This window comes from Flavihumibacter sp. UBA7668 (genome assembly GCF_002483205.1).
Classification (GTDB): domain Bacteria; phylum Bacteroidota; class Bacteroidia; order Chitinophagales; family Chitinophagaceae; genus Flavihumibacter.
Window position 1 is genome coordinate 115,344 of record NZ_DLHM01000002.1, and the last position, 115,343, is coordinate 230,686.

Annotated in this window: 106 protein-coding genes and 1 tRNA gene (2 of these 107 cut by a window edge); 52 read left to right on the top strand and 55 right to left on the bottom strand. The window is 43.1% G+C overall.

Annotation, left to right across the window (positions count from 1 at the left end; all coding sequences use genetic code 11):
* Positions 1 to 204 carry the start of a GNAT family N-acetyltransferase gene (locus B2746_RS04080; protein WP_290791229.1) on the bottom strand. It extends 246 nt beyond the left edge of the window, so only the first 204 of its 450 coding nucleotides appear in the window; its start codon is at positions 202 to 204; its stop codon lies off the left edge, out of view.
* A gap of 23 nt (positions 205 to 227) precedes the next feature.
* A complete protein-coding gene (locus B2746_RS04085) occupies positions 228 to 1,451 on the bottom strand; it encodes a trans-sulfuration enzyme family protein (protein ID WP_290791231.1) in 1,224 nt (407 codons plus the stop codon).
* A 74-nt stretch (positions 1,452 to 1,525) separates the two neighbouring features.
* Here B2746_RS04085 and B2746_RS04090 point away from each other — a divergent pair, with 74 nt between their 5' ends.
* The 3 genes from B2746_RS04090 (at position 1,526) to B2746_RS04100 (ending at position 3,695) form a co-directional block, all read left to right on the top strand.
* Positions 1,526 to 2,023, top strand: coding sequence for a DinB family protein (locus tag B2746_RS04090; RefSeq protein ID WP_290791233.1), 498 nt, complete (start codon positions 1,526 to 1,528; stop codon positions 2,021 to 2,023).
* A gap of 113 nt (positions 2,024 to 2,136) precedes the next feature.
* Positions 2,137 to 2,652 carry a hypothetical protein gene (locus B2746_RS04095; RefSeq protein WP_290791235.1) on the top strand — a complete coding sequence of 172 codons (516 nt, stop codon included), beginning with the start codon at positions 2,137 to 2,139 and terminating at the stop codon, positions 2,650 to 2,652.
* Positions 2,649 to 3,695, top strand: a complete 1,047-nt coding sequence (locus B2746_RS04100; protein ID WP_290791236.1) for a nucleoid-associated protein — start codon at positions 2,649 to 2,651, stop codon at positions 3,693 to 3,695. Before B2746_RS04095 ends, B2746_RS04100 begins: the two co-directional genes overlap by 4 nt.
* A gap of 523 nt (positions 3,696 to 4,218) precedes the next feature.
* On the opposite strand, the gene B2746_RS04105 is transcribed toward B2746_RS04100, so the two are convergent.
* On the bottom strand, positions 4,219 to 5,223 hold the full coding sequence (locus B2746_RS04105; RefSeq protein WP_290791238.1) for a beta-ketoacyl-ACP synthase III: 1,005 nt from the start codon (positions 5,221 to 5,223) through the stop codon (positions 4,219 to 4,221).
* A 55-nt stretch (positions 5,224 to 5,278) separates the two neighbouring features.
* On the opposite strand from B2746_RS04105, the gene ruvA reads away from it, so the two are divergent.
* Positions 5,279 to 5,863, top strand: coding sequence for a Holliday junction branch migration protein RuvA (gene ruvA / locus B2746_RS04110; RefSeq protein WP_290791240.1), 585 nt, complete (start codon positions 5,279 to 5,281; stop codon positions 5,861 to 5,863).
* 60 nt (positions 5,864 to 5,923) lie between these two features.
* Entirely contained in the window at positions 5,924 to 13,141 is a 7,218-nt protein-coding gene (sprA, locus tag B2746_RS04115) for a cell surface protein SprA (protein ID WP_290791242.1), read from the top strand.
* A gap of 155 nt (positions 13,142 to 13,296) precedes the next feature.
* On the opposite strand, the gene B2746_RS04120 is transcribed toward sprA, so the two are convergent.
* The 10 genes from B2746_RS04120 to folD form a co-directional block, all read right to left on the bottom strand.
* Positions 13,297 to 13,794 carry a hypothetical protein gene (locus tag B2746_RS04120; RefSeq protein ID WP_290791244.1) on the bottom strand — a complete coding sequence of 166 codons (498 nt, stop codon included), beginning with the start codon at positions 13,792 to 13,794 and terminating at the stop codon, positions 13,297 to 13,299.
* 141 nt (positions 13,795 to 13,935) lie between these two features.
* Positions 13,936 to 14,700: an SDR family NAD(P)-dependent oxidoreductase gene (locus B2746_RS04125; RefSeq protein ID WP_290791246.1), complete on the bottom strand. Its 765-nt coding sequence runs from the start codon at positions 14,698 to 14,700 to the stop codon at positions 13,936 to 13,938.
* 21 nt (positions 14,701 to 14,721) lie between these two features.
* Complete coding sequence (locus tag B2746_RS04130; protein WP_290791248.1) at positions 14,722 to 17,373, bottom strand: PKD domain-containing protein; 2,652 nt, start codon at positions 17,371 to 17,373, stop codon at positions 14,722 to 14,724.
* A gap of 17 nt (positions 17,374 to 17,390) precedes the next feature.
* Positions 17,391 to 18,158: an alpha/beta fold hydrolase gene (locus B2746_RS04135; RefSeq protein WP_290791250.1), complete on the bottom strand. Its 768-nt coding sequence runs from the start codon at positions 18,156 to 18,158 to the stop codon at positions 17,391 to 17,393.
* Positions 18,155 to 19,765 carry an apolipoprotein N-acyltransferase gene (gene lnt / locus B2746_RS04140; protein ID WP_290791252.1) on the bottom strand — a complete coding sequence of 537 codons (1,611 nt, stop codon included), beginning with the start codon at positions 19,763 to 19,765 and terminating at the stop codon, positions 18,155 to 18,157. Before lnt ends, B2746_RS04135 begins: the two co-directional genes overlap by 4 nt.
* Positions 19,766 to 19,794: 29 nt before the next feature.
* Positions 19,795 to 21,297, bottom strand: a complete 1,503-nt coding sequence (gene guaB / locus B2746_RS04145; RefSeq protein WP_290791254.1) for an IMP dehydrogenase — start codon at positions 21,295 to 21,297, stop codon at positions 19,795 to 19,797.
* A gap of 65 nt (positions 21,298 to 21,362) precedes the next feature.
* On the bottom strand, positions 21,363 to 22,469 hold the full coding sequence (gene dprA / locus B2746_RS04150) for a DNA-processing protein DprA (RefSeq protein WP_290791256.1): 1,107 nt from the start codon (positions 22,467 to 22,469) through the stop codon (positions 21,363 to 21,365).
* A 58-nt stretch (positions 22,470 to 22,527) separates the two neighbouring features.
* Complete coding sequence (locus B2746_RS04155; protein WP_290791258.1) at positions 22,528 to 24,465, bottom strand: OmpA family protein; 1,938 nt, start codon at positions 24,463 to 24,465, stop codon at positions 22,528 to 22,530.
* 30 nt (positions 24,466 to 24,495) lie between these two features.
* Entirely contained in the window at positions 24,496 to 25,092 is a 597-nt protein-coding gene (locus B2746_RS04160) for a 7-carboxy-7-deazaguanine synthase QueE (RefSeq protein ID WP_290791260.1), read from the bottom strand.
* A gap of 80 nt (positions 25,093 to 25,172) precedes the next feature.
* Complete coding sequence (gene folD, locus B2746_RS04165) at positions 25,173 to 26,048, bottom strand: bifunctional methylenetetrahydrofolate dehydrogenase/methenyltetrahydrofolate cyclohydrolase FolD (protein WP_290791262.1); 876 nt, start codon at positions 26,046 to 26,048, stop codon at positions 25,173 to 25,175.
* Between the two features lie 230 nt (positions 26,049 to 26,278).
* Between folD and B2746_RS04170 the strand changes: the two genes are divergently transcribed.
* From B2746_RS04170 to B2746_RS04195, 6 genes are all read left to right on the top strand, one after another.
* Entirely contained in the window at positions 26,279 to 29,497 is a 3,219-nt protein-coding gene (locus tag B2746_RS04170) for a SusC/RagA family TonB-linked outer membrane protein (protein ID WP_290791264.1), read from the top strand.
* 33 nt (positions 29,498 to 29,530) lie between these two features.
* Positions 29,531 to 30,988: a SusD/RagB family nutrient-binding outer membrane lipoprotein gene (locus B2746_RS04175; protein ID WP_290791266.1), complete on the top strand. Its 1,458-nt coding sequence runs from the start codon at positions 29,531 to 29,533 to the stop codon at positions 30,986 to 30,988.
* Between the two features lie 39 nt (positions 30,989 to 31,027).
* Complete coding sequence (locus tag B2746_RS04180) at positions 31,028 to 31,996, top strand: DUF1735 domain-containing protein (protein WP_290791268.1); 969 nt, start codon at positions 31,028 to 31,030, stop codon at positions 31,994 to 31,996.
* Between the two features lie 131 nt (positions 31,997 to 32,127).
* A complete protein-coding gene (locus B2746_RS04185; RefSeq protein ID WP_290791270.1) occupies positions 32,128 to 32,988 on the top strand; it encodes a hypothetical protein in 861 nt (286 codons plus the stop codon).
* Positions 32,985 to 35,024 carry a hypothetical protein gene (locus B2746_RS04190; protein WP_290791272.1) on the top strand — a complete coding sequence of 680 codons (2,040 nt, stop codon included), beginning with the start codon at positions 32,985 to 32,987 and terminating at the stop codon, positions 35,022 to 35,024. Before B2746_RS04185 ends, B2746_RS04190 begins: the two co-directional genes overlap by 4 nt.
* Before the next feature lie 47 nt (positions 35,025 to 35,071).
* Positions 35,072 to 35,386 carry a DUF3467 domain-containing protein gene (locus B2746_RS04195; RefSeq protein WP_290791274.1) on the top strand — a complete coding sequence of 105 codons (315 nt, stop codon included), beginning with the start codon at positions 35,072 to 35,074 and terminating at the stop codon, positions 35,384 to 35,386.
* Position 35,387: 1 nt separating this feature from the next.
* Here B2746_RS04195 and radC read toward each other — a convergent pair whose 3' ends face one another.
* Positions 35,388 to 36,080, bottom strand: coding sequence for a RadC family protein (gene radC / locus B2746_RS04200; RefSeq protein WP_290791276.1), 693 nt, complete (start codon positions 36,078 to 36,080; stop codon positions 35,388 to 35,390).
* Positions 36,081 to 36,175: 95 nt separating this feature from the next.
* On the opposite strand from radC, the gene B2746_RS04205 reads away from it, so the two are divergent.
* The 7 genes from B2746_RS04205 (at position 36,176) to B2746_RS04235 (ending at position 42,411) form a co-directional block, all read left to right on the top strand.
* On the top strand, positions 36,176 to 36,379 hold the full coding sequence (locus tag B2746_RS04205; RefSeq protein ID WP_290791278.1) for a hypothetical protein: 204 nt from the start codon (positions 36,176 to 36,178) through the stop codon (positions 36,377 to 36,379).
* A 131-nt stretch (positions 36,380 to 36,510) separates the two neighbouring features.
* On the top strand, positions 36,511 to 37,488 hold the full coding sequence (locus B2746_RS04210; RefSeq protein WP_290791280.1) for a ribose-phosphate pyrophosphokinase: 978 nt from the start codon (positions 36,511 to 36,513) through the stop codon (positions 37,486 to 37,488).
* A 20-nt stretch (positions 37,489 to 37,508) separates the two neighbouring features.
* Positions 37,509 to 38,093, top strand: a complete 585-nt coding sequence (locus B2746_RS04215) for a 50S ribosomal protein L25 (protein WP_290791282.1) — start codon at positions 37,509 to 37,511, stop codon at positions 38,091 to 38,093.
* A gap of 73 nt (positions 38,094 to 38,166) precedes the next feature.
* Positions 38,167 to 38,745: an aminoacyl-tRNA hydrolase gene (pth, locus tag B2746_RS04220; protein ID WP_290791284.1), complete on the top strand. Its 579-nt coding sequence runs from the start codon at positions 38,167 to 38,169 to the stop codon at positions 38,743 to 38,745.
* A gap of 136 nt (positions 38,746 to 38,881) precedes the next feature.
* Entirely contained in the window at positions 38,882 to 39,493 is a 612-nt protein-coding gene (locus tag B2746_RS04225; RefSeq protein WP_290791286.1) for a fumarylacetoacetate hydrolase family protein, read from the top strand.
* Positions 39,494 to 39,549: 56 nt separating this feature from the next.
* Positions 39,550 to 41,616, top strand: a complete 2,067-nt coding sequence (locus B2746_RS04230) for an alpha-ketoacid dehydrogenase subunit alpha/beta (RefSeq protein WP_290791288.1) — start codon at positions 39,550 to 39,552, stop codon at positions 41,614 to 41,616.
* A 150-nt stretch (positions 41,617 to 41,766) separates the two neighbouring features.
* A complete protein-coding gene (locus tag B2746_RS04235) occupies positions 41,767 to 42,411 on the top strand; it encodes a hypothetical protein (RefSeq protein WP_290791290.1) in 645 nt (214 codons plus the stop codon).
* 72 nt (positions 42,412 to 42,483) lie between these two features.
* Here the strand turns inward: B2746_RS04235 and B2746_RS04240 are convergent, their stop codons facing one another.
* The 7 genes from B2746_RS04240 to B2746_RS04270 are packed head-to-tail and all read right to left on the bottom strand — an operon-like array spanning position 42,484 to position 49,141.
* Complete coding sequence (locus B2746_RS04240; protein WP_290791292.1) at positions 42,484 to 42,864, bottom strand: group III truncated hemoglobin; 381 nt, start codon at positions 42,862 to 42,864, stop codon at positions 42,484 to 42,486.
* A gap of 9 nt (positions 42,865 to 42,873) precedes the next feature.
* Positions 42,874 to 43,641 (bottom strand): ABC transporter permease subunit, encoded by a 768-nt coding sequence (locus B2746_RS04245; protein WP_290791294.1) that lies wholly within the window; start codon positions 43,639 to 43,641, stop codon positions 42,874 to 42,876.
* Entirely contained in the window at positions 43,638 to 44,357 is a 720-nt protein-coding gene (locus tag B2746_RS04250; RefSeq protein WP_290791296.1) for an ABC transporter ATP-binding protein, read from the bottom strand. The genes B2746_RS04245 and B2746_RS04250 overlap by 4 nt, the downstream gene beginning before the upstream one ends.
* Positions 44,354 to 45,583, bottom strand: coding sequence for a nitrous oxide reductase family maturation protein NosD (locus B2746_RS04255; protein WP_290791297.1), 1,230 nt, complete (start codon positions 45,581 to 45,583; stop codon positions 44,354 to 44,356). Before B2746_RS04255 ends, B2746_RS04250 begins: the two co-directional genes overlap by 4 nt.
* Positions 45,580 to 46,596 (bottom strand): nitrous oxide reductase accessory protein NosL, encoded by a 1,017-nt coding sequence (locus B2746_RS04260; RefSeq protein WP_290791299.1) that lies wholly within the window; start codon positions 46,594 to 46,596, stop codon positions 45,580 to 45,582. The genes B2746_RS04255 and B2746_RS04260 overlap by 4 nt, the downstream gene beginning before the upstream one ends.
* A 46-nt stretch (positions 46,597 to 46,642) precedes the next feature.
* Positions 46,643 to 48,646, bottom strand: a complete 2,004-nt coding sequence (gene nosZ, locus B2746_RS04265) for a Sec-dependent nitrous-oxide reductase (protein WP_290791301.1) — start codon at positions 48,644 to 48,646, stop codon at positions 46,643 to 46,645.
* Positions 48,647 to 48,670: 24 nt separating this feature from the next.
* The gene (locus B2746_RS04270) at positions 48,671 to 49,141 is read right to left on the bottom strand and encodes a c-type cytochrome (RefSeq protein WP_290791303.1); all 471 of its coding nucleotides are present in this window, start codon (positions 49,139 to 49,141) and stop codon (positions 48,671 to 48,673) included.
* A 229-nt stretch (positions 49,142 to 49,370) separates the two neighbouring features.
* Between B2746_RS04270 and B2746_RS04275 the strand changes: the two genes are divergently transcribed.
* Both B2746_RS04275 and B2746_RS04280 read left to right on the top strand, forming a co-directional pair.
* Positions 49,371 to 49,976 (top strand): Crp/Fnr family transcriptional regulator, encoded by a 606-nt coding sequence (locus B2746_RS04275; RefSeq protein ID WP_290791305.1) that lies wholly within the window; start codon positions 49,371 to 49,373, stop codon positions 49,974 to 49,976.
* Between the two features lie 18 nt (positions 49,977 to 49,994).
* Positions 49,995 to 51,230 (top strand): hypothetical protein, encoded by a 1,236-nt coding sequence (locus B2746_RS04280; RefSeq protein ID WP_290791307.1) that lies wholly within the window; start codon positions 49,995 to 49,997, stop codon positions 51,228 to 51,230.
* Here the strand turns inward: B2746_RS04280 and dinB are convergent.
* Positions 51,187 to 52,350 (bottom strand): DNA polymerase IV, encoded by a 1,164-nt coding sequence (gene dinB, locus B2746_RS04285; RefSeq protein WP_290791309.1) that lies wholly within the window; start codon positions 52,348 to 52,350, stop codon positions 51,187 to 51,189. The two genes, B2746_RS04280 and dinB, sit on opposite strands and share 44 nt — an antisense overlap.
* A 42-nt stretch (positions 52,351 to 52,392) precedes the next feature.
* Positions 52,393 to 55,404 carry a DNA polymerase III subunit alpha gene (locus B2746_RS04290; protein ID WP_290791311.1) on the bottom strand — a complete coding sequence of 1,004 codons (3,012 nt, stop codon included), beginning with the start codon at positions 55,402 to 55,404 and terminating at the stop codon, positions 52,393 to 52,395.
* Positions 55,405 to 55,532: 128 nt separating this feature from the next.
* Here B2746_RS04290 and B2746_RS04295 point away from each other — a divergent pair, with 128 nt between their 5' ends.
* Complete coding sequence (locus B2746_RS04295) at positions 55,533 to 56,195, top strand: carbonic anhydrase (RefSeq protein WP_290791313.1); 663 nt, start codon at positions 55,533 to 55,535, stop codon at positions 56,193 to 56,195.
* Here B2746_RS04295 and arsB read toward each other — a convergent pair.
* Both arsB and B2746_RS04305 read right to left on the bottom strand, forming a co-directional pair.
* Positions 56,187 to 57,257, bottom strand: a complete 1,071-nt coding sequence (gene arsB / locus B2746_RS04300; protein ID WP_290791315.1) for an ACR3 family arsenite efflux transporter — start codon at positions 57,255 to 57,257, stop codon at positions 56,187 to 56,189. The genes B2746_RS04295 and arsB overlap by 9 nt on opposite strands.
* Positions 57,258 to 57,259: 2 nt before the next feature.
* A complete protein-coding gene (locus tag B2746_RS04305) occupies positions 57,260 to 57,589 on the bottom strand; it encodes an ArsR/SmtB family transcription factor (RefSeq protein ID WP_290791316.1) in 330 nt (109 codons plus the stop codon).
* A gap of 180 nt (positions 57,590 to 57,769) precedes the next feature.
* On the opposite strand from B2746_RS04305, the gene B2746_RS04310 reads away from it, so the two are divergent.
* The 4 genes from B2746_RS04310 (at position 57,770) to B2746_RS04325 (ending at position 59,946) form a co-directional block, all read left to right on the top strand.
* Complete coding sequence (locus B2746_RS04310) at positions 57,770 to 58,351, top strand: hypothetical protein (RefSeq protein WP_290791318.1); 582 nt, start codon at positions 57,770 to 57,772, stop codon at positions 58,349 to 58,351.
* Positions 58,352 to 58,506: 155 nt separating this feature from the next.
* On the top strand, positions 58,507 to 59,028 hold the full coding sequence (locus B2746_RS04315; RefSeq protein WP_290791320.1) for a cupin domain-containing protein: 522 nt from the start codon (positions 58,507 to 58,509) through the stop codon (positions 59,026 to 59,028).
* Positions 59,029 to 59,078: 50 nt separating this feature from the next.
* The gene (locus B2746_RS04320) at positions 59,079 to 59,462 is read left to right on the top strand and encodes a rhodanese-like domain-containing protein (RefSeq protein ID WP_290791322.1); all 384 of its coding nucleotides are present in this window, start codon (positions 59,079 to 59,081) and stop codon (positions 59,460 to 59,462) included.
* Positions 59,463 to 59,481: 19 nt separating this feature from the next.
* Positions 59,482 to 59,946 carry a DinB family protein gene (locus B2746_RS04325; protein ID WP_290791324.1) on the top strand — a complete coding sequence of 155 codons (465 nt, stop codon included), beginning with the start codon at positions 59,482 to 59,484 and terminating at the stop codon, positions 59,944 to 59,946.
* Here B2746_RS04325 and B2746_RS04330 read toward each other — a convergent pair.
* The 5 genes from B2746_RS04330 to B2746_RS04350 all read right to left on the bottom strand — a co-directional run bounded on the left by B2746_RS04330 (position 59,943) and on the right by B2746_RS04350 (position 64,983).
* Positions 59,943 to 60,236, bottom strand: a complete 294-nt coding sequence (locus B2746_RS04330; RefSeq protein WP_290791326.1) for a hypothetical protein — start codon at positions 60,234 to 60,236, stop codon at positions 59,943 to 59,945. The two genes, B2746_RS04325 and B2746_RS04330, sit on opposite strands and share 4 nt — an antisense overlap.
* Positions 60,237 to 60,253: 17 nt before the next feature.
* Complete coding sequence (locus tag B2746_RS04335; protein WP_290791328.1) at positions 60,254 to 60,826, bottom strand: class I SAM-dependent methyltransferase; 573 nt, start codon at positions 60,824 to 60,826, stop codon at positions 60,254 to 60,256.
* An 18-nt stretch (positions 60,827 to 60,844) separates the two neighbouring features.
* Positions 60,845 to 62,125 (bottom strand): sialidase family protein, encoded by a 1,281-nt coding sequence (locus B2746_RS04340; RefSeq protein WP_290791330.1) that lies wholly within the window; start codon positions 62,123 to 62,125, stop codon positions 60,845 to 60,847.
* Entirely contained in the window at positions 62,122 to 64,467 is a 2,346-nt protein-coding gene (locus tag B2746_RS04345; RefSeq protein WP_290791332.1) for a TonB-dependent receptor, read from the bottom strand. The genes B2746_RS04340 and B2746_RS04345 overlap by 4 nt, the downstream gene beginning before the upstream one ends.
* A 138-nt stretch (positions 64,468 to 64,605) precedes the next feature.
* A complete protein-coding gene (locus B2746_RS04350; protein WP_290791334.1) occupies positions 64,606 to 64,983 on the bottom strand; it encodes a hypothetical protein in 378 nt (125 codons plus the stop codon).
* 110 nt (positions 64,984 to 65,093) lie between these two features.
* Here B2746_RS04350 and B2746_RS04355 point away from each other — a divergent pair, with 110 nt between their 5' ends.
* From B2746_RS04355 to B2746_RS04370, 4 genes are all read left to right on the top strand, one after another.
* On the top strand, positions 65,094 to 66,158 hold the full coding sequence (locus B2746_RS04355; RefSeq protein WP_290791336.1) for a hypothetical protein: 1,065 nt from the start codon (positions 65,094 to 65,096) through the stop codon (positions 66,156 to 66,158).
* A gap of 8 nt (positions 66,159 to 66,166) precedes the next feature.
* Positions 66,167 to 66,646 carry a hypothetical protein gene (locus tag B2746_RS04360; RefSeq protein ID WP_290791338.1) on the top strand — a complete coding sequence of 160 codons (480 nt, stop codon included), beginning with the start codon at positions 66,167 to 66,169 and terminating at the stop codon, positions 66,644 to 66,646.
* A gap of 80 nt (positions 66,647 to 66,726) precedes the next feature.
* Positions 66,727 to 66,800, top strand: a tRNA-Met gene (locus B2746_RS04365).
* 366 nt (positions 66,801 to 67,166) lie between these two features.
* On the top strand, positions 67,167 to 67,697 hold the full coding sequence (locus B2746_RS04370; RefSeq protein ID WP_290791340.1) for a DinB family protein: 531 nt from the start codon (positions 67,167 to 67,169) through the stop codon (positions 67,695 to 67,697).
* On the opposite strand, the gene B2746_RS04375 is transcribed toward B2746_RS04370, so the two are convergent.
* The 4 genes from B2746_RS04375 to B2746_RS04390 all read right to left on the bottom strand — a co-directional run bounded on the left by B2746_RS04375 (position 67,698) and on the right by B2746_RS04390 (position 70,959).
* Positions 67,698 to 68,894, bottom strand: coding sequence for a pyridoxal phosphate-dependent aminotransferase (locus tag B2746_RS04375; RefSeq protein ID WP_290791342.1), 1,197 nt, complete (start codon positions 68,892 to 68,894; stop codon positions 67,698 to 67,700). It abuts the gene before it with no gap.
* A 32-nt stretch (positions 68,895 to 68,926) separates the two neighbouring features.
* Positions 68,927 to 69,838, bottom strand: coding sequence for a polyphosphate kinase 2 family protein (locus B2746_RS04380; RefSeq protein ID WP_290791344.1), 912 nt, complete (start codon positions 69,836 to 69,838; stop codon positions 68,927 to 68,929).
* Positions 69,839 to 69,918: 80 nt separating this feature from the next.
* Positions 69,919 to 70,350 (bottom strand): DUF1573 domain-containing protein, encoded by a 432-nt coding sequence (locus tag B2746_RS04385; protein ID WP_290791345.1) that lies wholly within the window; start codon positions 70,348 to 70,350, stop codon positions 69,919 to 69,921.
* A gap of 21 nt (positions 70,351 to 70,371) precedes the next feature.
* Complete coding sequence (locus tag B2746_RS04390) at positions 70,372 to 70,959, bottom strand: DUF1573 domain-containing protein (protein WP_290791348.1); 588 nt, start codon at positions 70,957 to 70,959, stop codon at positions 70,372 to 70,374.
* Positions 70,960 to 70,984: 25 nt separating this feature from the next.
* Between B2746_RS04390 and B2746_RS04395 the strand changes: the two genes are divergently transcribed.
* Together B2746_RS04395 and B2746_RS04400 are read left to right on the top strand one after the other, a co-directional pair.
* Entirely contained in the window at positions 70,985 to 73,378 is a 2,394-nt protein-coding gene (locus B2746_RS04395) for an alpha-ketoacid dehydrogenase subunit alpha/beta (protein WP_290791350.1), read from the top strand.
* Position 73,379: 1 nt separating this feature from the next.
* Positions 73,380 to 74,003 (top strand): trimeric intracellular cation channel family protein, encoded by a 624-nt coding sequence (locus B2746_RS04400; RefSeq protein WP_290791352.1) that lies wholly within the window; start codon positions 73,380 to 73,382, stop codon positions 74,001 to 74,003.
* Between the two features lie 79 nt (positions 74,004 to 74,082).
* On the opposite strand, the gene B2746_RS04405 is transcribed toward B2746_RS04400, so the two are convergent.
* From B2746_RS04405 to B2746_RS04415, 3 genes are all read right to left on the bottom strand, one after another.
* A complete protein-coding gene (locus tag B2746_RS04405) occupies positions 74,083 to 74,958 on the bottom strand; it encodes a hypothetical protein (RefSeq protein ID WP_290791354.1) in 876 nt (291 codons plus the stop codon).
* A 203-nt stretch (positions 74,959 to 75,161) separates the two neighbouring features.
* Positions 75,162 to 75,884, bottom strand: a complete 723-nt coding sequence (locus B2746_RS04410) for a YebC/PmpR family DNA-binding transcriptional regulator (RefSeq protein ID WP_290791356.1) — start codon at positions 75,882 to 75,884, stop codon at positions 75,162 to 75,164.
* A gap of 126 nt (positions 75,885 to 76,010) precedes the next feature.
* Positions 76,011 to 77,555 (bottom strand): amino acid permease, encoded by a 1,545-nt coding sequence (locus tag B2746_RS04415; protein ID WP_290791358.1) that lies wholly within the window; start codon positions 77,553 to 77,555, stop codon positions 76,011 to 76,013.
* A gap of 169 nt (positions 77,556 to 77,724) precedes the next feature.
* Between B2746_RS04415 and B2746_RS04420 the strand changes: the two genes are divergently transcribed.
* The 3 genes from B2746_RS04420 to B2746_RS04430 all read left to right on the top strand — a co-directional run bounded on the left by B2746_RS04420 (position 77,725) and on the right by B2746_RS04430 (position 81,062).
* Entirely contained in the window at positions 77,725 to 78,960 is a 1,236-nt protein-coding gene (locus B2746_RS04420) for a dicarboxylate/amino acid:cation symporter (protein ID WP_290791360.1), read from the top strand.
* An 11-nt stretch (positions 78,961 to 78,971) separates the two neighbouring features.
* Entirely contained in the window at positions 78,972 to 79,949 is a 978-nt protein-coding gene (locus tag B2746_RS04425; protein ID WP_290791362.1) for a DedA family protein, read from the top strand.
* A 63-nt stretch (positions 79,950 to 80,012) separates the two neighbouring features.
* Complete coding sequence (locus tag B2746_RS04430; protein WP_290791363.1) at positions 80,013 to 81,062, top strand: glycosyltransferase family 9 protein; 1,050 nt, start codon at positions 80,013 to 80,015, stop codon at positions 81,060 to 81,062.
* A gap of 33 nt (positions 81,063 to 81,095) precedes the next feature.
* Here B2746_RS04430 and B2746_RS04435 read toward each other — a convergent pair whose 3' ends face one another.
* From B2746_RS04435 to B2746_RS04445, 3 genes are all read right to left on the bottom strand, one after another.
* The gene (locus tag B2746_RS04435; protein WP_290791365.1) at positions 81,096 to 81,671 is read right to left on the bottom strand and encodes a hypothetical protein; all 576 of its coding nucleotides are present in this window, start codon (positions 81,669 to 81,671) and stop codon (positions 81,096 to 81,098) included.
* 232 nt (positions 81,672 to 81,903) lie between these two features.
* A complete protein-coding gene (gene mdh, locus B2746_RS04440; RefSeq protein WP_290791367.1) occupies positions 81,904 to 82,833 on the bottom strand; it encodes a malate dehydrogenase in 930 nt (309 codons plus the stop codon).
* A 66-nt stretch (positions 82,834 to 82,899) separates the two neighbouring features.
* Positions 82,900 to 83,454 carry a TlpA family protein disulfide reductase gene (locus tag B2746_RS04445; RefSeq protein ID WP_290791369.1) on the bottom strand — a complete coding sequence of 185 codons (555 nt, stop codon included), beginning with the start codon at positions 83,452 to 83,454 and terminating at the stop codon, positions 82,900 to 82,902.
* Between the two features lie 135 nt (positions 83,455 to 83,589).
* Between B2746_RS04445 and B2746_RS04450 the strand changes: the two genes are divergently transcribed.
* The 5 genes from B2746_RS04450 (at position 83,590) to accC (ending at position 88,443) form a co-directional block, all read left to right on the top strand.
* Complete coding sequence (locus B2746_RS04450) at positions 83,590 to 83,955, top strand: BlaI/MecI/CopY family transcriptional regulator (protein ID WP_290791371.1); 366 nt, start codon at positions 83,590 to 83,592, stop codon at positions 83,953 to 83,955.
* A gap of 5 nt (positions 83,956 to 83,960) precedes the next feature.
* Entirely contained in the window at positions 83,961 to 85,838 is a 1,878-nt protein-coding gene (locus B2746_RS04455; RefSeq protein ID WP_290791373.1) for a M56 family metallopeptidase, read from the top strand.
* A gap of 85 nt (positions 85,839 to 85,923) precedes the next feature.
* Positions 85,924 to 86,490, top strand: coding sequence for an elongation factor P (gene efp / locus B2746_RS04460; protein ID WP_290791375.1), 567 nt, complete (start codon positions 85,924 to 85,926; stop codon positions 86,488 to 86,490).
* A gap of 94 nt (positions 86,491 to 86,584) precedes the next feature.
* Positions 86,585 to 87,085, top strand: coding sequence for an acetyl-CoA carboxylase biotin carboxyl carrier protein (gene accB / locus B2746_RS04465; RefSeq protein ID WP_290791377.1), 501 nt, complete (start codon positions 86,585 to 86,587; stop codon positions 87,083 to 87,085).
* Between the two features lie 20 nt (positions 87,086 to 87,105).
* Positions 87,106 to 88,443: an acetyl-CoA carboxylase biotin carboxylase subunit gene (accC, locus tag B2746_RS04470; RefSeq protein ID WP_290791379.1), complete on the top strand. Its 1,338-nt coding sequence runs from the start codon at positions 87,106 to 87,108 to the stop codon at positions 88,441 to 88,443.
* Positions 88,444 to 88,699: 256 nt separating this feature from the next.
* Here accC and hxpB read toward each other — a convergent pair whose 3' ends face one another.
* The gene (hxpB, locus tag B2746_RS04475) at positions 88,700 to 89,371 is read right to left on the bottom strand and encodes a hexitol phosphatase HxpB (RefSeq protein WP_290791381.1); all 672 of its coding nucleotides are present in this window, start codon (positions 89,369 to 89,371) and stop codon (positions 88,700 to 88,702) included.
* 93 nt (positions 89,372 to 89,464) lie between these two features.
* Here hxpB and B2746_RS04480 point away from each other — a divergent pair, with 93 nt between their 5' ends.
* Entirely contained in the window at positions 89,465 to 90,253 is a 789-nt protein-coding gene (locus tag B2746_RS04480) for a lysophospholipid acyltransferase family protein (protein WP_290791383.1), read from the top strand.
* Positions 90,254 to 90,289: 36 nt separating this feature from the next.
* On the opposite strand, the gene B2746_RS04485 is transcribed toward B2746_RS04480, so the two are convergent.
* The 5 genes from B2746_RS04485 to B2746_RS04505 form a co-directional block, all read right to left on the bottom strand.
* Positions 90,290 to 90,805, bottom strand: coding sequence for an acyl-CoA thioesterase (locus tag B2746_RS04485; RefSeq protein ID WP_290791385.1), 516 nt, complete (start codon positions 90,803 to 90,805; stop codon positions 90,290 to 90,292).
* A gap of 70 nt (positions 90,806 to 90,875) precedes the next feature.
* Complete coding sequence (locus B2746_RS04490) at positions 90,876 to 91,976, bottom strand: mandelate racemase/muconate lactonizing enzyme family protein (RefSeq protein WP_290791387.1); 1,101 nt, start codon at positions 91,974 to 91,976, stop codon at positions 90,876 to 90,878.
* Positions 91,977 to 91,978: 2 nt separating this feature from the next.
* Entirely contained in the window at positions 91,979 to 93,073 is a 1,095-nt protein-coding gene (locus B2746_RS04495; protein WP_290791389.1) for an FAD-binding domain-containing protein, read from the bottom strand.
* Position 93,074: 1 nt separating this feature from the next.
* Positions 93,075 to 93,359 (bottom strand): TIGR03643 family protein, encoded by a 285-nt coding sequence (locus B2746_RS04500; RefSeq protein ID WP_290791391.1) that lies wholly within the window; start codon positions 93,357 to 93,359, stop codon positions 93,075 to 93,077.
* Positions 93,341 to 94,837 (bottom strand): cryptochrome/photolyase family protein, encoded by a 1,497-nt coding sequence (locus B2746_RS04505; RefSeq protein ID WP_290791393.1) that lies wholly within the window; start codon positions 94,835 to 94,837, stop codon positions 93,341 to 93,343. The genes B2746_RS04500 and B2746_RS04505 overlap by 19 nt, the downstream gene beginning before the upstream one ends.
* 50 nt (positions 94,838 to 94,887) lie before the next feature.
* On the opposite strand from B2746_RS04505, the gene B2746_RS04510 reads away from it, so the two are divergent.
* From B2746_RS04510 to B2746_RS04520, 3 genes are all read left to right on the top strand, one after another.
* A complete protein-coding gene (locus tag B2746_RS04510; RefSeq protein WP_290791395.1) occupies positions 94,888 to 95,604 on the top strand; it encodes an SDR family oxidoreductase in 717 nt (238 codons plus the stop codon).
* A gap of 34 nt (positions 95,605 to 95,638) precedes the next feature.
* Positions 95,639 to 96,862, top strand: a complete 1,224-nt coding sequence (locus B2746_RS04515; RefSeq protein WP_290791397.1) for a proline dehydrogenase family protein — start codon at positions 95,639 to 95,641, stop codon at positions 96,860 to 96,862.
* A 103-nt stretch (positions 96,863 to 96,965) separates the two neighbouring features.
* On the top strand, positions 96,966 to 97,511 hold the full coding sequence (locus tag B2746_RS04520) for a DUF412 family protein (RefSeq protein WP_290791399.1): 546 nt from the start codon (positions 96,966 to 96,968) through the stop codon (positions 97,509 to 97,511).
* Here the strand turns inward: B2746_RS04520 and B2746_RS04525 are convergent.
* Positions 97,508 to 98,011 carry a GAF domain-containing protein gene (locus B2746_RS04525; RefSeq protein WP_290791401.1) on the bottom strand — a complete coding sequence of 168 codons (504 nt, stop codon included), beginning with the start codon at positions 98,009 to 98,011 and terminating at the stop codon, positions 97,508 to 97,510. The two genes, B2746_RS04520 and B2746_RS04525, sit on opposite strands and share 4 nt — an antisense overlap.
* A gap of 100 nt (positions 98,012 to 98,111) precedes the next feature.
* Between B2746_RS04525 and B2746_RS04530 the strand changes: the two genes are divergently transcribed.
* From B2746_RS04530 to B2746_RS04565, 8 genes are all read left to right on the top strand, one after another.
* Positions 98,112 to 98,906 carry a thymidylate synthase gene (locus B2746_RS04530; protein ID WP_290791403.1) on the top strand — a complete coding sequence of 265 codons (795 nt, stop codon included), beginning with the start codon at positions 98,112 to 98,114 and terminating at the stop codon, positions 98,904 to 98,906.
* Positions 98,907 to 98,952: 46 nt separating this feature from the next.
* A complete protein-coding gene (locus tag B2746_RS04535) occupies positions 98,953 to 99,465 on the top strand; it encodes a dihydrofolate reductase (protein WP_290791405.1) in 513 nt (170 codons plus the stop codon).
* Positions 99,455 to 100,258, top strand: a complete 804-nt coding sequence (locus B2746_RS04540) for an O-methyltransferase (RefSeq protein ID WP_290791407.1) — start codon at positions 99,455 to 99,457, stop codon at positions 100,256 to 100,258. The genes B2746_RS04535 and B2746_RS04540 overlap by 11 nt, the downstream gene beginning before the upstream one ends.
* 71 nt (positions 100,259 to 100,329) lie before the next feature.
* On the top strand, positions 100,330 to 101,442 hold the full coding sequence (locus B2746_RS04545; protein WP_290791409.1) for a Re/Si-specific NAD(P)(+) transhydrogenase subunit alpha: 1,113 nt from the start codon (positions 100,330 to 100,332) through the stop codon (positions 101,440 to 101,442).
* An 18-nt stretch (positions 101,443 to 101,460) separates the two neighbouring features.
* A complete protein-coding gene (locus tag B2746_RS04550) occupies positions 101,461 to 101,772 on the top strand; it encodes an NAD(P) transhydrogenase subunit alpha (protein ID WP_290791411.1) in 312 nt (103 codons plus the stop codon).
* A gap of 17 nt (positions 101,773 to 101,789) precedes the next feature.
* On the top strand, positions 101,790 to 103,238 hold the full coding sequence (locus B2746_RS04555; protein ID WP_290791412.1) for an NAD(P)(+) transhydrogenase (Re/Si-specific) subunit beta: 1,449 nt from the start codon (positions 101,790 to 101,792) through the stop codon (positions 103,236 to 103,238).
* Between the two features lie 25 nt (positions 103,239 to 103,263).
* Positions 103,264 to 104,637, top strand: a complete 1,374-nt coding sequence (locus B2746_RS04560) for a methyltransferase RsmF C-terminal domain-like protein (protein ID WP_290791415.1) — start codon at positions 103,264 to 103,266, stop codon at positions 104,635 to 104,637.
* A gap of 80 nt (positions 104,638 to 104,717) precedes the next feature.
* Entirely contained in the window at positions 104,718 to 105,692 is a 975-nt protein-coding gene (locus B2746_RS04565) for a LysM peptidoglycan-binding domain-containing protein (RefSeq protein WP_290791417.1), read from the top strand.
* Positions 105,693 to 105,763: 71 nt separating this feature from the next.
* Here the strand turns inward: B2746_RS04565 and B2746_RS04570 are convergent, their stop codons facing one another.
* Complete coding sequence (locus B2746_RS04570; protein ID WP_290791419.1) at positions 105,764 to 106,564, bottom strand: DUF4382 domain-containing protein; 801 nt, start codon at positions 106,562 to 106,564, stop codon at positions 105,764 to 105,766.
* Positions 106,565 to 106,684: 120 nt separating this feature from the next.
* Between B2746_RS04570 and B2746_RS04575 the strand changes: the two genes are divergently transcribed.
* Positions 106,685 to 108,514 (top strand): gamma-glutamyltransferase family protein, encoded by a 1,830-nt coding sequence (locus tag B2746_RS04575; protein WP_290791421.1) that lies wholly within the window; start codon positions 106,685 to 106,687, stop codon positions 108,512 to 108,514.
* Here the strand turns inward: B2746_RS04575 and B2746_RS04580 are convergent.
* The 7 genes from B2746_RS04580 to B2746_RS04610 form a co-directional block, all read right to left on the bottom strand.
* A complete protein-coding gene (locus B2746_RS04580) occupies positions 108,496 to 109,356 on the bottom strand; it encodes an HAEPLYID family protein (RefSeq protein WP_290791424.1) in 861 nt (286 codons plus the stop codon). The genes B2746_RS04575 and B2746_RS04580 overlap by 19 nt on opposite strands.
* Positions 109,357 to 109,466: 110 nt before the next feature.
* Positions 109,467 to 110,135: a response regulator transcription factor gene (locus tag B2746_RS04585; protein ID WP_290791427.1), complete on the bottom strand. Its 669-nt coding sequence runs from the start codon at positions 110,133 to 110,135 to the stop codon at positions 109,467 to 109,469.
* Positions 110,122 to 110,940 carry a sensor histidine kinase gene (locus tag B2746_RS04590; RefSeq protein ID WP_290791429.1) on the bottom strand — a complete coding sequence of 273 codons (819 nt, stop codon included), beginning with the start codon at positions 110,938 to 110,940 and terminating at the stop codon, positions 110,122 to 110,124. Before B2746_RS04590 ends, B2746_RS04585 begins: the two co-directional genes overlap by 14 nt.
* 9 nt (positions 110,941 to 110,949) lie before the next feature.
* Positions 110,950 to 111,585, bottom strand: a complete 636-nt coding sequence (locus B2746_RS04595) for a hypothetical protein (RefSeq protein WP_290791431.1) — start codon at positions 111,583 to 111,585, stop codon at positions 110,950 to 110,952.
* A gap of 26 nt (positions 111,586 to 111,611) precedes the next feature.
* Entirely contained in the window at positions 111,612 to 112,010 is a 399-nt protein-coding gene (locus tag B2746_RS04600) for a hypothetical protein (RefSeq protein ID WP_290791433.1), read from the bottom strand.
* A gap of 94 nt (positions 112,011 to 112,104) precedes the next feature.
* Positions 112,105 to 112,242 carry a hypothetical protein gene (locus B2746_RS04605; RefSeq protein WP_290791435.1) on the bottom strand — a complete coding sequence of 46 codons (138 nt, stop codon included), beginning with the start codon at positions 112,240 to 112,242 and terminating at the stop codon, positions 112,105 to 112,107.
* 356 nt (positions 112,243 to 112,598) lie between these two features.
* On the bottom strand, positions 112,599 to 115,343 hold the 3' portion of the coding sequence (locus tag B2746_RS04610; protein ID WP_290791437.1) for a heparin lyase I family protein. The gene runs 66 nt beyond the window's last position; the window shows 2,745 of its 2,811 coding nt (coding positions 67–2,811); its start codon lies off the right edge, out of view — the gene reads right to left on this strand; its stop codon occupies positions 112,599 to 112,601.

Below are 115,343 nucleotides of genomic sequence, written 5' to 3' on the forward strand. Positions count from 1 at the left end.
ATAATACAATGCAAATCCCTGCACAGTGCCGTTTTCTTCCGCAACAAATGCCCACCATACGGGTTGGTTTCCAAATCCACTTTCAATAAAATGGTCCAGCGTAACCGTTACCTGTTCGGGGGCTTTTTCAAAAAGGGCCAACTCCTTAATCAATTCCAGTAATCTCGGACAATCTTCTTTAATGGCTTTTCGAATCGTAATCATTTTACTTCTCTCTTTTCAATTAATTAATTCAACGCTTGTTCCAAATCAGTGAGGATATCTTCTATATTCTCAATTCCCACACTCATCCGAATGAGTCCGTCTGTTATTCCATAGGATTCTCTTTCTGCTTTAGGTACGCCAACATGCGACATGGATGCAGGATGTGAAACCAGGGTATCCAATGTGCCAAGTGACACAGCCCTTGTACACAACTGAAGTTTGTTAATGAAACGAACACCGGCTTCAATTCCTCCCTTCACTTCAAAACTCAGCATGCCGCCAAAATTTTTCATTTGTTTTTTTGCGATAGCATGATCCGGGTGCGATAGTAAACCTGTATACATAACCCGCTCCACATTCGCATGCTTTTCCAAATATTCAGCCACTGCCATTGCATTGCTGCAATGCCGATCCATCCGCAACTCCAATGTTTTCATCCCCTGAATCAATAAATAACAATCAAATGGATTGGCATTGCCGCCCAGTAATACATGCCATTTCCAACCCTTTGTTTTCATAAATTCAATATCTCTTCCCAGTAACACACCTCCGATAGCAGAACCATGTCCATTCAGGTATTTTGTGGTGGAATGAAATACAAAATCTACGCCCTGATACCGGAAGGGCTGTTGCAAATAAGGACTGGCAAAGGTATTATCCACTGATACCAGGTATCCTTTAGCTTTTGCCATCGAACTGACCAATTCCAAATCAACACAACTTAATGTTGGGTTGGCCGGTGTTTCTATATGGACCAGTTTAATGCCACTGGTTTCCATTGCAACTGCGGCTGCTTTTGCATCCCCCAGATCGGCCAGGATGATTTCAATCTGGTTTTCTTCCAACACTTTCATCAGCAATTCCTGCGTACCTCCATATAAGGAAAAATGCGTCAGAATTTTATCTCCCGGTTTGCAGGTAGAAAGAAAAAGGGTTGTCATGGCTGCCTGCCCGCTTGCATGTAACAAGGCTTTTAATTGAAGCGGCTGTCCTTCCTTGTCTTTTATTCCATGCGCTTCCAGTGCTGCAATTTTTTGCTCGGCTACTTTAAATCCGGGATTTCCCAGGCGCGTGTAGATCTGCGTTTTATCTTCCCCCGCAAATCGTTCCATACCCTGTTCAGCCGTATCGAAATAAAACGTAGAACTGGCATAAATCGGGGTAATATGTGAATACATCGGGTCCGGTTCATTTCCTCCATGTACAGCAACCGTACTGCTGCCCTTCATTAAAAAATCTTTATTCATCTCTGTGATTTGCTGTTTAAATTAGTAGAATGCTCCTTCTGGTCAGGGAAGGAGGTCAAATTTAAATGAAAACCATGAAGGCACTCTTATTGGATTATGCATCCTATCATATTTGGGCGAATGAGCAGTTTTATAAGCTGCTACGGGAATTGGATCAGGATACCCTGTACGCTTCGGTTTCCAGCAGTTTTCCATCGCTGTTTGGCACCATCCTGCATATGTGGGATGCGGAAGCCATCTGGTGGCAACGTATCCAGGGAAAATCACCCATTCTTGTTCCCAGTAAAGGGTTTCAGGACCAGCCTGTAAAAGGAATGGAGGCCCTCCTGATGCAGGGGCATCTCTGGAAAGAATGGATCGAATCGAAATCGGATGAACAGCTGTCAGCAAGTTTTTCCTATACCAACCTGAAAGGTCAGCCATTTGAAAGTCCGATTAGCCATTTGCTGCTTCATTTGTACAATCATGGCACCTATCACCGCGGACAATTGGTGACAATGCTGCATCAACTGGGACATAAAAAAATCCCTGCCTCTGATTTTATTGTATGGTCAAGAAGCGTCGGGAAATAGGGCAGGAATTTCGTACCTTACAGATAGCCAAATCTGGAAGTATGATTAAGGAGCCTGATAACATTTTCAGCACCTGTTTTTCATGCAGGTGGCTTGTTAAATTGAGTGTGTTCATGGCATCTTTGTTCTCTATTACCAATCATGCCATTGCCCAGGGGTATGATTGGCGCAGCCGGATTGATTTGCTGGTTAACAAGGCCGATAGCCTGTCGATGGCATCACAGCAAAATTTTCACCTGCATAAATTTCTTGCGAATGACCGACCCATTCGCGAAACCTGGCATTATACGGTTTCTGATGGACGTGTTATTATTTTTGAAGTTCATTATTTTGTCGATTCTATTGAGTTTTTGGAAGTTTATTACCTCGATCGGGATCAGGTAATTTGTACCGAACAATATGAAATTGAGTACCCTGATCTGCAGGATGATCGAATCCGATGGGGAGCCGTTGGCTTTTTTCAGGGTCCGGCTGTTCGCCAATTCGTAACCATGGGTAAGGTTCCTAAGGAATTCAGCAGTCTTTCTTCCTATGATCTTTGGGCTCGCTTTAAAAATCGATACAAAGAACTGACTGCCCAACGAACCCTGCAGGAAAAAAATACCAAAGGCGCTATCTTCGCGCCATGACCGGAATTGATGCAGTTACATTAGAAAAAGCCATTGTACATAAAGTAGGTAACCCAACCAGAGGAGAAGCATTACAGCTTTCCCCCAATACACTTACCTTAAATGATGAGGTTGTCAGAGGGATGTTAACCCGCTATTTTCTGGCTCCCTTCAATGAACACGATGCCTATCATTTTACGCATATCAGTGATATCGAAATGAATGAAGTGTATCAATATGCCAAAACGATTTTTCATGATCCCGGATCGTTTCAGAAAGTCTCGGTTTTTCTTGCGCAGTTACTCTATCAAAAATCTACCCATGCCCGGGTAAAAGAAGGCGAATTGTATGTGGTGCTTTTTCACAAATTGCTGATTGAAGGAGAAGAAAAACAGGCGCTCGGATTATTCAAATCAGAAACCAAGGAAACTTTTTTGAAAGTCTTTTCTCATGCGGGTGGATGGGAACTGGCAGCAGAAGATGGAATCAATATTAATAAATTGGATAAGGGTTGCTTAATCATTCGTGATAATGAAGCTGAAGGATATAAAGTTTTGGTGGTGGATAATACGAATAAGCAAAACGACACACAATATTGGGTAACTGATTTTTTACAGGTTCAACCTTATACAGATAGTTATCATCATACCAATCAGGCACTTGGTTTATGTAAGCTTTTTATCGAAAAAGAATATGCTGAGAAATTTGAAATAAATAAATCAGACCAGATTGATCTGCTTAATAAATCGATGGATTATTTCAAATCCAAAGAGCAGTTTAATCTTCAGGAATTTGCTGAGGAAGTTATCCATCACCCCGATGTGGTGGATAGTTTTATGGATTATAAACGGAATTTTGAAGCAAGCCGCAACTATAGCATTGATGAGGATTTTGAAATCCATATCGCCGCCGTAAAGCAACAGCAGAAAGTGTTTAAATCAATTCTCAAACTCGATAAAAATTTTCACGTCTACATCCACGGTCGCCGCGATCTGCTTGAACGCGGTTATGATGAAATGGTCGGAAAAAAATATTACAAGTTATACTTTGATGAGGAGGCGTAGAAGAAGGGAGAGGGGAGAGGGGGATACTGTTTATTCAATATTAGATCGAACTTGGGTTTTGAAAGAGTTTTGCAAGGGGGGTACATAAGGTGTGCAGGGAGTATACAGGTAGAGCTGGTGGGGAATGGGTAGAATACCGAAGGTAAAGGGAAGGTAAAGGGAGGTCAAAGCGAAGAACGTAGGAAAACGGAAGATAACGAAGGATTACGGAGGATTAGGAAGAATTATACCGCCTAAAATTTGAAGAATCTGCTATAAAAGGTTGTAATACAGTTAAATATAAATATATCTATTGGCTCAAAAACCAATCTAATTGGCTCAAATTGCTAAGAATTGGCTCATAAATACAACCAATTGGCTCATCCGATTAAACAATTGGTTCACTGAACTATAAATTGGCATTCAGCTTAAACAAAAAAAGAAGCAGTCCAACCGGGCTGCTTCTTTTTATTTTCCTGATAATTTTCACCTCTCACCTCTTCACCTCTCACCTCTTCCCCTCTCGCTTTTCACCTTTCACCTTTCACCTTTCACCTTCTATGCCCCACTTCACCAATGTAGCACCCCAGGTAAAGCCGCCGCCAAAAGCTGCAAAAACGAGGTTGTCGCCTTTTTTGAGCTGGTCTTGCCATTCCCATAGGCAAAGAGGAATGGTAGCGGCGGTCGTGTTTCCATAACGCTGAATATTGATCATTACTTTTTCTTTGGGAAGACCGAGACGTTCAGCAGTGGCATCAATAATCCGGAGATTGGCCTGGTGAGGAACCAGCCAGGCTATATCAGCGCCAGTCAAATTGTTTTTTTCTAGCAGCTCGGCACTTACATCCGCCATCCCTTTAACTGCAAATTTGAAAACTGTTTTCCCCTCCTGGTAGGCGAAATGTTCCCGATTGGTAACTGTTTCAATAGTTGCCGGATAAGCAGATCCGCCCGCCTTCATATTTAAATAATAACGACCTGTGCCGTCTGATTTCAATCTACTGTCAAGGATGCCATAGCCCTCTTCATTTGGTTCAAGTAACACAGCGGCACCGCCATCTCCAAACAGAATACAGGTATTCCGATCGGTATAATCAACAATGGCACTCATTTTATCGGCACCTACCACTACTACTTTTTTGTAGCGGCCACTTTCAATAAAGGAAGCTCCGGTTGTAAGCGCGAATAGAAAGCCTGAACAGGCTGCACCCAAATCAAAACTCCATGCATTTACGGCCCCTATTTTGTCACAAACTATATTGGCAGTTGCCGGGAAAACCATATCGGGTGTAACCGTGGCAACTATCAGGCAATCAATTTCACTTGCGTCCATGCCCCTTTTTTTCAGCAGATCCAGCACGGCCGGAGCAGCTAAATCGGAAGTGGCCTTTCCTTCCCCACGTAAAATTCTTCTTTCAGAAATTCCTGTTCTGGTACGGATCCATTCATCGTTGGTGTCTACCATTTTCTCGAGGTCGAGATTGGTTAACCTGTCCTCGGGAACAAAACCGCCTACGGCTGTAATGGCGGCTGTAATTTTTTTGGTCATGCGTTAAATTGTAAAAGCGGCACAAATTTAGGGGTAATAGTTTATTTTGCAGCCTATGATCGCTTTTCTGAAGGGGAATTTCGCCCTCATCACTCCAACTTTTGTTCATATTGATGTTCAGGGAGTTGGATATGAGGTCTTTATATCATTAAACACCTATGCCGAGATCCAGGGTAAATCCCAGGGACAATTGTACACCTACCTGCACATACGGGAAGATGCGCACCTGTTATTCGGATTTGCCACAACGGCTGAAAAAGAAATGTTTTTGCAATTGTTGGGCGTGAACGGGGTAGGAGCTTCAACAGCCCGCATGATGTTATCGTCTTTGAAACCAGAAGAAATTTCACGTGCCATTATTCAGGGAAATACAAAACAACTGGAGGCGGTTAAAGGAATTGGCAAGAAATCTGCAGAGAGAATAATATTGGAACTCCGTGATAAACTAACCAAGCAGTCTCTCGACCTAAATAATTCAGTGTCAATAGGCAATACCACCGAAGCCGATGCGTTAAATGCTCTGTTGGCACTTGGGATTGCCCGTCCGGCTGCTGAAGTAGCCCTTCGGAAGTCAATGCAGCATCATCCAGGTTCTGACAAAGTAGAAGAAATTATCAAATCAGCACTTAAAAACCTCTAAGCCTATAGCAGGAGTTCTACCTAACTAATTACCTGGGAAAAGACTGTGGGCAATTTTCGCATGATTTATTGGCGTCTCCTATTCTTCGTAATAGTGGCACTGGCAATGGTTTGTCCGGTTCAGGCAGGCTATTACCAACAGGATACCACCCGACGGGTAGCGGCAGATACAAGCCGGCCGGTTGCACCGGATACCATGCGCTTTCCCCTGCAGGACAGAAGAGCAGAACAAGGGATCAGTCGCAATCCCTTTGATTTAAACGATCCTTCCAATATCAATAAAACGGTGGAATACGATCCGATTACCCGACAGTATTTTATTGTTGAAAAAATCGGGGATCAATATTTTAGAACTCCCACCTACATGAGCTTCGAAGAGTATCTGCGGTATCGGGCGGCCATGCAGGAAAGAGACTATTTCCGGCAACGGGCGGATGTACTAACCGGACTCAACCGAAAAAATATCAAACCCAAACTCTCCGTTTCTGAAAGTTTTTTCAACCGCATTTTTGGCGGAGGAAAAGTGGATGTGCGTCCAATGGGGAATGTGGATATCATTGCGGGCTACCAGGGACAAAATATAAAAAATCCCACCCTGCCCGAAAGAGCCAGAAAAAATGGCGGATTTGATTTCGATATGAATGCCAACCTGAGCGTATTGGGTAATATCGGAAACAAAATGAAATTGCCGATTACCTATAATACCCAGGCAAATTTCGATTTCGAAAATCAGTTGAAACTGGATTATACCGGCGGTCCCGATGAAATAATAAAACGAATCGAAGCAGGGAATGTGTCCTTTTCCACGAAAGGATCCCTCATACCAGGGGCGCAATCTCTTTTTGGTATCAAAACACAATTACAATTCGGGAAACTTTTTATAACCGGAATCCTGGCCAACCAGCGGGCTCAACGGCAATCATTGGGCCTGGTAGGCGGTGCAGCAACTACCAACTTTGAGTTTAAGGTGAATGATTATGAAGAGAACCGGCACTTCCTTATGTCACATTTTTTCCGGCAGAATTATAACCGGGCGATGGGTAGCCTGCCAGCCGTTAATTCCCTGGTTAATATTCTGCGGTTGGAAGTATGGGTTACCAACCGGAATGGAGCCACCACCGAAACCAGAGATATCGTTGCCCTGGCTGATTTGGGCGAGCGTTTTCCCTATAATTATCCTACACCAATCGGGCCCGATTCTCTTCCCGCCAATACAGTGAACGGATTGTACCAGGCCCTTGCATCCGATCCTTCCAGCCGGCGTTCAGCACAGGTTACAGCTAAGTTGGGAAGTCTGGGTTTGCGTCCGGTACAGGATTTTGAAAAAACCTTTGCACGGAAACTGGGACCAAACGATTATTATTTCAATCCCCAGGTTGGTTTCCTTTCTTTGAGCCAGCCACTCCAACCAGATGAGGTATTGGGTATTGCCTTTCAGTACAGTTATAATGGACGGATTTTTCAGGTGGGTGAGTTTTCGCAGGATATTCCACCAGATACCACCGCCATCATTGCCGGTAACCCGAAAGTGCTTTTCCTGAAAATGCTGAAAGCAACTTCGCAAAGAACCACCCTTCCCATTTTTGACCTGATGATGAAAAACGTATATGCCCTGCGTACAAGGGATGGTGGTTATATATCCAGTGTTCAGCCGGCCGATTTTAAATTGAACGTTTTATATGAAGAACCAAGTCTTGGTACCAAGCGCTACCTGCCAGAAGGTCCAAAAACGGGTATCCCGCTGATTACTGTCCTGAACCTGGACCGGCTCAACAATAACCGCGATCCGCAACCCGATGGGGTCTTTGATTATATTGAAGGATTTACGGTAATCTCCAACCAGGCCAGAATTATCTTTCCTTTCCTGGAACCTTTCGGACGTGATCTTGATTCTGTCGCATTTCAGGGAGTATCACAGGATATTAAAGACAAATACCTTTTCCAGCCCTTGTACGATACCATCAAGGAAATAGCAAAAACCTATGCCAATCTCGATCGCTTTATTATCAGCGGTACTGCTAAAGGGCAGGCAACTTCCGATATACCACTGGGCGCATTTAACGTGCCACAGGGCTCGGTAACGGTTACTTCAGGCGGACGGACACTTGTTGAAGGCATTGATTATATGGTTGACTACAACCTGGGTTCGGTAAAAATCATTAATCAGGCCATCCTGAATTCTGGTATTCCGGTACAGGTGGGTTTTGAAAACAACGCCACCTTCGGAATCCAGCAACGAAATTATATGGGGCTTCGATGGGATTATATGGCCATCAATACGGTTAAGGAGTCCTTTACGTTTGGGGGGCAAATGGTGCGTTTAGGTGAACGTCCGTTCTTTACGAAAATGAATTATAATGAAGACCCGATCCGTAACACGATGTACGGATTGGATTTCAGCTATCGGGCAGATGCACCCCGACTTACCAGGTGGCTGGATAAAATTCCTGTGTATAAAACCACCGAAATGAGTACCATCACAGCTTATGGTGAAGGTGCTATACTTAAGCCCGGTCACCCGCCTCAAATTGGTAAAGGGGAGAGCGGGTTGATTTATGTAGATGATTTTGAAGGAACGAGAAACAGCATTGATCTTCGATTCCCTTTGATTAACTGGAGTCTCGCCTCTACACCCCAGGGAAATGGATTGTTTCCGGAAGGCGAGCTGAGTGATTCCCTGGCATATGGATTTAATCGCGCCAAACTGGCCTGGTATAATATTGAACCCAATCTGCAGGACCGACGGGCGCCCAATAACCCGTTGACCTCCCATTTTCCGAATGATTACTTCCTTGATCCGAGAGTAAGGGCCGTTACACAAAATCAATTATTCCCGGCACGTACACCGGATTATGGAACCGCTCAGTTGATTACGTTTGACCTTGCCTATTACCCAACTGATCGTGGACCTTATAACTATGATACACGTCCGGGTAGCGTATCTGCCAATGGGAAACTCCTGAATCCGCAACAGCGCTGGGGTGGTATTATGCGCGGACTCGATCAGGTTGATTTTGAAACAGGAAATGTTGAGTTTATTGAATTCTGGATGCAGGATCCGTTTATAATGCAACCCAACAGTAATGGCGGACAATTGTATTTCAACCTGGGTAATATTTCAGAAGATGTATTAAGAGACGGACGACGGTTTTTTGAAAATGGATTGCCCACTCCAAATATTCAGGCGGCGGTTGATTCCAGTTCTGCCTGGGGTAATTCTCCCAATAATCCAATTCAGGTTACTACTGCATTCAGTAATGATCCAACGGATCGTCCCTTTCAGGATGTGGGATTTGATGGCCTGGATGATGAAGCGGAAAGAAGAAAATTCAGTTCTTATCTGAATCAGCTGGCAGCCACCTTTGGCACCAATTCACCTGCCTATCAACAAGCCCTTGCAGATCCTTCGAATGATAATTTCCGGAACTACCGCGATGAGTTTTATAATAATCCCGATGGAGATATACTTGCCCGTTATAAACAGATCAACAACCCGCATGGCAACTCACCAATTGCAGCAGCTAACTCTACAGTAACAACTGCATTTACATTATATCCGGATCAGGAAGATTTAAACCGCGATAACACCTTAAACGAACTCGAAGAATATTTTCAGTACCGCGTGAATCTTCGTCCGCAGGATCTGGTAGTTGGACAAAACTATATTACCGATGAACGAATCATTGCAGGAGAAGGACCTCAGCAGAAATGGTATCTGTTCCGGATTCCAATTGCGGAGTACGAGCAAAAAGTAGGAAATATTCCTGATTTTAAATCCATTCGATTTATCCGGATGTTCCTGACCGGATTTGAAGATTCTGTCATCACCCGCTTTGCAAAACTGGAATTGGTTCGAAACCAATGGCGTCGTTTTTCTTTTGAATTGGATACCACAGGAACCTATCAGCCGCTTCCGGAAAATAGTCCCACTGAGTTTAATGTGCTGGCTGTAAATGTGGAAGAAAACGGATCGCGTTCACCGGTGAATTACCTCATTCCTCCCGGCATTCTCCGGGTGCAGCAATTGAGTAATAACAATGTGAATATTCTTCAGAACGAACAGGCGATGAGTATGAAAATTTGTAACCTGCCAAGTACAGATGGGCGGGGTGTTTTCAAAACCATGAACCTGGATCTGCGTCAGTATGGAGAAATGAAAATGTTTGTGCACGCAGAAAGTGTGGTTGGTTCACCGGCCATTCAGGATAATGATCTTTCAGCGGTGATTCGACTCGGGAATGATTTTGTAGGGAACTATTATGAAATTCGCATACCCCTGAAAGTTACCCCTTTTGGCAGGTATACTGATTCGCAGGGCGATATTGTTTGGCCAACCCAGAACGAATTGAATTTATCCATTCAGCGATTAATCAATCTTAAATTAAGCCGCAACAGTTCTACTCAAACCAATCTGTATTATTCCGAAACGGACGATGATGGAAAAACCTATGCCATATTTGGTAATCCGAATCTGGGGGAAGTGCGCGGTATGTTTATGGGAATTGTAAACAATTCAGGCAGCCCTGTTTGCTCAGAAGTCTGGTTCAATGAATTAAGGCTTTCCTCTCTTGATGAAAGTGGCGGATGGGCGGCAACTGGCCGGGTGGATATCAAACTGGCGGATCTTGGAACCGTGTCAATGTCCGCCGCCGCACGCAGTATTGGATTTGGTAATCTGGAGCAGCGTGTGAATGAGCGCAGCAGGGAAAATTTCACTCAGATTGATGCCGCTGCAAATCTGGAGCTGGGCAAACTATTACCTGCAAAAGCAGGCATTTCAATACCCGTTTATGCAGGATATTCTCAAACTGTTTTAACACCTGAGTATGATCCTTATGATCTGGATGTTAAACTGAAAGATAAACTGAATGCGGCCAGTGGAGCTGATCGGGATTCTATCCGAAATGAAGCGGTGGATGTAACAACTACCAAAACAATCAATTTTACCAATGTTCGTAAACTGAATACAACGGGTAAAAAACAAAAAATCTACAGTGTTGAAAATTTTGATGTCAGTTATTCCTATACCAAAGTTGAACGGTTTAGTCCGCTGATTGAATCAGAAGAAATGGCCAGGCATCGCGCAGGATTGGGATATAATTTCACCGGTACACCCAAATACTGGGAGCCATTCAAGAAGAAATTCAAAGGGCCATCTAAATGGTATGATCTGGTGAAGGAATTCAATTTTAATTATGCCCCATCCCTGCTTAGTTTCCGTGCTGATGTGAACCGGCAGTTTGGTGCTATCCGCCCAAGAAATGTAGGCGGACCAAAAGGCATTATTCCGGAAACCTATGATAAGTATTTTACGTTTGATCGGTATTATAATCTGCGTTGGGATCTGACCCGCTCGCTTAATATTGATTTTACTGCTGTCAATCGGGCAAGGGTAGATGAAGACTCCGGCAGACTCGATCGGAATGAGAGAAGACGGATGTGGCAATTGTTCTGGCGCGGTGGAAGAAATGTTACGTATGACCAATCGGCTAATATTACCTATACGCTTCCAACTAACCGTATACCCATACTAGATTGGACTACCATTCGGGTAGGTTATACTGCCCGATATAACTGGCTGACTGCTTCACAGGATGAATTCGCCAAAAGCCTGGGTAATTTTATTACCAATGGGCAGGAAAAAAATATGGCAGCGGAACTGGATTTCACCAGACTCTATGCAAAATCAAGGTGGTTACGGGCCATCGACTGGGATGCTCCGCAGGCAGCTCCTTCAGATGAATCAAAGTCTGCATCGGATACAACCAGAAACAAGAAAGGTAAAATCAAAGTAAAACGCAACCCCAATGATTTACCTCAGGTTGGAACAGTGGTGAAAATAATTGGCCGGATAATCACTTCTGTAAAACGTGTAAGTGTACAGTATTCAGAAACCGGTTCAACTTCACTTGCAGGTTATACGGATAGTAGTAAGTTCCTTGGAATGAATACCCGTACTACAGCACCGGGTTGGGGCTTCGTTTTTGGAAAACAACCGGATACTTCATTCATCAATGATTTTGCACGGCGTGGTTTGATCACGAATAATCCATTGCTGAATAATTTAAACCGGCAGGATTTCAACCAGCGTTTAAGTATCACCGCGCAATTGATTCCGGTACGTGATCTGATGATTGACCTGAACCTGGATAAATCATTTGGAAAAAATTATTCCGAACTGTTTAAGGATACTGTAGGGAATGGAAGTTTTGCCAGGCTCAGTCCCTATGTTGCAGGCTCCTTCAATGTTAGTTATATTTCTTTCCAGACTTTGTTCGCAAAGTTTGAACCAAATAAGGTAACAGAAACCTTCCAGCGTTTCCAGGAAAACCGGATTATTCTAAGTGAGCGTAATGCCTTGAAGAATCCATATTGGAATGCATTGGACCCGGCTGATCAGCGATTGTCGGATGGCTATTATACCGGCTACAGCCGATATGCGCAGGATGTTTTGATTCCATCCTTCATAGCCGCTTACACCAACAAGGATCCTAATTCAGTTGCATTGATTGAGCAGGAAAACAGCAGTGTACGATCCAATCCATTCCGAAATATTTTACCAAAACCAAACTGGCGGGTTACCTATACCGGACTTACCAGGATACCCGGACTGGAAAAGACCTTCAGCAATGTAACACTGACCCATGCCTATAACAGCAGTCTGAGCATGAACAGCTTCAATAATAACCTGATGTATGCTGATCCGCTGGCATTGAATGCACCTGGCTTTATTGATACAGCCACAGGTAATTTTTATCCCTATTTCCTGGTGCCGAATATTTCAATTTCTGAAGCATTCTCGCCATTTATTGATATCGACATGCAGTTCACCAATCAGCTGACCCTGCGTTTCGAATATAAGAAGAGCCGGCAACTGAGTCTGAGTCTGATCGATTTTCAGTTGAGTGAATCCCGTTCGGAAGAATTTACGGTGGGCGTGGGTTGGCGGAAAAGAGGATTGAATCTTCCTTTTAAAATAAAAATGCCGGGTAGTAAACAGGCTTCCAAAGAACTCTCGAATGATCTGAATATGCGACTGGATCTTGGCCTGCGCGATGATGCAACAGCTAATAGCAGGCTCGATCAGGAAGCGGCCTTGCCAACAGCCGGACAAAAAGTAGTGACCATTTCGCCTTCGATTGATTATGTATTGAATAACCGAATCAATCTTCGCCTTTTCTTTGATCAGCGAAGAACGATACCGAAAATTTCAACATCCGCCCCAATAACCACTACGCGTGCAGGATTGCAGATTCGAATTTCACTTGCACAGCAATAAAGAAATCAATGTTGAACAGTTAAGAATAACCACATTAGGGTATTGTGAAAAAAACAGCAGGTGGTATCTTTGCTGTACAGCATTGCTGAAAAATATTACAGGACGGTTGGTTATACTGAAGAGGCCCGGAATTACTCCAGGCTTCTTTAGTTTTTTTATTTTCCAGTTGTAGCGGTTCTTTTATCCGTTCGTTTAAACAACATTACATAGCCGCATAAATCCTTTTGTTTATTGTTGATCTGAACCGGTTTGATGATATGGTATTCGCTTGATGCAGGTTCATACGTGAAATTGATCACATTGGCCGATGCATCTTTTTTCAGGTTCTTACGGTAGATGACCATTTTCTCCATGTAATCATACATGCGCACTTCATGCAATCTGGATTCCGGATTTCCAACATATACAAAGCTGTACCATTCGCCCTGTGTAAGAGGAACGATAATCGGCATTTCATATTGACTTTCCATCTGCATGCTGGCTTCTCTCATCAGAGAAAATCCATTGGAAGAATAGTATCGCTTGAGGCTGTCGATCTGGTGCTGAACAGTATTGGTCTGGCAGGATTGCTGCCGGATAAGGTCCTGTGCCTGGACCGAATGGGTGCATATACAAGCCACCAGGAAAGTGGCAGTGGTAATAAGGTTTTTCATCCTATCAGTTTTCATTCATCAAAAACCATACAGTTTTTGAAAGGGTTCGGAATTCCAGAAATAAACGATAGGAGAGGCCTGCTATTGTTGACAGGCCCCGATTTTTACAAGGTATTCGCTAAGTTGACCGGTTTTTAAGTGTTATCCATTATCCTTATGGAATAAATAAGCATTTGCCTGAGCGGTGCAGGTGATTTCCAGGTCGTTGATACATACATGTGCTGGCCGACTGGCGCAAAACCAGATGGTTTCTGCAATATCCTCTGCCTCCAGGGGTTGAAAACCTTCGTAAACAGCAGTTGCTTTGTCGGTATCTCCTTTAAAACGAACCACAGAAAACTCCGTTTCCGCAGCTCCGGGGTGAATGGCCGTAACCTTGATGCCATGGCGTAATAAATCGACCCGCATAGACCTGGAAAGGGCATCTAAAGCGTGTTTGGAGGCGCAGTATACATTACCGCGCTCATAAATTTCTTTGGCCGCAATAGACCCCATATTGATAATATGCCCTTTTTTATTTGCAATCATGCCCGGCAGTATGGCACGTGTTACATAGATCACCCCTTTCAGGTTGGTGTCGATCATGGTTTCCCAGTCATCCATATCGGCTTCTTCAAAATAATCGCGGCCCAGTGCCAGTCCGGCATTGTTAAAGAGCAGATCGATTTTTTTCCAATCGGATTCCAGATTCCCAATTTGCTGAAATACAGCCTCTTTATCACGCACATCAAAAACCAGGGTCTGGCATTTTGTTCCAAATTTATTGTAGAGTTCTGTCTCCAGTTCTTTCAGGCGGTCGGCCCTTCTTCCTGTTAAAATGAGCTGGTACCCTTTTTCTGCCAGTTTACGTGCGGTGGCCAGTCCAAATCCGGCTGTTGCACCGGTTATTAATGCAATATGTGTCATGTTCAAGCTGCTTTCTGCTAATTACCGTATTAAAACAACGGTACCTTTCTTAAATATTGTTTTACCCGTATAATCGGTTCCATGTACCATCCAAACATAGGTGTCGGTGCCCTGATCCCGTCCTGCCACTTTACCATCCCAGCCCTGGCTGGCTATTCCACTGCTGTATACCAGCTGACCCCATCGGTTGAATACCCTGAAATATTCAATTCGGGCAATACCCACAGGAATCGGACGGAACAGGGCATTGTTATTTCGTCCGGGTGTGAAGGCATTCGGGACAAATATATCCGGAGCCGACGTATAAACAGCAATATTGATGGTATCATAAGCAAAACAATCTTCCGGTGTGGATACCCGAACAGAATAGGTTTGGCTCTGGGTGATGTTTGCAATAGGGTCGGCAATAGTGGGATCGCTTAATCCTGTTGAAGGCTCCCATCGATAAATTTCGGCACCCCTTGCCCTCAGTTGCAATGGTTGTCCAAGTACAATTGCCGTATCATTTCCTGCAAAAGCAGGAATTGGCGGACGCACACCAACCAACACGGTATCTGTACTTGGTTTCGGACAGCCAATGGTGTCTGTAACAGTCAAAACATAGGAGGTTGAAAAGCGGGGATATGCTATTGGGGTGAGGGTATTTTCGTCTAACAAAAAACTCCGTGGACTCCAGTTAAAGAAAGCCCCCTGAATGGTTCCGATCAGCATAGAGGAATCTCCAAAACAAATGACCCTGTCTTCACCGGCATTCACCGGTGGGTAGGGAACAGTACGGATAGTAAGCTGATCAGTGGCAGTACAACCACCGATTCGTGCCAAAACAGAATAGATAGTGGTTGCAGTGGGTGTAACAAAGGGCGTTTTAGAATTCGGATCATCAAAATCAGCAGCAGGTGTCCATTCAAAGCGAAGGCCATCGCCGAAGGCAGTAACCTGAACCGGGTCAGTTAAACAAATAGTGGTATCCGGTGAAACACTCAGGGTTACCTGATCAACTACACGAACCAGCACGGAATCATCTGCGGTACATCCATTGTCATTCAGGTTGACTTTATACGTTGTGGTTGTTTTAGGGAATACTACCGGATTGGGTGTATTGGCAAAGCGGATATTGGTGCCGGGTGTCCAGGTGAAAACCGGATTTAAGGTTCCCGGTGCAGTTGCAATCAGCGGCAGTTCATCGATGCTGCAAATCAGCGTGTCTTTGAATGGCAGCAGTAAAGTCGGACGATCCCGAACTTCTACCTGCGCCGTCGCAGTACCCCTGCAACCTTTATTGCTTTCCACCTGGAGGGTAACTGTTTTAAAGCCGAGCGAATTATATTTATAGGAAGGGTTTTGGGTTATGGCAACATCCGTATCGGTGGTTTCATCTCCAAAATTCCAGGACCATTTACTAACCGTTCCATATTGGCTTCTTGTGGTATCAATAAAATTGAAGGGAGTCAGTACACAGGATCCGTTGAAGACAAATCCCGGAAAAAATCCCGGATAAACCCTTGCCAGCGTAGTAGTGGAATCAACACATTGTCCGGCTGCAAGCAATACTTTCAACTTAACGGTATAGGTTCCTGAATCTGTGTATTGGTGCTGGATTTGTCCAAGTGCCGTGCGCACGGTATCATTTGGGCTGCCATCACCAAAGTTCCAGATATAGACGGCTCCGGCAGGATTGGCCTGACCATTTTGAAAGGTAACATTGAAATCGTCGCAGAAACTATAATCAGGTGATAGAAATGCTCGTAGTGGCTGACAGTTGGATACAGCGATATGAATATCTTTTCGATGTGTATTTATCAGGATGCCTTGCCGGTATTCCCGGGCACAAACCGTAACTACATACTGGCCAACTGCATTGGGCGCAACACCTGAAATCAATCCCGTCTGTCGGTTGATAGATACACCACCTCCCAACGGACTTGCACCACTGAATCCACCATTGTAATTGACCCGGGTGTGAGGAGGTGCGGAAGTGGGGTTGGGTGATGTACAGGTTACACAGGCGCCGGGCTCACGTCCACCTCCAATATAAGCATCACATAAATCATATACCAGTGAATCTCCATCGGCATCTTCTGCAGAAAAATCAAAGTTGAAATTGGTTCCAATGCAAATGGCGATGGCATCATTCGGATTGAAAGTTGGACTGGAATTATCGATTGCATCCGCCAGTGCACGGGTGCCTGGTATTTCGCAGGAATAGGTAGCACCGATATCTCCACTATTGCCCGCCACATTCCGGATATTATCAATTCGGCAACAACGCTGAAAAGCAATTGAATAACCGTCTTGTGAGTTTGCTAATGTAACAATAGTTGTATAATAGCGAAGACGATAACATACATCAGTAGGCGGGTTGAGAATACAGGGGTTTGAATTGGGATCATATTCAATTCGCTGATCCCTTAATAAAGAGGCATTCACAGATCTAAGAAACCTTGTACCACCAGTTTTACTGAAAATGGTAAAATCTACATCGGAATCCAATTGCCCATCTCCTCTGGCACTACAATCTACGTATAGTTTTAATGTTAATTCGTAACGGGAAGAATCTGCTGTTGCACCGGCACCAAGGTATCTGTATGTTAACTCACCTCCTCGTATATGCGCAGCCAACAGAGAGGAACAGAATCCCATAAGAGCCAACAGCAGTATACCAATTGTTTTCATTCAAAATGGTTGATCGACTACGCAGGCAGATCGGAAAGAAAATCAAACAATGCTTTATTAAATAACAGGGGTTCTTCCAGCATGCCCATGTGCCCGGACTTGTCAAGTATATAAATATAGGACAATTCAGGGAGATAAACCTGTTGCATGGAGTCGCTAAAAAGGATGGCCTGATCTTCGCGGCCGATTAAAAACAGCACCGGAAAGGGGGCTGTTTTCAGGATTTCTGTACGGTCTGGCCTCGCAATCATGGCATTATAAAATGCGATCAATGCTGCCGGTCCCATATATAGATGCCGCTCCGTTAATTCCCTGATCTGTTCATTCATCGAAATCCTGTTTTTTTCCGTAAACAGGTTGGGTGTTGATGCTTCCAGAAAGGGCCCTGCTCCATGTTTGCTGATAAAATCAATGCTCTTGCGCCGGGCTTCTTTTTTTGTTTCATTATCGGCAAAAGCACTCGAATGCAAAAGACCTAATCCTTCCAGCAGTGCTGGAAAAAGTTCTGCAAAAGCCAGACTGATATAACCACCCATTGAATGGCCTAATAAGGTACATTTTTTAATACCTTCTTTATCCAGAATCTGTTTAATTCCGGCAGCCATGGATTCCATAGTCAATTCAACAGAAACAGGCGTCCTGCCTGTACCAGGTAAATCAGGAACAATTACTTTAAACGATTTTTGCATCCATTCCACCTGCCGGTTCCAAATCCGGCTGTCTTCTCCAAAACCATGTATCAATACCACGGTTTTTCCCTCGCCGCTTATAGTATAGTGCATCATTTTCTTTGATTTTTGGAATTGCGGTTCTTAATAAAAATATAACTTGAATAACTAATCAATAACACCGCCAGTAAAATCATGATCCATGATATCCAGTCTCCAAAACGAACAAAAAATGTTATGTTCTCCCTGGGTTGAACCTGCTCTTTTATGGCTGCTGCAGTATCCCATGCCTGCGTCTGAATAATTTTTCCGGATGGATCTATAAATGCGCTGATGCCGGTATTCGCGCTTCTCACTACCCAGCGACGTGTTTCAATCGCTCTCAGGCGGGCATAAGCCAGGTGTTGTTTATGCCCGGCTGTATTTCCCCACCAGCCATCATTTGTAATAATGACGATGATATTGGCATGGTTCCGAATAAATCCCGTCATGAAATCACCATAGATTGATTCATAACAAATTGCCGGCGCAATGGCCAGTCCGCTTGCGGAATCCATTAATACAGTGCGCTCTTCCTGTTTTGCATAACCTCCGGATGTTCCACCGAATTGTTCAAACCAGCTGTCCATAAAACGGAGAAAAGAGGGTAATGTTTCCACACCCGGCACCAGTCTGGATTTATGATAACGGTTAAGCATACCGGAACTGTCAAAAATGGCGGCCGTATTGTACGCTTCATAAAACAAATTCGTTCCTCTGATGGCCCTGGCATAGGGCGATTTTGTATCAGGCGGCAAATAATTATAGGCTTCCACTCCCGATACCAGTTTGATGCCCGGGTGCCTTGCAAGAAATTGCCAGATGGGTTGAAGGGAAGCATTTTTATAAATACTATCTTCCTCAATTCCATTGGGAGAATTAATGGCCGTTTCTGGCCAAACTACCAGAACAGTCTGACTGTCGATTTCAGCTTCACTTAACCTGATCAGTTGATTTAATTGATCCTGCTGTGTGCCGGGAGAAAATTTCGCATAGGGATCAATATTGGGTTGAACAACTACAATGTTTTTTACATCTGATTGGGTAGTATTTTTTTGTTCATTGGCAGCCGGTTTAAGTGCAAATGATAGGATCAATGGTAGTACAGCTAATGCTGCAACCTGAAAAAAGGAGGCATTTTTCTTTGCTGGCGCAGGTAGTTGTCTTGTTTTAAGCAGACGAAACAGCAAAATATTAAGGGCCAGTACCCAAACCGAACCGCCGGTTGTTCCGGTGAATTCATACCATTGAATCCAACCCGGGGTGTTTGCAAAAACATTTCCAAGGGTGAGCCAGGGCCAGCTTAATTCCCAATTAAGGTGAATGTATTCGAAGGTAATCCAGCAGGCCATAAATGTCCAGTAGCTGAATCGGCTGCCCAGCCTTTTTTGCACATTAAAGAGTGCCAGCCAGGGCAGACACATTAATGTAGTATTGGTCAGGATGGCTCCAATAGTTCCCACATCAGTGGAATTCCAGATCCACCAGGTGGTTAAACAATTCCAAATCAGCATGGCCAGAAAACACCAGCCAAGAAAAGCTTTTCTTGAGGGGCCCTGTTCAAGTAATTGGAATAAGGGAATAAATGCCAGGAAAATCAGGAAGGTGGTAGGCATGGGTGGCCATGCTGCCGACAACAGTAAGCCACTGCTGATTGATAAAAGAAAGGGATGAAACTTCTTCATTGCTACGAAAATAGCTCATCCCTTCTGAATTATTTCCTACTATAGTTTGGTGCTTCTTTTGTAATGTCCACATCATGTGCGTGGCTTTCTTTCATGCCTGCATTGGTGATTTTGGTAAACCTGGCTGTTTGCTGAAGCGTTTCAATATCTGTTGATCCGCAATAGCCCATGCCTGCTCTTAATCCGCCTACAAATTGCGCCACTACTTCTTTCAGATGTCCTTTATAGGCAACTCGTCCTTCAATACCTTCAGGTACCAGTTTTTTGATATCATCTTCCACGTCCTGAAAATAACGGTCGCTGGATCCCTGAGCCATTGCTCCAATAGAGCCCATTCCACGGTATTCCTTGAATTTACGGCCTTCGTAAATAATGGTTTCACCCGGACTTTCTTCCACTCCGGCAAACACGCTGCCCATCATAACACAATTTGCTCCGGCTGCCAGTGCTTTAACCATGTCTCCGGTATAACGGATACCCCCATCTGCAATCAGCGGAATACCCATTGGCTGTAGCGCACTGTATGCTTCCATAATTGCAGTCAGTTGCGGAACACCCGATCCTGCTACTATTCTTGTTGTACAAATGGAACCCGGACCAATTCCCACTTTCACGCAATCGGCACCTGCTTCTGCAAGTGCTCTTGCGCCATCAGCAGTACCAACATTGCCGGCAATTATCTGAAGTTGTTTGAAGTTTTTCTTCACATTTTTTACGGCTTCCATAACACCACGGGTATGTCCGTGTGCAGAGTCCATCGTAATTACATCCACCCCTACATGCTGCAAGGCTGCAACGCGATCCAGCATATCTTTTGTGATTCCAACGGCGGCACCAACTACCAGACGACCATAGGCGTCCTTGTTGGCGTGCGGAAAACTTTGCAGTTGCAGTATGTCGCGATAGGTAATTAATCCGGCCAGTGTGCCGTCTTTTTTGACCACCGGTAGCTTTTCGATTTTATGTTGCTGCAGAATTTTTTCTGCTTTTTTCATATCCGTTCCTTCCGGTGCGGTAACCAGCCGGTCCTTCGTCATTACTTCGCTCACTTTTTTTGCCTTGGCTGTTTCGAATCGAAGGTCACGATTGGTGAGAATGCCAACCAGTTTATTCTTTGCATCTATAATAGGAATACCACCGATTTTATTTTCTTTCATGAGCCGAAGCGCATCTCCGATAGTGGCTTCAGCGGTAAGTGTAACCGGGTCCAGTATCATGCCGCTTTCGCTGCGTTTTACTTTACGAACCTGTTCCGCCTGTCGTTCAATGCTCATGTTTTTATGCAGCATTCCAATTCCGCCTTCTCTTGCCAGGGCAATGGCCAGTTGGGCTTCCGTTACCGTGTCCATAGCAGCCGATAACATAGGAATCTGCAGCGTTATGGTTTTAGTGAGTTTGGTACGAATGGAAACTTCGCGTGGTAACACTTCAGAATAGGCTGGAACCAGCAGAACATCATCGAAGGTCAGGCCTTCACCAAAAAATTTGTGGGATAAATCGAGCTTACGTTGAGTAGTCTTTCTTGTTGCCATGTGCAAAGATAGGGCGATGCCTGGGTACCTCCCAAATTTTTGTCTTTTTTAGCATTTTTGAAAGCTTAACTGAGTGTATAACGGCGACCGGGTAATAATTTAATAATACCGCTCAATTCCAGATCCAGCACCGCTTTTGCAGCTGTCCCTGCTTCCAGTCCGCTTAATATATAAAGTTGATCCAATGGCAATACAGCATGTTTTCCGAGTAAGTGAACCAATAGGGTAGAGGGAGGATCCAGTTCTGGCAATAAGTTTAATTGAGTGGCTTTATTTGGAGCAGGCACCTGATTTTGCCATTGCATTTCTTCCAGAAATTCATCCACATTGGTATAGGGTATAGCTTTATTGTTCCGGATCATCTGATTACATCCAATACTGAATTTGTCTGTTAATCTGCCCGGTATGGCAAAAACAGGAATATTATAACTGTTGGCCATTCCGGCTGTAATCATACTGCCCCCTTTTATTCCTGTTTCTATAATAATAACAGCTTTACTTATTCCGGCAACAATTCTGTTTCGTATCGGGAAATGATGTCGCTCTGCTTTTGTTCCAATCGGAAACTCAGTTACCAGCGCGCCACCCTGCCGAACCATATCTTTTGCCATTCCCGTATGTGCAGCCGGATAAATATGATCCAGGCCATGCGCCAGCACACCAATAGTTAACGTACCACTTTCAAGCGCTATCCGATGTGCCAGCCCATCTATTCCATAAGCCATACCACTTATTATGCATATGTTTTGAGTCGCTAATCCCTTTACCAGTTTTTCAGTAACCTGCCGGCCATAATCTGTATGATTCCGGGTGCCGATGATGGCTACTGATTTGGGAAGATTCAAAGATCCGGTACCGGTTGAATAAAGCAGACTGGGAGGATCATAGCAATCCTTCAATGTTTCCGGATAATCCGGACTTCCATATCCAATTAACCGGATGCCTTTGTCAATTGATTTCTCAACTATTTTTTTGCAATCAGAAAAAGCAGAAAACTGACGGATATTCCTTGCCCTGTTTTCGCCAATTCCTTCAATAGCCTGTAACTGCCGGGAGGATGCGGCAAAGATGGCGGCAGCAGTACCGAAATGATTCAATAATACTTTCGCATGTACATATCCGATGGTTGGAACCCTTGTTAAGGCTACCTGAAATATTTGTTCCTCTTCCATATACTATTTTAGGCCAAAATAGCAGGAAGAACTGGAATAAAACAGGGTGAAAAAACGGTTATTCGCTTGTTACTTTCACCTCCGTTCTGCGATTTTTGGCCCTGCCTTCTTCTGTATTATTATCTGCAATCGGAAGGGTGGATCCAAATCCTTTGAAACTTAATCTTGCTGGCTGCACACCTTTTTTCACCAGATAGTCAACCACGGCCTGGGCTCTTCCATTCGACAGGCTCAGGTTGTCAGCCGCCTTTCCAACTGCATCGGTATGCCCGTTGATCTGGATCCGTAGCGTCGGATTCTCCTTCATCAGTTCAACAAGTTTGTCGAGTTCAACTTCAGATGAGGGGTTTAGTTCCTTGCTGCCACTTTCATAAAAAATGTTTTTCAACACAATACTTGCATCTTTTGTAATAGGCTGTAAATCGATATCGATGGTATACGTTGAATCAGGTGCACGCTGACTCAATTGTAAATTTTCAGAATAAAACAGGTACCCTTTTCTGTTTACATTAAATACATAATCCCGACCGGTTGGAAGTGTAATAATATAGTTTCCTGTTTCATCAGTTTCAACCAGACTGATAACCTGCCGGGTACTGATATCGGTAAGTTCAACCGCAGACGGTAAACCCTTTTGGGTTTTACTATCGCGTACAGTTCCTTTTATCCAGAGTGTTTTGGTTGGACGCACACCTTCGCGCAGACTGAAAGTATAAAGATCCAGTCCGCCTTTGCTGTCGGAACGATCGCTTGCATAATAGGCGGTTGTGCCGTCTGCAGTAATCACCAGACTGCCTTCGTTTTCAATGGTATTGATGGGATAGCCCAGGTTTCTTGGTAAACTGAAACTTCCTTTCGGGCCTTTTCTTGCCACAAAAAGATCATCTCCTCCGTAGCCGGTTAAGCCATTGGAGGTAAAATAAAGGCTCTGGTTATCTGCATGAATAAATGGACAACTTTCATCTCCACTGGTATTAATTTCCGGACCCAGATTTTCAGGTTCACTCCATCTTCCATTGGGAAGCCGGTGACTGACCCAGATATCACTGCCCCCGAAGCCGTCAGGCCGGCGACTGGCAAAATATAAATCGCGTTTATCCGGCGACAGGCTGGGGGCGGATTCCCAGAATTCCGTGTTGATTTTATTGCCAAGATTTTGCGGTTCACTCCATCCCTCCGATGTTAAGTAGGAAATATATAAATCACAACTGCCCGCGCCTTCCGGAAAATTGCAGCCGGTAAAAATCAGCCATTTGCCATCTAATGAAATGGATTGGGCTCCTTCATTCAGATTTGAATTTATTTGTCCGGTTAACCCTTTGGAAAGAGACCAGCCTTCTGCAGTTTTACGGGTTTCATAAAAATCTTCATTTCGGTTACCCACGCGCCTGGTGAAAACAAGTTGCTGGTTATCGATGGTGAGCGCTGGATAATATTCTGAGACGATGCTATTAACTGAATCGCCCATGTTCACAGGTGAGAAACGATAGTTTGAAATGGCAGTGTCAGTTGCCTGTTCTGCTGCGAACTGATAGGTTTTCCTACGATAGGAGGAAGCCCTCTGACTCGATTCGTTCAGGTCATTAATTGTCATGAAACTATGGATGGCTTTCAATGCATCCTGGAATCTTCCCAATCCGGCAAGATTGATGGAATAGGGAAGATTGTAATCCCGGAAATAGGAAGAGTCGATAGCTTTTGCTTTCTCATAATTCAATACAGCCTGTTCGTAATTTTTCAATTCACCGAACATGCCGGCAATCGAGAGCCATGCATCGGCAAATGAGGGATCAATTTTTACAGCATCCTGAAGTGATTTGATGCCTTCCGGAAATAAGCCTTCCTCGGCCTGTTCCATTGCTTTCTGGTAAAGTTTTAACGCTTTGCTATTAACTTTCTCCGGGTTATATACCTGGGCATTCAGGTTAGTAGCTGTCAGCAGGATGGCTGACAGGAATAAAAGGAGCATTGGAATAAAACGAAACTGCATATACATAGCAAACGAAAATTAGGCCATTTTATGCAGCTAGGGAACATTAATGTATTTATGACTTTGGATACTTAGTTCCCATTGGGGATGGGCTTTGATATAGTCAATAATGAGGGGCAACATAGCTGCTTGTTTATCCCATTCCGGTTGCAGGTATAATTTGCAGCCGGGTTGTACCTGTGCGGCATATTTTTCTGCCCAGTCAAAATCAGATTTATTAAAAATCACCACTTTCAATTCATTCGCCGCAGCAATTACTTCCGGTAAAGGAAACTTGAATTTTTTGGGGGATAGGCAGATCCAATCCCAATAGCCACTAAGCGGACTGGAACCGGAGGTTTCGATATTAGTTTCAAAACCGGCTTTACGAAGTTGGAGGGTCAGTTCATCCAGGTTGTAGAGCAGGGGCTCTCCACCGGTAACAACTGCCAACCGGCCGGGATATTCCAATGCGCCATTAATGATATCCGTGACAGCTACCTGAGGATGTTTGGATGCATCCCAGCTATCTTTTACATCGCACCAGATACAGCCCACATCACAACCACCCAGCCGTATGAAATACGCTGCGCGGCCCTGGTGAAAGCCCTCACCCTGCAGGGTGTAGAAAGATTCCATCACTGGAAGTAACATGTTTGAAGTTTGAAGTTTGAAGTGGAGATTCGAAGCGGATTCCGGAACTAAACTTCCCACTTCCATCTTCCCACTTCCAATCAGTGTTTGTAGGTACAGGCTTTAAACGTGTTTTTCATAAGGGCGGCAATGGTCATGGGGCCAACGCCACCGGGTACCGGGGTGATAAAACTGCATTTGGGTGAAACGGCTTTAAAGTCCACATCGCCTTTCAGTGCGAAGCCGGATTTTTTGCTTGCATCAGCCACCCGGGTAATTCCCACATCTATAATGATAGCACCTACTTTCACCATATCCGCCTTTACAAACTCAGGAATACCGAGTGCAGCTACAATAATATCTGCTGACCGGCAAATTTCTGCCAGGTTAGGAGTATGTGAATGCGTAATAGTGACGGTACAATTTCCATACGGACCGGATTGGCTAAGCAGGATGCTCATAGGACGGCCTACTATATTGCTTCGACCAATTACCACGGCATGTTTTCCTTTGGTCTCAATTTTATAATGTTCCAGCATCAGCATAATACCATAAGGGGTAGCAGGGATAAATGTTTCCAGTCCCTGTACCATTTTACCCACATTGGCGGGATGAAATCCATCCACATCCTTGGCCGGCAGGATGGTATTGATCACTTTTTCATCCGAAATATGTTTGGGAAGGGGTAATTGAACCAGAATTCCATCGATATCCTGATCCAGGTTCAGGTCCTCAATGACGTTCAGCAGTTTGTTTTCACTGGTGTCTTCTTCCATTCGGATCAGGGTGGACTTGAAGCCAATTTCCTCACAGGCTTTCACTTTGGCTCCTACATAGGTTTCGCTTGCGCCGTTTGAACCTACCAGAACAGCCGCCAGATGGGGTACTTTTTTTCCTTCTGAAACCAGTTGGGCTACTTTAAGTTTCAATTCTTCCTTGGTGGATTTTGACACCAATTGACCGTCTAAAATTTGCATGGCGCAAAGTTACAGGGCGAACAGGGGAGTAAAAAATGAGATTTGAAGGGATGAACGGACAGAAAAATGTGCTAAACGGTTAGGATTTCTAATTTCTTTCTAATATAATTTTAATAAATATGTAGAATATACTATAAAAAATGTTATAAATAATGTAAATTATCTAGTAAATAAAATTTAACAATTAGTTTGCGTCTTAAATTAGCAGCATAATCATAAACTAACACAACATGAGAAAAGTCCTATCACTACTGGTGATTGGGTCGCTGTGCTGCTCCTTAGCATTTGGCCAGACCCGTCCGGTAACAGGTAAGATTGTTGACGACAAGGGGAAACCGGTGCCCTACGCAACAGTAAAGATTAAAGGAAGTACAGCTGGAGTTTCAGCTGATGTTAATGGGGTTTTCACAATCAGGGCAAAATCAGGAGATGTTTTGGAAGTTTCTGCTGTTGGGCAGAAAACCAGTTCAATGACACTTGGTGATCAGAATCTGGTCACGGTTGCTTTGGAGAATTCGGGAGATGAAGCTTTACAGGAAGTAGTTGTTACAGGAGCTTTTAACATTAAAAGAACGCAAAGAAGCACCAGTTCAACCGTTCAGACAATTTCAGATGAAAAGCTTAATACCATTCGTCAGGCAGATGTAAACAATGCCCTTGCTGGTAAAGTGGCGGGTGTACAGGTAAGAAGCCAGTCTGCTGCCAAGCTTGGTTCAAATGGGTATGCTTCCGTTCGTTTAAGAGGGGAGTCAGAATTGGTGGGAGGATCATCCGTACTTTATGTAGTGGATGGAACAATTATGCCAACCGGTTCTGCGGGTGATATCAATCCGGATGATATTGAAGATCTGACCGTATTACAAGGACCAGCATCTTCTGCTCTTTTTGGCGCTCAGGGTGCAGGCGGAGCAATTGTAATTACCACCAAAAAAGCAAAAAGAAATCAGAAAGGAGTAGGCGTCGAGTTTAATACTGGTGCAACATTTGACAAAGTATATATACTTCCTGATTATCAAAACTCCTATGCAGGTGGTGGGGTAAGTGATCTCATGCAGTATAACTGGCAGCCCGGGCAGCCTGAAGAATGGCAGGCGCTTGACGGAAAATATTATCATGACTATTCAGATGATGCCAGCTGGGGACCAAGAATGGTTGGACAGGAATATATCCCTTGGTATGCATGGTATCCTGGAAGCAACTATTCCTATAAAACAGAGAAATTATTACCACAGTCGACCAACTCAAGGGATTTTTATAATACCGGTGTGACACTCAACAATAATATTAATTTCTCAAAAGCTGGGGATAATTATACACTGCGGGTATCTTATACCAACCTTGATATTAAAGGATTGATTCCAACCTCCAAAATGCAGCGTAATAACCTTTCTGTTTTTACAACAATGGATATCACCAGTAAATTACAACTGGCAGCAAACGTTACTTATCTGAACCAGAAAACGGAAGGAGAATTCAATGATGGATACTCTAACCAGTCTAGTGGTTCGTTTAACCAGTGGTTTCATAGGAACCTGGATATGGATAAGCTGAAGGAATTGAAAGGGCTTCGTTCTCCGCAGGGTGCCCTTGCAAGTTGGAATCATAAAAATCCGGAAGCCTACTCAGCAAGTAATCCATTGAATTTTTATGGAGGAAACTACTGGTATAATTTTTATTCCTATTTCGATAATATTAATAATATAAATAATCGGGATCGTCTATTCGGTGATGTGAGTCTTCAATACAAAGTCTCCAATGATTTAAAAGTAAAACTGACTTACCGTAAAAATCAGCTCACTACATTTACTGAAAACAAAACTTTCTCCATATTGGAAACCAGTGCCACTCAAACCGGTACTAAAGCTTATTATGGAACATCTGAAACTTATAGTAACAGAGAAAATTTTGAAGGTTTGGTTAGCTATGGAAAAAGATGGAAAGATTTCAGTGTAAATGGGAACCTCGGTTTTGATATCATGAGAACCAGTTATAAGGATATCAGCACAAATACCAATAACGGATTGAATGTTCCTGACTTCTTTGCATTGTCGAATTCAAAGAACCCTATTTCTTATACGAATTACAGAGAAAATTCCAAATATCGTGCAGGATTTGTAAGGGGTGATATTGGCTGGAAAAATATGTTGTTTGCTGATTTCTCCCTTCGCCAGGATTATTACTCTACTTTACCAGCTGGTGATAATGGAATTCTCAGCAAGTCTTTTGGTGCAAGTTTTGTGTTCAGTGATTTGTTGAAAAATTCAATTCCCTTCATTTCTTATGGTAAAATCAGGGCATCCTGGGGGGAAATTCCAAAATCAATTGACGCATACCAGTTAGGATTTAACTACGGAATTGCTCAAAATCAGTGGAATGGTAACTTCCTGATGGGGACTCCCAATCAATTGATTGATCCTAATATCAGCGGGGCAGTTACAACACAGCGTGAAATTGGCCTGGATATGAAATTTGCAAGGAATAGAGCTGGGTTTAGTGTTACCTACTGGGATGGTTCTATTTCAGATATTCCTCTCCCGATTACTATTAATGGCGCAAGTGGATATACTCAATTGTTGGTTAATGCAGGAGGTATCACTAAAAAGGGCGTGGAAGTGCTTGTAAATGTAACTCCAATCAAAACCAGAGATCTTACCTGGGAAATTACGGGAACATTTGCAAAGCTGATTGAAAATAAGGTAACCAAACTGGCAGAAGGAGTTCCCCGTATTACCAATGCATCTGGAACATTTGCAGGATCTTATGCGGCATATGTGGTTAATGAAGTAAATCAGCCATGGGGACAATTGTTTGGTCCTGGTTTTAAAAGAATAAATGGAGTACCTCAGCTTACAAGTGCAGGTCTATTTGTTAGAGAAGCCGAAGTGAATTTTGGATCTGTTCTGCCTGATTATACAGGAGGAGTTCAGAATTCAATTAACTATAAAAACTTCTATGTTAACGTAAACATCGATTTTCAAAAAGGTGGTAAATTTTTCTCTTTATCTGATTTCTGGGGTTCCTTTTCAGGCTTAACTGCCAAAACAGCCACTGTAAATGATAAAGGAAATTCTGTTCGTGATGCAGTTGCAGATGGTGGTGGTGTACGCGTAGACGGGGTTGACGAAGATGGCAAATCTGTTACCTATTACGTGGATGCGCAAACCTACTATCATCAGTTTCAAAGTAGTCGTATTTCAGAAAATAGTGTTTACGATTTAACTTTTGTAAAACTGAGGGAATTGAGTGTTGGATATCGATTTGATGTAACCAAAATGGGACTTGGAAAAGTGCTTACAGGTGCAAACTTTTCAATTGTGGCGCGTAATCCCTGGCTGATTTATGCCGAAACCAGAGACTTTGATCCGTCTGAAATCAGCAACACGTATGGTGAAAATGGTCAGTTGCCAGGTACAAGATCAATTGGAGTGAACCTGAAACTCAATTTTTAATCCATTTTGTATTGTTAAAAAAGAAGCATTGTTATGAAAAGTACATTTAATAAAATATTCGTTGCTTCGGCAACAATCATAACTCTCGGCATGGCCGGTTGTGATAAGATCAAGGATTTTGAGGATACCAATACGAATCCAAATGGTACACCCATACCGGTAACTGCAGCTTTGTTTACAAGAGCTGTTGCTGAGCTGGGAGGCAGGGAAGGTGGACTTGCAATTTCAGCCTATACAAGACCTGGTTATTATGCTCAATATTTTTCAGAAACCCAATATCCGGAGGCGTCTCTTTATGGCGTACCTCAGTTGGAGTTTACCGGAAATTATTCAGGGTTCCTGAATGATCTGCAGAACATCATCAAACAGAATACCGATGAAGCAACCAAAGATGTAGTAACTGTTTCTGGCTCAAACGCCAATCAAATTGCAACAGCAAGAATTCTAAAAGCGTATGCTTTCTGGACAATTACGGATCGTTGGGGTGATGTTCCGTATTCAGAGGCTTTACAAGGAAATCCGCTTCCTAAGTATGATACGCAGGAATCCATTTATGCAGATCTTCTTAAGGAATTTGGAGAAGCTGTAGACCAATTTGATAATGGTCTCGGTATGAAAGGTGATATTATTTTTAATGGAAATAATACGCGCTGGCAACGTTTTGCGAATTCTCTTCGTATGCAAATTGCATTAAGAATGAGCAAAGTTTATCCCAACGCCGGTGGATTGGCCGCTACAGAATTTAACGCAGCACTGAACCACTCTGCAGGATCGATTGAGACTAATTCTGATAACGCAAAAATCGATTTTCCAGGTGGAGCGTATCAAAATCCATGGTATGTATCTTATGTAGTTAGTTCACGTATTGATGATGCTATAAGCAGCACCATGACTTCGACTCTTGACGGTTATGACGATCCGCGGATTAATGATTTCGGAACATCCACAACCGGATTTCCTTATGGACTTGATCGTCCTAATGCCGTTGCCGTTGCGCCTGGTTGGGGTTTGGTGTTGGATGGCCTGTCAATGAGCGATGCTGAAGATGTTATCATTATGAACGCTGCTACTGTATTGTTTGCACGTGCTGAAGCTGCAGAAAGAGGCTGGACTTCTGAAAGTGCAAGTGAATTGTATGATGAAGCAATTACTGCAAGCATGGCTCAATGGGGTTATACCGGTGCTGCAGTTACCAATTATCTCTCACAAACAGGTGTGGCCTTTGGAGATGATGATCACTTAAGAAAAATCGGTACCCAGAAATGGATCGCTATGTACCCGGATGGTATGCAGGCATGGGCAGAATGGAGAAGAACAGGCTTCCCTGTTTTAACTCCTGCTGAATATGCTACTAATACAACCAAAGAAATTCCAAGACGTTTTGTATATGGAACGGGCGAATATGGTACTAATAATGCAGCTGTTAAAGAAGCAGTTGGCCGTTTGGATGGTGGCGATACCCAGGATGCCCGTATGTGGTGGGATAAATAAAATTGCTGAAGGAATTAGAATACATCTAAAAAAAATGATATGAAAATCAAAATAAATAAATTTCTCTCCCTTGGCATTATTGCCACTGCGGCTTTTCTGAGTTCCTGCGAACGCGGAGAAGAATGGACAAGTTCAGACGGAAAGGGAGATGTGATTATCAAAATGTTAAACGCTGGCGAAAAAGTTCTGGCTTTTGATGCGTTAAGTAATCCGCAGACGGCTTTATTGGTCGATATACGAAAAGATGCTCCATCTGAAGCGGCATTAAACGCGCCAACAACGGTACAGGTTAGTTTTGATCAGGCTTATTTGGATGCATATAATGATGAAAATGGTACAGCGTATGAACTGTTGCCTTCTGATTTATATACAACAGATATTCCTGCCGGTCCAACTGGGTTTACAATTAATATGGCAGCAGGACAGTTTGCTGCTCCTATTAACTTTACACTGACTGATGCAACTAAACTGGATTTTTCAAAGCAGTATGCTTTTCCTTTGACTATTTCTAGTGTTGACGGGAACGGTAAGATTTCTGAATCAAAAACAGCTTTTGTTAAGGTGCTGGTGAAAAATGAATGGGATGGAGCGTATGAAGTAACAGGAACAATGAAAGATGAAGGTGCTGCTCTGGGCGGGCTATTCCCAATGAACTATCATCTCATTACTTCCGGTGCAAATACGGTGGATGGATATGATCCGGATTATTGGGTTGATTATTTTATTCCAATTATGAGTGGAGCAGATGTTTCTGGTTATGGGGGTTATTCACCTGTATTTGAATTTGATCCTGCTACAAATAAAATTGTAAAAGTGACAAACATTTATGGACAACCAGCTTCCAATACAAGGTCCGCCGGATTGGATCCTTCAGGAGAAAACTCGTATGATCCGGATACCCAAACAATTAAGGTAAAGTTCTTCATGTATCAACCCAGTGTTATAACAACAGCACCCCATATTCGGGTGTATTTTGACTGGACTTTGAAAAGAACCGGTGACAGATAATAAGTTTCATGTGTGTGTTCTTAGATTAGGGGGCAAGGGAAACCTTGCCTCTTTTTTATTGGAGAAAATCACCCTTTAAATCTCCGTCTTTTCACGCTTGACTGCTGTTCCGCGAATCCGGAATTTGCAGTATGAGAGTTTGGATATTGTGTGTGTGTTGGTGGTTCCCCTTTCCGGATCTTTCCGGCCAGTTACGCCCCTTACTGGCAGGTACGGAATTTCCCCTGGCCGGATTGGGGAACCCTCTTTTTTTTCGTCCGGTTGCCAGTTTTAATAACCCGGCTTTACTGGCTGATGATAACCTGGTTTCATCTGCTGAAATTTCCATGGATCAGTTTACCGGCATCCCTGCTACCCGACGGGTAGACGCGCATGGCTCATTTAAACTTTCAACCGAATCCGGAATTGGATTGCGAATTGCGTCTATCGGTCAGACTACCTATCGCACTAATCAGTTAGGTATTGCCTATGGCAGGTTGCTGGGAAGAAATTCCGGTAGTCAAACTGCCTGGCGAATGGGACTATTATTTCAATTCAATCAGCAAAAAATAATTCAGACAAAAGCCGTCCAATCTTTCAATGCAGGATTGGGATCTTCTTATTCAGGCAGAAAGCAGGTACTTGCAATATTGCTTTTAGTTCAGCTTGAAAGCAATAAATGGATGGCTGCTTCCTCTGTACAGAAAACTAAAGAGGGACTGATTGATCTACGCTACCGCTATAACTGGTCTGAGCTTGTTTCCACTGAATTAGCCGCTCAATATACTTCTTCAACTCCCTTGCTACTGCAGGCCTCTGTGCAATATTCTTTTTTGCAAAATGCATTTCTCCGTGCCCAATGGCAATTGAATCCTCCTATGATTGGCTGGGAACAGGGCTATCGAATAAAAAAATACTGGCTTTCGGTGCACTGCATGCGCTATCCGATGATTGGTTGGAAAGCTGGTATGGGTATGGTGTGGGTTGGCCTGTCTAAAAATACATCCAGATGATAAAAAATATAGCTCTTCTGATTTGCTGTCTGCAATTGGTTCAAGCTGTCTCCGCACAAGAGGAAGAAAACTCGCGTATTCAACTGGAACAGTGGACCGAACAACAGGAAAAGGAAATTGAACAGGACGATATCATGTTGGAATGGGAACAGTTGGAACGAAGACCTGTTCCCATTTCAAAACTGACCACTGAACAGTTGATTTTATTCGGACTGACCACCCTTCAACTTCAATCCTTTCAGGAATATGTCAGGTTATTTGGGTTTCCAACAGAAAAATATGAATTACAGGCCATTCCTTATTGGGATATCGGACTCATTAAAAAGATCCTGCCTTATTTGGATTTTTCGCCAACATCCGGTTTAAATCCAGGAAAAATTAATGCATGGAAAGAGGGAGATCATCAGTTAATGATCAGAACAAGTCGGGTACTTGAAAAATCAAAAGGATTTCAACGCGATAGCACCGGCAAAAGCAATTATACAGGTTCACCCCAACGTCTATTCTTTCGTTATACCTATCAATTGGATCGCTCCGTCTGGCTTGGCATCAGTATGGAAAAAGATGCAGGAGAAAGATTTGGTAGGAAAGGTACTATTCCGGCCGACTTTACCGGATTTCATATTTTTCTGAAAGGAAAAAAAATAATTAAAGCACTTGCCCTGGGCGATTATACCATCAATGCCGGACAGGGTTTGGTTGTATGGCAGGGAATGGCATTTGGGAAGGGCGCTGACGGAGCAGGTATATTCAGACAAGGGCCCATTTTGAAACCCTATCGCTCTGCGGGAGAAATCAATTTTTTCAGAGGAACTGCCATGCATATGGCAAAAGGAAAATGGGAATCAGTGACCTGGCTCTCCAAAAAAAATCGCTCAGCTACCCTGCAATACGAGCAGGAAACGCCAGTCTCCTTCAGCAGCATTGCTGAATCGGGTTATCATCGTAGTGCTACCGAATTAGCCGCCCGAAACAAACTAAAAGAATTGGTTGCCGGAACGGTTCTACGATTCCAGCGAAAATCATTCAGAATCAGTCTGAATAATTTAGTTCAACAATTCTCCGTACCCTGGTTACCCAAAGAAGAACCCTATAATCTTCATTATTTCAGAGGCCGGAAATCTTCTCATCATTCCCTTGACTATAGTTTCGGAAAAAAGCAGTTTTTTCTATTCGGTGAAATTGCAAAGGGTGGTAAAGGGTGGGGAACCATCCATGGCATCATTGCATCTGTAGATCCTAAAATCGACTGGTCCATGGTTTACCGGAATTTCCGGCCGGGATACCATGCTTATTATGCCAATGCACTGGCAGAGCAGGCAGCCATCAGAAATGAAGAAGGCATTTACAGCAGTTGGCAAATTAGGCCTGGGCCTGAATGGAAACTTCATTTCTATGTAGATTTTTTTCGTTTTCCCTGGCTGCGTTTCAGAACGGATGCTCCTTCATTAGGCAGGGAAGGACGCCTGCAAATACAATGGGAAAAAAGAAGGAGCTGGCTTATATATGGAGTTTTCAGATCTCAGTCAAAGATGGAAAACCTGTCTGAATTGAACAGCAATTCTGTTGTTCCGGTTGTTCAACAAAACCTCCGCTTACATATTCAGAAAACCTATGGCAAACAATGGCTCTTCAGTACAAGACTGGACCAGGTTTGGTTTAAAAAAACTTCGGTACGTCAAAAAGGCTGGGGACTCTATGCAGATACGAAATTTCAGTTTCCCGGCATTGGCTGGCAATTGGCAGGCAGACTGCACTGGTTTAAAACGGATGGCTATACCAGCCGGATTTATGCCTATGAACGTGATCTGCTTTATAGTTATTCAATCCCCGCTTTCTTTGACCACGGTTGGCGCTACTATTTGCAATGGCAGGGAAAGTTTAAACAGAAAATCCTGGGATCAACCACCATTAAGTGGTGGCTGAGATGGTCTAAAACAACCTATACCAACAAAGATTCCAGTGGGTCCGGTTGGGATGAAATTCAGGACAGTGGCCGGTCTGAATGGAAATTTCAATTGCTGTTCGATTGGTAAGTTCAGTTGGGTAAGAAATAGTATTTTTGACCTTTAATAGTAGTATAATGGAGAATAATAGCAATCAGCCGAACCAGTTAAATATTGAAATATCAGAAGAGATGGCGGAAGGGGAATATGCCAACCTGGCTATTATCACCCATTCTCATGCGGAGTTTGTGATCGACTTTGTAAATGTGATGCCCGGTACTCCTAAAAGCAGAGTTAAATCGCGGATAATTCTTACACCACAGCATGCCAAACGTTTCATGAAAGCACTGATCGAAAATATTGATCGCTTTGAGGAAGTGAACGGTGATATTAAGGATTTGGAAGAAATTCAGGTACCAATGAATTTCGGCGGTCCGGCTGCCCAGGCCTGATCTACAACAATCCCTGATCAGCGAAGCTGAAATAGCCATCCTGGCTAACGATAAGGTGGTCCAATACGCGAATATCAAGCAGGAGGGCAGCTTCTTTTATTTTTCTGGTTAATTCTTCATCTGCTTTGGAAGGGTAAAGGTTGCCGGATGGATGATTATGGCATAAAATCAGTGCTACGGCATCCTGCTCCAATGCTTTTCGCATAATTATGCGCGGATCTGCAACCGTGCCGGTTAATCCGCCACTGCTGATAATTTCTTTGTGTTTGACTTTATTTGCCCGGTTCAGGAAGAGAACCAGGAAAATCTCATGGCGGTAATCGCCAAATTCCTGCTGCAGCAAATGCGCCACTTCTTTACTGCTGGTTACCGTGCGGAGTTCCAATGCCTGGCTGGATTGCCGCCTTTTTGCCAACTCCATGGCCGCAGCAATGGTAACCGCTTTTGCCTTGCCAATCCCTTTAACCTTCATTAATTCATATACCGATAGTTTGCCCAGTTCATACAGGTTGTTTTGTCCCAGTTGAAGCAATTCCCTCGCCATATCCAGAGCAGTTTTTTCCCTATTCCCATTATTCAACAGCAGGGCAATAAGCTCGGCATCGCTTAGTTGCATGGGACTTTTACTAAGTAATTTTTCGCGGGGGCGATCGTCTTTTGCCCATAATTTAATTGAGTGGTTCTGCGCTTGCATAAAGTAAGATTAATGAATAATTTTATGTCTTGAAACGGGGTTTTAACCCAATTATCCAAATGATCCTTTTCTCGAAAAACTAAAACCAGTAAACTATGAATTCCCGTACTTTCAACGTATTAGGCGGATTCCAATCTATGTTGTTTTGCATAGGAATCTATGTTGTTGCCTTATTCTTCTCAATTTTTATTTGTTCAGCTATTTTCCATGCGGTTAATAACTACCGAACGGAACCTATAGGTACACTTAAAACGGTATCCGCACCACAGGCGGGTCCGCAGGTAGTGGCCTCCAGATAAATCAGTTAATGTAGACAGGTAGAAAAGGGGTGTGCAGCTTGCGCATCCCTTTTCGATTTTAACCATTTTCTTGCAGGTATCAGTGTACTATTTACTTCAATGGTTATCTTCGCCGCAAGAATATTTCTTCTATGACTGCAAAAATCTTCTCAGGTACCGGTTCACAGTACCTGGCAGAGAAAATCGCCAACAGCTACGGAATTCCATTAGGCCGGATCAATATCCAGAAATTCAGCGACGGGGAGATTCAGCCGGTTTACCAGGAAAGCATTCGGGGAGATGTTGTTTTTCTCGTCCAGAGTACCTTTTCTCCTTCAGACAATCTGATGGAATTATTGCTGATGATCGATGCCGCCAGACGTGCATCCGCCTATAAGGTGATCGCCGTTATTCCCTATTATGGCTATGCCCGCCAGGATCGGAAAGATAAACCCCGGGTTGCCATCGGATCCAAGCTGATTGCCAATATGCTCACTGCTGCGGGCGCTGACCGGGTGATTACCATGGACTTACACGCTCCGCAGATTCAGGGCTATTTTGATATACCGGTGGATCACCTCGATAGTTCCGTAATTTTTATCCCCTATATAGAGCAATTAAAACTGGAAAACCTTACCTTTGCGGCCCCTGACGTGGGTAGTGCGAACAGGATCCGTGAAATTGCCAGCTATTTCAACGCCGAAATGGTGATTTGTGACAAACACCGGAAACGCGCAAATGAAATAGCCAGCATGGTGGTGATTGGAGATGTAACAGATAAAAATGTGATCCTGATCGATGATATCTGTGATACCGGAGGTACCCTGGCAAAAAGTGCCGGTTTGCTGAAGGAAAAAGGCGCCACTACCGTTCGGGCCATGTGTACACATCCGGTGCTGAGTGGAAAAGCCTATGAAAATATAGGCAACAGTGTGTTGGAAGAACTGGTGGTTTGTGATACCATCCCCCTGAAACAACAGGTGGATAAAATAAAAGTGCTGTCCGTTGCAAATTTATTTGCAGTAGCCCTGAGGAACGCATTTGAACAAAGAAGCATTACCAGTCTGTTTATCCACTCGCAACGGAAAGAACAGCAGAATGCCGAAAACAGGGGAGAACAAGGAGCTTAATTTTTATTAAATACTAAACAATGAAGACAATTACAATCGAAGGACAACTCAGGACCGAAACCGGGAAAAAAGCCACCCGCCAACTTCGCTCTGAGGACAAAGTGCCAGGTGTAATTTACGGAGGTGAGCAGGAAATTAATTTCTTCGCTCCAGCCAAGGCTTTCAAGGCTCTGGTTTACACTCCTGAATTTAATCTTGCAGAAGTGAAACTGGATGGCAAAACCTACAAATGCATCATGAAGGACCTGCAGTTCGACAAGGTAAGCGATGCGCTTACACATGTTGATTTGCAGGAACTGGTGGAAGATAAGCCTGTTATTGCGCAACTTCCATTACACCTGACCGGTTCACCCGCTGGCGTAAAAGCAGGTGGTCGTTTGGATGTTAAAGTAAAGTCTCTGAAGGTTAAAACCCTTCCAAAGTACCTGAAAGAAAGCATCGAGCTGGATATCACCAACCTGGAGTTGAATGAAAACATGCGGATTCAGGATATCAAAGCAGACAACATTGAAATTATGATGTCTCCCCGTATTCCGGTTGCATCTATCGTGATGACACGTCAGTTGAAACAGGAAGAAGCAGCGGCTGAAAAAGGTAAAAAATAATCCCCACCTTATTTAATATACCCTAAAGGCACCGGATTTCCGGTGCCTTTTCACCTTTCACCTTTCACCTTCTATGTCCAAATTCCTCATCGTTGGCTTGGGTAATATCGGTGCCGAATATGCGCATACGCGGCATAATATCGGTTTTGATGTGGTGGATGCACTGGTTGCCAAACATGAAGCTGTTTTTCGTACAGATCGCCTGGCAGATGTGGCTGAAGCTAAATTAAAAGGGAAGTCCATGGTTATTATCAAGCCATCCACCTATATGAACCTGAGCGGTAAGGCGGTTAAATACTGGATGGAAAAAGAAAAAATTCCCGTTGAACAGGTTTTTATTATTCTGGATGAACTTGCCCTGCCGATCGAAAAAAGCCGGATTCGCGGCGCAGGGAGCGATGGCGGACACAATGGCTTAAAAAGCATCCAGGAACAACTCGGCACCTCTGCATACCCCCGCTTGCGCTTCGGAATCGGCAATAATTATCCCAAAGGCAGGCAGGTGGACTATGTCCTGGGTAAATGGAACCCGGAGGAGATTCCCCTTATTGTCAGGAAAATCCAGCAAACCATTCCCATCATCGAGTCCTTTGTGCTGGCCGGTCTGACAAATACCATGAATCATTTCAACAATGTGGAATACAAGTTATGATTTATGCATATGAATAGTTATTTTCGCACACCATCGGGTAAGTAATTACCTGTACTTCCAGTATCCCTATAAATTCCGGGGACTAAAAATCCCAAATTAATCAGTGATTATTTAATCATTAAACCCCGTAGTGAATATGAAAATATTCTGCATAGGCCGTAACTATGTGGCACATGCCAAAGAATTAGGCAATGATGTCCCTGATGAACCGGTGATTTTCATGAAGCCCAAAAGTGCCCTGCTCCAAGCGCATACTCCCTTTTATTATCCCGAGTTTACCAATGAATTGCATTATGAATGTGAACTGGTACTCCGTATCTGTAAAAATGGAAAATATATCCAGGATCGCTATGCCAGCAAATACTATGACGCGGTAACAGTTGGCATCGATTTCACAGCAAGGGATATCCAGAACGAATTAAAAGAAAAAGGCCTTCCCTGGGAAAAAGCAAAGTCCTGGGACAATTCAGCCGTTATCGGTAAATGGATCAATATGACCGATATCAAGAATAAAAAAGAAATCAAATTCAACCTGAAGAAGAATAAAGAAATGGTTCAGGAAGGTAATTCCAACCAGATGATCTTCAACTTCGACAGCATCGTTGCCCATATTTCCAATTATTTCTCCGTCAATATCGGTGATCTCATCTTTACCGGCACACCCGCCGGTGTGGGAGAATGCGTGGTAGGAGATGAACTGGAGGGCTATATGGACGATGCCCAACTGTTTACGATCGAAATTAAATAAGTCCGGGTTCGTTTACTAACAAGTGTTCGTTTATATTTGCGCAGCATTGCTCCTTTATGAACGGAAACGAACTGTTACTTAAAGCCTATCGTCATTGTTGCCTGGCCAAACATATGGCAGCTATTTATGAACAGCATCGCGCTGTTTGCAAATACGTCCATTCCACCTCCAGAGGGCATGAAGCTATTCAACTGGCAATCGCCTATTTACTTGATCCGGCAGATTTTGTAAGTCCGTATTACAGGGATGAAAGCCTGTTATTGGGACTAGGATTCGAACCTTATCAGCTTATGTTGCAATTGCTGGCAAAGGCAGCTGATCCATTTACCGGTGGCCGGGCCTATTATTCCCATCCCAATAGCAGGGAAGCAGGAAAACCAACCATTATCCAACAAAGCAGTGCTACCGGCATGCAGGTAATTCCAACCACCGGCATTGCACAGGGTCTTCAATATCTGGAGCAGCACCTGAATAATCGATTGCGCAAAACAGCTGCTGGTGAGTTACCCATTGTTGTTTGTTCACTGGGTGATGCCAGTGTAACCGAAGGCGAGGTAAGCGAAGCCTTCCAATTTGCCGTACTCAAACAATTACCGATCTTATACCTGGTGCAGGATAACCAATGGGGAATCAGTGTAAGTGCTGAAGAATCCAGAGCAATGGACGCCTATGAATATGCGGCGGGCTTTCCGGGTTTATCACGGATTCGGGTGGATGGCAGTGATTTTGAAGCCGGTTATAAAGTGCTGGAAGAAGTGATCACTAATATTCGGAAAGAACGCAAACCCTGGCTGGTGCAGGCCAATCTTCCTTTATTGGGGCATCATACCAGCGGAGTACGAAAAGAATTTTACAGATCCGCGGAAGACCTTGCCAACCATAGTCAGCAGGATCCTGGTCCAAAATTATATGTAAGATTATTGGAACTCGGTTTTTCAGAAGAAAAGCTTCTGAATATAGATCAACAGGCCAGAGAAGAAATACTGCTTGCCTTTCAAGCTGCGTCAGAAGCTTCAGAGCCCGATCCGGCAACAGTCATGGACCATGTTTTTGCACCGACATCTGTAACAAAAGAACTGGGCCAGCGGGAAACCGCGACCAAAGAAAAAATCAATATGGTGGATGCCGCCCTTTATGCCATCCGCGAAATTCTGCAGGAATATCCCGAATCATTGCTCTATGGTCAGGATGTTGGCCGGCGCCTGGGAGGCGTTTTCAGAGAAGCCGCCACACTGGCTGAATTGTTTGGAGATCACCGGGTATTTAATACCGCCATACAGGAAGCTTATATAATTGGATCCACTTCCGGAATGAGTGCCGTTGGCCTGAAACCAATTGTAGAAGTGCAATTTGCGGATTATATCTATCCCGGCTTGAATCAACTGGTTTCAGAAATTGCCAAATCCTGTTACCTGAGTTGCGGGAAATTCCCCGTTCAAACCCTTATCCGGGTGCCGGTTGGTGCTTATGGCGGTGGAGGTCCCTATCATAGCGGAAGTATTGAATCCACCCTGTTAAGTATAAAAGGAATTAAAGTCGTTTATCCATCCAATGCAGCAGATATGAAGGGTTTGATGAAAGCTGCCTTTCTTGATCCCAATCCGGTAATAATGCTTGAACATAAAGGACTCTACTGGAGTAAAGTGCCGGGAACGGAAGCTGCTAAAACACCCGAACCCTCCGCTGATTATCGAATCCCCCTTGGAAAAGCCAGGATTGTTCAGCAGGCCGGCAGGGAATCAATCAATAGAGGCGATACCTGTACAATCATTACCTATGGAATGGGCGTTTACTGGGCAACAGCTGCAGCTGCTTTCTTTCCCGGCCAGATAGAAATTGTTGATCTGCGATGCCTATATCCACTGGATGAAGAACTCATTTATGCCAGCGTTCAAAAACATGGAAAATGCCTGGTGCTTACTGAAGAACAACAATACAATTCTTTTGCTGAAGCATTGGCATCCCGAATTACACATGCCTGCTTTCAATGGCTCGATGCACCGGTTGAGGTGATGGGAGCACTGCCTCTTCCAGCAGTTCCGATGAATACCCTGCTGGAAACAGCCATGCTGCCTAACGCAGAAAAACTGAAAAAAAGACTGCATCAACTCTTAGTGTACTAAGTACATTTTCACTTTTCTCTAACATCATGATACTTCTGTTCATCCTGTATTAAACCCACTTGTAAAGATTTAGGTTTTTAATCCAGTTGGTTCTGTTGATATTTATCTCCGAATGATTTCGTATAGATTCTGCAAACCAAACCTATCTCGATGAAAAATAGAATGTTGAAAGGGGCTCACCTTTCGGAAAGAAAATGCAGGGAGATATTACATTATTTCTGCGAAGACTTAACTGCTACCCAAATTGCTGCCATTACCGGAGTTAGCCGCGTAACCGTAAATGCCTATCTCAAATTGATCCGGACCCGTCTGGCACAACATTGTGAAGATGCGTTTCCAACCCATCAGTTGCCTGAAAATTTTGTATCCATCAAAGGTTCTTTGAGCGGATTACCCAAGACCCCTTATTTCGGATTTACCAGATACAACGGTCAGGTTTATGCGACAGGCTTGGAAAATATATCACGCGAACATTTACTTAACTGGCAAAAACAACATACTGGGCAGATTACCGGAGAAATGCAGACCATTCATGCCGTTGCTGATTTCAATAGCTGGCGCCTCTATCGTCGCGATATGCTTGCAGCAGGTGCATCAACCAATGGAGATGATATTTCAGGTTTCTGGGGACTAACCCGAAACCGTCTGATGAAGTTCCGTGGAGTGAACAGAAATACCTTGTATCTCCATATCAAAGAATGTGAATTCAGGTACAATAACCGGAATGAAAATATGCAGGCCAAACTTATTCAACTTATAAACAAGCATCCCTTACACGAGGTACAAATGCAGTAACGCTTTCTTTATTTCTCATGTGTGTGAACGCGGGTAGTATCTACTACCTGCTTTTTTTTGTTATGATCCTGGTCAAAAATGAGGCGAAATAATTTTACCTTCCATAACGAGCGCAATTGATTGCGCTCGTTGTTGTATCAGATCTGCATTTTCTCCTTCAAATAATTCATCCGTGGTTTGTTTGAAAAGACGCAGCCACTCGGCGAAATCTTCTTTGCTTAAAGGAAATTCCTGATGTAATTGTTTATGAACAGCCATGGGATTGCCGTTGTATTGTCCCGTATAAAAAAGAATGTTCTCCCAAAAATTATACATTACAGGAAGATGGGCTGACCAGTCAATATGTTTATCCGTTGTAAAAAAATGACCAATCTGCGCATTTGTTTTAACACGATCATAAAATGAATTGATCAGCATTTCTATATCGGCCCTGTTTTTAATGTCTTTTTTCATCGCCTTCTTTTATAAGTCCTTGTTTTTAAATCGCCGAACGGCAAGTAAAATCGGAAATGCCATCCAGATCAGCATGACGAAGGTAATAAGTAATAAACCGGCACCCGTACCAAAAAAATCCTGAAACAAAGCTCCTGTTAATCCCATCATGGCAGATATGTCCAGTTGCAACAACATACCAATCCTTGCCATATCAATCGGATTGAGCATACTCATACCAATCATTGCCGTATCAAGCGGGTAATCTGCCAGTTGAAAAAGCACCAGTAATACCAATCCGTCAAATATAAAAGTAAAATAGAACCATAGCAGAAGTGATAATCCGATGCCTTTGGCTTTATCGCGTGTTAGTACTGCAGATAAGGTAGCCAGCGAAGCAAATACAACAGTTAATGCACAACTGATTAAAAATAAATGCAGCGAAGTGGAAGCTGGATGAAGAATCAACAATGGTAATCCAATCCCTAATAGTAAAGCAACCAGCAAGGCCGTAATCATGCCGAGGTAAACACCCCATAACAACCTCGATCTTTTGATGGGTTGCGCAACCAACAGTTCAATAAACTCTGCACTGTTATAAAGATAAATGGTACAGAAAATACTGCTGACCAGCGGAACAATCAGCAGACTGATATTCAACAGACTCATGATGGCTTTAGCCGGATTGTCCTCCAATAAAAAAAGACTGATGCTTACCAATGCCAATAATAGGGTATAGGCAAGAATAATGCGATTTCGCAGTATGTCCAGCAGGCTGTATTTGATGATTTTTTTCATTGGTGCGCAGTTTTCTGAAGCATAATCTGGGCCATCACTTTATTCAGTTTTGCTTCTCCTGTTTTCTCCTGTAATTGACTGACCGATTCATGGAAACGAAGCTGTCCATCCTGCAGGTAAATAATTTCAGAAACAAGATCATCCAGATCACTTAATACATGGGAGGTAATAAGGATTAGTTTCCCCTTTGCTTTTTCACGGGTTATTTTATCTTTTAAAAGTTCGCTTGATACCGGATCAAGTCCGGCTGTTGGCTCATCAAGTATTAATATAGCGGGATTGAATAAAAATGCCAGACAGGCACTTACTTTTTGCCTTGTGCCACCAGAAAGGGTACGCATTCTTTTGCCAAACTGGCGACGTAGATCAAATGCATCAATGAGCTCCTCATCCAATTCCTGACCGGGTTGGTAACGGATATCGCGAACCATATCTATTACCTGTTCAATGGTCATATTATCCGGAAAGCGGCTGATCTGTGGCATATATCCGATCTGCTTACGATATTGCCAGTTCTGGTGAATATTCTCCTGGTTAACGGTAATAAATCCACTATCCGGAATCACCATTCCAAGTAAACATTTTATAAAAGTTGTTTTGCCGGAGCCGTTGGGTCCAATCAGTGCAATGGTTTGTCCTTTATTGCAACTTAAGCTGATGCGGTCGAGGGCTACCAGTCGCCCGAATTTTTTCTGCACATTGGTTGCGATAATCATAAGGGTAGAGGTTTCATTTGTGGTTTGCTGTCTTTCAGTTTTTCCGGAGTTATACCCGGCATTATTTTTTCCGCACGTTCCAGCAGTCCAACCATCGGACTCCGGAATAACATCATGGCACTATTGTTTCGTTCAACAATTAATGCAAAGAGGCTGAGCGGTCGGTAAGGAATATCACCTACTCCATCTTTGTCAAGATCATATCCTTCGTATTTATCCCAATAATTTTCATCAAAGGAATTTAATACCAGGCTGCCATTGGTGGCAATATCAAAACTGTTGGCAATGAAATTATTTTTTGAAATGGTATTGTTATCACAGGATGCCTGAATCCGGATGCCGTATCCATTCTGAACAAACCGGTTGGCATAAATTGAAAGGCGACTGGATCCTTCCATATAAATAGCAGCTGTATTTCTTGCAAATTCATTGAAGGCTGCTTTGCTGTCTGATATGTCTTTTAGCAGAATTCCATAAGCAGCACTTCCCCAATTGTCTAAAAATTTATTATGGAACATAGTCACCTGCCGGCTGTACATCACGGCTACACCGGCTCCGTTTTCACTGAACGTGTTTTGTGTATAAATGTCCTGATGCGAAAACATGAAATGCAAACCATAGCGAATGTTTTTGTGACTCTGGTTGTTGGTAATGGTCGATTCCGTAACGAATTCAAAATAGATGCCATCCCGGTGCCCGCTGATAAAATTATTCTGTATAACGAGGTGGTCACTTTTCCAGGCATGAATTCCATTTCCTGCTTCCAGTTCACTGGTTCCATTGCTGGTTATATGATTGTCGGAAATCAGCGCATAGCGGGCATGCTGGCAATAGATGCCGAAAAAATTATCACGGAGACGATTTTTCCGTACACCAACATAATTTGCTTCTTTGATTCGAACTGCTGCCAACTCATCCATGCTGCTGTATCCGGAACGGATAATTTCAAATCCCTCTATTACAACATGATCAGCAGTAATGGTTAGTATTTCATATTTCTTTTCTCCATCCAGAACCGGGAAGTCAATGCCAATTAACACCAGTTGTTTGTCGATCAGAATTCCTTTTTCACGGTAGGTGCCCGGATATACCTTAATCATGTCACCGGCACTTGCTTTTTTAATAGCAGCCTGAATAGATTCACCTGCTTTTACCAGGTGAATGGTTGCATTGCCTTGTACTGTTGCGGCAATTAATAGGACCAGTATATAAAGTTGACGAATCATGGTTGAACCTGTTCTTTCCAGGTGGTATTTTTTCCTTGTTTTGACTGGCTGAATTGGTCGCGGGCATTGGCTGATTCAAAAGCGGCAATAGTTCCGCCCATAGGGCCCCGGATTTCAGCTGACTGGTATAAAAATGCCTGTTCCAGATCCAGCAGTTTTTCCGGCTGTTCAAAATCACTCATAAATACCCTGTAGTTGCCTGTTGTTCCTGCCTGTTCCTCCCGGATATATTCCCGAAGGCAGGTAATATCATCAAAAAAATAAGCTTTTCCTTTTTCAGATAACAACTCCGTTCCAAACTGCTGATCCATCAGCGTCATTTTGCAATAGTGGCAGGATTGTTTTCCATAAGGAATTGCCTGGGGTTCGGATGAACATCCGATTAGAAAAAACGGGGTAATAAGTAAAAGGGCCACAGCGCTTTTAAAGCCACCGGTTTTTCTGCTGCGTTTAATTTCTATCCAGGCACCGGCCAGTAGCAAAACTCCGGCTCCGATAAATATCCAGCCACCGGTATCGGGCATGGAATAAGCGCCAAAATTCAATAATTGTTTGTATCCGATTAATGGGGGCTGATACGATTGTCCGGGTACTTTAATAGCTGCAGTAGGATCGAGATTATGCCCATAGTTATACAGCCAGCGATAAAAATCAACCATGGCCAAAACACCGAAAGCAAGCAAACAACCGAACCAGGTAAAATAAAACCATCTACGATTAATAAATACGGTTAGCAGTCCAAATGCTGCGATGGTTAAAATAAGGAAGGGTAGTACTTTGAATTCAACAAAATCTTTTTCATGGATATGGTTCATACCGATATAATGATTCAGTCCATTTATCACATCAACATCGCCACCTAATTTGGCAGCATAAATCTGAAGATAAAGTCCTTCCGGATATTGGGGTGCAATCAGGTCAATACGCCAGATGGGAAGAACGAAAACCAATCCCAGGGCGATGGCTGTAACCAGACTGATTATTCTTGTTGATGGAGCTAAACTTGATTTCATGCCAGCGGATTTAAAGAATGGGCAGGCGTACCTGCCCATTCAGGTTTTATTGTGCGTTGCTGTTATTCTCTTTTGAAGTTGGATCGGAACTGTTTTTACCGAGACTAAAACTGAGTGGAACATTGGAGCCCTTCGGACTCACGCGTACATAACCCGACATTTCCTGGTGTAATGCACTACAGAAATCAGTGCAATAAATAGGATACATACCTGGTTTTTCAGGAACCCATTTCAGGGTTTGAGTTTCACCAGGCATTACCAGCAATTCGGCATTGTTGGCGCCTTTTACGGCAAAGCCATGTGGTACATCCCAGTCCTGTTCCAGATTGGTTACATGGAAATAAACTTCGTCTCCAATCTTTACACCTTCGATATTATCAGGGGAGAAATGGGAGCGGATGGCAGTAATGTACACATGTATTTTATTCCCTTCCCGCACCACTTTGCTTTCTTTTTCGCCTTTGGCAACATAGGGGTGTTGATTTTCTTCAATTTTGAAAATCTTCACGGAGTTTTTGCTGATCAGATCGGCCGGTGCAGACTGTGCATAGTGCGGTTCGCCAATAGTTGGGAAATCATTGATGAGTTGCATTTTATCGCCACTGATATCATAGATCTGTGCACTTTGAGCCAGTTCAGGACCGGTAGGCAGGTAACGATCCTTGGTGATTTTATTATAACCCACTACATATTTAGCATTGGGTTTTTTACTGTCACCACCCGGAATACTGAGGTGTCCGATAGAATAGAAAGTTGGCGCACGATCCAGCACTTTCAGATCTTTGATATTCCATTTTACAATTTCAGAAGATACAAAGAAGGAAGTGTACGCATTGCCTTTACCATCAAATTCGGTGTGCAAGGGCCCGAGTCCGGGTTTCTGCACTTCTCCATAAAGCGCTTCTTCGTATTTAATAACAGGGATACCTTCGTATTCACCTTCAAAAGCTTTACCGGCAATTGCTTTCAGCATTTTTGTATAGGAAAAAACAGGAATCAGTGCGGCCAGTTTTCCGGAACCAACTATGTACTCCCCGGTTGGGTCCACATCACAACCGTGTGGCGATTTAGGGCAGGGGATAAGGTAACAGATATCTTTGAGCGCTACTGCATCCAACACGGTAACTTCTTCGAGAATTTCATGTTTGCCGGTATGAGTGGATTCATCCCAGGTATTACGGGAATAGCGAACTTTTTCTTTTTTGCCTTTACCTGCTTTCAGGTATTCCTCGGCTTTTTTCCAGTTAACTGCGAGGATGAAATCCTTGTCGCGCTGGGAGGCATTCACTTCCAGCAGGGTATTGGCCTGCTCACTGTTATAACAGGAGAAGAAAAACCAACCGTGACTTGGACCTTTACCTGCATGGCTCAGATCAAAGTTTACACCGGGCAGAAGAAGCTGGAAGGCAATATCCATTTTACCATCTTCTTTGCCAACACTGATAAAGCTGATGGTGCCTTTGAAATTTTCTTTGTAGGTACTGATGGGCACATCGCCATTTGCGTAATCAACCGGCACGCTGAAGCGGGTTCCGGCTACTACATATTCGGTGTTTTCAGTAATGAAAGGAGAAGAGTGGTTTCCTGCACTGTTAGGTAGCTCAATAATCTCCGCGGTACGAAATGTTTTCAGATCAATACGGGCCACGCGAGGGGTATTGTTGGCGTTTCCGAAAACCCAGCGGCCATCGATTTCGCCATTGGTTTGTGACATTTCGGTGTGGTGCAAATCGTCCCAGGGAACAAATCCGTGGGATGTCATCAACATAGGCTTGGTTTCTTCAGAATAGCCCCAGCCTTTTTCAGGGTCTACGGAAAAAACGGGAATAACACGAAACAGGCGACCACTGGGTAAGCCATAGACGCTCATTTGTCCGCTGAACCCCCCGGATACGAAATTGTAAAATTCGTCGTATTTGCCGGGTGGAACATAGGCTTTTGCAGCGGCATCTCCACTTACTGCAGAGCTGGTGTTTTTGGGTTTACAGGCCTGGAAGCTCACCGCCAGGATGGCGGCGGCTCCGAGGCTGAATTTCATGAAAGCATTCATTGTTTCTATTTTAGGGTTGACTTTTTATTGGACTCCGTCATTTTTACGCATGAATTCATAGACATTGCGGGCATCTTCATCGGAAAGGTTTTGATTGGGCATGCGAACCAGACAAATTTCCAGTTGTGCCTGTGCTTTGGGGTCGGTGTTCAGCATTTCATCCACATTGGTTACGAAATTCATGATCCATGCCGCGGTATTTCTTTTGGTTACATCTTTCCAACCAGGACCAACCAGTTTTTCATCGGATAATTTGTGGCAGGAAGAGCATTTCATGTCATACACGGATTCGCCTTTTTGTGCTAATGCAGCATCCAGTTTTTCAGGAACCTGCACATCCTTGAATTTTCCAACCCCGTCAGGGTTGTCTGCCGGAGCAGGAGTGGTGCTGGCTGCGCCAGTCTGATCATCTGATGCCGGGTCATTTTGCTGGGTACCACCGCCACAGGCATAAATAAGGGCTGCAATGCCAGCAAGGAGGAGGAGCTTTTTCATGGTGAATAGTTTTGTTGTACAAATGATTATGGTGCAATGTTAGCTGAGCTGCCTGCCCGCAATTATGATCGAGGTCATATTTGCACAGGAATCAACCTAAACTGATGAAGATCATACAATAAGGTGACTGCTGTCACCGGGGAGGCTGTTAAACTCAGGAGGATTCAGTATATTTATCATACTTCTTTGTTTAGGCCCTGAATAGATTTGTTGAACAAAATGTTTACTCATGGTGTCAACGCCCATCGTTCCGGAAGAAACCTTATTAAGCTATGGTGCTACTTATAAAAAAGTAAGCAAGGGCGATTTGGTGTTTATGGAAGGAGCTGCGGCCTGCTTTTATTATCAAGTGGTTGAAGGCAGGGTTCGCTGGGTGAACATCAATGAAGATGGTCGGGAATTTATTCAGGTTATGATTGAGCCCGGTGAGTGTTTCGGAGAACTGCCTCTTTTTGATGAACTGCCCTATGCTGCAACCGCTATAGCCGATGAAGACTGTGTATTGCTTCGCTTGCATAAATCCAATTTTCATCAGATGATCCGGTCAAATTTTGACATTCATTTCAGTTTTTCGCGGCTGTTGGTTTCCCGGTTGCGGTTTAAATTTTTAACCCTTCGTGAACTGGCCTATAATAATCCCGAAAAGCGGATTTCCACCATGCTGAACTATTACAAACGAATGCGGGGTATAGAACAAAAACCCTGCAAGCTGCACCTGACCCGGCAACAACTGGCTGATATGACCGGATTACGAGTAGAGACAGTTATTCGTACCATACGTACCCTGCAGGAACGCGGCCGACTCACTATTCAGCGGGGTAAGGTATTTTATTAATCAAACCTTATTCCAATCATGAATGCAACAGCATCTAAATGGATCAGACTTGCTTTATTTAATTTATTACTGGTAGCATTGGCGGGTTTAATACTACGCCTGAAGATTTTATTTCCTCTTCCCTGGATTCACCACAAAAATTTATTGCACGCCCATTCGCATTTTGCATTTGCAGGATGGATCAGCTTGTTTTTAATGAGTGCACTGGTGGGTTTATTATCCGATGAAAAAGCCCAAAAATACAATCGCATCCTCGGACTTTATTCAATATCGGCCTATGGTATGTTATTGAGTTTTCCTTTTCAGGGTTATGGTGCTGTTTCCATATTTTTTTCTACCGCTTCTGTATTGGTGGGTTGGTGGTTTGTCGTACTGTTGTGGAAAGAAAAAGGATTGGAAAAATCTGGTGGTTTAATCGTTCAACTCTGCCGATGGTCCCTTGCTTTTCTTGTACTATCTTCTTTCGGAACATTTTACCTGGCATGGCTGATGGCCAATCATATCAATAAAGCAGAACTCTATTTTGGAGCGGTTTATTTTTATCTGCATTTTCAATACAATGGCTGGTTTTTATTTGCGGTGCTGGCCCTGCTTTTTTCAAGAGTACCCGTTTCTGTTCAGGATCAATTAAAGAAACCGGTACAACTGCTGGTCTGGGTTTCAATTCCGGCATTTTTTTTATCGGCACTTTGGATGCGGCTGCCTTTCTGGATGATCGCCGTAGCCGGGTTTGCTGCACTCATTCAGCCGGTGCTGGTGGTTTGGCTGGTGCGGATTGTTTATCCGGCAATTAAGGCATCGATCGGTTCTCGCGGATTGCAGCAAATCTGGTTACTTTCACTACTTGCATTCTGTATAAAAATCCTTTTGCAGAGTTTGTCAGTTATACCCGGATTAAGCAGTTATGCATTCGCTTATCGCCCGGTGGTGATCGGTTATCTCCATTTGGTTTTATTGGGTTTTGTAAGTCTTTTTTTATTGGGCTGGATGATAGAGAAAAAATTATTGCTGCTTGTTGAAGGGCGGCTTTCCCGTTGGTGCTGGTTATTTATTATTGGCATTTTAATTACCGAACTAACACTAATGGCACAGGGTGTTTCTGCGATGTTTTATTGGGCCATTCCTCATACCAATGAATTGTTGTTGGTAGCTGCATTTTGTTTGTTTTTTGGTATACTTGGAATGAACAGCGATTCCAGACGGATCTATACTAGCGGGAAGGCAATTGCTTTTGACCGGCTGCATGTCCAATAATGGTAGCACCGAATCTGGTTTTTACACTGTCAATTGCCTGATAGAGTCGGATCATTTCCTGACTGTCATCAAAAAGGTTGATCTGATAATTACCCGGAATCAACTGCGTGAAACGAACACCAATCAGCCGTACCAATAAACGACGATCGTAGAGTTGGGTAAAAAGAGATTTTGCAGTTTTTATTAAAATATGATCGGCACTTGAATAGGGAATAGAAGCCTGTTTGGTTAGCGTATCGAAATTGGCATAACGTAGTTTGACGGTAACACATCCTGTCAGTTTGTTTTGCTGGCGGAGTTCAAAAGCGATTTTTTCAGTTAATCGTACCAGTTCCTGTTGCAAAAAATTGATATCAATGGTATCATTGGAAAAAGTTTCCTCACTGGAAATTGATTTTTGCTCGCGGTAGGGTACAACCGGTGATTCATCCATACCCTGCGCTTTTTTCCATAAATCAATTCCGTTTTTTCCCATCAGGTTATTCAACAATTTGACGGGGATTTCACTCAACGTTTTTACCGTTTCTACGCCCATTTGATTCAGCAGTTGGGCTGTTTCTTTTCCAACACCAGGGATCTTTTGAATGGCCAATGGGGCGAGGAAAGATTTCTCTTCTCCAAAAGGGATCTCGAGTTGTCCGTTTGGTTTTACTTCATTGGTAGCAACCTTGCTGATTAATTTATTACTGGAGAGTGCGTATGAAATGGGTAAGCCACTTTCTTTGTAAATGGTTTTTTTCAGATCTGCAGTAAACAGACTACAACCAAAAAAACGATCCATGCCGGTTAGGTCAATATAAAATTCATCAATGGATGATTTTTCAAAGAGGGGCACTTTGTCGGCGATGATGGCCGTTACCAGTTTTGAAAAATGGCTATACTGTTCCATATCACCACTGATGATGATGGCCTGCGGACAGAGCCTTCTTGCCAGTTTCATGGGCATGGCACTGTGGATGCCAAAACTGCGGGCTTCATAACTGCAGGCGGCAACAACTCCCCGATCGCCTGAGCCTCCCACAATAAGCGGCTTGCCCCGGAGCGAACTGTTTCGGAGACATTCGACCGACACAAAGAAGGCGTCGAGATCGAGGTGGGCGATATGGCGGGGGAGGAGCAAGGGAGGTGAAAGGTGAAAGGTGAAAGGTGAAAGGTGAAAGAATCACCCGACGGGTAAACCCGTCGGGTGAAGGGCGGAGGTACGGGATTTGAGGCCGATTTTTTTCAGGTACGTAACTTCGAGGTTTAGGACGCCGAAGTCTTCCACAACGGTACCGGTGAGGGCATAAAACCCATTGCCCTGTAGCGGGTAACGTTGCAGGGAATCCGGAAAATGAATGGTGTCCAGCCAATCGAGGGACGAATCTATAAAGGTGCCGAAACACATCAGATCGCCTTTGATGGTTCGAACCGGTTTATATGTTATCAGATATCCCAACATGGTTATTTTTTTCCCCTTGTGATGAATTAAATGCCGAGCTGGTATATATCCCTCCAAATCTGTATCCGCCAGCGGAAAAGGATTGGATAAAGGAAAATCCAGCAGTTCCATCTGATCGTATAAATTCTCTAATGGATATACCGGTAATGCAGGAAGTTGAAAACTAACAGGTGCCTCTTCAAATAATGCAGCAGATTGTACTGCCAACTTTGATCGGGCCGGCTGCTGCCAGAGATTCGCTTCCCATAACAATTCTTTTTTCGATTTTCCGGTAAACCTGCAGGCATCCAGCCGAATCAGACAGTTCAGCGATTCCTTGCCAATTTTAGTGCGTTCAATCAGGTCTTCCAGCGAACGGAATAAGCCACCTCGTTTTCTTTCCTCCAATAAAGCTTCCGCCGTTTTTTGTTCCAGCGATTTGATATGAATGAATCCGGTGTACACCTCATTGCCGATAATATTGGTCATCCAGTCACTGTTGTTTACACAGGGCGGATGAATGACAGCGCCGGTTTTGGATAATTCATAGAAATACAATTCTCTGCTGTAGAAGCCGCCAAAATTATTGATGACGGCTACCATAAATTCCCTGGGATAATAGGTTTTTAAAAACAGACTCTGATAACTTTCCACAGCAAAAGAAGCCGAATGTGCTTTGGAAAAACTGTAGCCGCCAAAACTTTCTATTTGCCTCCATACTTCTTTTGTTATTTCCGGATCATATCCCCGCTCTGCACAATTGGAGAAAAAATTTTCCCGGATGCGGATCATTTCTTTATTGCCCCGGTATTTGCCACTCATGGCTCTGCGCAGAATATCCGCTTCTCCCATATCAATGCCCGCAAAATGATGCGCTACCTTGATCACATCTTCCTGATATACCATTACGCCATAGGTTTCCTGCAACAATTCTTTCATAATAGGATGGATATACTCAAATGAATCAGGATGATGATAACGGTCAATATAGGCCTTCATCATACCGCTGCTGGCAACACCCGGACGTATAATCGAACTTGCCGCAACAAGCGTGAGGTAATCATCACATTCCAGTTTTTTCAGCAACTGTCGCATTGCCGGACTCTCAATATAAAAACAACCAATGGTATTAACTTCTCTGATCTGCTTTTTTACTCCGGGATCTTTTTTGAATTGCTCGATTTCATGAATATTGACACTGATCTGTTGATTCTCTTTTACCAGGCGGATGGCTTCCTTGATATGGCCCAATCCGCGCTGACTCAAAATATCCAGTTTGTACAATCCTATATTTTCTGCAACAAACATATCGATCTGTGCAGTGGGAAATCCTTTCGGCGGCATGAACACCGTTGTGTACTGATAGATCGATGCCTCACTGATCAGCATGCCTCCCGGATGAATACTTAAATGGTTCGGGAAATTTTTCAGCAACTGTCCATATTTTAAAATGAGTTGTTGAATATTGTCCTCCGCTTTTTTAGTATCAAAGGCCGATTGTCTTGAATAATATCCTTTGGTAGCCAGTTGATCTATTTCCGACTTGGGCAATCCAAACACTTTTCCCAGTTCCCTGATCAATGCATTGTATTGAAAGGTGGTTACCATGCCCAATAAAGCCACCTGTTTTTTTCCATAACGTTTGAATACATAATCAATCACATCATCCCGATCAAGCCAGGAAAAATCAATATCAAAATCAGGCGGACTGCTGCGATATGGATTCAGGAATCGTTCAAAATAGAGATCAAGTTCAATAGGATCAACATCGGTTATTTGCAGACAGAAAGCAACAATGGAGTTGGCACCACTGCCTCTGCCCACATAATAGTAACCACGGTTTTGCGCATAACGGATAATATCCCAGGTGATCAGGAAATAGGAATTGAACCCGAGCTGATCAATGATGGCCAGTTCTTTGCTTACCCGTTCAACAGCAGTTTTGTTTCTTCTGCCATAACGCTGGATACAACCATCCATAGCGAGCTTTTCCAACAATATCCGATCATCTTCACGGGTAGAACTAAAGGTCTTTTTATTCTTGTCCGTATGTAAATCCATTTCAATGAAACAGGATTCCATCAAACGATAGGTATTGGTAATGATAAAGGAATGTTGTGCAAATGCTTTTAGTAGTTTGTCAGGAGCCTGGAAAATTTCTGTCTCCGTTCCCTGGTCTTCCGGCGCCAGTTTGGAGAGCAATACATTTTTATCAATGGCTCGCAACAACCGGTGCGCATTAAAGCTGCGTTTGTTGGCAAAACTCACGGGTTGGAGTACTACCATTTGAGCACGATAGCGGCTGACAGGAAAGCTAAATAATTTAGTAATCTGGTCCGAACGAATACCGATCCATTCACGTGGAGCTAATTTTTCAGGAAAGGGGCTGCCAAGCGGATAAATCACTGCCACATCGGTTTGATTCGGAAAAAAATTATCCAGATTTAAATCGGCCGGAAAATTTTTGTCTTCCTGCAAGTGGAAGGAAAGGAATTGATTGATTTGTTCAAATCCCGCCAGGTTAACAGCGAGTAAAACATAGCAGATTGTTGATCCGTTCCTTATTTCCGCTCCCAGTATAGGTTTGATGGATTTTTCTCTGCAGAGCTTATAAAAATCCCAGGCATCAGATACATTGTTGATATTGGTCAGCCCCAGCATTTCAATACCGGCATCCGCCGCCGTAGCAACCAGTTCTTCTGTCGAAAAAGTGCCATAACGCAGGCTGAAATATGTTTTACAATTGAGGTACATGGAGGTCTTTTTCCGATTTGAGTCGGACGGTAAAGGTAGGAATAAATGCTAAATAAATTAGTAAACAGCGGGTTTTTATTGTGACTGAGGTTACGGAAGAGATATGCCATCCCCGATAGTTTTGCACTATGAAAAGAATACTGGTGCTGCTCTTAATGACAGGATGGCTGCTGTTTTGTGAAAACAGTGAAGCGGGAGTGGAAACCATCGCTGGTTCCGGTACTGCACTTACAAAACTGATGGAAGGAAACAGCCGGTACGGTCGATTTGAACCCATCCATCCCGATGAGTCACAAAAAAGAAGAAAAGCATTGAGCCATGAACAGCATCCTTATGCCGTAGTGGTTACCTGTTCAGACAGCCGGGTTTCTCCCGAACTTGTTTTTGATCAGGGTTTGGGTGATATATTCGTTATCCGCACTGCCGGAAATATTATGGGTGATATTGAATTGGGCAGTATTGAATATGCGGTTGAACACCTGGATGTGCCTCTTGTGATGGTAGTTGGACATGAACGTTGCGGAGCCATCAGTGCCTATGTAAAAAAAGAAACAACCGAAGGTCATCTTAAAACAATCATGGATCGGATTTCAGAAGAAAAAGAAATAATAGCATTACAGGAGCAAGGAGATCAAATGACTGATCATTTTATTCGTGCCAATGTTCAGCATGGTGTAAAGCAGATCAGCGAATCATCGCCCCTGATCAGAGAACGAATAAGAAAAGGTAATCTGCAGATAATTGGTGCTTATGAAAGTCTGGAAGACGGAAAAGTAAGTTTATTAAACTGATTCGGTATAATATTTTCTCCGTAGCCAGAAGGCCAGATTCACCAATGCAATGAGTGCAGGTACTTCAACAAGCGGACCAATTACTCCGGCAAATGCCTGTCCGCTATTGATACCAAATACACCAATGGCAACTGCAATGGCCAGTTCAAAATTATTTCCTGCAGCAGTGAATGCGATGGCGGTATTCTTGCTGTAATCGGCTCCCATTTTTTTGCCCAGAAAAAAACTTACAAGAAACATGATGATGAAATAGATCACAAGCGGTATGGCAATCCGTACCACATCCATTGGTAATTGAACGATCAATTCCCCTTTCAGGCTGAACATTACCACAATGGTAAAGAGCAGTGCTATCAGGGTTATGGGAGAAATGAAGGGGATGAATTTTTCCTGGTACCAATTCAGTCCTTTTATTCTGATCAGGCTGTACCGGCTCAATAATCCGGCTAAAAATGGAATGCCCAGGTAGATGGCCACGCTTTCTGCGATCTGGTGAATTGTGATGCTTATTTCCAATCCGCTTAATCCAAATAGCGGAGGCAAAACGGAAATAAACAGATAAGCATAGAAACTGAAAAAGAGTACCTGGAAAATACTATTCAGGGCAACGAGTCCGGCTGCATACTCCCGATTTCCTTCTGCCAGTTCATTCCATACAAGTACCATGGCAATACAGCGCGCCAGACCAATTAAAATCAAACCGACCATATATTCGGGATAAGCACGAAGAAAAGTAATGGCAAGAAAAAACATCAGCAAAGGACCGATTACCCAATTGAGCAGCAGGGATGTGCCCAGAAAGCGGGTATTCCGGAATACTTCTCCCAGATTTTCATACCGCACTTTTGCCAGTGGCGGGTACATCATCAGAATCAATCCAATGGCGAGCGGAATATTGGTGGTGCCGGATGAATAACCCGTTATAGCGGCTGGCACGGAAGGTAGAAAATAACCCAGGCCAATTCCAATAAGCATTGCGGTGAAAATCCAAAGGGTCAGATAACGATCGAGAAATCCCAGTTTTTTTCTTTCTACAGTTGGATTACAATTATTGGCACTCATGCTTAACAACAATTTTCGGGTGAGTCAATTTCTTTAAACAGGGTTTGAAATACCTGGCGATATGCTTTCCAGTTTTTTGTATCAATGCAATAGGAAATATTGATTCCCTCAATGGATCCCCTGATCAGTCCGGCTGTTTTTAATTCTTTCAGATGCTGTGAAATGGTAGCCTGTGCAAGGCCAAGTTCTTCCACCAGATTACCGCAGTAACAGGAGGTTTGTTTCAGCAAAATCTGCAGTATGGCAATACGGGCAGGATGCCCCAGGGCTCTTGCCAGATTGGCCAGCTCATTTTGTTCTTTTGAAAATAAATCGGCTTTTGTTGTTCCCATAATGATCGCAATAATACGATTACTTTCCAATTAAGTATACTGAGCCCATTGAGCCCTTTTAAATTGCCATAAGTACTATGATAATTATGTGATTGTATTAATAATTACGAAGGATATACGTAGGAACTACGTAAACAGTATGTAGAAAAAAATTATTATATTAGTCTAAAACAATATTTTATGGCTATTGCAGATGACAATATTATTGTACGGCTGCTAAGAGGCAAGCTGGGAAAATTCATTGTATTCAGGGTTGTAAATGGCAAAACATTTGTCAGTAAATACCCTGATATGAGCAGGGTGGAGCGCTCTCCGAATCAACGGGCCAACAATACCCTTTTCAGTGATGCGATGAAACATGCAAATTCCGTATTGAATAATCCACAGGAAAAAGCATCCTTACAAAAGCGAATGAAAACCAGTGCAAAATTGAAGGATCGAAACCCGCTGAATGTATTGGTAGGCGAGTTTATGAAGGAAAAATCCGATTTGCTGTCCAATCAAAAGGCAACAGAGAAACTTAGTTATTACCGTGCTAAATATGAGTTAAGTGATCGTCAGGCAGCTGCCCTTCATTTCCTGATTCGCACGGGTCAAATCAATAATTCCATGTACCAGGAGATTTCCAGGGTATCCAAACCTACTGCTTCCCGTGATCTGGCAAACCTGGTGAACCTGGGCATTCTCTTCTGCATGGGGAAAGGTCCTTCAACTACGTATAAGCTGCAGGATCTGTTAGTGGAAAATGGACTCAATACCTGAAAAAATGGGCTCAAATAGTAATAAAATGGGCTCAAATCTTAAAGAATGGGCTCATGATTAAAAATAAGGGCAGTTGAGCCTGTACAATTGACAATTGATTCATTTTCTGTATTGAACATTTTATGGAATGGCGGATTTTTCCATAAAAATGTGGCATGACTTCCTTTATTGAAAATAAATTGACTGGTCAAACCATCGTCTTTTTGTCTGAATCTGGTGTGAAGGATGAATTGGTAATGAAGATGTCCTACAACAGAAAGGGAACTCCACCACCAATGCATTATCATAGCTATCAGGAAGAATATTTTACTGTGTTATCCGGGCAATTAGAGCTGACTATGGATGGTTCCACCAAAAAACTTGAAGCAGGGGAGGGATTTGTTGTTCCCACCAATACACCCCATGCCATGTGGAATGGAAGGGATGGTTATACAGAAGTAAAATGGCTAGTGCATCCGGCATTGAATACGGCCGCTTTTTTCAGAGAGGCATTTGAACTTTCCAATCTGCAATGGGCAAAAGGGAAATCCGATCTGCACTGGAAGGATAAAATCAGACTGGCTTATCTTTTCCGAAAAGAAATTCGTCTGGTGGGACTTCCTTTTGTGGTGGTTCGGGTATTGTTTTTTGTTTTGTTTCCTTTGGGGTTTATCCGAAAAGAAGAGAAATCAAGTTAGCAACTGATGCTGCTCAGTTGATAAAAGCAGGGAAAATTGATTCTTTGTGCATGATACAGGAAATTTGTCCCACACAATCCCGGGTATGGATCAAACGAGGAGCCTGCATGGTAGACGTTCGGGAACCTTTTGAAATCAGTCAATTGGGTTTTGGTGTCGATCAGGTTTTAAATTTACCCTTGCCTGAAATAACGCTACGTTACACTGAATTACCATCAGATCAGGAATTGGTACTTGTTTGCTGGAATGGTTCCAGGAGTCGCAAAGCTGCTGAACAATTAATAGAACTTGGGTTTGATGTCAAGCTGATTGCCCATATGAGAAATGGGCTGGAGCGCTGGGTGTCCAAAGGCTTTCCCACAATTGGAGATCCTTCCATCCTGGGCGATTTAACCGGGAAATTTACCTGTGGCGGTAAGGGCAATTGTTGTTGATTAATCTTAATTAAACTAAATGAAAACGGCTGATTGTTTAGCTCTCTGGCTGGAGTCAAGATCCAGATTTACAGGATTGCTTCCTTCCTTACAAGCTGCTGATCTTAGTAAACGATTGGGAAAAGCGCCAAATTCGGTGGGCTTTCTAATCAGACATATCGGTGATGTTGAACTGCTTTTTTCAAAGAATGTTTTTCAGTTCCCCGATGTGCAGGTTACAGCAAAAACAGTAATCGCTCAAAAAGATACGGGTGAATGGACCAATTTGCCGGCGCTGCTGGATTATATTGAACTCAGTGCCGACACATTAAAACGTGCAATTGAATCAATTCAGGATGAAGAATGGTCGCGGGAAATAACCACGAAGGAATTTGGTACCAAAACACTGAACCAGGCCTTGGGTAGAATAATTTCTCATACTGCCTATCATGCAGGACAGTTAGCGATTCTGCTGAAATATGGAGAGAGCGACCGCCAGGTTTAAGCAATCACCGGAATAGATGCCGTTGGAAATAACTGGTTTTTACAATCAGCCGTCAGCTGATACGCTTTCTCCCTGTTATTCAGTTGCTGACTGTTTAATTCATCCGGTTGAATGCTATCAAGCTCTAATTCAATCTTATCCAGAAAACGTTTCGTTACATAACCATTCACCTTATGTTCTTTCAGACTTTTTATAGCCGCATTGAAAAAACGGGTTACATGGTCGGATGTCGGAGCCTGCAATATTTTACTAATCAGTTTACACCTGTAGTCGTCCAAGTTTTTAGCCATAGTAGTACCAAAAGGTTTTACAGTTTAACCCAAAATTTTAATTGATCATTTATTTCTGTGGCTACCAGCTGGAAGGAAGGAGGAATCTCAGTTTCCAGACTGTGGTAGGTAACCAAACGGGTACCTTCAGGGGCTTTGCACAATTGTTTATAAAGATAATGACTGTAGTAATTAAATAAATCGCTGGAAAAAGAAATTTTATCATCTATTTTTTCCGTGTCTACGATGTTTTCGTAAAAAGAATTGTAGAAATAAAAATGATCGAAGTCCTTGAAATTCAATTCAGTAATGTTGCCATGTAAAAAATCAACATTTTTTAGTCCGGTTTTTTCCAGTGCTTCATTGGCATAGCCAACCAGATAATCCCTTTGTTCCACCCCGGTAAATTTCCCCTGTGGACATTCCTTCGCAGCAGCCAGACAGAACTTGCCTGCTCCACTGCCTATGTCCAAAATACGATCTCCGGGCTGAGTAACCAGATACCTGGCCGCTTTTCGGGCAACCAATAAAGGTGTCCAATGGCGACGCGCCATCTGACAGAGCTCAACCGGATATAATGTATGGAAAGCCGGATCGTCTTTAAACCACATGCTGCAAAGGTACGGAATCTATTTTTTATGGATTTGCCACCCGATTCGCTGGCCCGCAGCAGTTTTAACCTGATAGGCAACCATACATCCTTCTTCCAGTGGAATAAGTACTGGGTAAGAAGCCATTTCTTCCGGATTAGTCAGACTTTGGCGGCTGGTTGTTTTGCCATCGGCTGATTTCCATTCAATGGTAATCCCCGTTGTGGGAGAGGGACCGGAACGGCTAACTTCATCCCAAACAAGAGCGATTTCACCATTTCCCAAAGCAGCCATTTGAGGATGCCGGGCCAACTCACTCAACGCAGCGTACTCACTGAAATGCCCGCCATTATCTGTACTCTGTACATAATAACTGGCTTTTGCCGGAGCCGCTGAATACCAGGCAAAATGCAACCCTTCTTTGTTGGTGGTCATCGTTGGGCCGGTATGCGGACAGGCGCGCACCACCCAGTTGTCTTCATGGATTCGTTTGGGGGTGCTGAAGTTTTTACCGCCATCCATCGAAACCTGGTGCACCATATCGCGGATGGAATCCTGCAGGATGGCTCTGTAAACAACATGGATTTGCTGTTTTTGATCAATATGAAGTTTCGTGCGGCAGCATTGACAGGTTGTTTCTGCAATCTTATGCTGCTGTTGAAATCCTTCCCGTTGATGGGTGGTAGCAATGTATAATGCAGAACCTTCTTTGGTGCTTTCTTTTCTGTTATCCAACCAGATGATAACGGCTTCCCCCTGCTTGTTCAGTGCAATATCAAAATAACGCTGATCAAAACCAGCCGGGTCATTTACCAATGGCCTTGCTGTCGTCCAGCTGGCCCCTTCATCAAACGATTGGCTGTAATAGATTTGTCCCGCATACTTACTTTTTTTTGCCTCAATTATTTTACCCGACTGATGAGCGGCATGCTCCTCCTGAAGGGCAATCATTCCCTGTTTAAGACTTGTTTCAGTTACACCCCATACTGCAATTATTTCTCCGGAAGGTTTGAACAGAAGTTTCGGTGCATTTTCAGCATGCGGAGAAATACTTGTTGATGGTGTTACAATTACCGGCTCAGTAAATGTTTTTCCATTATCAGGCGAGATGGCATAACAAAATTGAAAACGATTTTCAGAAAGCGCCTGCACCCAACTGATCACAGGCCGGTTAAACCGATCACTTGTTAATCCGGGTATACTGGAATTTTGATCCGCCACTATTTTTGTGGCGGATTTCAGACTATCGGTTTTATTATTCGCCAATAGTGAAAAGGGGAGCATCAGATAAAGAATGGTATAGATCAGTGTACGTTTCATGGTTGTTTTTTTAGCAGGGTTGAAAGGTCAAGGCTGATACCCATATTATAGGATCTTGGGTCGGCTAACGTATAACTATAACCGAAACTGCTTTTGGATGTGATAGTCGAATAATAACGATCACCTGCGTTCAATACATTCATCCAGATTTCAATTGCTTTGTATGTATATGCTGTTCTTATATGTAATACAGTGTAACCCGGATAGCTCGCTGTATTCTGCGGATCAGCATAGTATTTCCCAACAAATTGAACTTCTGTTCCAATCCGGAATCCGTTAAGGAAATTCGGACGATACCAGATTTCGCCATTGAATAACCATCTCGGGGCATTATTCATTTCTTTACCGGAATAACTGATGCCTTTTTCCACAAACTCTTCAAACATATGTTTGCTGTAAGAGGCACTGGTACGAATCCGGATAGATTTAATAGGATTGGCATTGATTCCGATTTCGATTCCTTTATGGGATGTTCGTCCGCTGTTCTGATTGGCAAAACTTCCGTCATCCAATCGCATATTGACAATTTCATTGGACCCATCCAATTGATAAATGCTGAAATCTCCAGACAGGTTATTTTTGAAAAGGTTCATCCATCCCCCAATTTCATAGTTCCGAAAAACAGAAGGCTGCAGGAAAGGGACTTTTACTCCGGTAAATAATTCAGTAACCTGTGGTGGTACAAAACCTTCACTGTAGTTGGCAAAAAATCCGATTTTATTGGTGGGATTATAGGTTAAACCAATTTTTGGACTCAGTCTGCGGAAGACAGTACTGGTATCTGCTGCCCCACTGAAAGAAGAGGGTGCAAGCTGATTGTTGAATTTATACTGAAATACATCATACCGGATGGAGCCTACCAGGCGCAGTCCCTTTGCCGGCTCAAATGCAGCCTGAATAAATCCTGCAAAATTATTGATGCGGGTAGTGTAATTGGTTAAGCTGCTGTCTGATGCTTCATAGTTATCGTATTTGCCGGAGATCGTGTCTTTATGTATTTTGATATAGGAAGCAGTGTAAGCAGACGGACTTAGATCGGCAGATAATCCACCTAAAAGCGTTGCATTTTTCCAGTCAAATTTTTGTTTGTGTTGCGAAATGATGGCCAGACTTTTAAAGCTGCTTTCATTGATTTCACCATGGGCCAGTGATTTATTTCCTTTCCACACGCCGTTTACTCTTTTATAATCATCTTTAATTCGATAGGACGGGTTTTGTCCGATTGCATTTTTTCTGACTACCAATGAAAGGCTGGAGTTGGCATTTTCATTCCACTGGTGGGAGAGTGTTGTTCTGAACCGGTGTGCCTGTACTTTTCGGAATGTAAATGTTTGTGGATTGAAAAACTGTTTGGTTGCAAATGCGGTACTATCCACACCACTGCGCATATCACTGTAATAATCTGTATAGGTATAGCTGTTGGATACCAGGGTGCGATCGGAGAATTGATAATCAGCACGGGCTGTCAGACTGGCTTTATGAAAATCAGTATAATCCATGAAGCTGTTTCTTTTATCGGCATAATAACCACTCAGTGCAAATCCCCATTTGCCGGTTTTAAAACTTGTTTGCAGGTCGGTCCTTTTGTATCCAATGGAGTTTCCCTGAGCCGACCACTTTAACATGGGTTGTATGGTGGGTGACAGACTTATGAAATTTACAACTCCGCCAATGGCTTCGCTTCCATAAAGAGAAGAGGATGGCCCTTTGATTACTTCTATTTTTTTTGTTGCAGCCAGGTTCATTTCCAACAGTGCATTGTGGTTGAATAAGCCGGTTGTGCGAACGGGGATCCCATCTTCCAGATAAAGAAATAAACTCTTGGTTGTCATCGGCTGACGAATACTCATCTGGTGTTGTTCATTACCCAGATTCACCATATTTACACCACTGATTTTATTTAACAACTGATCTGCGCTTTGGGCTTTTGTTTCCTGGATGGATGCCGCAGATACAACGCCTATTGCAATGGGGGCTTCTGATCGTTTAATTCGTTCACCTCTGTTGGCTGTAACAATGATTTCATTGAGTGTTCCGGTATAGGGTTGAAGCCAGATCATTGTGCTGGAATTGGCGAATTGTTGAATGGAAATTCTTTGTGCTTTGTAACTGCCATGGGTTACCTGAATAAAGCGACAGTCTTTACAGCTCATTTCAAATTTTCCTGAATTATTGGTTATGCAACTACAGTTGCAGCTGCTGTCTGTACATTGTATGGTTGCACCGGCAATAGGTTCCTGATTGATGGAATCCAGCAGGGTAGCGCTAATTTTTTTTTGGGCATAAGCAGGCAGGGACACCAGTACGCATAGTACCAGTGCCAGCCGTAGAACTACTGACATGATGAGTAATTTAAACGAGGTGCAAGTAACAGGCAGCTGCAGGTAAAGTCAAGCTGGTCTGTTACGAGCTGTTGAAATTGGATGTTGAGTTGGAATTATCCGTTAACTTATTGGTTAGGCGGATCGGAGTAAAGGCTCTTAGCAGGGAGGATGAAAAGGGGGATAGGATTGATCAGTAACTGGCTGGATCAGTTCAGATGGATAGGAGATGGATGCTGAAGGAAGGGGTTCCTGTATATGATTGGTGAAGAAGGAACGGGAGGAAATAATATCAGCGGATCCGTTGCTTTTGCTTTCTTTTTTTTCCTGTTCCTTTTCTTTTTGTTCAGCAGCTTTGATTTTTTTCATCAGGATACATTTCCCTTCACAGGCCAGTTCTGGTCGTGATTTGTTTTCACAATTTGCAAGGAAGTCCTGTTTGTTGGCATAATAATTCACATACATCATGGGCACCTGGAAGCTTTGAAGTGCCAGTGATACCAGCAGAAGGAATGATATGAATAATCGAAGCAGCATTGATGGTGCAAATATAATAGCCGCCGAATAATTCAAACATGATTTTGGTCATAAGTTTTTTGTGCGATTTAAAATCGATAAATTGAATGAATTAATAGGTATTCAAAGTGATGAAGTTTTTTCAGATTAGTTTATTCTTTTTTTTATTTTCTGCCTGTGTAGAGTCGGGGAAAGGAATGCGGCAGCCTGATTTTATAAAAGGTGTGTATGGCAATCCTGCTGCACTATGGGATAAGGGGTACAATTTTCAATCACTTGGAATGAATGCCGTGTTTGTTCGAAGTGGTTCTCTGACCCCTGAATTTGTTGAACGTTCGAGGCGGGAGCAGGTAAAGATCTTTGTTGAATTTCCGGTATTGAATGGGAAAGAATATTTGACCCGGCATCCCGAAGCATGGCCAATTACAGAGAAGGGCGAACGGGCTGTTCCGGCGGATTGGTTTATGGGCATTTGTCCCACTGATTCAGGGTTTAAAAACGAACGGTTTAATGCGTTGAGTCAGCTGCTGACTGCCTTTAAAGTAGAGGGTGTTTTTCTTGATTATTTTCACTGGCATGCACAATTCGAAACGCCCCATCCGATTTTGCCGGAGACCTGTTTCTGTGAAAGATGTATCGGGTTATTCGAAAAATTTGGTGCTGTTAATGTTCCTTCAGGTAAAACTTCAATACGCGCACAGTGGATTCTTCAGTATGCAGAACCTGCCTGGCGCAGATGGCGTGGTACGGTATTGACAGATTGGGCAATCGAGGCAAAGGCATTGATTAAGTCATTTAATACTGATTTATTGATGGGGATTTATCATTGCGGCTGGTTTCCGGCTGATCATGATTCTGCTCTGTACAAAAATCTGGGAATTGACCTGCCTGCGTTGGCTTCGGTGGCAGATGTGTTATCACCCATGTTATTTCATCAGATGAAAGCTCGTCCGGTTAGCTGGGTGCGTGATTATATGAAATGGTTAGGTAAGCAGGATTGGGCAACCGGCTCCTCCGCTCCAAAATTCTGGCCAATTGTTCAGGGGCATAATAACCCGGGTAAGGTGAGTTCAGCTGATTTCAAAAAAGTATTGGAATTCGGAGCTCTTTATCCTTCTACTGGTGTTATGCCTTTTTCTGCAGAATCAATTGCGGGAGATACGGCAAAAATGAAGGTGCTGAAAGGGTTTTATTAAATTTGTATATGAAATACTCTTTGTTTGCAGTTGCTGTTGTTATCACATTTTTTGTATCCTGCTCATCTCCAGAAATTAATAATGGAAAAGAGCAGCCCGTTAATGAAAGTAATTCCGATTTAGTCGGTACCTGGAAATTATTGACAGGAACCACCATTAAAGGAAAGGATACTGTTGTTACAGATTATACCGTTGGGCAGGAAATGATTAAAATTATCAGTCCCACTCATTTTGCCTTTCTCCGCCACGATTTAACCAAAGGAAAAGACAGTCTGGTTTCATATGCAGCTGGTGGCGGCAGAATAAAATTTAATGATAGTACTTATACCGAATACCTGGACTACTTCAGTATCCGCGAGTGGGAGGGAGGAGAATTTATATTGTCATATAAAATTAATGGGGATACCCTTACAACTACAGGGGTTGAGCGGGTTGAGGAATTAGGGATTGATCATTTGAATGTAGAGCGATTGGTGAGAGTCAAATAGACGGGAAATCCTTATTTTTTTTGCAGTTTTCCTGCAAAACTCTATTTTTGCGCTCCATTTGAGGCCCTGCGGCTTCAATAGGCGAGGTAGCTCAGCTGGTTAGAGCATCGGATTCATAACCCGAAGGTCGGCGGTTCAAGTCCGCTCCTCGCTACATTTAAAGCTCGAAATTTCGGGCTTTTTTAATTTAAGGGTAGATCAAAAATCGGATTCCTATCCGTAGCGGCCGGCGGTTCAAGTCCGCTTTTCGCATTTCTTAATCCAGATCAAGCCAATTTCTTAAACTTTATCATTGGTAAGCAAATAGAGTGCTGGTTAATTTTGCAGGTTTTTGGTAATGACCACGTGGAGGATTTTTTAAACAACTATATGCAAGAACCTGAGTTTCTAACTAAGCAAGGATTATTGATACAGTTGCGACTCTTATTCAACATAAGTAAAGCAGTAGCAAACCGCTCAAAGAAAAATAGGACCTATTTAAAATTAAAATCCGAACTTTTCAATTATAAAAAAATAGTATATGAAATTCAGCCAAATTCTACTTGCCCTTTGCATGGTTGTGGGCTTCTCCAGCTTCGTGCAGGCGCAAAGTTCCATAGATGAAATTGTTAAGGAATGGGAAAGGGCAAAGGCCTATACCAAAGAATACCTGGATGCCATGCCTGCTGCCGGATACGCTTCCAAGCCTACCCCTGAAATGCGCTCCTTCGCTGATCAGATGTTGCACATGACAGATGCAAACTATATGTTTATAGTTCAGGCAACCGGTGCTACAAGCCCAATTGGACAAAAAAGCCTGGAAACACAGACGGATAAATCCAAGGAAAATGTGACTAAACTTGTGCTGGCCGGTTATGATTTTGTAATTGAACAAGTAAAAAAAATGACGCCGGAACAACTGAATGCAAGCACCAAACTATTTGACCGGTTCGAAATGACAAAAGGTATGGCCATTTCAAAAGCTTTTGAACACCAGACCCACCATCGGGCACAAACAACTGCCTATCTGCGTATGGCCGGAGCAACTCCGCCACAGGAGAAATTATTCTGATTAATTTGTGCGGCCGGGATATTGCTGTAAAGCCTGCTCCAGACAATCCATCGCGGCATTGATATCAGTTGTATTAAGTACATATGCCAGTCGCACTTCGTTTTTTCCCAACCCCGGTGTGCCGTAAAAGCCGGTAGCCGGTGCCAGCATCACCGTTTGGTTTTTATAAGAAAAACTTTCCAGCAACCACTGGCAGAACTTATCTGCATCATCAATGGGCAGACGGGCCATTGCATAAAATGCCCCACCCGGATTCGGACAAAACACATCCTTCATGGAATTCAGGCGGCTGACAAGCGTATCTCTTCGCTTGAGGTATTCTGCTTTCGGTTCATCAAAATATGAAGCAGGGAGATCGATTGCTGCCTCAGAGGCGATCTGACCAAAGCCAGGCGGACTTAATCTGGCCTGTGCAAATTTCATGGCAGTATCATGTACCTGTTGGTTTCTTGTCACAAATGCACCAATTCTTGCACCGCAGGCGCTATACCTTTTGGAGACGGTATCCATCAGCACTATATGATCATCCACGCCTTCCAGCTGCATGGCACTGAAATGTGTTCCTGTATAACAAAACTCCCGATAGGCCTCATCCGAAAACAGAAATAAATTATGTTTTAAAATGATTGATTTCAATATTTCCATTTCATCCCGACTGTATAAATAACCAGTTGGATTATTGGGATTACAGATAACAATGGCGCGGGTACGAGGTGTAATCGCTTTTTCAAAAGCCTCCATGGGAGGAAGTGCAAAGCCGGTTTCTATACTGGATGTAATAGGTTTAACGGTAACTCCTGCTGCTACAGCAAAACCATTGTAATTGGCATAAAATGGTTCGGGAATGATGACCTCGTCGCCGGCATCCAGACAGGACAGAAATCCAAACTGGATGGCTTCGGAACCACCGGTAGTTACGATTATCTGATTATGATTGACCTTAACTCCAACTTTTGCATAGTAGTCTGCCAGCTTGCGACGATAGGATTCATTGCCCGCACTATGGCTGTATTCCAATACCCGCACATGGGAATTTTTGACAGCGTCAAACATAATGGAAGGCGTTTCAATATCCGGCTGACCGATATTGAGATGATAAACCCTGGTTCCTTTTTTTTTGGCTGCTTCGGCAAATGGCACCAGTTTCCTTATGGGGGAAGCGGGCATGGCCTGGCCTCTTTGGCTGATCTGTAGCATGGCGCAAAGATATAGGCAAATCCGGCTAGATTTTATTCGCCATTCTCTTCCTTCATCAGTTTTTCTCTCATCTCCTGCAAATCGGCCCGTTGTTTTTCATCCAGTTCCGGATAAGTTGGATCCAGTGTATTAAACTCCTTTGCAATGATAGCTGCCATACATAAACGGGTAAACCATTTGTCGTCGGCAGGCAGCACAAACCAGGGGGCATGGTCTTTTGAAGTGGCGGAAAGCATTTCTTCATAGGCTTCCATATACTTGCTCCAGTAGCCTCTTTCATTTACATCCGCACTGGAAAATTTCCAGTTTTTGGTGGGATTGTCAATGCGCTCCAGAAACCGTTTTTTCTGTTCTTTTTTAGAAACATGCAGAAAAAATTTTAAGACAAGTGTTCCGTTTTGGGCAATGTTTTTTTCGAAGCGATTGATTTGTTTGAACCGCTTTTCCCAAAAGGCCGGAGTAATGTCTTCTACCCGTTCTATTCCTGGTATGTTTTCTCCAAGAATAAATTCCGGATGTACTCTGGTTACGAGTACGTTCTCATAATGTGAGCGGTTGAAAATTCCGATTTCTCCCCGTCCCGGCAGGGCTTTATAATGTCTCCAGATATAATCATGATCCAGTTCATCCCTGCTCGGCGTTTTAAAGCTATGGACCTTAACCCCCTGCGGATTCAATCCGCTCATCACATGTTTGATGGCACCGTCTTTTCCGGCAGCATCCATGGCTTGTAGAACAATCAGGATACTGTGCCGGTTATGGGCATACAGTTTATCCTGCATAATCGATAGGTTTTGAATGCCCTCCTGCAGGAGGGATTCACCTTCCTCCTTCGTCATTGATTTGTGATCATAATCGGTCAGAAAATCTTTTTTTAACGAAAGTTTTTGTTGTGGCTGTACTTTCAACGTATCGAGATAGGCTTGGAATTCAGGATTATTCATTGAACTAATTTAGTCAGGTAATATAGGAAATAAAAATCCCCGTCTGTTGGACGGGGATTGAAAAATCTATACTCAATTCTTTATTTACTGCTTTTTTTGTCTTTGCTGGTTTCGTATTTGGCATAGTCTTCAGCAGATAAAACCTCTCCTGTAATTCTGAGTTCCATTGGTTGGTCAACACCGGCAACTTTTACAAAAACAGTTTTGTCAAACGGCCCTGGAGCAGCGGCATTAAATCCGGCTTTAATCTTGTTAGCCTTGCCCTGCGCAATTGGTTGCTGTGGCCAGGTAGGCGTAGTACATCCGCAGCTGGCAGTTGCACTTTCAATTACCACGGGCTTGCCACTTACATTGGTGAACTCAAAATCATAGGTAACCGGAGATCCCTGTTTAATTTTTCCGAAACTGTGTTTCACTACTGAAAACTTAACCAGTTCTTCTGCTTTTTTTGCCTGGGCAAACAGAACGGTTCCGATTACAACGGCGAAAAGGGTAAGCGCGAATTTTTTCATAATTATCGATTTATACACTGTTTAATTAGATTGCTTTAATAATTGAACGGAGCTATTTAATGGAACGGATGGAATTGCCGGTTCTACTTTTCCCTTTACATAGATGGTTTTTGTTTTGCCACCGTTGTATACGATAGTGATTGATTTTTCAAACGGTCCCTCTACAGCGGCATTATATCCCACAGTAATAGAACCTGATTGACCGGGTGCAATTGGTTCGGGCGACCAAACCGGTGTGGTACATCCACAGGAAGCGGCCACATTTTCCAGTTTCAGTACTTCTGCACCCGTATTTTGAATGCTGAAAACGTAGTTGACCGGGCGCCCTTTCCGGATATTTCCGAAATCATGGCGTTCCTTGATCTGCAGAGGTTCTTTCGGGGCATTCGCCAATACCTGTGCCCTGCCTGCTATTGTAGCAGCCAAAAACACCATTCCCAATAGAATTTTCTTACAATTCATAGTCATTAAACGTAAAACAAATATAGCTATTGTGGTGGATTTTTCACCCGACCGGTGCCACCCGACCGGTGCCACCCGACCGGTGCCACCCGACCGGTGCCACCGGTCGGGTGAAAAGGGAAGTGGAAAACTAACGGTTGTTCGCATTGTTGATTTCCTTTAGATTTGCCGGATGGAAAATCTGCTTGAAAACGATCTGTTAGCGGCGGAGAAACTCAGTTTCGACCGTTTTCGTGAAGAAGTACTCAGTGATTACCGTTTGGCCTGCGAAAGCCGCGAAGCCAGTTTAATTGGCCGTAAAGAGGTTTTGACAGGAAAGGCCAAGTTTGGCATTTTTGGAGACGGAAAAGAGGTTGCGCAAATTGCAGCAGCTAAATTTTTCCGTCCGGGTGATTACCGGGCAGGTTATTACAGAGATCAAACCTTTGTTTTTGCAAGCAGGCAGGCCAGTATTGAACAATTTTTCGCCCAATTATACGCTAATCCGGATGTGAATCAGGATCCCTTTAGTGCCGGACGCCAGATGAATTCTCATTTTGCCACACCCAATACTGATACGGAGGGTAACTGGCTGCCATTAATCAAACAGAAAAATATCACCAGTGATATGGCCCCAACGGCTTCGCAGATGCCCCGTGCGGTTGGCCTGGCATTCGCCTCCAAATTATTCAGGAAAGTGGATGCGTTAAAAGCATTTCCGGAATTATCACAAAATGGAAATGAGGTATGCTTTTGTACCATCGGTGATGCCTCCACTTCTGAAGGTCATTTCTGGGAAGCTGTGAATGCCGCCGGAGTTATGCAGATTCCTCTCGCCATTTTTGTTTGGGATGATGGTTACGGAATTTCTGTGCCCAAACAATTGCAAACAACCAAAGGATCTATATCGGAAGTGCTGAAAGGTTTTCAGCAACGGGAAGGAACCAATGGAATTGATATTTATAAATTGAAGGGATGGGATTATGCCAGTATGGTTGAACTCATGGAACCCGCCATCCAAAAAATTCGGGATACACATATACCGGCTATTTTTCATATTGAAGAAATTACTCAGCCACAGGGACATTCTACTTCCGGTAGCCATGAACGGTATAAGAGCCCGGAGCGGCTTGAATGGGAGAGAACGTATGATTGCATAAAAAAATTCAAGGAGTGGATTCTTGAAAATGCATTAAGCAGCGACGAAGAATTGTCCGATATCGAACTCAGTGCAAAAGAATTTGTCCGCGATTGTAAAAATACTGCCTGGAAAGTTTATCAGCAGCCGATTAAAGATCAGGTAAGCAGAGTAATTGAATTGGCCACCAGTGCAGCCCAACAGATGCCAGAAAAAGCAGCCGGAATTCAAACACAGATTGGGAAACTTCGTGCTGAGAAAGAGCCAACCAGACGAGATGTTATGAATGGATTATATAAAATCATTCAGCAGGTTGGTACGCATGACAGTGGATACTGGCTTCGCGATTATTACCAGGAATTGAAGAAGGAAAACAAAGCACTCTATAACACGCATCTCTACAATGAAGGACCGAAATCGGCACTTGCTGTTAAGGCATCGGAGTTGAAGTATGCACCGGATGCACCCAACGCAAACGGCTATGAGATCCTAAATAAATATTTTGATCAGCTCTTTGCGTCCAATCCAAAAGTAATTGCATTTGGAGAGGATGTTGGGTATATCGGCGATGTAAACCAGGGATTTGCCGGATTGCAGGCTAAATACGGCACCGACCGGATTTCGGATACGGGTATCCGTGAATTGACCATTATGGGTCAGGGAATTGGTGCTGCATTCAGAGGGTTGCGTCCCATTGCAGAAATACAATACCTCGATTATCTGCTCTATGGGCTCCAGCCTTTGAGTGATGATGTGGCAACAACTCATTACCGGACTTTCGGAAAGCAAAGTTGTCCGCTTATTGTACGTACCAGGGGGCATCGGCTGGAAGGGATCTGGCATAGTGGCTCTCCAATGGGAATGATTATTAATGCGCTTCGTGGAATGTATGTTTGTGTGCCGAGGAATATGGTTCAGGCAGTTGGTATGTATAATACTCTGTTGCAGGGAAATGATCCCGCAATCGTTATTGAATGTTTGAACGGTTACCGGCTGAAGGAAAAATTGCCGGAGAATTTATTGAATTATACAGTACCGCTCGGCATGCCTGAAGTTGTACGAAAAGGAACAGATATTACACTGGTGTCCTATGGGTCAACTTTGAGAATTGTTCAGGATGCGGCCAATCAGCTTGCCAGTTTTGGAATTGATGCTGAAGTGATTGATGTGCAAACTCTTTTACCGTTTGATTTGAATCATGCAATTCTTGAATCGCTGAAAAAAACCAGCCGCATTCTCTTCATTGATGAAGATGTTCCGGGTGGGGCAGCAGCGTACATGTTTAATAAAGTGATGGAAGAACAGGGTGGTTATCGCTGGCTGGATATTGCGCCAAGAACCCTTTGTGCTCAACCTCACCGTCCGGCTTATGCAAGTGATGGTGATTACTTCAGTAAACCCAATCTGGAAGATATTATGGACCTGGTAAAAGAAATGATGGCCGAATAAAATGGAATTCAACTTTCTTACAGTGATTGATTTGCTGGGCACCTTCAGTTTTGCAGTGTCCGGTGCTTTCGCTGCTATGGAAAAAAAACTGGATCCATTTGGTGTCATCATTCTTGCTTTTATTCCTTCTATCGGAGGTGGATCCATCCGGGATATATTAATCGGAGACTTGCCAGTAGCCTGGCTCAGTAATAATGGTACGATTGGTGTAATTCTCTTTGCTGCTGTTGCAACGTTGCTTTTTGCCAGCAAATTGAAGAAAATGGAAAGAGTTTTAACCATCTTTGATGCCCTGGGCCTGGGGCTTTTTACCATGGTTGGTATTGAAAAAGGATTGATGTGGGGATATCCGCCCGGAATTTGTATTTCACTTGGTGTAATTACAGGATGCTTTGGTGGGGTCATCCGTGATGTGGTGCTCAATAATGTACCCTATCTTTTCCGAAAAGAAATTTATGCCTCCGCCGCCATTGTTGGCGGGATTGTATTCTTTCTATTAAAGAGTACATCCCTGTCAATTGAACTCATCAATATTCTTTGCATCCTGCTTATTTTCTCCATCCGTATGATGTCGTTGATGTTTCGGTGGAAGCTACCAATGAGGGAGGTGAAAGGTGAGAGGTGAAAGGTGAGAGATGGGACGCCTTTCACCTTTCACCTCTCACCTCTCTCTTCTCACATTTCACCTTTCACTTTTCACCTTATCACCTTATCACCTTATCTGTGTAAAGCACGAGCTTCCAGATATCACTTCTTACCAGGGCGCGGGTTTGGTCGATCTGGCCACTGAGCCGGATAAAATCGATGTTATTCGGAATATTATTGAACGCTTCCTCGTATTTAGGATCGATGATGGAACGAGGATTGTCAAAGAAATTCGCCGTTACGAAATCATATTCCGATTGCATGGTGAAAGGGAGGAATTTTTCATACAATGCCCAGTCAGTAAGCGCACCAATTTTTATCCGCTCCTGATGAATGGGATAAAATACTTCTGCTTCCATTTTTACATATTCATCTCTTTTCCCTGTCATGGGTTTCATATAATCAACCTGCACATATTTTGAAACCGGCGTATTGGGGTCCAATCCCGCCCGATGTACAAAAATCTCCTTTCTGACAGGTACCCGGTATTCCTGCAGCTGTCCGGCAATCTGTTCAAATGCCGGTTCTTTTGCACCTTTGATTTTGTTGTAATATTCTTTCAGCGATACGGAATTGTCAATCATGTCGCTGAAACCGGTGGTTACTTTTACCCCAACAAAATCATAGCTGCCGGTATTAACAGGAGATAGCACCACTTCATAAAAATACCAGCCAAGAATTTTGTTTTCACGTACCATCGCTTCGTGAATTCGCTGGCCATAATTCCGTACAAGATTAAGATAGGCTTCTGTTTTGCCCTGGTTCACCTTATACATGGTAACTTCCAGATAAACCGGAATTTTTGGCCCCTGTGCATGAATGAAGCCGGGAAAATTTAGGAGCAGCGCAATAAATAAGAGGGTCGCTAAAAGTTGGCAAGGTCGCTGGTCGGACTTTTTTCGGCCAGCAGTGGATCGTTGAGTGATTGCTTCCATATACAAAGATTAAGGGTGATAAAATCTTTAGAATATGGTGCGGAAAATAGGGGCGGAATGGGTGCGGAAAGGTTCGCTTCAATAACTAAATCCAGCCTTTCGGTAACAGTACGGTTTAAGCGATTATATCCTGTCTACTGAATTAAAATTTCCATTAGTAAGGTACGCTTAATAAAACGCATAACAATAAAAAAAACCTGGCTTTAAGCCAGGTTGTGAAATACTTTTTGAACGTCTTCGTCCTGTTCCAGTTTGTCAACAAGTTTAAGCACTTCCTGTGCCTGTTCTTCGCCGAGTTCTACGGTATTTTGGGGAATCCATTCCACTTCGGCACTGATCGTGGTAAGGTTTTTTTCTTCCAATGCTTTTTGCATATTTCCGAAATCGGTGAATCCGCAACGTACCACCAAAACCTCTTCGCCATTTTCGCCGGTTCCTTCTCCCAATTCTTCCAGTCCAAAATCGATCAATTCCAGTTCCATATCTTCCGGATTCAACCCTTCCGGTTTCAATTTGAAAACCCCCATTTTTTTAAACTGAAAACTTACACTGCCACTGTTACCCAGGGTGCCATTTCCCTTATTAAAAACCGCCTTTACATTGGCAACTGTGCGCACATGATTATCTGTAGCAGTTTCAACCAGAACGGCTACACCATGAGGACCATATCCTTCATAAAGGATTTCCTCATAGTTTTCCATATCCTTTCCCTGTGCTCTTTTAATAGCCGCTTCTACCCGGTCTTTCGGCATGTTTACCGATTTGGCATTCTGCATGCAACGTCGTAATGCCGGATTGGTATTGGGATCAGGTCCGCCTGTTTTTACTGCTATGGCGATTTCCTTCCCGATCCGGGTAAACTGTTTAGCCATGCGATCCCAGCGGGCAAACATGGTTGCTTTACGAACTTCAAAAATGCGACCCATATAATTCTGTTAATGGTTTGAGTTGACTATTCTTTCGGGTGCCAAAGGTACAAAAAAGAGGCTGTTTCCGATTTGAAAACAGCCTCTTCTAATTCATTTGCCATTTATTGAGGCAGCCTGTTTCTTTTATCCCTCGAAATCAGATTTCTTGGGCAAAATTTCGCCAGGTGTATGTCCGGGATTATTCAGTTTTGAATATTTCTTTCCATAGAGGAAGTAAACAACCAGTCCTAATACCATCCAGATCATGGCAACTTTCAGTGTTTGTGCATCCAATGCAAATATCATGGCACTGCAAATCAATACACCCATGATAGGTACGAAAGGAACCCAGGGAGTGCGGAAAGGGCGTTTGGTAGCGGGATCGCTTCTGCGCATCAGCCATACACCCGCACTTACCAGTACGAAAGCGAAAAGGGTACCGAAGCTGGTAAGGTCACCTGCCACATGTCCGGGTACAAACGCTGCAAATAATCCAACAAACACGAACAGAATCCAGTTGGCTTTATAAGGCGTTTTGAATTTAGGATGCAATTCGCCAAATGCTTTTGGTATCAATCCGTCATTACTCATGGTGTAGAAAATCCGGCTTTGACCCATTAACATCACCAGAATTACCGAAGAGAAACCAGCCAGAATGGCAATGGTAACTGCGGTGGATAACCATTGGTAACCGTGCATGTATTCGGAAATGGCATAAGCAACCGATGCTTCTCTTCCCTTTACCGGATCAACAAAATCTGTCCAGGGGGCAACACCAGTTAACACATGTCCGAATAATATATACAGCACTGTACAAACAGCCAGAGAACCTAAGATTCCTATGGGCATATCGCGTGCAGGATTTTTTGCTTCCTGTGCGGCTGTACTAACTGCATCAAAGCCAATAAAGGCGAAGAATACGATAGCTGCACCACCAAGTACTCCACCCCAGCCATGTTTAAATACGCCGGAATAATCGGCAATAACTTTTCCTGCCTGATCAGTAAAAGGAGGTGTTCCTTCCGGAATCAGATACGGCGTATGATTCGCTGGATCAATAAACTGCCAGCCCACTGCAATAAAAATCAGTACGATGGCAACTTTAATGAAAACGATGATGGCATTTACCATGGCAGATTCCTGTGTACCCTTGATCAGTAGCATCGTTAGCAATAATAGTATTACCAATGCCGGAGCATTGAGGATTCCCTGATGCAGCACACCATTTGCATCGGTAAAACTTTCAAAGGGCGAATGCGACCATTCGTAGGGTATTCGTCCCCCCAATAACGTATTCAGGTATTCACTCCAGGCAATTGAAACAGTTGCTGCACCCAGTGCATATTCCATAATAAGAGCCCAGCCAATAATCCAGGCAATCATCTCTCCCATGGTAACATAGGAATAGGCATAAGCACTACCGGCAATGGGAATCATGGCAGCAAATTCTGCATAACAGAGTCCGGCAAAGGCACAACCTACAGCAGCAATGATAAAAGAGAGGGTTACACCCGGACCAGCGGCCTGTCCGGCTGCAGCGGCAGTTCGTACAAACAAACCGGCGCCGATAATGGCGCCTATTCCAAGTGCTACCAGGTTAGTAGCTCCCAATGTTCGTTTTAGTCCTTTTTCAGAATCAGCAGCCGTCGCCAACAAGGAGGACAGGGATTTTTTCCTGAATAAACTCATATCAGTTTTAATTGTGTTTTGTTAAGCTGTTTAGAAGGCCGTAAAATAAATAATTATTTAATTCGCCGCCGCTAAACTTTGAATGGAGGCGGATTTCCGCCGATTATTTTGGTAGCATCAGGAATTTTTCGAATTTTCGGCCTTCCTTTCAAAAGCTTAAGCACTGAAAATGACGAAAAAGAACAGGTTAACCCTCTATATTCTGATTGCGATGGGATTGGGGATCTTGGTTGGATACATCGTACACAGAAATGCCGACCCTGCTTTTATAGCTTCTTTTTCTGATAAAATAAAACTGCTTACCACTATATTTTTGCGTTTGGTGCAGATGATTATAGCACCGCTGGTTTTTTCTACACTGGTGGTTGGTATTGCCAAATTAGGAGATTTGAAAACCGTTGGACGGGTTGGAGGAAAGGCGTTGTTATGGTTTATTACGGCTTCCCTGGCCAGTCTCCTGATTGGTATGGTACTGGTTAATTTTTTCCAACCTGGTGCAGTTATCAATTTAAGTAATGCGGATACGGGAAATGCTGCTGATCTGATTGGTAAAACCAAAGTGTTCTCCCTGCAGAATTTCGTTGAACATGTATTCCCCAAAAGTGTTATTGAAGCCATGGCCACCAATGAAATTTTACAATTGGTAGTCTTCAGTATATTTTTTGGTGTTGCTGCCACCGCTATGGGAGATTATGCGAAACCTGTCATTAAAGCATTGGATGGTGTGGCGCATATTATCCTGAAAATGGTGGGTTATGTAATGGCATTTGCTCCGCTGGGTGTATTTGGTGCACTGGCTGCTGTAATTGCTACCAATGGTTTGGGGATTTTTAGTTTTTATGGCCTGTACATGCTGTATTTCCTGATTGGGATTGCCGTACTTTGGGCACTATTATTATTAGTGGGCTATTTGATTTTGGGGAACAGGGTGCCGCAATTATTAAAGCGGATTGCCCAACCTCTCCTGATTGCCTTCAGTACTACTTCCAGTGAAGCTGTGTTTCCAAAATTGACAGAGGAACTGGAACGTTTTGGCTGCAAGGATAAAATTGTTTCTTTTATTTTGCCGCTTGGTTATAGTTTTAACCTGGATGGCAGCATGATGTATATGACTTTTGCAAGTCTGGCTATTGCGCAGGCATACGGGATCCATCTGGATTTAGGTACACAGTTAACCATGTTGCTGGTTCTTATGTTAACCAGTAAAGGCATCGCAGGAGTTCCAAGGGCCTCGCTGGTAGTAGTTACTGCCACCTGTGCCATGTTCGGTATTCCGGCAGAAGGTATTGCCCTGATATTGCCCATTGATCATTTTTGCGATATGTTCCGCAGTATGACCAATGTGCTGGGAAATGCGTTGGCAACTTCTGCGGTTAGCAAGTGGGAAGGTGAATTAGAGAGTTAAAGATTGAAATAATGAAAAAGAAGATGAAGGTTTCGTTTCTCCTGGTTGTTTTAATGTTTTCAGGATGGTCTGTATTGGCACAGCAGGAGCTGAAATTGAGGGTGCTGAACCAATATGAATCATCCGTTGGCCAGTTTACATTGATCAATGGCCAGGAATCAAAAGAGTATGTGGCAGATAAGGATGGTTTTGTACTGGTACCCCTGGATTCTTTGCAGGAAGTTCTGCTTACAGCTCCGATACATGATACCGTAAGGTTTTCCTATGCCGGATTAAAAGCCGATAAAACAGTTGTACTCGAAAAATCCTTTGGATGGAAAGATCTGCTCAATCCCATGTTTTATATCGTTATGGGAGGCTTATGGATTATTTTATTAATCGTATTTGCTGAAACAGGTTTGTTTGCCGGATTTTTCCTGCCGGGAGACAGTTTGTTATTTGTTGCCGGAATTTACAGTACCAATCTCATAAACGAATTATTCAAATCCTTTGGTTTTGTATTGGAACGCAGCGAATGGATTGATTTGATTTTGCTGGTTACCCTGATTTCCTTTGCAGGTATAATCGGAAATACGGTAGGCTATTGGTTCGGAAGAAAAATAGGTCCAACCATGTTCCGTTGGAAAGATAATTTCTTCTTTAAAAAACATTATCTCGAACAGGCGCATGAATTTTATGATAAACATGGGGGAGGGGCGATTGTGTTTGCCAGATTCCTTCCCATCGTGCGAACGTTTGCACCGATCATTGCCGGTATTGTTGGAATGGATAAAAAGAAGTTTGCATTTTACAATATTGTAGGTTGTATTGCCTGGGTTTTCAGTATGATTTTTGCCGGACATTTTCTTCAGAAATGGGTGCAGGCACAATTTGGATTTGATCTGAAAGATCATCTGGAGGTGATTATTATAATAATTGTTCTCGTAACTACTGCGCCTGTATTGATTAAACTCATTGGAGGAAAGAAGAAGGTGAAAAGTGAAAAGTGAGAGGTGAGAAGAAGGTGAAAAGTGAAAAGTGAGAGGTGAGAAGAAAGAAGTGAAAAGTTAGAAGTGAAAATTCTGATTATACGATTTTCGTCGATTGGTGATATCGTGCTAACGACACCGGTTATACGCTGCCTTAAAAATCAGGTGGCGGATGTGGAGATTCATTTCCTCACTAAAAAAAGTTTCGAACCCGTTCTCCGGGCCAATCCTTATATCGACCGCCTGCATTTGCTGGATGATTCACTGGAACTGACGATTGCAGCTTTGAAAGAGCAGAACTTTGACTGGATAATTGATCTTCATCATAATCTTCGTACCCTTCGGATAAAAAAAGCGCTCAAACGTCCGGCTAAAAGTTTCAATAAACTGAATATTCAGAAATGGTTGCTGACCAATCTGAAGATAAACCTGCTGCCTTCCAAACATATTGTTGATCGTTGTCTGGAAACAGTAGCACATCTTGGTGTAAAAAATGACGGCGCAGGATTAGATTATTTTATTCCTGAAAAAGAAGCAATCAAACCAGGTGATTTACCCGCATCCCATCAATTGGGATATATTGGTTTGGTGGTGGGTGCCGCACATGCCACCAAACGGCTGCCTTTGCATAAATTGAAGGAGCTGGTAAAATTATTGGATCATCCGATTGTTGTTTTAGGCGGGCCGGAAGACCGTTCCACAGGGGAAGTGTTGTCTGAACAGGATCCTATCAAGATTTATAATGCCTGTGGCAAATTTAGTTTAAATGAATCTGCCGATCTGGTTCGAAAAGCCAACATGATTATTACCCATGATACCGGACTGATGCATATTGCAGCAGCCTTTCGCAAGCCGGTAATTTCTGTATGGGGTAATACGGTTCCTGGCTTTGGCATGACGCCCTATCTCAATCAGTTGGGGGCTCCTTCCGTAAATTGGAATCGCCAGAATGGTGCCGGATCAACTGGTGGCATCATGGATGGAACGGCTGAAGTGGAAGTGAAGGGGTTGAACTGTCGCCCCTGTTCGAAAATCGGCCATGCAGCCTGCCCAAAGGGACATTTCAGGTGTATGGAGAATATCGACCTGCAGCTGGTGCATAAAAAAGCGCAGCAATTTCTTGCTGCGCGCTAATCATTCTATTCTAAAAAAAACGTAAGTCAATGCCTATTTGGCAAATGCACCTGTCCATTCTCCGGCTGCATTAAAAATATTGAAACCTACCATAGAGTCTTCACAGAAAAAAGTACGGGTCCATTCATCCTGCAGATTAAAATAATTGTAGGTGTTGGTGGTTGTTTTAACCAGATATCCTTTCCAGATTCCTTTATCATCAAAATCCAGCACCACAAACTGATTGGCAATAACCAGGTAACCGGTCAACTTGTTTTCTTTATCAAACATGTAATAGCCCTTCCAGTTCTGATTGGTTAAAGGATGCAGACTGAAGGAGTACATGGGGTTGATACTCTGGTTGTGAAGGGGACTGAAATCCTTGTTGAATTTCGGATTGATTAACTTGTTTTTGTCGGGATTAATACCCTCATTCATAGCCGGATTGATATTCCAGTTGTGTTTGGGGTTAATACGGAAATTCTTTTCGGGATTGATACGCGGATTGTCCACAGGGCTAATCGTTTTATTAACCTGGGGATCGCGTTGTTTGGGTAATTCCATTGGTTCCTGCGCAAAGGAATTAATTCCAAACACACTAAGTGCTAGTACGAGTAAGGGCTTGATCATGCTCTTTTTGTTTGTATAGGTTACAGATATCGGCCTTCTAGGCTTGGTAAACCGGGAAATAACCCTAAGAGCTTTAAATAGGTGTTGGAGAGAGATTGTGGTACAAATCTAATCGAATACGGCTGGGATCAAAATACTTAGGCTTCTTTTTTTTAAGAAAGTAGAAAAAAATTCGATGAATGGTATAAAAAAAAGCCGGCTGAACCGGCTTTAATTAATCTAAGTGTTTGATTTATAATGTTTTAAGAACGTCGTTCATGGAACGAACAGCGTCTGCACTTTTGTTGAACAATGCCTGCTCTTCTTCGTTCAGTCCAAATTCAACAATTTTTTCCCAACCGGATTTGCCGATTACTACGGGAACGCCCAGGCAGATATCAGATTGACCGTATTCTCCGTTGAGTTCAACGCAGCAGGTGAAGAGTTTTTTCTCATCGCGAACGATGGTTTCAACAAGGGCCGCTCCGGCTGCTCCGGGCGCATACCAGGCTGAAGTACCAATCAATTTGGTAAGGGTGGCACCACCAACCATGGTATCTTTTATAGTTTGTTCCTGATCATTCAGGGAAAGGAAATTCGTAACGGGAACAGAATTCCAGGTAGCATACCGCATTAAAGGAATCATGGTTGTGTCTCCATGTCCGCCTACCACCACGGCATTCAGATCTGCAGGTGAGCAGCCCAGGCGCTGACTAAGCTGGTATTTAAAACGGGCACTATCCAGTGTTCCGCCCATTCCGATGATCCTGTTTTTAGGTATACCTGTTGCTTTGAGGGCCAGGTAGGTCATGGTATCCATCGGGTTGGAAATAATAATAAAGATTGCATTCGGAGAATATTTCAGGATATTCTCACAAACGGTGCGAACGATACCGGCATTGGTGCCAATCAGTTCTTCTCTGGTCATTCCGGGTTTGCGGGGAAGTCCGGATGTTACCACCACCACATCACTGCCGGCAGTTTTACTATAATCATTGGTAGATCCGGTGATACGGGTGTCAAAACCAAGCAGGGTGGCGGATTGCATCATATCCTGCGCCTTTCCTTCTGCCAATCCTTCTTTAATGTCCAATAAAACCAGCTCTTCGCAGAGTTCTTTTCTGGCAATGTTGTCTGCACAGGTTGCTCCTACGGCACCGGCACCAACTACGGTAACTTTCATGGAAAATATTTATGCGGTGAAATAATAATTTGCGGGGCAAAGATAGGGCATGCGCGCCCGTTCTGCTCATTTAAAAGCGGTCAGAATAAGATCTGTTTTGGTATTTCCTTCAAACACGGATATGAGCTGCCCTTTTTTATCATAGAGGGCAATAAAGGGCAGGTTTTTTATTCTGAAATAGGGGGGGAGAAAGTATTTGTCATCCCTTCCTATATAAATGTTTTTCCATTCCTCCAGCTTATAGGTTTTGTAGAATCCCTGAAGGGTTTCCAATGGCTGGTAGGTTGCCAGCACGAAATTAAATCCCTTCAGTTGCACTTTGGCTTCTTTCATCCAATCCATTTGAAGCAGGCAGTGATGGCAATCGGGACTAAAGAACATAAGAATTGTTCCCTTGCTTTTGGGAAGGTCATCGCGCTTGAATTTTTTTCCATCCAATCCGGTTAATTCAAAGGGAGGGAGGGTTTTGAATTTTTCAAAAGGAGCTGGTGCTGTATTGGGATTTTCCTGTGAAAAGCAGGACAATACCAGGCCAATGAAAAGGGTGGTTAAAAGGGTACATCTTGGTAAAAAAAAACTGCTTCTATCTGTCTGGCTGGAAGTAGCCCTTTGTGTATTCATGCGTTGGATCCTTTGATTAGTTGTGAGCTATAAAAGTAGTTCGCAGTTGCTTATTTCAAGCATTAACTATTTTTTTTAGAATTTAATTTGGTTTTGTCTACGATTAATTCGTAGGTTTACGAAAAGTTCGTAGATATGGATAAGCTTAGTTTACCGGAGGAGCAGGCAATGCAATCGATCTGGCAGATTGGGGAGGGGAATGTGAAAGCCTTTCTGGAAAAAATGCCGGAGCCGCAGCCTCCCTATACCACACTGGCTTCTACGGTTAAAAACCTGGAGAAGAAAGGCTATTTAAAAAGCCGGATGATCGGGAATACCTATGTGTATCGGCCAACTATAACCGAAGAAGAGTATAAGAAGCGGTTTATGAAAGATTTTATTCAGGGATATTTTGATAATTCCTATAAGGCAATGGTAAATTTTTTTATTGAGCAGGAGCAAATGAGTAAGGAAGAGCTGAAAGAAATTCTGGACATGATTGAAGGAAAAAAATCAAACTGAAAAGAATGAATGAATTTATAGCATACCTTCTGAAATTCAGTATCAGTTTATCACTGGTTACGCTGTTTTATCAGGTTTTTCTCAGAAGAATTACTTTTTATAACTGGAACCGTTGGTATTTAATAATTTATCCATTAGCCTGCTTGTTTTTACCACTTCTTGACATAGGCTGGTGGATGGAAGAAGGTTCGGTGAAGCTGACAGCATTAAAGGAATTGCCAGCCTGGGGAAATTGGAAACCGGGTGTACAATCAGAAACCACTGAACCTATGAATTACTGGTCATTTTTATATGTTGCATTAGTGGCCGGATCCGGTTTTATGTTGATTCGGTTATTGCTGCAATACCTGTCTATTATCAAATTATCGAAACGTGCCAAATGGCTGGCTGGTGAAGAAGTGAAGTTGTTTTCGGTGGAGGATTCCATTATTCCTTTTTCGTTTGGACGGTCGGTATTTGTAAATCCTTCCTTACACAGTGAGGAAGATTTAAAAGAAATCATTCGCCATGAGATGGTACACGTTCGGCAACATCATACCGCGGACATGATGTTGGGTGAACTGCTGCTGGTATTGAACTGGTTTAACCCATTTGCCTGGATGCTTCGGCATGCCATCCGGCAGAATCTTGAGTTCATAGCCGACCGGCAGGTACTGACCCATGGAATTGATCGGAAGCAATATCAATACCTGTTAGTAAAAGTGGTGGGGCAACGCAATTTCAGCATGGCCAGTCACCTCAATTTTTCAGCATTAAAAACAAGAATCGCCATGATGAACAAAATCAGATCGGCACGCATACATTTAGTAAAATTTGCTTTTGCAGTGCCATTGGCAGCTGTATTATTGCTGGCTTTCCGAAAAAAATCGGAAGCCAGTCAGGATGGATTGCAAGAACAGCAAACAGAATTGAAAAGTTATGGAAATCCGGTATTAAGAATGCTGGATGCTTTACCGGAAAATAGAGTTAACAGTGATGCAAAAACGTCGGAATTTTTTCCCGGGTTATTGGGTAAAACAATTGATACCATTCCGGGTAAGAAGGGTGTTTATGTATTTGGTCCAAACGAAAAAGGGTATTATTTCAGGGTGACGGAAAAAAACGGGGTAAGTACAGTAACTATATTGGATAAAAAGAAGAAGCTGCTTAAGTCAATGACCCTGGAAGAGTGGGAGGCAAATGAAGTTGAAAATGAAAAAAAATATGGAGAGCTGGCGCCACCACCTCCTCCGCCGCCACCTCCACCAGCCCCTGCCGCTCCTGCTGCCGTACCTGCACCCGCTGCAAAAGCTGCCCCTGCAGCTCCTTCAGCACCGGCTGCACCCGCAGCACCGGCGGCTCCAACGAAAAAAGGGATTGTAATTGTAAGTGAAGGTTCTCCGGTAATGGAGCTGGATGATAACCAAAACAGCAGGATAACCGGTTCGGCAATAACAATCCGGGCCGCAGAAGGAGCCGCCTCACCTATCTATTTTGTTGATGGAAAAGAATGGGATAAGGATGATATTTCGCTGATTGATCCGAAGCGAATTAAAGCTATCAATGTATTAAAGGGTGAAAATGCAACAGCTGTTTATGGAGAAAAGGCAAAGGATGGCGTACTTCTTATTGAAACCAAAAGGGGGGATGCCAGGGAAGAAACAATTAACAAAACAATACCTGATAACCCGCTGGAGCCTATTACTGTTGTTGGATATGCAAAACCAGCAGGTCTTCCGCCACTTTATATCGTAGACGGGAAGGAAATGTCTGCTGATGAGTTTAAGCAAATTAAACCGGAATCCATTGAATCTATTATGGTATGGAAAGATAAAAAAGCAATTGATAAATACGGTTCCAAAGGTAAGAACGGGGTATTGGTTATTGAGCTTAAAAAACAGTGATCCGGTAAAAAATTGCGTGCTTTTAACGAATTGCAGTAATTTTGCTCCCTCATTATTTGATTCTAGCAGAAAACTGTAATTTTTTATGGCAAATACCTCCGATATCAGCCGTGGCCTGATTATCAAACTTGACGGAAGTCTTTATAAAATCGTTGAGTTTGGAGAAAATAAAACTGCGCGAGCAGCCGCTAAAGTATGGGCGAAGCTGAAAGGTGTGGATAATAATCGTTCCATTGAGCAAACCTGGAATAGTGGCGATACCATTTATCCGATCCGTGTAGAAAGGAAAAATTTCCAGTTTCTCTACAAAGACGACAGTGGTTACAATTTCATGGACAATGAAACTTTTGAGCAGATTATTGCAACAGAAGCATTGGTAGATGCTCCCCAGTTTCTGAAAGATGGTGCGGAAGTTTCCGTATTGGTGAATACAGAAACCGAGTTACCTATGAGTATCGAATTGCCCGATAAAATTGTTTTGAAAGTTACCTATAGTGAACCAGGCATGAAAGGTGATACCGCTACACGTACCCTAAAGCCGGCAACGGTTGAAACAGGTGCAACTGTAATGGTTCCTCTTTTCGTTAACGAAGGTGAACTGATTCGCATAAACACCAAAACCGGTGATTACGTAGAACGCGTAAAAGAGTAATTTTTTTCGGTGAAAGAAGTTAGTGCCCCTCTTAGGAGGGGCATTTTCCTTATCTTAGCCGCCTAAATTGATCACCAACTGTAAATTCAGTACAATGGATTTTAAACAAATTCAGGAGTTGATCCGACTGATCAACAAATCGAACATCGGTGAACTGACGATTGAAGAGAAAGGTTTTAAGGTTACGATTAAGCAAAAGCAAGACACGATTCAGCAGGTTGTTTCTGCCCCCATGTATGCGCAGGCAGCTCCTGTAGCGCAGGCTCCTGCTGCGTCAGCAGCCCAGGCCCCAGCAGCTGCAGCGTCTTCCAACGGAGGTGAAAAACCGAAAGCTCCGGAGGCTGTTGCTTCCAATCTTATAACGATTAAAAGTCCGATGATCGGAACATTCTATCGTCGTGCATCACCCGATAAGCCGCTTTTTGTAGAAGTAGGCGATGAAATTACCCCGGGAAAAGTGGTTTGCATTATTGAAGCCATGAAACTTTTCAATGAAATTGAGAGTGAGATAAAAGGTAAAGTGGTAAAAGTTCTGGTGGAGGACGCATCACCAGTTGAATATGACCAGCCTTTATTTCTGGTAGAACCAGCTTAATGCACTAATTCTTTCCGAAGATGTTTAAAAAAGTATTAATCGCTAATCGCGGTGAAATTGCGCTTCGGGTTATTCGTACCTGTCGGGAGATGGGTATTAAAACCATTGCTGTTTATTCCACCGCTGATAAAGATAGTTTACACGTAAAATTCGCGGATGAAGCAGTATGTATCGGTCGTCCGCAGAGTGCCGACTCTTACCTGAATATTCCGCATTTGATGGCAGCGGCAGAAATCACCAATGCCGATGCAATCCATCCGGGATATGGGTTCCTGGCAGAAAATGCCCGCTTTGCAGAAATTTGCGGGGAACATGGAATCAAGTTTATTGGACCATTGCCCGATCAGATCCGTTCCATGGGTGATAAAATCACCGCAAAAGAAACCATGATTAAAGCGGGGGTTCCGGTAATTCCAGGATCCGAAGGATTATTGGAAAGCCTGGAAGAGGCCTATTCTCTGGCTGAAAACATGGGCTTCCCCGTTATTATTAAAGCAACTGCCGGTGGTGGTGGTAAAGGAATGCGGGTGGTTTGGAACAAGGATGAAATGGAACGTGCTTATAATACAGCCAAAGCAGAAGCCCTGGCATCCTTTAAAAACGATGGCATCTACATGGAGAAATTCGTGGAAGAGCCGCGTCATATTGAAATCCAGGTTGCAGGTGACCGGTATGGAAAAGTATGTCACCTGAGTGAGCGCGATTGTTCCATCCAACGACGTCATCAGAAACTGGTGGAAGAATCTCCTTCACCTTTTATGACTCCTGAATTACGTCAGGCAATGGGAGATGCAGCTAAAAAAGCGGCATCTGCCATTAATTATGAAGGGGTAGGAACCATTGAATTTCTGGTTGACAAACACCGGAATTTCTATTTTATGGAAATGAATACCCGGATTCAGGTAGAGCATTGTGTTACAGAGGAAGTAATCAATTTTGACCTGATCAAAGAACAGATCAAAATCGCTATAGGTGAATCCATCAGCGGACGCGATTATGAACCTCAAATGCATGCCATTGAATGCCGGATCAATGCTGAAGATCCGTATAATGATTTTCGTCCAAGTCCGGGTAAGATAACGGTATTGCATACCCCAGGCGGACATGGAGTACGGGTCGACAGCCATGTGTACGCAGGTTATACCATCCCTCCTTATTATGATTCTATGATCGGGAAACTGATAACCGTTGCACGCACCCGTGATGAAGCTATCAATACCATGTACCGCGCACTCAGCGAATACGTAATTGAAGGTGTAAAAACCACCATACCATTCCATCTTCAACTCATGCAAAACGAAGATTTCCGTAAAGGGAATTTTACAACGAAGTTTTTGGAGACGTTTGTGATGAGGTGAGAGGTGAAAGGTGAAAGGTGAGAGGAGAGAGGTCAAAAGAGAGAGGTGAAAAAGGTGAATAAGGTGAAAAAGGTGAATAAGTGAATTGGTAATAAAATACATTTGAACATAAGAAGCAAGAGGCTCCCGAATCCGGGAGCCTCTTGCTTGTATTTTAAAATCACTATTCACCATTCACATCCTTCACCTCCTTCACCTCCTTCACTTCCTTCACCTCCTTCACCTCCTTCACTTCCTTCACTTCCTTCACCTCCCCTTACTCTCCTCCCATCCAAACCGCCTGCAATAACAATTCATTAAAATTCACCAATGAACCCAGTTTCAGGTCGGCAGCGCTCCATTTAGGTTGATGGAAAACATCCTGGGCAGGCACTACCACACATTTCATTTTTGCTGCTTTGGCGGCTATCAATCCATTAAAAGAATCTTCAAATACCAGACAGTTCGCAGGTTTAATTTGTAGCAGTTCTGCACAATTTATAAATACTTCCGGATGTGGTTTTCCAAATGCAAGTTGTCCGGCTGAACTGGTTTCCTCAATATAGGAGCCAATTCCCAATTTGGTAATTACCATATCAATCAAACGCTGCGGAGAGGAGGAGGCTATTCCGATACGGTAGTTTTGTTTTCTGAAAAAATCGAGAATGAAATGTACACCGGGTAATGCGGTTCCGCGTTGGCTGATCTTTTCCATTGCAGCTTCTTCAATAGTGGAGATTGCATTGGGAGCGAAGGCAGGGTCCACCTGAAAATAACTAAACCAGTGCTCAATCCATTCCGGGGTTCTTAATCCGGTACTACTGTGGTATTGTTGTACGCTGAGTTTTACACCATAGATGGAAAGGGCTTCAATTCCAGCTTCCTGCCAAAGTGGTTCGGAATCAATTAACAACCCATCCATATCGAAAATCACGGCTTTCTGAGACATCCGCAAATATACGAATCAAGTGTTTGAATAGTGGGTTATTGTATTGTCAAATCCTTATATTGCAATCGGTTAGAACTCACCCAATTTCAATGCATGAGCGAATTGATTGACCGACTGAAACAAATAAGACTGGTTCGTAAACTGGTATATGCAGTTGTAGGATTTGTTTCATATCCCGGACTTGTTTTGTTTAATAAGATTAAGATTTCCGGAACGGAACATATCGAAAATCTGCCCAGGAAAAATGTGCTGTTTGTAAGTAATCATCAAACTTATTTTGCAGACGTAATTACGTTTCTTCATATTTTTTGCGCAGTAAAATGGGGTAAGAGAAATGAATTGGGCATCCCTTATTATTTGCTGAATCCCTTTACCAATGTATATTATGTTGCAGCTGAAGAAACAATGAAAGGCAGTTTTATCAGTAAGTTTTTTATTTTGGCGGGCGGACTAACAGTGAAGCGTACCTGGAGAACAGGAGCAACAGAAGTTCGACGCGGGCTGGACCCTTCCGATACCCGCAAAATTGAACGGGCATTAAATTCAAGTTGGGTAATCACCTTTCCTCAGGGAACAACCAAACCATTTGCACCTGGTCGGAAGGGAACCGCATTGATTATCAAAAAAAATCGACCGATTGTAGTGCCGGTTGTAATCAATGGATTTTGGAGAGCATTTACGAAAAAAGGACTGAGCTTCAAAAAAAGAGGATCACTCCTGACGGTTCGGTTTAAAGAACCTTTGGAAATTGACTATGATGCTTCAACAGATGAAATTCTGGACAAAGTGATGGACTCTATCGAACAGAGTAAAAAATTCATGTTGAAAGTCCCACATCTGAAAGCTACTTTCGAAGAGAAGGCGGCCAGAAGTAAACAGTAATACCCTTGCCGGCATAGAGTTGATCTAACCGGCTCTTTATCCTTCGCTGAACAGTGCTTTCAATTCAGTTGCATCGGCCGCTTTCATTTTTCCACCCAGTATCAATCGCAATTGCCTTCTTCTTAAAGCACCTTCAAATAATTTTTGTTCAGCTTCGGTTTCTGGTTCAAGCACCGGAACAGGACGCGGTTTGCGATTGGGGTCGAGTGCAACAAAAGTGTAATATGCTTCATTGCTTTTATACCTGTATTGATGGGTAAGGTCTTCTCCCCAAACACTCAGATGAATTTCCATAGAGGAATTGAAAGATCGGGTAACTCTCGCTTCAATGTGCACTACATTGCCGAGTTTGATAGGAGATTCAAAAGAAATATTATCTACAGAAGCCGTTACTACCGGCGCATTGCAATGTTTACCGGCTGCCAGTGCAGCTGCGATATCCATCCAGTACATTAAGCGACCACCCATCAGGTTACCAAATACATTGGTATCATTGGGTAAAACCAATTCAGTCATCGTGACCTGGCTGTCAGAAGGTTTTTTCTTTTGCATGGCCGCAAGCTACGCCAGTTTGCCAATATCCGGGCTAAATTTTGCTTAAAAATCTGCGTTGGGGGGGCACTTATACCCGGCAATGTTCCAGTGTATTCAGGTATGTTTCCTCCACATCAGCACCTAATCCGTTTCCTTCCGGTAATTCTACGAAATAACCGTTGTACTTTATTCCTCCTGTAACCGGGTCCTCCAAATGTCCCATTAAACAGGTATCCATATCATAGAATTGAACATTGGAATGAGCAGTTGCGAAGTGTGCAAAGGCCGTTAGTGCAAGCCGGCTTTCCAGCATACCGCCCATCATACAGGGAATTTTCCGCTCTTCGCATGCCCGATTTATTTCGATTGCTTCCTGAAATCCACTGCTTTTTGAAAATTTGATATTTACGTAACTGCAGGCATCGGCTTCAATAACACGAATGGCATCCCGATGATCAAAAACGGATTCATCGGCCATGATGGGAACAGGTGATATTTTTTTTAACTGTGGAGCTAATTGGTCGTTATAGATTCGCATGGGTTGTTCGCAAAACTGAATATCCAGGTCCTTCATAGCGGTAAGTGCCTGTTTGGCTCCCTGATAATTCCAGCCCTGATTGGCATCAATACGCAATTGAATTGAGGGGCCAACTGCAGCGCGAATTGCTTTTACCCGGGCTATATCCGTTTGCGGATCCTTACCCAGTTTAATTTTTATGATCCGTACACCTTTGGAAATATAATCTTTTGCTTTTTGCGCCATGATGTCAACTTCATCAATCCCAATTGTGAGATCGGTTTCCATCTGGATTTTTTCTTTTCCTCCCAGAAACTGATACAATGGTTTTCCGGCTGCTTTGGCTGCAATGTCAAACAGTGCCATATCGAAAGCACTTTTTGCGGTGGAATTACGCGCGGTAAACAGGTGGAGTTCCTGCATTCGATCTGCAATTGCCAACGCATCTTTTCCTTTCCATAATTCTGCAAAATCCTGTGCCATGGCATAACAGGTAGACTGTGTTTCGCCAACAATCATGGGGAAGGCAGAGCATTCTCCTACTCCGTAAAAACCAGCATCAGTATGTACCCTTATAAATATATTTTGTGCAAATTTCATGGTTCCTGTAGCGATTGTAAAAGGAACCATCGGTATGCTATAGCGGTAAATATCAATATGTGTAATGACCATTCTCAAAAATAGGATACTTTCTTCCAAAAATTGAAATAGGAAGAAGGGGTTCCTTTGAAGCCCGGAAAAAGCCAGGGATAGGGTTCTTTGATGCCCGGATAAGCTGCTGTAATTGGATGTTCAATCGAATAAATGGCCGGAACTTCTGTAAGTTCCGGTATGGATTGGGGAGATCCTTTTACTACCTGTATATCCGGAATACAATCGACTGCCAATTTGAGAATAAAATCAAGCACTTTTTTACTCACTGGATATTGTTGAAAATGAACTGGATCAAGAATCAATAATCGGTTGGCCGGCAGGTCTGTGTGCCAGTTGGGATTAAGCCAATACGAATTATACAGGAATACGGGAAGGTCGGTTCTTATTTTTGGTGGAGCAGTATCGGGTAAGATGGTAGCGAACGCTGGCTGCCACGTATTTTGTAATGCTTCGGGAACCGGCTGTTTCAATATTTCCTCGTAAGACGTATCCAAAAATGTTTTCTTCTGGTTGCTGTTCAGGTAATGATTGATATTGTCCTGATTGGCGATGTATTTTTTATTGGAAAAACTGCCTGCAACCCATTGCCAGCTAAGGGTATTGCTGGCGATATCACCATCCAGCAAATGATAATACATCCATGTTGCGGGAAGTTTCCAATGTGCTTTACCCAAATTGCAGCTTAAGCCGGCTATGTACATGCGAAGGTGATTGTGCGCGTAACCAGTTTCGTAGAGAGTTCGAATGCCTTCATCAATTGCATCAATTCCGGTACCTGCTTCTGTTAGTGCCTTTTGTATTTCATGATGAAGGACATCCTGCTGTGGTTGTCTGATGTCCTGCAGTATCTTATTTCCCAGATGCCACCAGGTTCGCTGAAAATATTCACGCCAGGCTAATTCCTGTATAAATTTTGCAGCCGTTTGTATGGTATATCCTCTTTCTTTCAGGTTGTTCCAGATCTGTGGCAGGGTAAGCACCCCTCTGGAAATATAAGGAGATAAATAAGAGACTGATCCAGTACTGAAATTTCTGGTTTTTGCATATTGTTCGGGTGCTATGGAACGCATCCGCTCCAGTATTGATTTGTGATCGGTCGGAAAGGAAGGCTGCATATCAGGATCGTTTACTGATTTTGTTGTTGGTAATTGTTTTTTGTCTGCTGCATTTAAATCGAATTACTTCTTTATTACGAAGACGCTTGTGTTTGGTGCTGCGTGATTGCACTCTTTTTCGCCATCGCTCAAAACTTTTTTTAAGCAGTTGCCGACGCATCAGCGTAATAACCTCTTTTTCAGTTAAACCAAATTGAACAAGTATGGCTTCAAAAGGAGTGCGATCTTCCCATGCCATTTCTACAATTCGATCAATATCAATATCGGTTAATTGGATTGGTTCCATTGGTCCAGTTGATTTAAGAAATTTTCAGCGTTTGTTAAATGCAGTTCCTGTTTTTCTTTTGGCATTTTATCGAAACTGTGTACGAGCATACCCAGTCTCGGATTTTGGAGGAAAAAAGAACGATGTACGTGCATGAATCGCCAGAATAAACCATCCCATATTCCCTGCCAGGAACCCTTCTCCCAATTACCCATTTTTATCAGGTAGTTGGAACCACTGATATAGGGTTTTGTGGTCATTAATCCGCCATCTGCAAATTGAGTCATACCATAAGTATTGGGAACCATTACCCAATCATAACTATCAATATACATTTCCATGAACCATTGGTAAACAGCATCGGGATGAAATTCGCATAACAGAAAAAAATTACCCAATACCATCAGACGTTCTATGTGGTGGTTATAGCTGGTTTGAAGTAATTTTTTAATTACGAGATCAACCGGATCAATACCGGTTTCTCCTGTATAAAATTGCTTCGGAATGGGACGGGTGAAATTCCAAAAATTACGGGTTCTCTGCGTTGAGCCTGCGTGGAAATACACCTGATGAATGAATTCGCGCCAGCCAATAATTTGCCGGATAAATCCTTCCAGCGAGTTGAAGGGAATTTCCTGATTACTTGCGTATTGCAGTGTTTCATCCAGTACTTCCCGCGGCGTTAACAAGCCCGTATTTATTAAGGGGCTCAATACACTGTGAAAAAGATAGGATTCTTCTTTCACCATTGCGTCTTCATAAGGGCCAAATGCTGCGAGTCGCTCTTTTAGGAATTGTTGCAGCCAGGATCGTGCACCTGCATGCGAAGTTGGATATATAAAAGGCGAAATACTCCCCGGATTGTTTTTAAAGTTTTGATGTACATATTCGATTGCCTCCCTGGTTGATTTTTCAAAAGCGGCTGGTTGAATCGAAGGGATGGACATTCCCTTTGGTAAACGCTCCCTGTTGTCATTATCGAAACTCCATTTGCCACCAAGTGGTTGTTGCTTTTGATCTAATAAGAGTTGACGTTTTTTCCGATGCCAGGTATAAAAATCGGTTTGGAGATAATTGGTTTTTCTGGTAAAAAAGGGATTGGCTTCTTCCGGTTGCAGTAGAAAACCAGGATTGTTATACCACTTAATTATTAATCCGTTTGTTGACGCCATTTTAATTATCCGCCGATTCAGCCAATTATCTGCGAGATAACAGATATGAAGTTGTTCGATGTTTTGAATATGAAGCAGGTGGCCGATTCTTCGGCAATCGGCTTCTTTCCTGGTTGATTCGATATAGATTGTAGAATAACCTGCCGCTTTTAATGAATCTTCAAAAGCCTTCATGCTGGCCCGATGGAAAATCAATTTCTGTTGGTGAAATTTATATTGTTTAAAGAAAAGCTCCTCTTCGATAAAAATGACCAAACGTGATTTGGAAAAGGCTGGATGCTTCTCAAAAAGTTGATGGGGGAAAACTATAACTGCCTCTTTTTGCATGAGAAAATAAACAAAAAGCAGGACCCATTGTTGGTTCAGAAACAGGTTTCATGGAATCGATTAAAGGAAAAAATATTTTGCTGGCGGGAGCTACCGGGGGAATTGGAAAAGAAACAGCAAAGCTTCTGATGGCAGGAGGTGCGCAGCTTTTTTTAACCGGTAAAACGGAGGGCAAATTGGCGGATCTGGCGGGCTCTTTGAACCTGGATGATTCCCGATGGATGGCCGCTGATTTAACGAATAGTTCCGATGTTAAACAACTCCATCTGAAATTCTGTGCTGTTAGTCCTTTTATCGATGTATTGATCAATGCCTCCGGTGTTGGCATAATAAAATCTGCTGAACAATTAAGTGAGGTGGAATTTATGCAGGCCATCCAACTTAACCTGGTAGCACCGTTTTTATTGTTACAAAAATTTTTACCCGATTTCAAAGCAAGAAAAAAAGGATTGATTATTCATATTCCAGGTATTTTGGGAAAAGTCCCGATGGCAGGTGCAGCAGCATATAGTGCATCCAAATATGGATTGGTAGGAATGCTGCAAAGTATCCGTGAGGAAGTGAAAAGAACAGATATCCGGTTCACCAATATTTTTCTTGGCGGAGTGGACACTGCTTTCTGGGATCCGATTGATTTAAGGGTGCAACGGGAAAAAATGGTTCGCGCGGATGAAGCAGCCAAAGCGATTTGGTTCCTTTGTCAACAACCGGAATCCGGAGTGGTAAGTGAAATGGTGCTTCAGCCCTTTAACCACCAGGCGATCTGAAATTGCCTTATTTTTGCCGCCTTAATCTTGCTTCATGGATCCAAAATCCCGGATTTCTTTTGATAATACGGAAAATGCCTTTGCCTATAAAACAGATAAATCGCTTCGGAAAGCAAATTTTCTTTTTTCGTCGATGGGATATAACTGGCTGGTTCAATTAGGTACCCGTATTACACCCTGGGCAATTAAGGCCGGAATACCCATTAAAGGCCTGATCCGCAATACCCTGTTTGAGCAGTTTGTAGGTGGAGAAACGCTGGAAGAAACTGCCAGGGTTGCTGATTTACTGGGAAAATACCAGGTTCAGGTGATTCTGGATTATGGGGTAGAAGGCGGGGATTATGGAGAGCAGGGTCTGGATCATGCCTGTGAGGAGTTTATCAAGGTGGTGAATTATGCTGCCACCCAGCCGAATATACCTTTCATGAGTATTAAGGTAACCGGATTGGCACGGTTTGGTTTATTGGAAAAACTGGATTCAGCTGCACAGGCAAAGAGTGGATTTGAGGGTCGGATTCACACCGAAATATTATCGGAAGCTGAATTGGCCGAATGGAATCGTGTTATAGCAAGGATGCATCGGATTTGTGAAGCTGCCTCCAGGCAACATGTTGGTGTGTTGATAGATGCGGAAGAAACCTGGATTCAGGATCCGGTGGATGCACTGGCTATGCAGATGATGGAAAAGTATAATAAGTCGGAACCGATTGTATATAATACGATTCAGTTATACCGGCATGACCGGCTCCAGTTTTTGAAAGATAGTTTTCAACAGGCAGAACAGCAGGATTTTATTCTGGGTGCCAAACTGGTTCGGGGCGCTTATATGGAAAAGGAAAGAAAAAGAGCGGAGGAAATGAATTATCGTTCGCCCATCCAGCCCAATAAGGAAGCCTGCGATCGTGATTATAACTGGGCAGTTGAATATTGTATTGAACATATTGAGCGGATTGCCACGATCATCGCATCACATAATGAATACAGTAATTTGTATGCGACTCAATTACTGGAGAAAAAAGGGCTCTCACTTCATCATTCGCATATTCATTTTTCACAACTCTATGGCATGAGTGATAATATCACGTTTAATCTGGCAAAGGCTGGTTGTCCGGTTAGTAAATACCTGCCATTTGGTCCAATTGGCGATGTGGTTCCTTACCTCATGCGCAGGGCACAGGAGAACAGTTCAGTAGCCGGACAAACAGGCCGTGAACTGGGTTTAATCAAAAAAGAAATGAAGCGGAGATTAAAACGTTAAAAGCGATTGCACCTGCTTATAGTTATCCACTTTTTATTGCTTTGGTATCATAGTTGTTGTTTTAGATCAGCATGAGTTGATTTCTACGCTAAACAGCATTTCTATGATTCAGTTTTTGGCCGTTACTACCTATGAGGTAGGACGCTACGCGCAGGTAGTAGTAATCTGTAGCATTCCCATTATAATACTTACAATTTCCGGAATTCTTTGGTTGCATTACCGTCGCAGAAAAAAACTGGATCCGGTAGAAGCACAATTACGCGAAACCATTCATCAAAAAATAAAATTGCAGGCTATGGAAAACGAGTTCAAACAAACGGATACAGATGTGCGCTATTTGCAGGATATGTTGCAGGAGAAGCAGCTCCAGATTGAGTTTCTTCAAAATCAACTTTCTCAGCGGATTCGGAATTTCCACGATGTTGAAGCACGTGAAGAACAGATCCGTCAGGATTTGAAGCAGAAAGAAGATGCTTTGATTGAGCTGAAAAATCAGGTTAGTCTGAAAGCGGATGAACTGGCCAGGATGGAAGATAAACTCCAGCAGCAGGCAGGCTTTCTTTCCGGTTTACAGGAACATCTCTCCCAGGGAATAGAACAGCTCAAAGGTGTCCGGGAAAAACATGCCCCCCTTGTTGCTGTTGGCTAACCTTCTTGCACCCTTCGGGTAAACCCGACGGGTGCAAGAAGGTTCATGATTTCTTCGAGGAAGCGTTGATCGGTGGTGTCAAATTGGTTGAGTTGATCGGCGTCAACGTCGAGAACCCCGATAACAGTACCATTTCGGAAAATCGGTACCACGATTTCTGATTTGGAAAGACTGCTACAGGCAATATGACCAGGGAATTTTTCCACATCCGGAACAATCAGGGTTTTGGCTTCTTTCCAGCTGGTGCCACAAACTCCCCGGCCCATGCGGATGCGGGTACATGCCACCGGTCCCTGGAAGGGACCAAGTACCAGTTCATCTCCTTTTACCAGATAAAAACCAACCCAGAACCAGCCAAACTGTTCTTTCAGGGCCGCAGCAATATTGGCAAGGTTGGCGATTTCATCCGTTTCACCTTCCAATAAGCCTTTGATTTGAGGAAGCAGGGATAGATATTGTTCCTCTTTTGTCCCTTTATTTATAAGTAAATCTTCTGCCATCCTGCAAAATTAATCATTTTGTTTCCACAAGTTTCCCACCCGACCGGTGGCACCCGACCGGTGCCACCGGTCGGGTGATGGAAAAGTGTAACTTGCAGGCATGCAACAGTATCACCAGTTATTGCGACATATTTTGGAAAATGGGGTGGAAAAATCGGATCGTACAGGTACCGGAACCATCAGTTGTTTTGGGTATCAGATGCGGTTTAATCTGGCAGATGGGTTTCCCCTTGTAACTACTAAAAAAGTACACCTGAAAAGTATTGTGCATGAACTGCTGTGGTTTTTGCAGGGCTCTACGAATATTTCTTATCTGAAGGAACATGGCGTCAGCATCTGGAATGAATGGGCGGATGAAGCCGGTGAGCTGGGCCCCGTTTACGGAAAACAATGGCGCAGCTGGGAGGGAAAGGATGGGAAAGTGGTGGATCAGATTACGGAGTTGGTTCAGCAGTTAAAAAGCAATCCGGATAGTCGCCGCCTGATCGTAAGTGCCTGGAATGTGGCCGAACTCTCTGAAATGGCTCTTATGCCCTGTCATACGATATTTCAGTTTTATGTTGCCAATGGTAAACTGAGTTGTCAGTTGTACCAGCGCTCAGCGGATGTTTTTTTAGGTGTGCCATTTAATATCGCCTCCTATGCATTACTTACCCTAATGCTGGCACAGGTTAGCGGATTGGAACCAGGTGAATTCATTCATAGTTTTGGGGATGTCCATATTTATTGCAATCATCTTGAACAGGTTCAACTACAATTAAGCCGGGATCCATTTCCATTACCAACGATGAAAATCAATCCGGATGTAAAAGATATTTTTGGTTTCCGCTTTGCCGATTTTGAATTGGTAGGCTACCAGAGTCATGGGGCTATAAAAGCGCCGGTGGCGGTTTAGGAGGAAGTGAAAGGTGAAAGGTGAAAGGTGAAAAATATGAGTAAATATGAAAATTAGTTTGGTGGTGGCGGTAAGCGAAAATCAGGTGATTGGTAAAGACAATCGCTTATTATGGAAACTGCCCAATGATATGAAATTCTTCAAGAATACCACCTGGGCGATGCCGGTTATCATGGGTAGAAAAACCTTTGAAAGTTTGGGTAAGCCTTTAAACGGAAGAACCAATATTGTTCTCACAACAAAAACTAACTGGGAGGCACCCGGAGTGTTTACGGTACACGATTGGAAAACTGCTCTATCAGTAGCCCGAGACACAGATGCAAAAGAAGTTTTTGTAATTGGCGGTGGGGATATTTACCAGCAAAGTATGGAGTTTTGTCATCGTGTTTACCTCACTCGTGTTCATACAACCATTGAAGGCGATACATTTTTTCCGGTATTACCAGCTGATCAATGGAAGTTGCATTCCAGACTGGATTTTCCAGCCGATGAGAAACATGCCTTTGCCTATAGTTTCGAAATTTGGGACAGTAACGGAAATGAGCTGAATGGAGTATAAGCCGTACAGTAGTATTGAATTAGGTGCTAAATATCTTCGATATTGGTGTACTGCAGGGAATGGAAAAGGGCATGGGATTCATTCTCCCTTTGTTTATGCTCTTATTCGCGATGTATTGAATGACAGGGGTGAATATTATGCCTATTCCCAAATCGAAAAACTACGACTCCGGCTTGAACATGATAAGCGTAAAATTGAGCTTGTTGATTTAGGTGCTGGTGGTAAAGGGAGAAGACTGGAATCCATTTCTACCCTTACGAAACGAACTTCCAAATCAAAAAAACTGGGCAGGCTCTTATTTCGCCTGACCAATTATTTCCAGCCGGTTAATATGATCGAGCTGGGAACTTCGATGGGATTGTCAGCGGCTTATATGTACGCAGGGAATACCAAGGGCCAGTTAATTACCCTTGAAGGGGCTCCGGAAGTTGCTGAAAAAGCAAGAGAAAATTTCAGGTATCTTGATTTTAATAAAATTCAAACAATCACCGGAAATTTCGATGATACCCTTGCAACGGTATTAGCAGGGATGAAACAGGTAGGTTTTGCCTATATAGATGGCAATCACCGCTATGCACCCACCCTGCGTTATTTTGAGCAGCTGCTTACAAAAACAAGTGCAGGTTCTGTACTGATTTTCGATGATATTCACTGGAGCGAAGAAATGGAAGCTGCCTGGGAAAAAATAAAGTTGGACCCGGCTGTTCGGTGTACAGTGGATTTGTTTTTTATCGGACTGGTTTTTTTCTCAGACTCCTTTATGTATCCGCAGCATTTTACGATCCGGTTCTGATTAAATCTTTTCTAACGTCTTTTAGTATCCGTAATAAAACTTAAATTGGTGGGGAATCAAATTGCTCCAGCATGACCATTGGCGTATTGAAAGAACCCGCTTCAGAAGCCAGGGTCTCCATCTTACCGGAGGCAGTGGTAGCGCTGCTGAAAGCTGGCCACCAGGTTTGGATTGAAAAAGATGCCGGGCGACTTGCTTTTGCTTCGGATGAGCAATATGAAAAAGCTGGAGCTATTCTGTTGAACCGGGAAAAAATCTGGGAAGCGGAATGTATTCTGGGAATTCAGTTGCCCGAAAACCTTCCTGTTCAAAATCTGAATAATAAAATTCTTATTGGTGTTTACCAGCCTCTTTATAATAAGCTACTGATGCAGGAATGGGCATCAGCCGGATTAACCAGTTTTAGTTTAGATATGTTGCCAAGAACTACCCGTGCGCAAAGTATGGATGTGTTGAGTTCTCAGGCAAATATTGCAGGTTACAAAGCAGTGCTGCTCGCTTCGGCTACTTATCCACGTTATTTCCCATTATTTATGACTGCCGCAGGAAGTATTACTCCTGCGAAAGTACTGATATTAGGTGCCGGAGTTGCGGGCTTACAGGCTATTGCAACTGCCAAGCGGCTGGGTGCGGTGGTGGAAGTATTTGATACCCGTCCGGCTGTAAAAGAAGAAGTAAAAAGTCTGGGTGCTAAATTTATCGAAGTGGAAGGTGCTGCTGATGCAAGTCAGGCAGGCGGATATGCCGTGGAACAATCCGACGATTTTAAAGCGAGACAGCAGCAAAAAATTGCTGAAAGTATTGCGAAAGCTGATATTGTTATTACAACGGCGCAGATTCCTGGAAAAGCTGCCCCTGTCCTCGTACAAACTGAAATGCTCGATGCCATGAGAGCTGGTTCTGTTATCATTGATCTGGCAGCTGCAACCGGTGGCAATACCAGCATGACACAAAATAATGCAACGATAAATTACAAAGGAATTACCATCATCGGAAATTCAAATTTAGCGGCAACACTTCCTTCTGATGCGAGTAAACTGTATGGCAAAAATGTACAGCAGTTTCTTGGATTGCTAACTGGCGAAGGAGCTGTATTGAAGTTGAATTGGGAAGATGATCTGGTAAAAGGAGCCTGCATTACCCATGGTGGTGAAATCCTGCATGAAAGAGTGAAATCAATCTAATTCAATAAAATAATCTGTATGGAAAACATCTTGGAAAAAATTGCAATACACCAGGATTATATCTATATCGTGGTGCTGATGATTTTTCTCGGCATAGAAGTGATCGGCAGGGTTCCCAGTGTTTTACATACGCCGTTAATGAGCGGGGCAAACGCAATACACGGTGTTGTAATTATTGGTGCCATCATCGTGATGGGTAAAGCAGATCCGGATAATTATATCGCACTTATCCTGGGATTTCTTGCTGTAATTCTGGGAACCCTGAATGTGGTTGGCGGATTTGTTGTAACTGACCGCATGCTTGAAATGTTCAGACACAAGCATAAATGAACCATTAATTAAATCGTATGTTGCTCACCATAATATATCTGTTGGCATCTGTTAGTTTTATACTTGGACTTAAAATGTTATCCAATCCGGCTTCAGCGCGAAAAGGAAACAGGATTGCCGCTGCAGGAATGGGGTTAGCAATACTCGGGACTATTTTTTTGTACGAAGAAACCGATGGTACACGACTTGGAAATTATGGCTGGATTTTCGGTGGATTAATCATCGGTACTATAGTCGGGACACTTGCAGCAAAGAAAGTGAAGATGACTGCAATGCCCGAAATGGTGAGTTTGTTCAATGGTATGGGGGGGGCTTGTGCCGCACTTATTTCCATCACAGAATTCAATCATATGGCGGAGATGATCCATCAGCCACATGATATTATATTGGGCGATATCTTTCCCGCCAGTGCCAGCTATTCTGCCTGGGTTGGGCAATCGGTGGTAATCCTGGCCGGACTGATAATTGGCTCGGTTTCTTTTTCAGGAAGTGTAATTGCCTGGGGTAAGCTGAATGGAAAAATTCATGATTTCGCTTTTAAAGGCCAGCACCTGGTGAATATGCTTCTTTTCCTTATCATATTAGGATTGGCAGGGTGGATGGCGGGTGTTTACAAGAATGCTAACCTAACTGTATTCTATCTCATTTTTGTTTTATCGCTCCTGTACGGTGTGTTTTTTGTGTTGCCAATTGGTGGAGCTGATATGCCGGTGGTAATCTCACTCCTGAATTCTTTTACCGGAGTGGCAGCGGCCTGTGGTGGGTTTTTGTATAATAACAAAGCGATGTTAACCGGTGGTATTCTGGTTGGTGCAGCAGGAACCCTGTTAACCATACTTATGTGTAAAGCAATGAATCGTTCTTTGCTGAATGTGCTGGTCGGTTCTTTTGGAGGTGGGGCTACAGCTAAGATAGAAGGAGGAAAAGCACCCGGCAATTATAAAGAGATTACTTTATCTGATACAGCCGTTTTATTAACCTATGCACATAAAGTAATGATTGTGCCCGGGTACGGATTGGCGGTTGCGCAGGCCCAGCATGCCTGTCATGAACTGGAAAAATTATTGACAGAAAAAGGAGTGGAAGTGAAATACGCTATCCATCCGGTAGCTGGTCGAATGCCCGGACATATGAATGTTTTGCTTGCAGAAGCAGATGTGGATTATGATCATCTGCTTGAAATGGAAACAGCCAATGAACAATTTTCCACTACAGATGTGGTATTGGTGCTGGGGGCCAATGATGTGGTTAATCCGGCTGCCAAAACGGATCCTGCATCACCCATATATGGAATGCCAATTCTTGAAGTGGAGTTGGCAAAAAACTGTATCGTTAATAAACGCAGTATGAAACCGGGATATGCCGGTATTGAAAATGACCTCTTTTTTCAACCCAAAACATCGATGTTGTTTGGTGATGCAAAAAAAGTACTGGAATCAATTACGACAGAAATTAAAAATCTCTAAGTCGTAATTTTGCAAAAAAGCGTACTTGAAGATTCCAGCAGCATTTATTAAGCAGATGGCCGGAACTCCCGGATGGAAGGAAGCTGATTTTTGTACCATTTTGGAAAGTGGAGAACAGGTGCAAAGTATTCGGTTGAATTCGCGGAAAATGAGTGATCCGGATCAATTAAATTTTAAGGAACGAACAGCAGTTCCATGGGCTTCCACTGGATTTTATTTACCAGAGCGTCCGAAATATACACTCGATCCTTTGTTACACGCAGGTGCTTATTATGTACAGGAAGCCAGCAGTATGTTTCTCGAACAGGCAATTAATCAGTTGCTGCCGGGAAAAAATGGACTACGAGTACTTGATTTATGTGCTGCCCCTGGCGGAAAATCAACCCATCTTCGCTCTCTTTTTCCGGATGACACGGTATTGGTTAGCAATGAGGTCATTAAGAGCCGGGTTACCATTCTTGAGGAGAATCTGTTGAAATGGGGTAATAGCAATCAGATTATTACGAATAATGATCCCAGGGATTTCAGTAAAGCGGATCTGTTGTTTGACATAATTGTGGTAGATGCTCCCTGTAGCGGAAGCGGACTGTTTCGAAGAGATCCAAAAGCCATGGAAGAATGGTCAGAGGAACTGGTGGAGTTGTGCAGTCAGCGACAAAAACGTATACTCACGGATATCTGGCCCTGTCTGAAAGAAAATGGATGGTTGATTTATTCCACCTGTTCTTATTCCATGCAGGAAGATGAATCAATTGTTGATTGGGTATTATCCGGTTTTGAAGCAGGTTCGGCAAAACTTCAGCTGGATCCTTCCTGGAATATTGTTGAAACGGAATCGCCGGTAAAAAAAGGTTTGGGATATCGGCTTTATCCGGATCGATTAAAGGGTGAAGGGTTTTTTCTGGCCGCTTTTAAAAAAGGAGGCGAAACAGAAAAAAAACCGAGCCGTAAAAACCGGGTAAAACTGGAGAAGGCAACCAAACAACAGGTAGAAGATATCCGGGAATGGGTGCAACCCGAACTTGCGGCATTTTACATGCTGAATGGTATGATGGTGGGAATGGGGGAGCAGGTACCTGAGCTCATAGGGGATTTATCGCCCCTGTATATACGCAGAGCCGGGGTTACTCTGGGTAAATGGGCTGGAAAACAATTGCTGCCTGATCATGCATTGGCACTCAGCATGAATTTAAGTGCAGCTATTTCCCGAATTGAATTGCAGGATACATCAGCCCTGCAATACCTTAGGAAGGAAGAGATTCATATAGATTCAGCAAAGCCTGGCTGGAACCTGGTCACCTATAAAGGATTAGGGCTGGGATGGATGAAAGTATTACCCAATCGTTCCAATAATTACTATCCAAAGGAGTGGCGGATTTTGATGCAAAGCGGTCGGTGATTGGTCTATTAACCTGCTTTTAGCTGCAATTTTGCCTAGAAAGCACCATATTTGCAGGAATACTAAAATTCGTAGTCCTGATGCAAAAAAAGCCGATTCTCTGGATATTGTTTTTATTTCTGTCTGTAACCACACTGGCTCAGGCTGATTTGGAAGTAAAAGGAAGCAGTCCGGATTTATACCTTCAGCATAAAGTGGCCGCCAAAGAGACCTGGTATAGTGTTGGCCGTTTATACAATCTACATCCAAAGGATATTGCTCCTTTTAATAATACGGATATGAACAGCGGACTGAAAATTGGTCAGTTACTGAAAGTCCCGCTTTTATCTGCCAATTTTTCGCAGGATGAAAAGAAGGCTTCAGATGAAGTATTGGTGCCGGTTTATCATCGTGTAGCGGAAGGGGAGTGGATGTTTCGGGTTAGCGTTAATCATAATAAAGTTTCACTTGATAACCTGGAAAAATGGAATGGAATAACAAGAAATCAGATACGTCCGGGTATGGAATTGATAGTAGGATTTCTTAAAGTGAAAAAAGACCTGTCTGCATTAGCATCAAAAGCCGTACAGAATACAGTAGCTAAAAAAGAAACGACGCAACCCAAAGCACCTATAGAAGCACCCAAAGAAGAAAAGCAGGTGCCTGTAACCAGTGCTCCGAAAACGAATGAGAAACCGGCTCCTGCTCCAGTGTTTAAGCAGGAGGAATTACCTGCATCCTCCGGAACCGGTACTGCTGTTAATTATAATGGTGGATTTTTTAAATCAAACTTCAAAAGCGGTTCTAAATCAGCCAATGGACTTGCTACCATTTTTCGGAGCACCAGCGGATGGAAGGATGGAAAATATTATGCGTTGATGGATAATGTGGCGATTGGTACCATTGTACAGGTGCGTCATACCGGTACTAACAAGGTTGTATATGCGAAAGTACTGGGACAATTATCTGCTATCAAAGAAAATGCCGGACTGACCATCCGAATCAGCAATGCAGCTGCGGCTGAATTGGAGGCAGGAAATCCGGATATGCGCTTTACGGTAGAAGTAAAATACTAGGAGAGGAGGAGAAATAGCAGAAAGGGGAGTGCATTGCTGCACTCCCCTTTTTGTCCAGGTAACCATCTAAACTAGTTCAATTCAAGTTGTACTGTATCTACCAGGGTGGTTTGTCCAAGTGTTACAGAAACTTCTTTTTGTACAGTTTTAAAACTGTCAGGAGCCGGATAAAAATGCAAGGAATAATTACCTGCTGGGATATCACGGAACTGATAATTACCATTATTGGTAGCAGTTGTTGAAACAGTATCTGTTCCATCCAGTGCGAAAATGGTGGTAAGAATGGAATCCGGAGCAACAAAGCCTTTTACAATTCCACCGGATGGTACCATGGATAATACGCGGATAACAGGCTTCAGGATATATTTTCCGCTATTACCTGCCGGAACAATTGATTTTGCAGCATCAAAATCAAGTACAAGACGATATAATACGCCACCAGTTAAATCACTATTCACCAACACTTTCAAACCCGATTGTTGTGCACTCGGAGTGGTAAGCATTTCTTTCTGTCCGTCTGTTGTAATTACATAATTATTTTCACCAAGAATCAGACGAAGCTGGTTCATTTTTCCGGCTGGAAGGCTGGCGTCTGCTAGCAGCGTGTCGCGTCCATTCGTTAACTCCAGCAAATTATATACGCCGGGATGGGTGCCGGACAGGGGCGTCCATGCTGCACTATCGCCTCCCCTATTAATCTGTATTTCTTTAATATCAACCCATACTTCTTTGATGTTTGGATTGGGTGCATCCGTAAGTCGAACTTCTAAACGGGCAGTATCCGGATTTGCATCATCATCCTGGCTGCAGGCAATAAGGAAAACTGCGAGACCAGTTCCCAAGAAGATTGTTTTAAAGAGGTTTGTTTTCATAAGTTTATCATTTTTAATCAGCTGCTAAGCTTGGTTCCAAAACTGTTCCAATCTCCCAAAATGTGAATAAGTTTTAGGGTATATTTGTTAAGGCTGGTTTAACATATTTGAATTTTTTTTATGAAAAAAGCATGGTCGTTCTTTGTTTTAGTACCAGTTTTGGTTTTTGCACAAAACACACAAAAACCGGTATTACATGGCAAAAACTGGATGGCTATAACAGGGAAGCCATTGGCAGCAACTGCAGGTGCCGGAATTTTTCAGAAAGGGGGAAATGCGGTTGATGCAGCCTGTGCCATGTTGGCTGCAACCTGTACCATGTGGGATGTATTAAGTTGGGGTGGAGAAACGCAGGCATTAATTTATCATCCGGGATTAAAAAAAGTAATAGGGATAAATGCATTGGGTTTTGCTCCAACAGGTGCTACTCCTGATTTTTTTAAAGAAAAAGGGTATGATTTTCCTCCGGAATATGGTCCCTTGGCTGCGGTTACTCCTGGTACACCAGGCGGACTTTTCACCATGCTGGCAGAATATGGTACAATGAGTTTGTCGGAGGTATTGGCACCAGCAATTGAGTTGTCTTCCGGTTATCCGATAGAGGCACAAACAGCTAACAGTATAGAACGCGAAAAGAAAAGAATAAAAGAATGGCCCTATTCCGCTAAAGTTTTTCTTCCGCATGCCGGCCAAAAAAGAGAGGCTCCTGTAGCAGGTGAAATTTTTGTTCAGCAAAATTTACTGAGTACCCTGAAAAAATTAGTTGAAGCAGAAAAGGCTGCATTGAAAAAAGGCAAATCAAGAAAGGAAGCAATCTATGCAGCTTATGATCGTTTTTATAAAGGAGATATTGCAGCTGAATATGTTAGGGGCTGTCAGGAACAGGGTGGATTGATAACTATGCAGGATCTGGCAAATTGGAAAGTGATCGTTGAGGAACCGATGAAAGTAAATTATAAGGGAATAGATGTTTACAAGTTATCGCAATGGACACAGGGCCCAATGTTATTACAAAGCTTACAACTACTGAATGAGGTGGATATAAAGTCAATGGGGTATAATTCATCCAGGTATATACATACGGTATATCAGGCAATGAATCTGGCTTTTGCCGATCGTGATTTTTATTATGGCGATCCCTGTTTTCCTCCTGTGGAACCGATGCAAGGGTTACTGTCGCCGGCATATGCAAAACAAAGAGCGAAATTGCTTTTGTCAGATAAAAATGATATTGAAATTGGTCCGGGTGATCCCTATCCATTTCAGAACGAAAGCAATCCTTATAATGAATTACTGACTCACTGGAATGAAAGTAAAGAAATCGTTGCAGCGCCAGATGCCGATTACCTTGATCAGGTTTGGCGGGGAACAACCAGTGTACAGGCTGCTGATAAGGATGGCTGGGTAGTTTCGATTACACCAAGCGGGGGATGGGTACCTGCCTGTATAGCTGGTGAAACCGGAATTGGGATGAGTCAGCGAATGCAGAGTTTTGTTTGTGATTCGGCTTTAAATCCATTTAATGTAGTTGCTCCTGGAAAAAGACCAAGAGTAACCCTGACACCTACCATGGCATTAAAAGAAGGTCGTCCTTTTCTTTCTTTTGCGGTACAGGGAGGAGACACACAGGATCAAAATCTGTTACAGTTTTTTCTGAATATGACGGAGTTTGGAATGAATGTACAGGAGGCAGCAGAAGCACCTAATTTCAACAGCTATCAATATTGGTTATCGCTTGGCGGAAAAGACAGAAGGCCTAAACCCGGACATCTTTTACTGCATGAATCCACTCCAGACTGGATCCGGAAGGAATTGAAGAAGAAAGGATATATCCTAAGATTTGAACCACGTACTTCCGGTCCAATCAATGCTATCTGGTTCGACTGGAAACATGGTAGTTTCTGGGGTGGGTCAAGTAATTATGGAGAAGATTACGGAATCGGATGGTAGGCATGCCGAATAGCTTTATGTCCAGGTTCATAAATTACTCGGATAAATGAACTGAAACGCTGGTTTTCTCTTCGTATAGGGATCCCTGTTACAATTCCCACCATAAAATTATCAGCAATGCTTACCCGCATTTGAGGTCTGATCGTCATATCAAAATCATTCTTTTGAAAGTTCTTATTAAATTCAACTCCAATAAAATTTCTTGTGCCGCTTATCATATAATGAAAATTGGTATGAAGCTCCCATGATGTTGTGGCAACATGATCTTTCGGATGGTGAATAGCTGGTCCGGTATAAATCAGGGTATGGTAATTTGTTCCCCATCTTTTAGCAGCAACCAGAAAAGGGTTGTAAAGTTGCCCATTGAAGGGGGCGCCCTTTCCATAATTTCGAAAGGAGATGAGTTCAAATTCATGTATATAACCAATTGCCAGGGACGTGTTTGCATGATCGGATACCAGGAATGTATATTGGGTGGCAAGTTTTATACTATTTAATCTGCTATCAGGTGTTTTGGTTCGGTCATTAGAACCGGAGGGGTAGTAAAAGCTGAAGGGCAGTTCCACTTCAAATCCCCATCTGTCCATTGGTGCGAACTCATATTCAACCAGAGCTGTATAAGCGTCATAACGGTTATTATCGGTAATCCCCATTCCGATATTCCATTCTTTTTCCCCTTTTCTCGCGCCGAGATCACGGATCAGATCCACATAAAGAGGCTCAGCGTGCAGAACTTTTGGTTTTTGTTTTGGTGTTTCTATTTCTGCGATATAAATACTGTCGCTGATAATTTTTTGATTTTTTGCAGCATCAGGAACATTTTGTGCAAGGAGTTTGTTCATCAGCATAATGAAAACTAAGAGAACGGTCAGGTGCTTCATGCTGCAAATCTATTTTTCACAAAATGGAAAAATGAGAAGGAAGTATTAAAATTGACCTTTCTAATCAGATTCTAATTTGCATTAACCCAGCCCGCGCGAATGGAGAATAGAACCAGGCCAACCCGGCTTTTTACTTGTAATTTTTCAAACAAAGCTTCGCGATATCCATCAATAGTACGTTCGCTCAGTTTCATGGTGAGTGCAATTTCTTTATAGGTCATTTCAGAAGCTGCATATTTGATAAATTCCATTTCTCGCTCTGAGGGTCGGACGGCAGGTTCAATGTTCTTTTCTTCACGGTGAATGGTATGAACAAGTTTCCCAGTCACAAAGTCGCTGTAATAAAATCCTTTTACGAGAATTTCACTCAATGCGCGATGTAATTCTGCCTGGGTGCAATCCTTGAGTAGATAACCCCTGCAGCCCGCGCGGATCATTTGAATTACAGAGGCTTCATCGTCGTTCATGCTGAGGGCGAGTAATTTTATTTCCGGAAACAGTTTACTAATTTCGCGGGCGGTTTCCACTCCGTTCATCACGGGCATATTAATATCAAGGATACAGATGTCAGGCGCTACAGTTGCTGTTTTTAAGGATTCAATGAGAAGTTTGCCATTATTGGCAAGCAGTATTACAGTGAATTCTGGTGAATCATTGATCAGATGTGATAAGGATTCAGCGATTAACCGGTGATCGTCAGCTATGGCTACATTATATACAGGTTGATTAATTGGTAGCATGATTGATTTGTTTCGGTAAAAGAATATGAATGGAAGTTCCCTGACCCGGACTGGTTTCTATTTGAATGGATGCTCCAACCAATTGAGCTCTTTTTTCCAGGTTTTTTAAACCGGAACCTGCTTCTTTAATGGATTTTGATCCTGCTTCTTCTTTGCTGAACCCTTTTCCGTTATCAGAAATGTTCAACATAAAATAAGTGGCAGTATAATTCATCCGGATTAAAATCTCTGTTGCATTGGCATGTTTGAGGATATTGTTCAGAATTTCCTGAATCATCCGGTACAAAATAATTTCTTTTTTTTCATCAATCAGAAAGTCATCCCCTTCCGTTTCGAAACGAGTACTGATCATGGCCGTCTGTGCAATACGGTCCAGTTCAAATTTAATAGATTCACGCAAGCCATAGCTGGATAACATGTCGGAATTGAGTCCTTTGGAAAGCATACGGATATATTTTATTACATCCGCCAGAATCTGATTCGTGTCTTTGATTCTTTTAAAACTGGTATGCTCTTCCAACTCCTTTTCCAGAATATTCAGGTTGATACGGGCAACACTAAGAAGCTGCCCCATATTATCATGAATTTCCTGGCTTATATCCCGAAGGGTTTGGTCACGACTTTCAATTTGTGTAGTCAGTACTTCTTTTTCATATGATTCCTTCATGTGTTGCTGTTCATGTTGGAGCCGGATTCTTCTTTTTTGACTGGAGAGAATCAGATATACTACAAATCCACTGAGCGCCAGCATGATAATGACAGCTGCCGCCATTGTATAAATAATTTCGAATTGACTGGCATTCATGAGATCTGCTTATTCTGCCTGTGCAGGTTTTTGAACCAGCATGTTAACAGCAAAGGAAGCATAAAATAACCATTCTGAAACAATCAGAAAATTAGTAACGAGTTTTTGACCATCGCCACCCAAAACATTGTGTAACCCAAGTGTAAGAAATGAAATGATAGAATGAAGTAAAATCCCTATTGCAATCCAGAAACTGTGCCGGTAAATGGTTTCATTCCAGTTATATTGGTCAAATAATCGGGCAATATAAAACAGGACCTGCAGAATATGTAGCAGACATGTTAAACTGATAATTACGGTATTGAGGGAATCGTCCGGAGGCTGAAGGTATTTTGCATTGAAGTAAGCGGCTATCCATACAAAGAATATGGATAGCCGAAAACTTCTTTTCATTCGGCCCAGTTCTTCTGCCAGGGCCAGGGTTATAAGGGTATAAAACAGGGGGCGAAATACATGGTAATAAACAAAATTATGTTTATAATAATAAGCCAGCAGCCAGTCCAGCAGCTCCCCACCGGCAGCTACAACGAGAAAGATCAGGAAGTTATAGTTGGTGCGATTTAATTTTTTTTCTCTCGCAAATCCTATGGCTATTCCAGTTCCAATTACCGAAAATTTAATAAGTGTTGTAGTCCAATAATTCATTCCGTTTTTCCGGGGGTTTAAATCATTTACTTTCCACAGATGGTAGGACAAGGGTAATATACTTTATAAATTACTTCTCCTTCACCTGAAGATTTCCCCTGTTGTGATGTTGGGGTTGTTTTGGTTGCGTATAGAATAAAAACCGGACTTGCAAACTCAGGATCTTTGCCATAGTATATAGCAATTCCTTCAATGCCAATCGATTTTCTAAGATCATCCAAAACTGAAACCGGAAGGTACATCCCATTCCTAAATGTTTTCTTGAAATCGGGATCTGCCTGGTAGTTTCTTTCATATTCGGCGGCCTGTTCTGCTGTTATTTTTACTGCAATATGTTTTTCGTCCGCCGGAATTGTAATTGGTTTGGTTGATTTACAGGAGGCCATTACCAGAACACTTAGCAACAGGATGAATACATTCTTCATAGTAGACTTATTGAGGTTATTAATGTGAGCGGTTAAAAACCAGGGTTTGTACAGGTACGCACCCTGGGAAGCATGGAGTAAGCACAATAAGAAATTAATCATTTTGGTTCATATCTCTGTCTTGTTGTTTTTTTTGCATCAGCACAATAACCATTGTTATCAGTGTCAGTCCAGCAAGGATTAACATCAGCCAGGGAATGGAGTGAACAGAAAGGTCAAGTAATCTTTTCATACATAGTTCAGGGAGTTTAAGCCGGTAAGGCTGTGGTGTCCGGGACAACCACAACCATGACCGACCAAACCTGTTTAGAATTCAAAATTATTGGCTGGCTGCAGGTGGAACAAGGGGATAATACACAGAATAAGGGGGCATTTTTCCCGTAATTAAATAAAAAACCTGCGCAAGGCAGGTTGGAATGAAAACAAATTAACTGCAGCAAAATCAGTATCAGTTGTGGATAAAATAGGTAAGGTAATGGTTACTGGTAAATCGATTGAGTTCATCCCATAAGTAAAAATAGCGGCATTGCCGCTATTTTTACCCCGTCTTATAACGGTATATCAGGGGGTATTTTTCCCGTATTGGGTCTAATGAACCACCACTATTTTATGTTGGACCTGATTCCCTTTTTCATCTCTGATCAGGAGGAAATAAGATCCGCTCTTCCAGTTTTTAGTTTCAATTTTCAATGTTTGTCCCGTTTGAAAATTTGTGAATTGACGATTCATCAGTTTCCCTGCATTGTCAAATACCTGAAGGTGCAGTTTTCCGTCAGCAAATTCATTTCCAATAATTACCTGTACCCACTGATTTGCCGGGTTTGGCTGAATCCTGGTTGTTGATGTATTAGCAAGTTCCCCCGACTCCATAGGACCTGCCAGCTGATCAGCCTGACTGGCGGTTCCGCTACCCGAAATGATAGCAGGGTAATAAATGGTTGAATTCAGGTTGTCAAATGTTGCTTTTGCCCACATTGTACGTGTTGAACGATACAGGTATGTATAGGCTAATTGCCAGCTAACTCCGTTGTTTTTGGAGTACTCAAGCAAGAAACTGTCTCCCTGGCGACGGATCCGGATAAAATCACCAGTCGTAACAACAGCATCCGTTAACCGATACAGGAACCAACCCGGATAATCACCGGCATACAATCGATTATTCGCTACGCCCATCCAGATTTGACCTTGTGTATAAATATGCTGTAACGTATCGTCCGTATCAATAGCTACAAATGCTCCTGCAGATTGTCTGCCTATTGTTACCTGCATTGAAAAATCTCCATTAAGTGGTTGAGCGGCTGCAGCAACAGTAGAGTTGGGCAGGCTTCCTCCTTTCCAAACATTTGTTGCCGGCTGACCGGATCCGCCTCCAAAGCGATTATAGTTTACCATTGTAAGCACCGGCGGTAATACATTAACGATAACGTCATCTGTTGTTAATGCATTGTTGTCATCGGTAACCAGGAACCGATAAGTATAGGTACCCGGCTCCAGATTGGTGATGGTAATGGTGTTTTGAACGGAGTCGGAAATATCTCCACCAGCCGGACCGCTAATTTTTCTCCAGACCTTGGAATAAACTGTCCCATCTGCATCTGTTGAAATCCCGGTGAGTTGGGTTCTGGTTGAAGGAATATTCATGGTTTGATCAGGTCCTGCATTTGAAACCGGCGGTATATTGGCTGCAGCTTTTACAGCAAAATCCTCCAGTCGGTTAGAGACATTTCCAAATTTGATCTCATCGATAAATAGTGTGATTTTTGAAGCATCCGGACGTATTGCCCAGTTGTTTCCAAAAGCCCATTTATAGATTCCCATCTGAACATATGGTTCCTTACTGTGGAAGGCATCGTCTTTCCAGTTACCACCCAGGTATTCAAATACGAGTTGTCCGTTTTTATATAATCGAACATAACCTGAATCAGCACTGGTATAATTTCTGTTAAGCACCCAGTCTTCCCAAACATCTTTTACAACGGGCCCAACATCCGTATTATTCGTTTGCGTGGTGCCGTTAGGCCCAACTCTTGTCAGTACAAATTTATAACGGCCATTTTCCATCCATAATGCATTCGGTTGCGGCCAGTCATCATCCACTGCTTTTGTATTGAATAATATGCTCGTAGGTGTATTGAAATCCGTATTGTAAGATGGGATAAAAGTAGATGCGGCCATCCATCTTAATCCAATAGTGGGACGACTAAATGCATCTGTATTTCCAAGAATTCCCAATGGAGATCCTGAAGGCAGGAAATTCCATACCAATTCGGATTTATAGAAAGGCCAGCTGTTACCCGGACCATCATTCAATTCAAATTTATAAGCAAAGCCTCCTGCTCTTTTTTGTTCACCACTTCTAATTACTGAACTTACGGAAGGATCACCCTGGAAATGGGCCCACTGAACAGGTGGCTGAAGATTGTAATCCATAGTAAGATATGGCATGCCCGGGATTTCACAGTTATCATAAAAAATATAACTGGGTAAAGGAAGTGGTTCCTCTGGTTCTTCGGGTTCCTGTGGATTCTGAACGGTGATAAATTCTGAAGGAGCGGCCGCTGATGTTCCAAATTTTATTTCATCTACAAATAACACAACAGGAGCCAGTTCAGCAGGGTTGTTTCCAATTACTTCATTGATATTTGCCGCCCAGCCACTATTGGATGCGCCAATTTTTAAATAGGGTTCTTTCGCATAAACGGCATTGTTGGATGGCCAGTTCGGACCAGTCACATTTGCTACAAGTTTTCCATAACGATACAATCTTACAAAGCCATCAGCGGATTGGGTATAATTTCTTTCAACTGCCCAATCTTCCCAAATTCCTGGTTGAACATCACCTATATAAATAGACTGACTGCTTGGTATTCCATTATTCCATGTTACCACATGAAAATTATATTGTCCGTTTTGAAGTACCAGATCCTGCGGGGTTGCATAATCGTCCGGGATGTTTTTAAGCATCAGACCAATTGAAACAGGGTAAGAATTTGGCAGATAATTAGCGGGAACCAGTGTGGATACTTTTATCCATCGGAGATCCATTGGCGTACGGTTGGTAGCGGCTGCCTGCCCCATATTGCCGGCCTCCGTTGCATTGGTCCCGGCAGGAAGAAAATTATAAATCAGTTGATTCTGACGGAAATTATCATTTAAATGGGAAGTGCCATCGCGTCTGATTTCAAAACGGTAAGAGGTATTGCCAGCACGGCTTATTTCACTGGAAACAGAAAAGCTTGTTTTAGCATCATCTCCTGTTTTACCACTCCAAAAATTATTAGGATAAGGATTTCCCCAGCCATACTGAGGAGCGGATTCGCAGGGATCATAAAA

Excerpts from the sequence above, each read along its gene's own strand:
- B2746_RS04085 (WP_290791231.1), bottom strand. The coding sequence starts at position 1,451 with ATGAATAAAGATTTTTTAATGAAGGGCAGCAGTACGGTTGCTGTACAT.
- B2746_RS04090 (WP_290791233.1), top strand. The coding sequence starts at position 1,526 with ATGAAGGCACTCTTATTGGATTATGCATCCTATCATATTTGGGCGAAT.
- B2746_RS04095 (WP_290791235.1), top strand. The coding sequence starts at position 2,137 with ATGGCATCTTTGTTCTCTATTACCAATCATGCCATTGCCCAGGGGTAT.
- B2746_RS04100 (WP_290791236.1), top strand. The coding sequence starts at position 2,649 with ATGACCGGAATTGATGCAGTTACATTAGAAAAAGCCATTGTACATAAA.
- B2746_RS04105 (WP_290791238.1), bottom strand. The coding sequence starts at position 5,223 with ATGACCAAAAAAATTACAGCCGCCATTACAGCCGTAGGCGGTTTTGTT.
- ruvA (WP_290791240.1), top strand. The coding sequence starts at position 5,279 with ATGATCGCTTTTCTGAAGGGGAATTTCGCCCTCATCACTCCAACTTTT.
- sprA (WP_290791242.1), top strand. The coding sequence starts at position 5,924 with ATGATTTATTGGCGTCTCCTATTCTTCGTAATAGTGGCACTGGCAATG.
- B2746_RS04120 (WP_290791244.1), bottom strand. The coding sequence starts at position 13,794 with ATGAAAAACCTTATTACCACTGCCACTTTCCTGGTGGCTTGTATATGC.
- B2746_RS04125 (WP_290791246.1), bottom strand. The coding sequence starts at position 14,700 with ATGACACATATTGCATTAATAACCGGTGCAACAGCCGGATTTGGACTG.
- B2746_RS04130 (WP_290791248.1), bottom strand. The coding sequence starts at position 17,373 with ATGAAAACAATTGGTATACTGCTGTTGGCTCTTATGGGATTCTGTTCC.
- B2746_RS04135 (WP_290791250.1), bottom strand. The coding sequence starts at position 18,158 with ATGATGCACTATACTATAAGCGGCGAGGGAAAAACCGTGGTATTGATA.
- lnt (WP_290791252.1), bottom strand. The coding sequence starts at position 19,765 with ATGAAGAAGTTTCATCCCTTTCTTTTATCAATCAGCAGTGGCTTACTG.
- guaB (WP_290791254.1), bottom strand. The coding sequence starts at position 21,297 with ATGGCAACAAGAAAGACTACTCAACGTAAGCTCGATTTATCCCACAAA.
- dprA (WP_290791256.1), bottom strand. The coding sequence starts at position 22,469 with ATGGAAGAGGAACAAATATTTCAGGTAGCCTTAACAAGGGTTCCAACC.
- B2746_RS04155 (WP_290791258.1), bottom strand. The coding sequence starts at position 24,465 with ATGTATATGCAGTTTCGTTTTATTCCAATGCTCCTTTTATTCCTGTCA.
- B2746_RS04160 (WP_290791260.1), bottom strand. The coding sequence starts at position 25,092 with ATGTTACTTCCAGTGATGGAATCTTTCTACACCCTGCAGGGTGAGGGC.
- folD (WP_290791262.1), bottom strand. The coding sequence starts at position 26,048 with ATGCAAATTTTAGACGGTCAATTGGTGTCAAAATCCACCAAGGAAGAA.
- B2746_RS04170 (WP_290791264.1), top strand. The coding sequence starts at position 26,279 with ATGAGAAAAGTCCTATCACTACTGGTGATTGGGTCGCTGTGCTGCTCC.
- B2746_RS04175 (WP_290791266.1), top strand. The coding sequence starts at position 29,531 with ATGAAAAGTACATTTAATAAAATATTCGTTGCTTCGGCAACAATCATA.
- B2746_RS04180 (WP_290791268.1), top strand. The coding sequence starts at position 31,028 with ATGAAAATCAAAATAAATAAATTTCTCTCCCTTGGCATTATTGCCACT.
- B2746_RS04185 (WP_290791270.1), top strand. The coding sequence starts at position 32,128 with ATGAGAGTTTGGATATTGTGTGTGTGTTGGTGGTTCCCCTTTCCGGAT.
- B2746_RS04190 (WP_290791272.1), top strand. The coding sequence starts at position 32,985 with ATGATAAAAAATATAGCTCTTCTGATTTGCTGTCTGCAATTGGTTCAA.
- B2746_RS04195 (WP_290791274.1), top strand. The coding sequence starts at position 35,072 with ATGGAGAATAATAGCAATCAGCCGAACCAGTTAAATATTGAAATATCA.
- radC (WP_290791276.1), bottom strand. The coding sequence starts at position 36,080 with ATGCAAGCGCAGAACCACTCAATTAAATTATGGGCAAAAGACGATCGC.
- B2746_RS04205 (WP_290791278.1), top strand. The coding sequence starts at position 36,176 with ATGAATTCCCGTACTTTCAACGTATTAGGCGGATTCCAATCTATGTTG.
- B2746_RS04210 (WP_290791280.1), top strand. The coding sequence starts at position 36,511 with ATGACTGCAAAAATCTTCTCAGGTACCGGTTCACAGTACCTGGCAGAG.
- B2746_RS04215 (WP_290791282.1), top strand. The coding sequence starts at position 37,509 with ATGAAGACAATTACAATCGAAGGACAACTCAGGACCGAAACCGGGAAA.
- pth (WP_290791284.1), top strand. The coding sequence starts at position 38,167 with ATGTCCAAATTCCTCATCGTTGGCTTGGGTAATATCGGTGCCGAATAT.
- B2746_RS04225 (WP_290791286.1), top strand. The coding sequence starts at position 38,882 with ATGAAAATATTCTGCATAGGCCGTAACTATGTGGCACATGCCAAAGAA.
- B2746_RS04230 (WP_290791288.1), top strand. The coding sequence starts at position 39,550 with ATGAACGGAAACGAACTGTTACTTAAAGCCTATCGTCATTGTTGCCTG.
- B2746_RS04235 (WP_290791290.1), top strand. The coding sequence starts at position 41,767 with ATGAAAAATAGAATGTTGAAAGGGGCTCACCTTTCGGAAAGAAAATGC.
- B2746_RS04240 (WP_290791292.1), bottom strand. The coding sequence starts at position 42,864 with ATGAAAAAAGACATTAAAAACAGGGCCGATATAGAAATGCTGATCAAT.
- B2746_RS04245 (WP_290791294.1), bottom strand. The coding sequence starts at position 43,641 with ATGAAAAAAATCATCAAATACAGCCTGCTGGACATACTGCGAAATCGC.
- B2746_RS04250 (WP_290791296.1), bottom strand. The coding sequence starts at position 44,357 with ATGATTATCGCAACCAATGTGCAGAAAAAATTCGGGCGACTGGTAGCC.
- B2746_RS04255 (WP_290791297.1), bottom strand. The coding sequence starts at position 45,583 with ATGATTCGTCAACTTTATATACTGGTCCTATTAATTGCCGCAACAGTA.
- B2746_RS04260 (WP_290791299.1), bottom strand. The coding sequence starts at position 46,596 with ATGAAATCAAGTTTAGCTCCATCAACAAGAATAATCAGTCTGGTTACA.
- nosZ (WP_290791301.1), bottom strand. The coding sequence starts at position 48,646 with ATGAATGCTTTCATGAAATTCAGCCTCGGAGCCGCCGCCATCCTGGCG.
- B2746_RS04270 (WP_290791303.1), bottom strand. The coding sequence starts at position 49,141 with ATGAAAAAGCTCCTCCTCCTTGCTGGCATTGCAGCCCTTATTTATGCC.
- B2746_RS04275 (WP_290791305.1), top strand. The coding sequence starts at position 49,371 with ATGGTGTCAACGCCCATCGTTCCGGAAGAAACCTTATTAAGCTATGGT.
- B2746_RS04280 (WP_290791307.1), top strand. The coding sequence starts at position 49,995 with ATGAATGCAACAGCATCTAAATGGATCAGACTTGCTTTATTTAATTTA.
- B2746_RS04290 (WP_290791311.1), bottom strand. The coding sequence starts at position 55,404 with ATGTACCTCAATTGTAAAACATATTTCAGCCTGCGTTATGGCACTTTT.
- B2746_RS04295 (WP_290791313.1), top strand. The coding sequence starts at position 55,533 with ATGAAAAGAATACTGGTGCTGCTCTTAATGACAGGATGGCTGCTGTTT.
- arsB (WP_290791315.1), bottom strand. The coding sequence starts at position 57,257 with ATGAGTGCCAATAATTGTAATCCAACTGTAGAAAGAAAAAAACTGGGA.
- B2746_RS04305 (WP_290791316.1), bottom strand. The coding sequence starts at position 57,589 with ATGGGAACAACAAAAGCCGATTTATTTTCAAAAGAACAAAATGAGCTG.
- B2746_RS04310 (WP_290791318.1), top strand. The coding sequence starts at position 57,770 with ATGGCTATTGCAGATGACAATATTATTGTACGGCTGCTAAGAGGCAAG.
- B2746_RS04315 (WP_290791320.1), top strand. The coding sequence starts at position 58,507 with ATGACTTCCTTTATTGAAAATAAATTGACTGGTCAAACCATCGTCTTT.
- B2746_RS04320 (WP_290791322.1), top strand. The coding sequence starts at position 59,079 with ATGATACAGGAAATTTGTCCCACACAATCCCGGGTATGGATCAAACGA.
- B2746_RS04325 (WP_290791324.1), top strand. The coding sequence starts at position 59,482 with ATGAAAACGGCTGATTGTTTAGCTCTCTGGCTGGAGTCAAGATCCAGA.
- B2746_RS04330 (WP_290791326.1), bottom strand. The coding sequence starts at position 60,236 with ATGGCTAAAAACTTGGACGACTACAGGTGTAAACTGATTAGTAAAATA.
- B2746_RS04335 (WP_290791328.1), bottom strand. The coding sequence starts at position 60,826 with ATGTGGTTTAAAGACGATCCGGCTTTCCATACATTATATCCGGTTGAG.
- B2746_RS04340 (WP_290791330.1), bottom strand. The coding sequence starts at position 62,125 with ATGAAACGTACACTGATCTATACCATTCTTTATCTGATGCTCCCCTTT.
- B2746_RS04345 (WP_290791332.1), bottom strand. The coding sequence starts at position 64,467 with ATGTCAGTAGTTCTACGGCTGGCACTGGTACTATGCGTACTGGTGTCC.
- B2746_RS04350 (WP_290791334.1), bottom strand. The coding sequence starts at position 64,983 with ATGCTGCTTCGATTATTCATATCATTCCTTCTGCTGGTATCACTGGCA.
- B2746_RS04355 (WP_290791336.1), top strand. The coding sequence starts at position 65,094 with ATGAAGTTTTTTCAGATTAGTTTATTCTTTTTTTTATTTTCTGCCTGT.
- B2746_RS04360 (WP_290791338.1), top strand. The coding sequence starts at position 66,167 with ATGAAATACTCTTTGTTTGCAGTTGCTGTTGTTATCACATTTTTTGTA.
- B2746_RS04370 (WP_290791340.1), top strand. The coding sequence starts at position 67,167 with ATGAAATTCAGCCAAATTCTACTTGCCCTTTGCATGGTTGTGGGCTTC.
- B2746_RS04375 (WP_290791342.1), bottom strand. The coding sequence starts at position 68,894 with ATGCTACAGATCAGCCAAAGAGGCCAGGCCATGCCCGCTTCCCCCATA.
- B2746_RS04380 (WP_290791344.1), bottom strand. The coding sequence starts at position 69,838 with ATGAATAATCCTGAATTCCAAGCCTATCTCGATACGTTGAAAGTACAG.
- B2746_RS04385 (WP_290791345.1), bottom strand. The coding sequence starts at position 70,350 with ATGAAAAAATTCGCGCTTACCCTTTTCGCCGTTGTAATCGGAACCGTT.
- B2746_RS04390 (WP_290791348.1), bottom strand. The coding sequence starts at position 70,959 with ATGCGAACAACCGTTAGTTTTCCACTTCCCTTTTCACCCGACCGGTGG.
- B2746_RS04395 (WP_290791350.1), top strand. The coding sequence starts at position 70,985 with ATGGAAAATCTGCTTGAAAACGATCTGTTAGCGGCGGAGAAACTCAGT.
- B2746_RS04400 (WP_290791352.1), top strand. The coding sequence starts at position 73,380 with ATGGAATTCAACTTTCTTACAGTGATTGATTTGCTGGGCACCTTCAGT.
- B2746_RS04405 (WP_290791354.1), bottom strand. The coding sequence starts at position 74,958 with ATGGAAGCAATCACTCAACGATCCACTGCTGGCCGAAAAAAGTCCGAC.
- B2746_RS04410 (WP_290791356.1), bottom strand. The coding sequence starts at position 75,884 with ATGGGTCGCATTTTTGAAGTTCGTAAAGCAACCATGTTTGCCCGCTGG.
- B2746_RS04415 (WP_290791358.1), bottom strand. The coding sequence starts at position 77,555 with ATGAGTTTATTCAGGAAAAAATCCCTGTCCTCCTTGTTGGCGACGGCT.
- B2746_RS04420 (WP_290791360.1), top strand. The coding sequence starts at position 77,725 with ATGACGAAAAAGAACAGGTTAACCCTCTATATTCTGATTGCGATGGGA.
- B2746_RS04425 (WP_290791362.1), top strand. The coding sequence starts at position 78,972 with ATGAAAAAGAAGATGAAGGTTTCGTTTCTCCTGGTTGTTTTAATGTTT.
- B2746_RS04435 (WP_290791365.1), bottom strand. The coding sequence starts at position 81,671 with ATGATCAAGCCCTTACTCGTACTAGCACTTAGTGTGTTTGGAATTAAT.
- mdh (WP_290791367.1), bottom strand. The coding sequence starts at position 82,833 with ATGAAAGTTACCGTAGTTGGTGCCGGTGCCGTAGGAGCAACCTGTGCA.
- B2746_RS04445 (WP_290791369.1), bottom strand. The coding sequence starts at position 83,454 with ATGAATACACAAAGGGCTACTTCCAGCCAGACAGATAGAAGCAGTTTT.
- B2746_RS04450 (WP_290791371.1), top strand. The coding sequence starts at position 83,590 with ATGGATAAGCTTAGTTTACCGGAGGAGCAGGCAATGCAATCGATCTGG.
- B2746_RS04455 (WP_290791373.1), top strand. The coding sequence starts at position 83,961 with ATGAATGAATTTATAGCATACCTTCTGAAATTCAGTATCAGTTTATCA.
- efp (WP_290791375.1), top strand. The coding sequence starts at position 85,924 with ATGGCAAATACCTCCGATATCAGCCGTGGCCTGATTATCAAACTTGAC.
- accB (WP_290791377.1), top strand. The coding sequence starts at position 86,585 with ATGGATTTTAAACAAATTCAGGAGTTGATCCGACTGATCAACAAATCG.
- accC (WP_290791379.1), top strand. The coding sequence starts at position 87,106 with ATGTTTAAAAAAGTATTAATCGCTAATCGCGGTGAAATTGCGCTTCGG.
- hxpB (WP_290791381.1), bottom strand. The coding sequence starts at position 89,371 with ATGTCTCAGAAAGCCGTGATTTTCGATATGGATGGGTTGTTAATTGAT.
- B2746_RS04480 (WP_290791383.1), top strand. The coding sequence starts at position 89,465 with ATGAGCGAATTGATTGACCGACTGAAACAAATAAGACTGGTTCGTAAA.
- B2746_RS04485 (WP_290791385.1), bottom strand. The coding sequence starts at position 90,805 with ATGCAAAAGAAAAAACCTTCTGACAGCCAGGTCACGATGACTGAATTG.
- B2746_RS04490 (WP_290791387.1), bottom strand. The coding sequence starts at position 91,976 with ATGGTCATTACACATATTGATATTTACCGCTATAGCATACCGATGGTT.
- B2746_RS04495 (WP_290791389.1), bottom strand. The coding sequence starts at position 93,073 with ATGCAGCCTTCCTTTCCGACCGATCACAAATCAATACTGGAGCGGATG.
- B2746_RS04500 (WP_290791391.1), bottom strand. The coding sequence starts at position 93,359 with ATGGAACCAATCCAATTAACCGATATTGATATTGATCGAATTGTAGAA.
- B2746_RS04505 (WP_290791393.1), bottom strand. The coding sequence starts at position 94,837 with ATGCAAAAAGAGGCAGTTATAGTTTTCCCCCATCAACTTTTTGAGAAG.
- B2746_RS04510 (WP_290791395.1), top strand. The coding sequence starts at position 94,888 with ATGGAATCGATTAAAGGAAAAAATATTTTGCTGGCGGGAGCTACCGGG.
- B2746_RS04515 (WP_290791397.1), top strand. The coding sequence starts at position 95,639 with ATGGATCCAAAATCCCGGATTTCTTTTGATAATACGGAAAATGCCTTT.
- B2746_RS04520 (WP_290791399.1), top strand. The coding sequence starts at position 96,966 with ATGATTCAGTTTTTGGCCGTTACTACCTATGAGGTAGGACGCTACGCG.
- B2746_RS04525 (WP_290791401.1), bottom strand. The coding sequence starts at position 98,011 with ATGGCAGAAGATTTACTTATAAATAAAGGGACAAAAGAGGAACAATAT.
- B2746_RS04530 (WP_290791403.1), top strand. The coding sequence starts at position 98,112 with ATGCAACAGTATCACCAGTTATTGCGACATATTTTGGAAAATGGGGTG.
- B2746_RS04535 (WP_290791405.1), top strand. The coding sequence starts at position 98,953 with ATGAAAATTAGTTTGGTGGTGGCGGTAAGCGAAAATCAGGTGATTGGT.
- B2746_RS04540 (WP_290791407.1), top strand. The coding sequence starts at position 99,455 with ATGGAGTATAAGCCGTACAGTAGTATTGAATTAGGTGCTAAATATCTT.
- B2746_RS04545 (WP_290791409.1), top strand. The coding sequence starts at position 100,330 with ATGACCATTGGCGTATTGAAAGAACCCGCTTCAGAAGCCAGGGTCTCC.
- B2746_RS04550 (WP_290791411.1), top strand. The coding sequence starts at position 101,461 with ATGGAAAACATCTTGGAAAAAATTGCAATACACCAGGATTATATCTAT.
- B2746_RS04555 (WP_290791412.1), top strand. The coding sequence starts at position 101,790 with ATGTTGCTCACCATAATATATCTGTTGGCATCTGTTAGTTTTATACTT.
- B2746_RS04565 (WP_290791417.1), top strand. The coding sequence starts at position 104,718 with ATGCAAAAAAAGCCGATTCTCTGGATATTGTTTTTATTTCTGTCTGTA.
- B2746_RS04570 (WP_290791419.1), bottom strand. The coding sequence starts at position 106,564 with ATGAAAACAAACCTCTTTAAAACAATCTTCTTGGGAACTGGTCTCGCA.
- B2746_RS04575 (WP_290791421.1), top strand. The coding sequence starts at position 106,685 with ATGAAAAAAGCATGGTCGTTCTTTGTTTTAGTACCAGTTTTGGTTTTT.
- B2746_RS04580 (WP_290791424.1), bottom strand. The coding sequence starts at position 109,356 with ATGAACAAACTCCTTGCACAAAATGTTCCTGATGCTGCAAAAAATCAA.
- B2746_RS04585 (WP_290791427.1), bottom strand. The coding sequence starts at position 110,135 with ATGCTACCAATTAATCAACCTGTATATAATGTAGCCATAGCTGACGAT.
- B2746_RS04590 (WP_290791429.1), bottom strand. The coding sequence starts at position 110,940 with ATGAATGCCAGTCAATTCGAAATTATTTATACAATGGCGGCAGCTGTC.
- B2746_RS04595 (WP_290791431.1), bottom strand. The coding sequence starts at position 111,585 with ATGAATTATTGGACTACAACACTTATTAAATTTTCGGTAATTGGAACT.
- B2746_RS04600 (WP_290791433.1), bottom strand. The coding sequence starts at position 112,010 with ATGAAGAATGTATTCATCCTGTTGCTAAGTGTTCTGGTAATGGCCTCC.
- B2746_RS04605 (WP_290791435.1), bottom strand. The coding sequence starts at position 112,242 with ATGAAAAGATTACTTGACCTTTCTGTTCACTCCATTCCCTGGCTGATG.